We start from the raw sequence: 115,343 nt of genomic DNA on the forward strand, positions 1-115,343 counted from the left end.
GGTTTGATGCACAGGTTATTATTTATATTCGCTTTGTCTGTTTGTCCGTTTTTTGCACAGGCACAAGATGTTTTAAGCAAATTAGAAAGGGAGTATAGCCATGCATCGGGTAAAACCTCAGAGCAGATGAACCTGGCTCCCAAATATGCTACAGCCTTATTTTTTCACCAGCTTAAATCCAGATCTTATCAGATTTTAGATTCCAATATTGCCCTGGCGATCAAGGAAACTGACGGGAAATATGCTACCATTTTATATGCCGTTCAGGCGATGAACTATCGGCTTGATCATAAAGAAACCGAAGCTTTAAAAAGCCTTGATATGGCAAAAGCCTACAGCCTAAAAACGAATAATAACGAGGCTAAAGGGTATTTCCATTATGCAAAAGGCTGGATTCTGACCCGTAATAATAAAACGACAGAGGCCGTGGCAGCCTATCTAAAGGCCATCGAATATTATGAAAACTCACCCACCACTTCTACATTATACGGAAGATTTGGAAATGTAGCCAAAGAGCTGTCTACCATTTATTCCAATCTTAATGAATATCAGCTGGAAGAAAAATACAGTAAACAGTTTTTGTTGCTGGCCTCTAAACAGAATGATCCCAATCTTATCTTCGATTCATACATGCGAATGGGATATGTATATGAACAAAAGTATGCCCAGAATACATCAGAGATAGATTTCAGAACTAAGGCAGAGCAATATTATTTGCGGGCAATTAATACATTCAACAGAAATAAAGAGGCGATGGTCAATAAAACCAGCCTTTCATATGCAGCGATCAATTTGGCCAATCTATATACCGGTTTTGACAGAAGCAAGGCGATGCAATATGCCCGGTTAGCCAATACCGTTAGCCTTGAGACCGGTGATGCCATCCACATTGCTTCTTCGTTCGGAATCTTAGCCGAGCTGGCTATACAGGATAAAGACTATGATCTGGCCAAATCATATTTTCTAAAAGCCACTATGGAAATTGGAAAAAGCCCGGTCAGAGATCATAATATAGAATTGTCTCTTCTGGAATCTTTATCTCAGATCAGCGAAGAACAAGGAAACTATAAAGAAGCACTGACCTATTATAAAAGCTATGTTGATAAATACAAAAGTATTTATGACCAGGAAAAACTTGATATTACCAAAAGACTCGAATCCCAGTTTGATAAAGAAAGACAGGAGCAAAAGTACATTAAGCTGCAACTGGAAAGTGATAAAAAAGCACAGCAGATTAAGCTGATCAACATACTGCGGGCTCAGCGTGAACAGGTTTATAACAACTTAAAGCTTGTAGAAGAAAATCAGCGGGAACGACTGAAATTTTCAGAACTTGAATCCGAAAAGAAAGAGCAACAGCTTCGCTTGGCAAAGTTGGAAACCGAACAAAAAAACAGCGATATCAACAGCTATAAAAAACTTCTGGCATTCAAGGAAAAGATCAATACCTACTATATTGTGTTTATTGTCATCTTTATTGTTCTGATTTTCTTATTGCTTTATGCCTATAAACAACGGGTCAAATCGATTAAACAAAGAGACGAGCTGCATGCGCTGGCCCTTGAAAAAGAAAAGCAAAATTCAAAAATCTCTACCCTTACCGCATTGCTTGAAGGTCAGGAACAGGAGCGTGGCCGCCTTGCCCGCGATCTTCATGACGGATTGGGAGGCTTGCTTTCCGGAACCAAACTTCAGTTATCATATTTAGATCCCCATCAGTCTGAAACAATAGAAGAAGGAATATCCAAGTCTATCAACCAGATCGATGGCGCCGTTGAAGAACTGAGAAGGGTAGCCCATAATCTAATGCCTGATTTACTCACGAAATATGGTCTGGAAGTAGCGATTAAAGAGTTTGCTACCCGAATTTCCAGTAGCGGATTGGATATTCATACAGAATTTATCAACTATACCAACTCCATATCACAGGAAAAGCAGCTGATATTGTACAGGATCATCCAGGAATTGGTCAATAACGCTATAAAACATGCCCATACTTCCGAAATCATTATCCAGATAAGTGAAGAAGAAGATATGCTTAACGTTACGATAGAAGATAATGGTAAAGGCTTTGATCCTGCAAGCTTAGACATGAGAAAAACAGCAGGTTTTCATAATATAGAATTAAGGGTCCAGTTTTTAAAAGGTACGATGCATATCACCTCTGAATTGAATATAGGGACCAGTATAGAACTTCAAATTCCCATTCATAATACATGATAAAAGTAGCTATAACAGACGATCACCCGCTTCTACTGGAAGGGTTGAAAAATATTTTAGGAAATAATGATGCCATAGATGTCGTAGATTGCTTCAAAGACGTTTCAGAAATGAATGCCGGCCTGGCAAAACAGGCGATCGATATTTTATTGCTCGATATTAATCTTCAGGACACCAACAGCATTGAACTGATAAAGCCTTTAAAGAAAAAGTACGGGAATCTTCAGGTCATTATGCTCAGTGTTCATAATGAACTGCCTGTCATTAACAGTACTCTGGCAGAAGGAGCTTTGGGATACATTCAGAAAAATGCATCCGTATCTGAAATTCTGGAAGGTATTACGACCGTGTATGCCGGTAATCGTTTTTTATGTTCGAAAACGCAGTCAGTTTTAGATAAAAAATCACCAGACGGATTGCATCAGGTTCCGAAATTAACCCGGAGAGAAAAGGAAATTTTAGCAGAGGCAGCCAAAGGTCTTACCACCAACCAAATGGCAGAAAAACTTTTTATAAGTCCCCACACCGTTGAAAGCCACCGAAAAAATCTTATTGAAAAATTTCAGACTTCCAACCTGAGTTCAGCCATCAAATTAGCCATAGAATACGGTCTGATCATGGAATAGAGTACTCATCATTACGGGTCCATTTTTAGATCTCTGTAGATTTTACAGATTTAAAAATCCATGTGTCTATCGGTAAATCCTGGACCTGACCGGAACCCATTTTATGTATGATACCAACAAAAAGGCCTGCTTACATCGTAAAAGCAGACCTTTTCTATATATAATCAAATAATTAGGTGTGTCATGATTAATCTTTGAATCGCAATGCCGCCTGGAACAGGTTTTTCTTTCCGGTTAAATCATACTCATCATTATAAGCAGGCTCATACATCAAAATATACACTCTGCTGTCAATATCTTTTAAATGGACAGGCTGATCTACCATTACATCATAAAACCTTGTAATAGTACGCGTAGCAGTCCACTGTTTTGAGTTACCTTTAGGATTTTTATCAAATCTGTGATCTTTAGCATCCGTATAATACCAATATGACGGTGCCTGATCCATCAGAAACATTTCCTTGTCTTTGTTATACAGTTCCTCTGCCATACCCGTACTCTGGAACCAAGGTACCTCGGCATTATAAACACCCAGCGCAGCGCCATAAATATCTTTATTCGTAGTGGTACCTACTAAAAAACCTTCAAGGTTATTCGCTGTGACTTCAAACAGGAAAGGCGACTTTTTCAGATCATATACATCGTTGGTTGGCTCAATTACCTTTCCGTCTTGTTTAATAACTACTTTTAACGATTGGGCAAAAATCATTGTACCCAGTAAAGAAAACAGGAGTGTTAAACTTATTTTTTTCATTGTTAATCTTTATAATAACTGGGGCAAAGATATCAGACTTTATCCCTCTAAACACTCGCTGATTTCAGGGGTTTTTATATTATTTTAAACTCAGATTCCAATAACCCGGCGTATTTAAAACAGATGGTCATTCAATTTAATTTTTATGAAAGCAGACTTTTGCTTCTTTCCTTTTGCAACAGCTGAGTTTATGGGATAAACTTCGGCAAAAAAAAGTATCATGATCTATCCAGAATGCTTTCTTATCATCAGCTATTTTGAAGCTGGTAAAATTCACATACAAAAGATTTTCCTGTTTTTTAGTTTGCGGTGAGTATTGGGCGATCATAAAATCACTTCCCACATCATTATTGGAAGAGATGCAGGTAACCCAGCTTTTAGTGGGAAGAATCTGGGGATAGCCGTTTGTACTTAGTTCAAATGTGATTGCATTTTTTACGTTGAAAAAGAATAGTAAGAATCTAAAACTTCGTCAGAATTTTCTTTGAAAACCTCCAGGTCTAAGAAAGACGATCGTCCTACATACTCATTGGCAAGAGGTCCGGTTTCTGTAGATACATTTTCGTCTTGTGTAATGATTTCTTTTCTGTTATTGGCAAGGTATGTCCAATTGTCGCCCTGCAGTTTTATATTCGGGTTTTTCACCAATGTTTCATCGATCCGGTTTTTTGAGCTGGCTGTAAATTCTTGTTCTGAAATCTCAGAAATACTACCGAATTTCTTAAAAGATTTATTTTTAAAATCATCCGATTCCTTGAAAGTACTGCTTCTGATGGCATAAAGATCCACATCTTTTAAAGTAAGTTCAAATGCTGCCTTGAATTCTGATTTCAGCACAAATGCTTCAATGCTGTTTGAAATAGTATTATTAATGCTGTAATGAATAGAGTAGAAGTCATCAAACTCTTCAAATCCGTAGTAATTATCGAGTTTATTGTACGCCACTTTCAGGTGTGCGGCTTCTTGATCCGGAGCTACAAAAAACCGTACAGAATCCAGTTTGGTCAATAATTGAAAAGGTACATCCTGTACATTATCCACACCTTTTATTCTTTTAAAATCGGCTAGTGTTATCTTTTTTTGCGTAATTTCAGTTTTCGCCTTGTGGGTATCTGATGTTGTCTTCTGCTGGTTACATCCTGCAAGAACCACCACAGATGATATAAAGAATTGGTTTACGATTTTCACTTTGTATATTTAAGGGCAAATGTATCAGTATTCAGGTCTGCAGCCAACAAAATATATGAATTTGGTCGATAAATAGCTGAAAACAGGGATGTAAAGTATGGTATATTTTGGAGAATTTTACAAATAATAAATTAACTACCGTAAATTATTTTAGATTCAATGAAAAACGTAATAACCACCTTTTCAGCTGCAATGGTTTTGTTAGCTTCCTGTTCAACATCAACAGAAAAAAAGCAAAATAATGAAGATTCCACAGTGGTCAAAACAGAAACTTCATCAACTCCCGTGCTCAAAAAAAATAAAATTTCAGATGACGTGATACCGGCCGATTTTTCAGAACTGGTTCCTATTGATGTACTGGATACAAAAAGCAAGAATGTATATGAAAAATATGGTGTTGAGTTTTCCGGAAACTGCTATTCATGTGATTTAGCCAACTTATCAGTAACTAACAAAAGAATAATATGGGCTAATGTCTGTGATGAAAAGGACACTTTTGAAATCAATGATTTTTCTTTTATCAATGAAGGAAACAAAACTATTCTGAAAACGGCGGAAAGAACTTATATTCTTACACAAACAGATAAAGCTCCTGTTTACGAACTGGTTGTAGAAGGTAAAAAACTGGAGTTGAAAAATAAAAGACTATCCCGTTTTTTTACCACCAAAAAAGCTTTACCTCTTTTTAAAGAACATGATTGTGGAGATTTTGAAGGGTAAATATATCTTTTCAATAAACCTAACATATATAAAAAAACCTCAAATCACTTTGAGGTTTTTTTATATTAAATAACGATTGAATTATTTTGCTGGTTTTTTAGGACTCATCATCATAATCATCCTTTTTCCTTCAAGTTTAGGAAGCTGGTCTACCTTACCAACATGCTCAAGCTCCTGAGCAAGTTTTAAAAGCAAGATTTCTCCCTGATCCTTAAAGATAATCGAACGTCCTTTAAAAAATACGTAGGTCTTTAGCTTTGAACCTTCTTCAAGGAATTTTTCGGCATGCTTCTTCTTAAATTCATAATCATGGTCATCAGTCTGAGGTCCGAAACGAATCTCTTTTACGACCACTTTTACCTGCTTAGCCTTAAGTTCCTTTTGCTTTTTCTTTTGCTCATATAAGAATTTTTTATATTCCAATACTCTTGCAATGAAAGGTTCTGCCTTATCCGAAATTACTACCAGATCCAATTCCTGTTCTGCAGCAATTTGTCTTGCTTTGTCAATTGGATAAATTCCCGGCTCTACGTTATCGCCCACCAAACGAAGCTCTCTCACACGAATTTTATCGTTGATCAAGTGAGCGTCCTCTTGTACAGGACGTCTTTGTGGGCCCCTGTTGTTAAATCTTTGTGCTATTGTATTATAATTTTATTGGTTAATTACTAAATTTAATTGATTCAAATATTTAAAAATTGAAAGATTCCCAAAATATTTTAACCTTCGAATCCTTCAATCTTTTATTTTAAATTTATATGGCTGCTTCTTTTTTAAAGTAAGCAACGAAATCTTCCAGTTTCATTACTCCAAGATCTCCTTCACCACGTCTTCTTACAGAAATCGTGCCTTCTTTTTCTTCATTTTCTCCTACCACAAGCATGAAAGGAATCTTCTTCAATTCAGCATCACGGATCTTTTTACCCGTCTTCTCATTTCTGTCATCAATCTGACCGCTAATATCGTGATTTTCCAAAAATTGTGAAACTTTTTTTGAATAATCTACATATTTTTCACTGATTGGTAGAATAATAAACTGATCAGGGCTTAGCCACAACGGGAAGTCACCTGCTGTATTTTCAAGCAAGATAGCGATAAAACGTTCCATAGAACCAAAAGGAGCTCTGTGGATCATTACCGGTCTGTGCTTCTCATTATCATTTCCGATATAGTGCAGATCAAATCTTTCCGGAAGGTTATAATCTACCTGGATTGTTCCTAATTGCCATTTTCTTCCTAAAGCATCTTTCACCATAAAGTCAAGCTTAGGACCATAGAACGCTGCTTCACCGTATTCAATTACAGTTTTTAAGCCTTTCTTTTGAGCCGCATTGATGATGGCACTTTCCGCTTTTTCCCAGTTTTCATCAGAACCGATATACTTTTGTTTGTTTTCAGGATCCCTTAGTGATACCTGAGTCACAAAATCCTCAAATCCAAGAGACTTGAATACATAAAGGGTAAGGTCAATTACCTTTTCAAATTCTTCAGAAAGCTGGTCCGGAGTACAGAACAGGTGAGCATCATCCTGAGTAAACCCACGAACTCTTGTCAGGCCGTGAAGCTCTCCACTTTGCTCATATCTGTATACTGTCCCGAATTCTGCATATCTTTTTGGTAAATCCCTGTAACTCCATTGTGAAGTCTTATAGATCTCACAGTGGTGCGGACAGTTCATTGGCTTCAATAAGAATTCTTCTCCTTCATTTGGAGTTTTGATCGGTTGGAAGCTGTCTTCTCCATACTTATCCCAGTGACCGGAAGTTACATATAATTCTTTTGCTCCGATGTGTGGAGACATTACAAACTCGTAACCTCCTTTTTTCTGAGCATCAGAAAGGAAATTTTCCAGTTTTCTTCTTAAAGCAGTTCCTTTTGGTAACCATAAGGGTAGACCGGCACCTACTTTTTCGGAAAATGCAAAAATTCCCAGTTCTTTACCTAGTTTTCTGTGATCTCTTCTTTTGGCTTCTTCCAATCTTTCAAGATATTCAGTAAGGTCTTTCTGTTTAGGGAAAGAAATACCATATACTCTTGTCAGCTGAGGATTTTTTTCATTTCCTCTCCAGTAAGCTCCTGCAGCATTCAGAATTTTAACGGCTTTTACAATTCCTGTATTCGGAATGTGTCCTCCACGACATAGGTCTGTGAAATTATCATGTGTTACAAAAGTGATTTCACCATCGTTCAGATTAGTGATCAGCTCTACTTTGTAAGGGTTGTCTGCATAGGTTTTTAAAGCATCCTCCTTAGAAACCGGGTACAGAGAGAAGGTTGATCCTTTTTTAGCGTTTTCAAGGATCTTCTTTTCAATCTTTTCAAAATCTTTTTCAGATAAACTTTCATCCCCGAAATCTACGTCATAATAGAATCCGCTTTCAATAGCCGGACCGATAGTCAACTTAGCATTAGGATAAAATTCAAGGATCGCCTGCGCCAAAAGGTGGGCAGAAGAATGCCAGAAAGCTTTCTTTCCAAGATCATCATTCCAGGTCAAAAGCTGTACCGTAGAATCCGTGGTTATAGGGGTGGTCGTCTCTACCTGTGTACCGTTAACAATTGCGGAAATGGTATTTCTAGCCAATCCCTCGCTTATCGATTTTGCCACATCTAGAGGAGTAACTGCTCCTTCGAATTCTTTGACACTATTGTCTGGAAGTGTAATTTTTATCATTGTTTACTAAGAAATTTTAAGATGCAAAAATACGCATTTTTTACATAATATACTATATCAACATCTATTTTAGAATGATAATTAATATAATCCTGTCAAAGAATTTTATGTTTAAAGTTTTGTGTGTGATGATACAAGACGGGATGAAGAAAATGGCAAAATAACAGGTATGTTTACTATCTTGCTTTTATTTTGTTTTTAAATTGCGATATATCAATAATTTACAAACAGAATAAAGGTTGCTCTTTTACCCATAATATTTCACGGAACGATGCCACCAATTGCAGAGTGCAGTTTTTGACATCATTGCATTACAAAAACATCTTAAAGTCGATAGATATTTTAAATAATTTCCACTTATTATTAATATGACAAAAGAACATTAATAATAGTATTTTAATCTTTTCGGAAAGTCTTAAAAAAGACACAGGCTATGATTCATATTGTCAGCAATATAAGATCCGGAGGCACTGTATTTCCTGATAAAGAATCTCTGAAACGCTATAGAAAGACCTGGCAAACTCTAGATTTAAGTGAAAAATATAAATACCAATTATGATAAATATTGATTTACATTGTGATCTCCTATATCATTTATTAAGAACGAATACAAGTATTGATGACAGGGAAATAGGATGTTCTTTGCCTTACCTGAAAGAAGGAAATGTAAAACTTCAGGTAATGGCCATTTATTCGGGAACTGGGAAGGATAGTACGCAGTATGGATTGCAACAAAGCCAGTTGTTTCCGGGATTGTTGGAGAATAAAAATTTTTTCCTTTTTAACAATGAGAATTATAAAGAACAAAAAAATGAAAATCGGGTAGGAGTAATTGCTTCTATAGAAAATGCATCATCTTTTTGTGATGAAAATGAAAATCTGGATTCCGGTTTTGAAAAGCTAGAGACAATCATTGAAAACACACAAAAGATTTTATACATAGGAATTACCCATCATACTGAAAACCGATTCGGAGGCGGCAATAATTCATCGGCAGAACTAAAAGATGATGGAAAAGTCCTGATGGATTATATTGCGGATAAAAACATTGCGATTGATTTGGCACATACCAGCGACCAGCTGGCTCATGATATCTTTAACTATGCTGATCAAAAAGGATATTCAATTCCTATTCTGGCCAGCCACTCCAATTACAGGGCAGTCTACAGGAATAACAGGAATCTTCCCGATGAATTAGCGAAAGAAGTGATCAGAAGAAAAGGACTAATCGGGCTTAACTTCATCAAGGATTATGTTGATCTTGAACATCCTGAAAGGCTCTACGATCATATACAGTATGCGCTTGATCTCGGAGGTGAAGACAGTATAGCTTACGGTGCAGATTATTTTTACTGGAAAGATCATCCGGACACTTCCCGTCATCCGTTCTTTTTTCCTGAACATGCTGATGCTTCGGTATATCCGACCATCAATAAAGAAATAGAAGAAAGATTTTCCCATAAATTAGCAGAAAAAATAAGCCATCAAAATGCATTGGATTTTATAGAAAAAATCTGCCAATAAATTGATTGAGTACATAATAAAATCGCCTGGATAGCATTGTTTATATTCCTGAGGAACGACAATATAAGTTAATATCACCTATATTTATGAACTAACATTATGTTGTCATTCCGCAGGAATACTACTCTTACAATCGATTTCAGAGGCCTGTTAATTTTTTCTTTTATACTTTACTTTTTGCTTAATGATTTCAATTACATCTACGTTTTGAACTTTTGATTGTATCCATCCGTGGATGTCAATATAAAACAATGACCTTCGGTAATATTCATTATGAGAAAACTCTTCAAGCTTTTGATCAAAAACTTCAAACGCCTTCTGCTGTTGGTTTAAAACCTGATTGTTAAGATTTTTAAAGAATTGAATACTCTCAAAATGGAAGTCTTCCGGTTTTTTCATCTTTTTGGCAAATTTCAGGGTCGAGGCCACAAATTCATCATAATCTTCATCATTTCCAGATTCATGTTTAGCCATTAAAATCAGAATTCTTGTGTGAAACAGCAGGTCTTCCTGTACATTTCCTTTTGATTCAATAACCCTCATACAATACTGAATCGTTTTCTTGTACATTTTACTTCCGAAAAACATGGCAGCCATCTTAAGATATAAAATCATAAAATGGTGTTCGTCGATTCTTTCGCGAAGCTTTTCCATTTTAAGTTCTATTTCGGGAATAAGCTTGGTGCCTGTGAAAAATTCACCCTTGACGAAGTGAATATTCATCAATGTATTCGAATGAGTAAGGAAGATCAACGATTGCAGATTTTCATTTTGGGCAAAACTTTCAGCATGTACTGTTTTACTGAAATTTTCAAAATGTTCTTCAAGAATATCAATATTTCCGTATAGAAACAGGATCTTCAAGAGATAAGTATTTCCTTTAATATACCATACAGGGTGACTGAAAATCATTTCAGGCTTTTTATGGAACATATCCACCCATTGATAAGCATACTTTAAGGTATATTTATAATCCTGGAGAAGCTGGTTTTTCCATACGTGGGCTTTAAAATACCATAATTTCTCTGTAAAATTCAGATTTTCAAACCTAATTTTTTTGATCTCCTGATTGAAAATATTCATAACTTCTTCGCGATCAGTATCATTTTTTACATAACCGTGAGTTAGCATTTCACTGTATAATTTCAGGGAAAGATTGGATAGTTTTGTGGTATACCGGTTCTGCCTACTGAGTTCCTGGGACTCTCTGATCAGCTCATCAGCACGGCCTTCAAAACTTCTTGTAATGAATTGGGATTCAATTACTTTTTCCAGGTCGATTACTTCGGAAGCAATACTTTTCTCATCCAGTTCAAGTGCTGTCTGTTTCGTTTTATCTAAAATTTTTAAAGCCTGTCTGTAAAGCCCTTTTTGATATAAAATATTAGCAAAATCAAGCTGTTCCCGAAGCTGAATTCTATAGTTTTGATGGCTCGGGTTCATGCGGAGGCTCACAAGAATCTGCTTATAGAGGTGCGCTTTCAGATTTGAGAGTTGCTGCTTTGTAGAAATCTTTTTTCAATGATGATACTTTCGTCGTATTCTTTCATTTTATCCATTTCGGAAAACAGCAAAAGAAACTTGGCATCTACGTTAATCCCGAGACGGTTTACATACAACTTAAACTGACGTTTTTCAGAGGTGGTCAATGACTTTACCAATACAAACAAAAAATCTTTCTGCAATTCTGCCATTGTAAATTTTTGGAATTTAAATATTTAATTATCAGGTAAATATGTTCGTTTTTCAAACAGTTGAATATTGTAATTTTCTAAAAAGAGGAAAATCGAAAAATATTACAAGCTGTAGTTTTGGATCAAAATTAAGTAAAAAACTTCATTTATGAATTCCGAAAAAATTGAAATTTTTGATACCACGCTGAGAGATGGGGAACAGGTTCCGGGATGTAAACTGAATAAGGAACAAAAACTGATTATTGCTGAAAGGCTCGATGAGCTAGGGATTGATATCATTGAAGCAGGATTTCCAATTTCCAGTCCGGGAGATTTTGAATCTGTTTCTGAAATTTCAAAACTCGTGAAAAATGCCAGAGTTTGCGGATTGACAAGAGCCAACAAAAAAGATATTGATGTAGCAGCGGAATCTTTACAATTTGCAAAAAGACCAAGAATACATACGGGAATCGGAACTTCAGATTCCCACATCAGATATAAATTCAATTCTACAAGAGAAGATATCATAGAACGCGCAGCAGAAGCAGTAAAATATGCCAAAAGATATGTAGAAGATGTAGAATTTTATGCTGAAGATGCCGGAAGAACAGATAATGAATATCTGGCTCAGGTATGCGAAGCTGTTATAAAAGCCGGAGCTACAGTACTAAATATTCCCGATACTACGGGATATTGCCTGCCTGAAGAATACGGACAAAAGATAAAATACCTTAAAGAAAATGTAAAAGGTATCGAAAAAGCGGTGTTGTCCTGTCACTGTCATAATGATCTTGGACTGGCCACTGCCAATTCTATTGCCGGAGCAATCAATGGAGCTCGGCAGATAGAATGTACCATCAACGGACTTGGGGAGAGAGCAGGAAATACAGCGTTGGAAGAAGTCGTCATGATTCTGAAGCAGCATAAAGACCTGAACCTCCATACCAATGTTAATTCCAGGATGCTGAACGAAATGAGCCAGATGGTTTCTGACCTGATGGGAATGTCTGTGCAGCCCAACAAAGCGATTGTAGGAGCCAATGCTTTTGCACACAGTTCAGGAATTCACCAGGACGGGGTCATTAAAAACAGGGAAACTTATGAAATCATCGATCCTGCAGAAGTTGGAGTAAATACTTCCTCCATTATTCTGACGGCAAGAAGCGGACGTTCTGCTCTGGCTTACAGATTCAAGCATATCGGCTATGAGGTTACCAAAAATGAGCTTGATTATTTATATGAAGAGTTTTTAAAAGTTGCCGATATGAAAAAAGAGATCGGTAATGATGATCTCAACCTGATGATGAATGCCTTCAGCAGAAAAATAGGATAGGGTTTGATTTAAATCAAGATAAAAGTAAAATGAACAAAGACAAAAAGACACTTTTTGATAAAGTCTGGGATGCTCACGTAGTGGAAAGTGTTCCCGATGGACCGCAAATTATATATATTGATAAACACCTGATTCATGAGGTAACCAGCCCTCAGGCATTTGCAGAACTGGAATCAAGGAACCTGGAAATATTCAGACCGGAGCAGATTGTAGCCACCGCAGATCACAATGTACCTACATTGAACCAGGATCAGCCGATCAGAGATGAATTGTCAAGAAATCAGGTTCAGCAACTCACAGAGAACTGTACAAAAAATCATATAGAGTTATTTGGTTTAGGGCATCAATACCAGGGTATTGTCCATATTATTGCTCCTGAATTGGGAATTACTCAACCCGGAATGAGCATTGTGTGTGGAGATAGTCATACCTCTACACACGGCGCTTTCGGAAGCATTGCTTTCGGGATCGGAACAAGTCAGGTGGCACAGGTTTTTGCCAGCCAATGTCTGTTGCTTAATAAGCCAAAGTCAATGAGAATTACCGTTAACGGGACGCTCAATGAAAATGTACAGCCTAAAGATGTCATTCTTTATATTATTTCAAAAATAGGAACAGACGGAGGAACAGGCTATTTCTGTGAATATGCAGGAAATGTATTCGAAGAAATGTCCATGGAAGGAAGAATGACTGTTTGCAATATGAGTATTGAAATGGGAGCTAGAGGAGGAATGATAGCACCTGATGCTACCACTTTTGAATATGTGAAGGGAAGAAAATATGCACCGTCAGGAGAAGAATGGGCGGAGAAAGTGGCATACTGGGAAACATTAAAAACAGATGAAGGTGCTCCTTTTGATAAAGAACTCAGCTTTGATGCAAAAGATATTTTTCCGATGATCACCTATGGGACAAATCCGGGGATGGGAATTTCCATTCGTGAAACGATTCCGGTACCGCAAAATGAATCAGAAGAAAAAGCCTTGCAATACATGGGCTTGAAAGCCGGGCAAACTCCTTCTAATATTACAGTTAATTATGTATTCATAGGAAGTTGTACCAATGCAAGAATTGAAGATTTCCGTTCTGCAGCTCAGTATATTAAAGGGAAATCAAAATCGGCAGCAGTAACAGCACTGATCGTGCCGGGATCGCAGCAGGTGGCCAAACAGATTTATGAAGAAGGTCTGGATAAAATATTCAGTGACGCGGGATTTCAGATTCGTCAGCCGGGATGTTCAGCATGTCTGGCGATGAATGATGATAAGATTCCTGAAGGAGAATATTGTGTTTCTACTTCCAACAGGAATTTTGAGGGCCGGCAGGGGCAGGGTGCCAGAACAATACTTGCAAGCCCGCTTACAGCAGCGAAAGCAGCAATTGAAGGTAGAATATCAGCTTTTGAAAGCTTAAACTAAACAGAAAAATTACATGCAAAAACTAATTATAATAAAATCGACTGCAGTTCCTTTGCCTGCGGAAAATATAGATACAGATCAGATTATTCCGGCAAGGTTTCTTAAAAGTATAGACCGGAAAGGGTTTGGAGAAAACCTGTTCAGGGATTGGAGATTCAATATTCACACCGGTGAACCGAATGCAGATTTTGTTCTTAATAATCCAAAATACAGCGGAGAAATTCTGGTGGCAGGAAATAATTTCGGATGTGGAAGCAGTAGGGAGCATGCCGCCTGGGCACTAACCGATTATGGATTTAAAGTTATCATTTCCAGTTATTTTGCTGATATTTTTAAAGGGAATGCTCTGAATAACGGGCTTCTTCCGGTAAAGGTTTCCGAAGGTTTTTTAAAGGAAATTCTGGAAGGAATCACTGAAAACCCAAACAATCAAATAGCTATTGATGTAGAATTGCAGTCTATCAGTTTTAAAGATACCACTGAAACCTTTGAGCTCGATTCATATAAAAAAATATGCCTTTTAAACGGGTATGATGATATTGATTTTTTAATCAGCAAAAAACAGGCGATTACTGAATTTGAACTAAAAACACAGAAAAAAAATGAGCGACAAGTATTTTAAAATTGCAGTACTTCCGGGAGACGGAATTGGCCCGGAAATTATTAACGAAAGCATCAAAATATTAGATGTCATCGCAGAAGTTTTTGAGTATAAGTTTCAATTTGATTATGGATTGATTGGAGCGGATGCTATTTTTAAAACCGGTGATCCGCTTCCTGAAGAGACTTTGAAAATCTGCAGAGAATCTGATGCCGTTCTTTTCGGAGCGATAGGAGATCCTTCTTTTGACAATAATCCCGAAGCGAAGGTAAGACCGGAACAAGGTTTATTAAAGCTCCGCAAAGAATTAGGATTATTTGCCAATCTTCGCCCTTTGAAAACCTATGCTTCACTGATTGAGAAAAGCCCGTTGAAAAGAGAAATCATTGAAGGTGCCGATATCCAGATATTCAGGGAATTGGTGAGCGGAATTTATTTCGGAGAAAAATTTACAGATCCTGAAGGGAATTATGCTTATGACATCTGCAAATACAGCCGTGAAGATATTCTTCCTATTGCCCACATGGCATTCCAGGAGGCTCAGAAGAGAAATAAAAAGCTGACGCTTATTGACAAAGCTAATGTATTGGATACTTCAAGATTATGGAGAAAGATCTGTCAGGAAATTGCACAGGAATATCCTGATGTACAATTAGACTATATGTTTGTCGACAACGCAGCAATGCAGTTGATCCTTAACCCAAAACAATTTGACGTGATCCTGACAGAAAATATGTTTGGTGATATTATTTCTGATGAAGCAAGTGTTATCGGCGGTTCAATCGGATTGCTTCCGTCTGCTTCTGTAGGAGAGAAGAATGCTTTATTTGAACCTATCCACGGTTCATATCCACAAGCGAAAGGAAAAGGGATCGCGAATCCGGTTGCTTCCATTCTGAGTGTAGCGATGATGCTGGATCATCTTAACCTGAAGCCTGCCGCAGATAAGCTGAGACAATCGGTAGAACATGCTATTGAAAATAAGTATGTCACTATTGATCTTAATACCAAGCAATATTATTCTACTAGCGAGGTAGGAAGCTTTATTGCGGATCATATCAGATATTCTGAAAAATCTTATTATAATTTTGAAAATGTAAAAATCGGGAAATCAACCATCGTATAGATCAATTATAGTTCACTTAGATAGATAGTTAGAAGAAAGGTTCTGCCTCGTACGAGACAGAACCTTTCGCTTTTTATTCAACATTGTTATTGCAAGCAATCTCAACGTAACAAATCCTTCTGTGATATTTAATCTTTTGTATTATCCGTTTTTCCTGATTTGTTTTTAGATGCCTTTTGAACATCTTCTTTATCAATATCAGGTGGGTTGGTTTTCTTTGATGACGCAGGAATATTCTGGAAATCCTGATTCTGTTTTTTTGTTTCTGCGCTACTCGCAGATTCTTTCTTTGTGATACTTTTTGAGTTCATAACCTGAATTTTTAGAGTCCAAGAATACCGATCTTTCCGGTTTTATCTTCTATCGTATAATTCAAAGCCTTTGCCAAAACAAAAATATTATCAAGATTTTCCATTAATTGTTTACGTCCTTCAGTTCTCAATTGATTTTGGTCAATTGATTTAACCGCAGTTTCTTTAGCCTTTTCCGTTACTCCTTTGATATCTTTTTCAGAAATTCTGTTGAAGAAAGAATCATCTAAAGACTGAATTTCGACACTTGGAGTGATTCTGATATCGGCATCGGGAAGTTCTGTAATAACCAATTTTTTATTGATGGAATCCACTTCGATCTTCATTTTGTTAAGATCATAAGAAACCTGTGCATTGGTTTTGGTATAGGTGATAATGCTATTGCTTGAAACTTCCTTCCCAAATACTTCGTAGCCCATTTTGGTTTTCTGCATGCTTGAGATATTCTGTTCCATCACTACCATCTTATTCATTTTGGCAATCTGGTTGGTCAGAATATAATAATCTGACTTCTCCGTTTTTCCGCCAAGATTTAAACAGGATTTCAGGCCAAAGAACAAAAGCAAAACTGCTCCCGCACCGGCTACAAATGATATGATAACTTTATAATTTCTCAAAATCTATTTAAAAATTTCTTTGATTACGGAAGTGTCGTTCTTTTTCAAAATTTCTGCAAGATCTCTTTCGATATATCCTGAAGTGGGCATCTCTACAATTCTTCCTACTTCATGGCCATATTTTTTAAGAATGATGGTAGGTACTTTCTGTATATTATAAAGTCCTTCGTCACCCGTTGGAGATTCCTTCTTACGATTAACAGCAATGATGGTTAATTTGCTATCCGGATAGCCTACTTCTTCCAATATTTTCATCAACCTTGGGAAGTCTCTATGACTGTCTTCGCACCATGTTCCCATGAAAACGATAATATCATATAAACCGATCTTTTCCTTTTTCAGCTCGCTGATGGCTTTTTGGTCAAGAGCATATTCGTCATGTTCTTTCACATACCAGTCCGCATAGGGAGCTTTCAGAAACTGTGATTTAGATTGATGTCCCAGAAGCATTTTACCGTCTTTCTGAGAATCAACTTCGCGGTTGATAACTACCTTTTGGGCACTCACTTGCTGAGCAGCAAAAAAAGACTTGAAACGGCAACAAAACGGGTAACAAATTTTTTCATATTTATTTTTCGATGATTGATTTTAAATCAGCAGGAGAGTAGTATTTATTTTTTAATACTTTATGATCCGCCTGTCTGTATACATTGAATTTTTCTCCTGACTTTTCATAAAAAGATTCCACTTCCTTTGCTTTATAGAATTCAACAGTTTCCTTTGCCTGTTCTTCATTATCACATGCTTTCGACATATTGGAACGCTGAACTTCGTTGAATAGTTCTACAAATTTGTTGCCAAGCCCGAATTCAAGCACAGCACCGCTCAAAACATATTGAAGATCACACAGAGCATCCGCTATTTCTACAATATTATTATCTGCAATCGCCTGCTTAAGCTCATTCAATTCTTCCTGTAAAAGCTCTACTCTAAGGTTGCATCTTTCGGGAGAAGGAATTTGCGGGGTATCTAAAATAGGGGCTTTGAAAGTAGTATGGAATTCTGCTACTTGGTTCAGACTATCAATTTTATCCATGAATTTTTTTATTTCCTACAAAGATAGAAAACGATTTGTAAATTTTGAAATGTCACGCTATGAAATGTAGGAATATGGGCAATCACAGGGTAAATTACTTTTTATAAGAAAATCCACAACCTGAGATTGTGGATTTTATACTTAGAACTTATTTTATTGTCAGTATTCAAAAATAAATCATTACAATTCTTTGTATTTCCATATTCCTGAAATATTCAGAATGGTTAAGCCCGGTTGCTTTTCACCATATCCAAAGACACAGATGTATTTTGAATGGCAGGTTTTACAGGCCGTTCCAAAATATAAACTGGGTAGATCATCTACCGTCACCTCTCCAAAGTGAATCATACGTGGGGAAGTTTCAGAAACCATTTTATTATTTAAAAGTTCACTTTTTGAGAGTACATGATCTCTGTCATAAATCTGAAAAATGGGAAATCCTGAAGTATAGGGAATGATTTCAATGCTGTTTTCATGATTACAGTCACAACAAATAAATTGGGTGACAACGGATGGAGAGGTTTCTTCATTTGTGAAAACGTTTTTTGCTACAAGTGCTTTTTTACCTAGGCTTATTTTTTTTGATATTGAATACATTTGATTTTATTTAAGACTGAATGACAGTACCTACTAAATTGTTATATTTCCCGCTGGGACTTTTTTTAATGGTGACTTTTATATATCCTTCTTCGGCTAATTTGTTCCATGTTTTCGGGTATCCCGTTGTGATATCAATAGGGATTTTCCACATAGTTTGCTTTCCGTTACCGGTTTGGCCAAACCATGGAATAATATCAGCTGTTTGCGACTTAAAAGATAAGGAATTATTCAATACATCGATCTCATAGTAAAAATCATAGCTGTTTTCCGGTTGATTAAGGGCTCTTTGCGTGAATGTGTACACATATCCGTTGATGATAGGGCTGGTAAAACTTCCTCCCAATGTAGGAACTCCGGATCCGTTATATGCTCCGACCGCTCCGCTGTATCTGTCAAATTTTTGGCCTGCTGATAAAGGAACATCGTCGACAATATTGTATCCTCCATTTGCCGGCGGCCATCCTCCGTTTAGTTGGTTAGCCTTAAAAAGAGCTTCAAGTTCGCCCCATTTTCCTTGTTTGTACAAATCAAATGCCTGATTTCTGATAGATTGACTGACTGTTCCTTTCGAGTCATACGTTAATGCAAATTCATCTGCATTTTTGTAGTATACGATTTTAACGGGGTTTGTATCGATAACCTCATCATTATCCGAGCTGCAGGCTACAGAAAAGAATGTCACCGTTACAAGAAAAAAGTACTTCAATAAATGTTTCATATGTAAAATTTTAATAGTTTAAAAATCTTAGAGAACATTATTCAGACACACATTGACAACCGTTATTAATTGAAAAACATTCACTTTTCCCTGTCTTTTCGTAATCCGTTTTTGAGGTGTTGATTATGCTCTGCTGATAAAAACGATTTATTAAGCAGCTTTTACGCGAGAATTCTGGTAGAATGATTATGAAATCACATAATAAATAAGACAGTACTATTACAAGCCGCCATAATGCTTTTAAATGCTCCCGGGGATGAACAGTACAATACCAGAAAAATATTGAAGTGTAAATTTAAATTAAAAAATTAAGATATAGAATTATTTTAATCAAATAAATAGTAATAATTAATTTAATTTTGATTATTAATTTAATATATGTTATAATTGAATAATATGAATGCTTAGTATTTATTTTATTTAATTTCAATAAATAAGTAACCGCAATATAAAAAAGCTACCTCCAAAAGAAGCAGCCTGTGTACATGATATAATTTGATATGATTAATTCTTAATGAATTTTTTCCTAAACTGATCAAGATGAATGAGGTAAATGCCGTTTGCCAGGTCACTGACGCGTACAGTTCCGTTTTGGAGTGTTCCTTCTTTTACGAGTCTGCCTGACATATCATAAATTTTATATGCTGAATCAGTGATGTTGGTAACGGTCAGGATATCCTGCACCGGATTAGGATAAAGATTAATTTCCGACGATCCTGAACCTGAATCACCCGTTATAGGTTTTCCATCGGATGGTGTAACTGAGATATCAGCAGTATTAACGTTAAAGAAAATATGGTGACTCCCTTTTATCATAATCCTTCCTGAAGTGGTAGAAGCATCCGGAATTGTAACGGCACGCATCCCGTTGTTGGGGATCCCGGACACAAGTGTTGTCCAGGAATTGCCACTGTCGGTAGACCAAAGAATATCAACATTGGTAGCATTGATACCATTGGACGTCGTTCCTGCTACATTCCAGGTGACGGTTTGGGAACTTCCGCCCGTATAAGTTACAGGTGTATTTTGTGAAGTAACAATAAATGGTCCTGCTCCCCCTGAGACCGTAATCCTGGTGTCGTCTGAATTATTTCCTGCGCCTCCTGTTTTGTTATCACGTACTGTAAATCTGAAGTTTAAATTTCGTGCTACGGATGGCAAAGCTTCTACATTGATTTCATCGCCAGCTGTAATCGTTTGTCCCGCCAAAACACTGGACATTCTCGGAAAATATCGTATAGGAGAAGTACTCGGGGTCCATGATCTGAATAAAGGACCATTGATTTTAGTTTCTACCGCAGCCGAACTAAAACCGGTCTCAGTAGAACTTCCCTTATCCATTTGCTCCCAGATGTAAGTCAGAGGATCACCGTCTGCATCTGTTCCCGATCCGGTTAGCATGAAAGGAGTGCTTTTAGGTATCGTATAATCTGAACCTGCATCTGCGATTGGAATTGAATTTCCTGTAGCAGTATTTACAGAACATGTATTCGCTTTAATGGTGTTGGTGATCTGCTCAATGCTTAGCGCATGAAAGAACGGATCAGATTTTTTCTGAACATCAAAGTTGGTAATACCTGCATAGCCCATAATGGTGGATCCTGATCCCGGTTCTACGGGTTTTAAACCGGATTGGGTAGTGTAGGACCACGTGTGGTTTCCGCCAAACTGATGCCCCATTTCGTGGGCAACAAAATCAATATCAAACGAATCTCCCGACGGAATTCCATTAGAAGGTGAGGTATATCCGCTTCCTTTGTAAGCATTGGGATATGTAATTCCCTGGTAGACATAGGTAGACATATCATCACTGCATATACAACCGATACATCCTGCATTTCCGCCACCGCCGTCTCTTCCGAACAGATGCCCAATGTCAAAATTGGCATTGCCAATAGTTGAACTTAACGTATTCATAAGCTGAAAATTCCAGTTTTCCATCTGGGCAGAAGGTGAATAAGGATCTGTCGCAGCATTGGTATAAATGATGGCATCATTATTGGGGATAAGGACCATTCTTGCGGCAAATTCATTTTGAAAAATACCATTGACACGGGTAAGGGTATTATTCATCGCTGCAAGAGCCTGAGCTTTTGTCCCTCCGAAATATCCGGCATATTCTCCTGTACATGAAAGAGCCAGTCTGAATGTCCTTAATGTAGCATCATTTGCATTTTTGGCTGTTGCAGAAATTGCTGATCCTTTTTGTGCAGATTCAAGGACTGTACATTCAAAAGTATTTAAGTTGTCTTTTCTATCGGATTTTTTATATACGATGTAAGAAGATAAATCTTGTGTATACGGTTCAATAAAAACGGCTGATTTATCACTGTAAATTTCCATTGATGAAAGACCTAAGGAAGAGATACTGAAAAAAACACTGGAGGTCTTATCTATACTTTCGCCGGTGTACGATTTGATATCCGGGTATTTTGCTGCCAGTTCAGGATCAAAATTTGAATTTTCGATAACTTGAAAGTCTTCCATTTCTCCTTTAGAATTAGGAAAGGAAATAAGAATGTCTGACTTTTTACTACCTGCAGTTCTTTGGCTGGCCTTTGATAATATATTTTTTAATGCATGGATATCCAGTTTGTATATTCTTGGATTGTCAATATCAGCTACGTTTTTAAAGACAGGTGAAGGGGTCTTCAGGGATCCTCTGGTCCATAAACGGTCTGTTTGAGCGAATGACATACCTGACAAAGCAAGCATTCCCATCATCAATAATTGTTTTTTCATGTAAGAGTGAATTTTTCATTTGTGTCCCGCAAAGCTAATAAAAAAATAACAGGAAGAGAATATTTTAAGAAGAAAATTAAATATAGATCACGCTGAAACTACAGTTTTTTTAAATTGTCAACTTACAAAAAAAAGCTGCCCTCGTACGGGCAGCCTTCACATCGTTTAAATTTAAAGTTCCTAATTCTTTACAAATCTTTTAGCACTTTCTCCGACCTGAATCATATAAGCACCTTTAACAAGACCACTTACATTCACAGAACTTCTCTGAAGTTTTCCTGAGTCAATAAGTTTTCCTCCCATGTCGAAGATTTTATAATCCTCTGAGGTTGTATTGGAAATGTATAAGATATCTTTTACAGGATTAGGATATAGCTTAATATCAGTGATCAGATCTTTTGTATTAGTCAGGTCACCTTTTCCTGAAGAAACGATATTAAGAGTGTAATCTTCTACCTGCCCGTAAGTATATGCTTCGCAAGATGACGTAGGAATAGAACTGTACTTCATCATCACTCTCATTCTCGTAGAGCCGATAGTTGCTGTTGACGGAATGGTAACAGATCCTGTAACAGGAGAAGTTGTTGATCCTGCTTTTGACCAAACCAGTTCACCACTGTCAGCAAAGCTTCCGTTACCATTGTAGTCAATGTAAACAGCATATGCTTCACTATATTTTGTAGAAGTCCAGACTGGTGTGATGGAAAGGGCATATGCCGTACCTCTGGTAACATTCGTGGAAACCGAAGTAAAGTCTTCATAACCAGCTGTTCCTGTTGAAGTATTATTGATCGTTCCGAATTTCACATTTCCGATTCTTTCGTCAGCCGTGTTGGATGCTGAAGAAGAGCAGTAAGTCACCGTTCCTCCTGAAAGGGTTGTTACAGTCACTGTATTGCTGGCAACAGAAGCATTTCCAGCTGCATCTTTGGCTTTAACAGTGAAAGAATAAGTCGTAGCCGGACTTAATGAAGTCACGGTGTAGGCAGTAGAAGCTGTAGAGCCTATCAAAGATGACCCCTGATACACATCGTATCCTGTAACCCCTACATTGTCTGTAGCCCCTGACCAGGAAAGATTCGTTGTGGTAGCTGTAGTTCCCGAAGCGGCAAGGGTAGGTGGAGTAGGCGCAACCGTGTCAGGGGTTCCTGATCCTGCGTTGACACTGATATTGGCATTATTAACATCGAAGAAAATGTGATTGGAGCCTTTCACCATAATTCTACCTGTTGTCGTTGTAGCATTGGGAATGGTTACTGCTTGTGAACCATCGTTTGGAGTTCCTGCCAGTAGGGTAGTCCATGTATTTCCGCTGTCTGTAGACCATAGAATATCTACATTTGCGGTATTGACTCCGTTAGCGGTAGTTCCGGCAACATCCCAGGTTACATTCTGGGAACTGCCTCCTGTGTAGGTAGTTGCTGAGTTTTGTGAAGTTACTGCAAATGGACCTGCAGTGCTATTTACTGTGATTACCGCATCATCAGAATTATTTCCTGAGCCTCCTGCCTTATTATCACGAACGGTAAATCTGAAATTCAACGTTCTGGCTACCGAAGAAAGAGCCTCAACTGTGATTTCTGAACCTGCCGTAGTAGTAGCGCCTGTTAATACAGAAGCCATTCTCGGGAAATATCTTACCGGTACCGTTGTCGGAGTCCATGATCTGAAGTTAGGTCCTGAGGCTTTTGTAGCACTTGCTGCCGAGCTTGCTCCTGTCTGAGAAGAGGAAGCATTGTCCATCTGTTCCCAGATATAAGTTAAAGAATCTCCGTCAGCGTCAGTACCTGTTCCGGTTAATACGAATGGAGTCCCCTTAGGGATTGTATAGTCTAAACCTGCATTTGCGGTAGGAATTGAATTTCCTGTATTGGTGTTAACGGAGCAGGTTTTAGCCTTGATATTATTGGTGATCTGCTGGATGCTTATGGCATGAAAGAATGCATCTGAGTGCGGCTGAACATCCTGACTTGTAATTCCCGCATATCCCATGATAGTGGATCCGGATCCCGGTTCCATATTAGCTCCCGTACCTTCATTACTCATAGAAAAAGTGTGGTTTCCTCCAAATTGATGGCCCATTTCATGGGCTACATAATCAATATCAAAGTTATCTCCTGATGGAATAGCATCGGCAGGAGAGGTGTAACCGCTTCCTTTAGATCCGTTGGTACAGATACATCCGATACAGCCTGCATTTCCTCCGCCTCCTGATGCACCAAACAGGTGTCCGATATCATAATTGGCTTCTCCGATTACAGACGTTAGGGTGCTTTGAAGCTGTGAATTCCAGTTGCTCATTCCTGATGATGGAGAATAAGGGTCAGTGGAAGCATTAGTATATACAACAGCATCATTGTTAGCGATAAGAACCATTCTCGCTGCAAAATCTTTTTCAAAAACACCATTTACACGGGTCATGGTATTGTTCATAGCGGCTAAAGCCTGAGCTTTTGTTCCTCCAAAGTACGTTGTATATTCTCCGGTACAAGAAAGAGCCAGTCTGAAAGTTCTTAATTTTGCGTCATCTGCGTTAGGCCTTGCTGCAAGACTTGAATTGCTTACTCCTTTTTGAGCTGCATCAATTACAGTACATTCAAATTTGTTAAGATCTTCTTTCTTATCTGATTTTTTATAAACCACATAGGTTGAAAGGTCTTTTGAATAAGGTTCGATAAATACTGCTGATTTGTCGCCGTAGATCTCCATAGAAGATAAACCTAATGATGAAATACTGAAATATACCGTAGAGTTCGGATCATCCAGGCCTTGGCCTACATAAGATTTGATGTCCGGATATTTTGCTGCCAGCTCGGGAGCAAAGTTGGAATTCTCTCTCACCTTAAAGTTTTCCATTCTGCCATCAGAATTTGGAAAAGAAATGATGAGTTCTGATTTTTCGCCCACTGCCAATCTTTTTGGAGCTTTAGCAAGAGCGCTTTTTAATCCGTTGATGTTCAGGCTGTAAACCTTAGGGTTTGTAATGCCGGATTTGTTTTCAAAGATCTCTGCTGAGCTTTTTCTGGAGTTTTCAGACCAAAGACGGTCAGTCTGTGCGAAAGAAACGCCCGTAATGAGGAGCATCCCAATCAGGGTTAATTGTTTTTTCATATTAAATGTAAATTTTGGTTGTGGAATACCAAAACTAATGAAAAATACGTTACGAAAAACATAATTTTTTAAGAATAATTTAGAATGCCGCTTTAAAATATTATGCAATACATTGAATGTAATTGAAAAAGCTTATTAACACAAGAAAACTGAAAAACCTAAATTGGATTTTAATTTCAATAAAAATAAAATTGATGGATATTGTTAGTAATTTATTAAAATGAGACAATAATATTTATGAAATAATTAAAATATCACTGCTAAAATTAGCATTATAATATTGTGTTGCATTGCAGAAGTGCTTGATTTGATGCTAAAAAAAGCTGCTTCAAAATGAAACAGCTTAGTTTTTTTATCATCCAAAATTAGATTCTATCATCCGCAGTAGGGCCATAAAGTCCCGGAACTGTATTCCCGGTTGATCGCAAATATACTACCAGCTCTCCTCTGTGATGATACAAATGATTGTAAAGAAAACCTCTTATAACCTGTACTTTAGGAGAGGGAGGAAAAAGAATATTTCCGTTCATCACCATTTTCCATTCGTTAAAGTATGTATTTTCATCAGAATCTTCAAGCACTTTTTGTGCCTTGGCGACATTTTCTTCAAATTTTGCAAGAATATTTTCAGCTTTGGAAATATCCCCTTTGTCATACACATATAAACCCATATCAAAGGTATCCTGATTGAAAGTGGGCTCATACCAATTGTATACTTCTGCAATATGAGAGGCCAGCTGACCGGTAGTCCAGTTCTTTTCAGATGGTTTCCAGTCTAAAGCGCTGTCAGGGATTGCTTTTAAAATTTTCCTGGTGTTTTCCGCTTCATGCAGAAACTCACCTAAAAGTGCCTGTTTAATCATTTGTATAGAGAGATTAAGATTATTTAGTAATATCTCTTCCGATCACCAGTCTCTGGATTTCAGAAGTTCCTTCTCCGATAGTACAAAGCTTAGAATCTCTGTAGAATTTTTCAGCAGGGAAATCTTTTGTATATCCATATCCTCCGAAGATCTGAACCGCATTGTTGGCAATTCTTACACAAGCCTCAGAAGCATATAATTTTGCCATGGCACCTTCTTTTGTCATTTTCTGCTTAGCATTTTTTAAGGTAGCAGCTCTTTGAATCAGAAGTTCCGCAGCATCAATTTCTGTGGCCATATCCGCCAGCATAAAGTTGATTGCCTGGAATTCAGAGATTGCTTTTCCAAACTGATGTCTTTCTTTAGCATATTTTAAAGCAGCTTTGTAAGCACCTCTTGCTGTACCTAAACTTAAGGCAGCGATAGAAATTCTCCCTCCGTCCAAAATTTTCATTGCTTGTTTGAAACCTTCACCTACTTCACCTAAACGATGAGAATCCGGTACACGGACATTATCAAAAATAAGTTCAGCTGTTTCTGAGGCACGCATTCCGAGTTTATTTTCTTTCTTTCCGGAAGTAAAGCCCGGCATTCCTTTTTCTAAAACAAAAGCTGTAGAATTGTTTTTTGCTCCTTTTTCTCCTGTTCTTGTCATGACTACAGCAATATCTCCTGAAATAGCATGCGTAATAAAATTTTTAGCACCGTTGATGATCCAGTCATCGCCGTCTTTTACGGCTGTGGTAGACATACCTCCTGAATCCGAACCTGTATTATGTTCCGTTAATCCCCAGGCTCCGATTACTTTCCCGGAAGCCAGCTGAGGAAGCCATTTGTTTCTTTGCTCTTCATTACCGAATTCATAAATATGATTTGTACAAAGCGAGTTGTGTGCTGCTACAGAAAGTCCAATTGACGGATCTACCTGAGAAATTTCATCAAGAATTGTAACATATTCATGATATCCCAAACCGGAACCTCCATATTGCTCAGGAACTACGACGCCCATAAATCCCATTTCTCCCAACTGGTGAAATAGGTCTTTTGGAAATGTCTGGCTCTCATCCCATTCCATAATATTCGGACGGATATTCTTTTCTGCAAATTCTCTAGCTGTCTCCGCTATCATTTTGATGTTGTCAATAGTCTCTGTATTCATATAGATAATAGTTAGTTCTCAAAGATAATTAAATTGGCGGAATGCTAAAAAATTATTTTATTCATAATATTTTATACCTTAATATGATAATTGCTAGTTTTTTATATTCTAAAAAATAATAGTTTCTTAATAAAACATTCTCTTCTAAAGTGTTTTTATTTTAATATTTTAGAGGTCCAATTTTTAAGGCATGAAAAAATTCTACTTCCTGTTATTTTTATTTCTTCTTATATGGCAGCTCAGGCTCCTGCCGGATATTATAATGGCACTGCCGGATTAACCGGTTATGCCCTAAAATCCAAGCTGCATGATATTATTTCTGAAAAATCTATAAGCTGGCATTACAGTACTCATCTTCCCAATCTTTATAACCAAACAGATCTCGATGTTTACTATGACCATACTCCGGCAGACAATACCAGTTTTCTTTTGGATATTTATTCTGAAATACCGAACGGCCCGGATGCGTATGAGTATACCAGCAGTCAATTAGGGGGTGGCAGCGCAGAGGGTACAGGATACAACAGAGAGCATATGATGCCTCAAAGTACATTCTACAGTAACTATCCCATGTATTCGGATCTGTTCTATGTAATTCCTACTGATGCTAAAATCAATCAGATGAGGAGCAATTATCCTTATGGAATTGCCAGTACAGTTCCGGCTAACATTCTGGCTACCTTTACCAATACTTCTAAAATAGGGAAGAGCGCTATTCCCAACTTGGCCTATACAGGATATGTATATGAACCTATTGACGAATTTAAAGGCGATGTGGCAAGGTCCATACTTTATTTTGCGTTAAGGTATGAAGGAAAGTTGGGAACTTTTAAATATACAGCTAATGCTAATCCTACCTTAGACACCAACCCATTTGACGGAACTGAAGAAAGAGCTATGGATCCGGCTTATCTTGCCATGTTAATTCAATGGCACCAGCAGGATCCTGTTTCATTAAGAGAAATCAACAGAAACAACGCGGTTTATGCCCTTCAGAAAAACAGAAATCCTTTTATAGACAATCCAGGATGGGTAGATGTAATCTGGAACCAAACACCGGATGTTATTGCTCCTCAAGCGCCTTCCAATCTTACTTCTACTCAGACAAGCGCTTATTTCACAAACTTAAGCTGGGCTCCAAGTCCTGATGCTGATGTTATTGGATATCAGGTGTACCAGAACGGTACTTTAGTAGCTTCTACAAAAAGAAATTCTATCAGTATTGATCATCTGACCCCCTCAACAACCTATAATTACACTGTAAAAGCATATGACAATGGATATCTTCAATCTTCTGAGAGTAATCCAGTATCAGTAACCACACTGGCTACTGATATTTACGCTAAGGATCTATATATTTCGAAATACCTGGAAGGATCAACCAATGAGAACAAAGCTCTTGAAATCACCAATAAAACAGGACACCCTGTAGATTTGAATAATTACAGATTGTCTATTCAATTACAAGGACAAAATAACAGCCTTTATTTTCCAGCTCCATTTGAAATGGAGGGTACCATTCAAAATAATGAAACATTTGTGGTGATAAACCCTTCTGCTGCTTTCTCATGTTTTGCTAACGGACAGGCAAAATTTGTAACAGCGGCTCCTCAAATGACATTTTATGGATATAATTATCTTGAATTAAGGTATAAGTCTACTACAGTAGATGCATTAGGTGTCGTAGGACAAAATAATTCCACGAATCTTAAAGATGTTTCTTTATACAGAAAGTCTACTATCAGCCAGCCTACCAATACATTTAATATTAATGAATGGGATGCTTATCCCATAGATTACTGCCAGAATCTAGGAACACTTTCCACTACGGAATTTATTGCATCAAAAGATAAAAAGTTAGGAATATATCCCAATCCGGTATATGATCGTCTTTTTGTAAACGGAGATACTGAAAAGATAAAAATAGCCCAAATTATTGATTTTTCGGGAAAAGTGATCTTTACAGAGAAAGATCCGTTCAGACACAAGAAAGAAATTTCTGTACAGGGAATTCCAACAGGAACTTATATCTTAAGGCTGGACGAGCATACTCAACAATTTATAAAAAAATAGTAAAAAATACATAAAACTCATATCTTAATGATACCCAACCTAACAGGTTTTTGAAACCTGTTAGGTTTTATATTTTTTTAGAGATCCTAGTCTTAACCTTGCCGGGACTTGAGATCCTGGCAAGGTTGAAATTAGCCCTGATAGCAGCGGTTCCCCCACCGCTGGCAGCAGGAAAAGAAAGGAGAGAGGAGTATGAGCGGATAGCAGGAAGCAGCTCCTCAGACAAAAAATCATTAAAAAAGTTGAATTAATATTCAATTTATCATGAAAATTTTTCACTCTATTTTACTTTTTCATAATTTTTACATTTGACATAACGTCTTAGAAACCTTATGATTACTACAATATTGATATAAGCAGATTCACTAATAATTAATATCTATAAGTGTTTCTGCTTATATTTTTTATTTATAAGTAATTATGCTTATATTTGCAGTATGATAGCGGTCATTACCGGTGATATTATAAATTCACAGCATGCGGATACTGAGGTTTGGATTACCAGACTTAAAAATCTTCTCGAAAAATGGGGGAGCGTTCCTCACACATGGGAAATTTACAGGGGTGATGAATTTCAGTTCAAATGCAATATTGATGACGTTTTCTGGCGGTTTCTAGCCATAAAATCTCTTATTAAAAGTCAGGAAAATTTAGATGTAAGAATGGCCATAGGTATTGGTGAAGAGAGTTTTTCTTCCGAAAAAATTACCGAGTCCAACGGGACTGCCTATGTAAATTCCGGAAGGTTACTGAACGACCTGAAAAATGATGGTCATACCGTTGCGATTAAAACATCGAATGAGGCTGTAGACAGAGATCTTAATATCCTTCTGAAATGGTCATCGAAAGATTTTGATAACTGGACGATGGCCACCTCAGAGATTATCCATGAAATGATTATGAATCAGGATATCACCCAAGAAGACCTTGCCAAGAAATTTACTATTTCACAGTCCTCGATAAGCCAGAGACTGAAGCGAGCCAACTATGAGCTCATCGTAGAAACCAACCAGTATTTTAGAAAGAAAATCTCAGAATTATAGCATGATCTTTATTAAACTCATATTGGCACATCTACTCGGAGATTTTACTCTTCAGCCAGACTCTTGGGTTGCAGATAAGGAAAACTATAAACTAAAAAGTAAATTTTTATACCTTCACGTTCTCATTCACACGGTTTTAAGCCTTATTTTTCTTTGGGACTTACAGCTTTGGTGGGTAGCAATTCTGGTGGGTATTTCTCATTTTATTATTGATACGGCAAAGCTTACTTTTCAAAATGTCAAAACAAAGAAAAGATGGTTCTTTATCGATCAGGTACTGCATGTTCTGGTGATCGCCGGTATTTCTTTTTATTTCGGAGAATTTGATATCAGCTTTCTGCAGAACCAGGAATTTTTGAAAATCATAATGGCAGCTTTGTTTCTGACAACGCCAGCTTCTATTTTCATTAAACTCCTTTTATCATCCTGGACGCCCTCTCCGGATGGTCCCAACACTATTCAAACCGAATCTTTAACAAGTGCCGGAAAATATATCGGAATTTTAGAACGTTTACTGGTTTTCACCTTTATTATGGTGAATCACTGGGAAGGCGTAGGTTTCATGGTGGCTGCAAAATCTGTTTTCAGGTTCAGCGACCTTGCACAGGCAAAACAGAGAAAGCTTACAGAATATGTATTGATAGGTACATTGCTGAGTTTTGGACTGGCTGTCTTAACAGGAATAATAATTAAATAAATCAATAAATCTAACTACAATTTAGAAAGTAAAATTATGAGTCAAAAGAAAGAAATGTTGTACGAAGGGAAAGCGAAACAAGTATTTGCTACCGATAATCCTGATGAAGTAGTAGTACGTTTCAAAGACGATGCTACAGCATTTAATGCTCAAAAGAAAGGCCAGGTTGACCTGAAAGGGGAAATGAACAACGCCATCACTACTCTTATTTTTGAATATTTAAATGAAAAAGGAATCAAAACTCATTTCATTAAGCAATTGGACGAAAGAGAGCAATTGGTAAGAAAAGTATCAATCATTCCTTTGGAAATGGTCGTGAGAAACTACTCTGCAGGAAGCATGGCACAAAGATTAGGGGTTGAAGAGGGAATCAAATCTCCGGTAACGATCTTTGATATCTGCTATAAAAAAGACGAGCTGGGAGATCCGCTTATCAACGACCACCACGCGGTGTTCCTGGGAGCAGCTACTTACGAGGAGCTTGATGAAATGTATGAATTGACATCAGACATCAACGAGATCCTTATTGACCTTTTTGATAAAATTAATATCATCCTGGTAGATTTCAAAATCGAATTAGGTAAAACTTCAGATGGCGAAATCATCCTGGCAGACGAAATTTCTCCTGATACCTGCAGACTTTGGGATAAAGATACCATGAAGAAGCTTGACAAAGACAGATTCAGAAGAGACCTTGGAGAGGTAACTGAGGCTTATGTAGAAATATACAACCGTCTTAAAAATCTTTTACAGAAGTAAGATTCAGATACCGGATTTCAGATATCGGACGTTAGTACTGAAAATACTTTGTTAGTTAAAAACAAAATTAAAATGTGAAGTCAGCTTTTAGTCTGAGGTCTGAAATCTGACATCTAAGATCTATAATTAGAAAAAATAGAAATGAAAAGTTTAGACATTCATAAAAGTGAATATTTAAAACAGTTTGAAAACCAGGTTTACGGAAGAAATCTGTTCAGAACTCAGGAAGAGGAAAGACTGGATGCTCCGAATGAAGAATGTGGTATTTTCGGATTATATTCAGATAATGATCTGGATACGTTTTCTCTTTCACAATTCGGGCTTTTTGCTTTGCAGCACAGAGGTCAGGAGGCTTGTGGTATTTCCGTCCTGAAAGAGGGGAGAATTACCAATATGAAGGATGAAGGCCTGGTTTTAGATGTTTATAAAGACATTCAGGAACCTGAAACTTTTATGGGAAATTCTGCAATCGGTCACACCCGTTATACGACTGCAGGAGATAAAAAGAAATATAATTTCCAGCCATTTTTCGCAAAAAACGAATATGACCAGATTATACTTTCTATAGCGCACAACGGTAACCTTACCAATGCGAAAGAATTAAAAGCAGAATTAGAGGCTGAAGGCGTTGTTTTCAGGGCAACTTCCGATTCTGAAGTGATCTTAAGACTGATCCAGAAAAACCTTGATCTTGGACTTCGCGGTGCAATTAAGGCAACTATGGAAAAAATTGAAGGTGCTTATTCTGTAGTAGGAATGACCAGAAACAAATTCTTCGCCTTCAGAGATTTCAACGGGATCCGTCCGCTGGTTTTAGGAGCTATTGATGAGAAATCATATGTGGTGGCTTCTGAATCTGTAGCACTGGATGCTGTAGGAGCTCAATATGTACGTGATATCCTTCCTGGAGAGATCATTTATACGAATGAAAACGAACCCGGAAAGCTGAATTCTTACATGATGGATGAAGCAAAAGGGAAACAAAGAATCTGTTCTTTTGAATACATCTACTTTGCAAGACCCGACTCTACTTTAGAAAACATTAATGTATATGAGATCAGAGAAAAGTCCGGTGAAAAGATCTGGGAACAGGCTCCGGTAGATGCCGACCTTGTAATAGGTGTTCCTGACTCGGGAGTTCCTGCTGCTATCGGTTTTTCTAAAGCTTCAGGAATTCCATTCCGTCCTGTATTGATCAAAAACAGATATATTGGAAGAAGTTTCATTGTCCCTACCCAGGAAATGAGAGAAAGGGTAGTCAACCTGAAGCTGAACCCGATTATTTCTGAAATGAAAGATAAAAGAGTAGTTATCATTGATGACTCTATCGTTCGTGGAACAACCTCAAAGAGATTGGTTAAAATCTTGAAAGATGCAGGAGTAAAAGAAATCCACTTCAGAAGTGTTTCCCCACCTATTATTGCCCCTTGCTATTTAGGGATCGATACTCCTTCAAAAGATGATCTGATCTCTGCCAATATGACTACAGAAGAGCTTAAAAATTATTTAGGCGTTGATTCGTTGGAATTTTTAAGCATAGACAATCTAAAGGAAATTTTAGGATCTGCCAACCACTGCTTCGGATGTTTTACAGAAGAATATCCAGTAGGAAAAGGAGAGGAGATAGAATTATTCAATTAAAATATTTTTAAATCAAAATAGAGAGCCAGGCATTTGTCTGGCTTTTTTTGTTGCCAGGTTGTTAATTAGGATATCGAAGATCGAGTGAAGAAATATTGCCCTATCAACAACAAGAACTAACTTAACTTTTCCTAATTCCTTAAAAATATTAACGGTTTAAAATTTTATGGTCTTTTTAAAGAACCTGCTTATCAGGTTATGAAATATAGCACAATCTTAATATTCATGTATTATACAGGACACAAGTAAATTTTAATTTTACCGGATTAAAATCTTAGGTTTATGAAGAACGCATTCTTAGCAAGTATTTGTTTTGTCGGTATTCAGTTATATTCAGGTCAGTCTTTCGATAATCAGGCTCATCGTGGCGGCAAATCACTGTATCCGGAGAATACAATTCCGGCCATGAAAAACGCTTTAAAAATGAATGTCACCACCCTGGAAATGGATCTGGCGATCACAAAGGATAAAAAGGTAATTCTTTCTCATGATGCTTTTCTTTCACCTGAATTGGTTACCAAGCCCGATGGAACATATATTCCGGAAGATTCAGGATTTTATTATAAGATTTATGACATGCCCTATGCTAAAATTAAAACATTTGACGTTGGTTTAAAGAAACTGGACCGATATCCGGACCAAAAGAAAATGAAGGTGCAAAAACCCCTTTTTTCCGAGGTAATTGACGCTTGTGAGGCTTATGCCCGTGAATTGAAAAGACCATTGCCATTTTATAATATTGAAACCAAAACACGTCCGTTTTCAGATAATATTTTTCACCCCGAACCCAGAGAATTTGTAGATCTGATGATGAAAATTATCACTGACAAACACATCCAGGACCGCGTAATTATCCAGTCATTCGATCCCAGAACATTAGAAATCATTCACAAAGAATATCCCGGAGTAATGACCGCTTTACTGGTTGAAAAGGTAGATGATAAAAAGCTTGCGCAACAACAGATGCATTTTAAAAACATACCGCTTGAAAAGTTCAAGCTATATCCTGATCATCTTAACGGTGTAGCAGGAGATTTGAAATTTTTAAGCTTTACTCCTACCATTTACAGCCCGGAACATCATCTTGTTACTCCGGAAATGGTCAGAGAATGCCATGCATCAGGAATGAAAGTTATCCCATGGACAGTGAATACCAAAGAAAGGCTAAAGGAATTGAAAGATATGGGGACTGACGGAGTGATCAGTGATGATCCCAGAATATTTTAAATTAAAAATGGCCGGAAGAAATTCTTCCGGCCATTTTATATCATGCAGAAATCTGCATTTAAAGTTAAAAAATTGGTTTCTTTACTTAGAACTTGTAGTTCAGACCCAACTGGAATACTCTGTTGTTGTTTTCAGCGGCAGGTCTGCTCTTATCAATTTTAGTCAAGCTATTTACATATCTTGCACTAATACCGATGTTATTAGTAATATCATATCCAAGACCTAATCCTAAACCGAAGTTGAATCTGTTGATTTGATCTTTGTCAAGATCTTCAGAGTGAGATTCTGTTCTTGTTGTAGTAACACCTCCTGTTGTAGTAGAAACTGTAGATTCACCTTTGTTTTTCCCATTGATGAAATAGCTGAATTCAGGTCCTGCCTCAATATAGAATTTCTCTGTTGGTCTCATTTGTAGCATTAAAGGAACTGAAATATAGTTCATAGTTACTTTATCTTCTCCTTTTGTTTTAGTAGTAACTGAACCTACTGTGTTTTCTGTAGAATAGTTTACAGCTCTGGCACCCATTTGGTTATATAATACCTCTGGCTGTAAGCTGAATTGTTTAGAGATTGGAATATTTACGAATGCACCAGCGTGGAATCCTAGCTTTTGGCTGTTCATTCCAAAACTTTGTGCACTGAAGTAGGCTGAGTTTCCTCCTGCTTTAATACCAAATCTAACTGGTTGAACGTCGCTTTTTAGTGGAGATGTAGCTACCGTTTTTGTTGTAGTAGTTGTCGTTGTTGTTTCCTGTGCGAAAGCTAATGTACCAGCAGTTAATGCTAATCCTAAAAATAACTTCTTCATAATTTTATTCTTTTAATTTTTTTACTATTTGCTTGTTGTATGATTTATCAATCAGACTTGAATTATTTTGCAAATAGCTTGCCAAAGTCGAAAAAGTCTCATCTGCAGGGCTATGAGAGCTGTTTTTCAAAGATGTTTCTTTTGTACTTTTAAGCTTTTTTTATGAAAAAATATGTAATGCAAATTTATGTTTCGTAAACATTTTTAAATTATAACGTGTTTTAGGTGTATAATTTTAATATGATTCTTTTTTAAAAAAAATCATATCTGTAATCAATATAAATAAGCATTTGCAGATTTTCAATACAGTGGGAAATATATTTTGTATTGTATTTGAAAATCATTGAAACAAGAAGAAATTCTGCCAAAATGTTTATGTGATTGAAATCCAGTGTAATGAATCATTTCAAATAATAGTTTTCTAATAGGAGCTGCCTTTTTCCCATACCAATCGTGCGGTATTTTTACACAATTGTTTTAAAAACTATAGAGGCTGGGGTGGAATATGTATGTAAATATATCCGCCTGCCATACTTTACGAAAGCGAAAAAGTCAGGCCTAAACAAGCAGACCTGACTTTTTCTATTGAAATCAAAATGTATTTTACTCGGGTTGCAGCACGAAATCTTTACCTACCATTTGTCATTGATGAACTAAAAATTTTTAATCAAAAATAAATATCTGGAATATTCCTGTTCAGAAATAAATTATTGTATTTATGTCAATTGTATTCATCATAAATAAAATACAGGAATTGAAAGATGGTAATGCGGAATGGGATACAATCTTAAAGTGATAGACAAATTTCTTGCCAAAGATGTTGATTAAGAAAAAAAAATATACACAAAAAAGCCGGATTATAGAATCCGGCTCTCTGTAATTATAAAATTTGTTATTGAAAACAAGCTTATTAGAATTTATAAGCCAGTCCAACCTGGAATACTCCGTTTTTAGAAGAATCACCACCGATTCTGTTCTTAACAACGTCAGTTAATCCTGCAACATATCTTACGTTAACTCCGATGTTAGGAGTAAAGTAATATCCTGCTCCAAGACCTAATCCGAAATCAAAAGTTTTGAAACCGTCTTTAACATCTACAGAACCATTGTTGTCTTTTCCTTTAGCACTTACAAGGAAGCTGAATTGTGGTCCTGCTTCTACATATAGGTTAGGAAGTGCATTGTACTGCAACATTACCGGTACAGCGATATAATCCATGTTCAATTTAACATCGCTGTTAGCTTTCGCTTTAGCACCCATACCGCTGTATAATACTTCCGGTTGTACAGAGAAGTCTTGTGCTACAGGAATGTTTGCGAAAACACCACCATAAAATCCAGCTTTTGAATTGGTATCACTGTTAGAAAGGCTTGAAACATTAAGACCAGCTTTTAATCCAAATCTAACCGGAGAAGATGCTGTATTTGATGAAGTTTTTTGTGCGAAAGTAAAAGTACCTGCTACGAGTGCCAGGCCTAAAAAAATCTTTTTCATAAGTTTTTATTTAATAGTTTTTAAGTTTTATTTAACAGTTTGTTTATTAGCAAACACCGTGCCAGAAATAATGTTGTTTTATAATTTTATATAAATAAGCAGATTATGGCGAAAAAAGTAAATGACAAACATTAACAGATATGATTAAATTCTAATTATCATAGCTTTGTATTTATATTTTATTTTAATTGTTTTTAAAATTCTTGCATAAAAAAAGATCAGATTATAAGTAATCTGACCTTTTATTGAATATAAAAATTTGTTAGTGAGCGTTGTGGCTTATTTAAATTTATAAGCCAATCCTACCTGGAATACATTGTTTTTAACAGCATCACCTGAATTGTTTTTATAAATATCAGTAAGACCTGCTGTATATCTTGCGGTAATTCCTAAGTTCTGTGTGAAATAGTATCCTGCACCAAGACCGATACCGAAGTTGAATGTTTTGAAGTCATCTTTATTAAGACTTGCTACCTGCGAACTGGTATTGCTGTTGGTAGAGCTTTTGAATTTATCATTAGCACTTACTAAGAATCCAAATTCAGGTCCTGCTTCAAGATAAAATTCAGGAGTTGCGTTGTACTGGAACATTACCGGTACTGCAATATATCCCAGATTTCTTGAATATTCATCTTTATATTTATTTCCTACGATTGAATACTCTCTTGTTACTTTTGAACCTAAGTCATTATAAATAACCTCAGGTTGTACACTAAATGAACTAGCTAGCGGGATGTTGGCAAATACACCGGCGTTAAAACCGATTTTAGATTTAGAATCACTCAAATCAGCTCCGTTTGAAAGGGAAGATACGTTCATTCCTCCTTTAATACCAAATGTTGCTGCCCCTACTGAAGAAGGTGTTTGCTGAGCGAATGCTAATGTTCCTGCAGTTACTGCCAATCCTAAAATTAACTTTTTCATAACTTTAATTTTTTAAATTTTACTCTTTCTTAATTTTAAATTTTACTCTGTTTCAACATTTTTAGTTGAACGCAGAATATCTTTCAAATTACTTGCCAAAAATATTTTTTATGACTTAAATCAATAAAAAATCTACTCTCTGTTTAAATTATTTCATATTTAATCTGTTGAATTTCAAACGAATATATAATTAAATAAACATTTGTTTAGAGAAGCTCTAAATTGACAATTTTGTTAAAAACAAAAGTAAGAAATAGTGCGCAGCCCATAATAATGTTCAAAAACCTTAATGCAGATGACGAAACAAAGTATCTTTAAACAATATTTGCTTTATTTTCTTTACTAATTTTGTCATCCTCATAAAATGATAACCTGATACTCTTACAATAATGATTGATTGAATTTGTAAGAATTACTTAATGTCTACAACATGAAAAAATGCACACAGCTGTTGGTATTCCTTTTTTTTGAAATTGCTTTGCAAGCCCAGGTGGGAATCAATACCACGACACCTGATCCGTCCTCAGTACTTGATGTTTCTGGTTTTGACAAAGGGATTTTAATTCCCAGGATTGCGTTGACAGGAAGTCTGGATACTACGACAATACCGTCAAGAACGAATTCTTTACTGATTTATAACACAAAAGATATCAATGATGTTCATCCAGGATACTATTATTGGAGTGCAGCCGCAGGACGATGGACAAAAGTGCTGGATGATTTAACGCCGATTGTCATGACAGGATGGAGCCTCACCGGAAATTCAGGGATGGTAAACGGAGTGAATTTCATAGGAACTTCAGATAATGTGGATGTTATTTTTAAGAGGAATAATATTGTATCCGGAGTCTTAAATACTACGAATACAATTTTTGGAGTCAACAGTCTGACAGCGAATACATCAGGACTTAATAATACTGCGGTAGGCGTTAATAATTTAATCTCTAATACCATAGGAAGCATGAATACAGCGATAGGGGCAGAAGTCTTGAGCAGCAATAAGACCGGGATACAGAATACCGGTTACGGATACCGGGCTTTATATTCGAATCTCGACGGAAATAATAATGTTGCCAACGGCTATTTTTCACTCTTTTCTGCTAAAAGTACCATAGGTAATATAGGAATTGGGGCAAGCTCACTCCGCGAGCTTATCTCTGGAGACTATAATATAGGAATAGGTGGGGACGCTTTTAGAATGATTCCCGGTGGTAGGGGAAATACGGCGATTGGCGGATCTGCAGGATATAATTTGAATACGACAAATAACTACAATACTTTTATAGGCTTCCGGGCCGGAGCAGGGCTTGTTTCCGGAAAATCAAACACCATTATAGGAGCTAATGTGACCGGACTTCCGGCTTCGCTTTCAAATAATATTATAATCGCTGATGGTGATGGCAACCGAAGGATTAATATTGACCAGAACGGAAATATCGGTATTGGAACCGATACTCCAAAATTCCCGCTCGATATCCGGTTGAAGACCTCTGTATGGCCTTTAGCGGCATCAAGTCTTACGTATTACGGAATAAATCCTGAGACAGGTTCATCCGACGGAACTTTAACTACTTATCCGAATTATACCAATGATATAGGTGCTTTCAATAGCAATACTTCTATTTATGCAGATGGAAATATCATTTCGGTAGGGAAATTGAGTGTGGCACAAACTTCACTGTTTTCAGATAAAAGGATCAAAAATATCATAGGGAAATCAGATAATGTAAAAGATTTGGTGACCCTACAGAAGCTCAGTATTACAGACTATATCATGAAAGATGAAACATTGTATGGTACACAAAAATTTAAAAAGGTAATTGCTCAGGAGGTGGAAACAGTCTACCCGCAAGCAGTCAGTAAAAGTGGTGTAAAGACTTTTATCCCCAATATCTATCAATTGGCAATACAAAACGGTAATATCCTTACGGTTGAAAAGTCATTTGCCATTTCCAAAGAAGATAAATTGCTTAAAATCTATGATGAAACAGGGGAAATTATTCTGGAAATTCAAAATACTACTTCCAATAGTCTCACTGTGAATTTAGGGGATAAAAAGCTTAAAGGCAGACTCTTTGTCTACGGAACTGAAGTATCAGATCTCAGAACAGTAGATTATGATGCTTTATCTATGTTGAATATCTCTGCAACCCAGGAGCTGGCAAAAAAAATTGAGGCATTGGAACGTGAAAATGAAGCATTGAAACAAGTCAACAGAGAAATACAGTACAAACAATCTCTTTTTGAAGAACGGTTAAAGCAGTTGGAGTTGTCTTTTCAAAAGAAAAATAACTTATAAAGGAAGTCATAAAAAGCCTGATTTAAATGATCAGGCTTTTGTAGTTTTATGAAATAGAAATATCTGACTTAGAAATCATTGAGTTTTCTATAAAAATGTAATGATTCCAGAATATTTTTCTGGCTGCATTGATGGTCATATATACATGATCCGATTCCTGAAAGCAGCGAAAAATTGATTTTACTGTCGGTATTCTTTTTATCATTTAAAAGTAATGCAGTGATGTCCTCATCTTTGAAGTCACTGATATCAAGGTAAGGATAGTATCTCTGGATATTTTCAATAATAATCTTTGAATCTTCCTCCGTGATAAGACCTTCCAGGTATGCCAGGTGAGCTTCGGAAATCATTCCCATGGCAACGGCTTCACCATGCAAAATAGGATTGCCTTGCTGCAGGCATAAACTCTCAACTGCATGCCCGATCGTATGTCCGAAGTTGAGTGTTTTTCTGATATTGCTTTCATGGAAATCCTTCTCTACAACATCCTGTTTGATGTTCATAGAAGTCTGGATATGAGGGATTACCGTTTCTACATCCAGTTTATGGATCTGTGTCAGTTGGTTCCAGTGTTCTTTATCGGCTATGAGTCCGTGCTTCAGCATTTCTGCAAATCCACTTCTTAATTCTTTAAAAGGTAATGTTTCCAAAAATTGGGGATAAATAAATATCTGTTGGGGAAAGGCAAAGGTTCCCACCATATTTTTATAGTGCATCAGGTCAATTCCTGTTTTCCCGCCAATAGAAGCATCACACATGGATAAAAGGGTAGTAGGGATATTGATGAACTGTATTCCTCTTTTATAAGTAGAAGCAACAAAGCCACCCATATCTGTAATCACACCGCCTCCAAGGTTGATAACCAGTGCTTTTCTGTCTGCCTGCATCTCGGTAAGAATTTCCCAAAGTTGATTGGCTGTCTGAATATTTTTCATTTCCTCGCCTGCTTCAATTTCCAAAATTTCAAACCCCAGATCAGTTTCCATATTCCCTAAGAGAACAGGAAGACAGTATTCATGGGTATTCTCATCAACCAGAATAAAAATTTTACTGAATGATTTTTCATGAAGAAAGTCGTTTAACTGAGAAAAATTATCGTTTAATATTGTTATCATCTCCAAATATATGTAAGGTTAAAATGTAAACTATACTGCAAAGTTATGATTCTTAATTTTTAACTCGTAACTAAATTACTATCTTTGCAGAAATTTTTAGAATGAGCAGAGATAATAATAATTCAGACAGACCAAAGAGACCAAGAATTTCAACCAAGAAAAGTTCTGATGATTCTCGTGCTTCCAGATCTGGAAATTCTTCAGGATCAAAACCTTTTAAGAAATCTTTTTCTAAAGACGGAGGAAGAACAGCCCCGGAACATAAAGGATCCAACTCAAAATTTGAAAAGAAACCATTCAAGAAAAATACCGGAAGTTTTGAAGGTTCCGTTGAGGAGTCCGGTTCAAAATCTGAAAGAAAACCCTATATCACGAATAAAAGTGAGAGCTATGAGAAAAAATCTTTCGGAAAACCTAAGAGAGGTGGAAAAAGCTTTGATACAAGAGACAAGTACGAAAGAGGGAGTCTGAAATATGGCAGAAGACCTTCTAGTGGAGATGACAGAAATGAGGATAAAACAAGATCTTTTGTACAGAAAAGAAGGCTAAATAAAATAGAAAAGGACGTTTATAAAGACAGCATCCGTCTTAATAAGTATATTGCCAACTCGGGAATCTGCAGCAGGAGAGAAGCTGATGAGCTGATTACTCAGGGACTTGTGGAGGTAAACGGCGTAGTCGTAACGGAAATGGGTTATCAGGTTCAGAAAACAGACAGAGTCGTTTTTGACGGACAAGGTATTACTCCTGAAAAACCTGTTTATGTACTTTTGAATAAGCCAAAAGGTTATATCTCAACAACAAAAGACGATAAGGCAAGAAAAACCGTAATGGATCTTGTGGCGAATGCTTCTCCTTACAGACTATTCCCTGTGGGAAGACTGGACCGTTCAACGACAGGGGTTATTTTGTTAACCAATGACGGACATATGACCAAGAAATTAACGCATCCATCTTTTAATGCTAAAAAAATCTATCATGTGACGTTAGACAAAAAACTTACTGCTGAAGATTTACGTCTTATTGCAGAAGGAATCCGTCTGGATGAAGGACTGGCGGTTGTTGATCAGATCTCATATATTGAAGGTAAGCCGAAAAATGAGATCGGAATTGAGATTCATATCGGATGGAACCGTGTGATCAGAAGAATATTCCAAAGATTAGGTTATGAAGTAGAAGCTCTGGACAGAGTAATGTTCTCAGGATTAACGAAGAAAAACATCAAGAGAGGACACTGGAGAATTCTTACAGACCTGGAAGTAAATAATCTTAAGATGCTTTAATAAAGGCCAATATTTTAAGTTTAAAAATAGAAAGCGCAGGAATAAATTTCTGCGCTTTTGTTTTATATAGCAAACTGATTTACTGTCCGGTTAAGAATTCAGGTACTTTTCTTTGGGGATTGGTTTGCTCAAAAGTATAGGCCATATTGATAAGCTTTCCTTCTTCCCATTTTCCGGCCGAAAACAGAATACCTACCGGCAACCCATCGATATATCCCATCGGCAGTGTAATACTTGGGTAGCCTGCAATGGCGGCGGCATCTGCGCTGCCAAATGAATACTGATCTCCTGTTTTCAGGTTTGTTTTCCAGGCTTCAGTGGTTGCGGGAGAAATAATGGCATCGAGTTTATATTTTTTCATGACAAGGTCAATCCCTTTTTCACGGCTTCCTGTCTGCGCTATTTTTAGATTCTTAGTATATTCTTTATCATTTATTCCGTTGCTTTTAGCGGCAAGTTCAAGGTATTCCTGTCCGAAATATTGCAATTCTTCCTTATTGTTTTTATTGAAAGCAATTAAGTCATCAATATTTTTGACAGCGGCATCCTTTCCTAAAGACGAAAAGTATGTATTCAAACCATCTTTAAATTCATTAACCATAATCTGAAAAGACTTTTGATGAGTTTCATCTGAGATAAAGTCATTGTCTATGGTAACAATTGTTGCCCCCTGAGCTTCCAGAACTTTTAAAGTCTGCAGAAATAATTCGTCAACTTTTTTACTGGCTCCTTTTGTAATTTCTTTTATATATCCGAATCTTTTTCCTTTTAATCCGTTTAAAGTGAGGAATCTCGTGTAATCGGTATGGGAAAAAGCTGTATTTCCAATAGTTTTGGTGTCATTTTTATCTTCACCCACCATCGCTCCCAGGCTTATCGCAATGTCTCTGACAGTTCTCGCCATCGGTCCTGCAGTATCCTGTGAAAATGAAATAGGAATAATGCCCTGTCTGGAAATCAGGCCGACAGTAGGCTTCAACCCTACAATTCCATTGATGCTGGAAGGACAGATGATAGAGCCATTAGTTTCGGTACCGATTGCTATGATACCAAGATTGGCTGATATGGCAGCTCCTGAACCGGCGCTTGATCCACAGGTATTTCTATTGAGGATATAAGGGTTTTTGGTCAGTCCGCCTAATCCGCTCCATCCGCTTGTAGATTTTTCGCCCCTGAAATTGGCCCATTCGCTTAGATTCGTTTTTCCTATAATTACGGCTCCGGCCTCCCTGAGTTTCTTGACGATATAGCTGTCTTGTAGAGGAAAAGAATTCTTTAATGCCAGAGAGCCTGCTGTATTAGGCATTTTATCATGAGTATCTATATTATCTTTAAGCAGAACAGGGATTCCAAATAATGGTTTATTTCTAAATTTTGCTTCCAGATGGTCTAAAGAATCAGCGATCTTTACAGCGTCAGGATTAACGGTAATGACAGAATTCAGCTGTACTCCCGTTTGGTCGATATCATGGATTCTTTTCAGATAGCTTTCAACAACCTCCTTTACGGTAGCTGTGTTATTTTTATATAAGTTTTGGATTTTCTCAATATCATATTCCGGATATTTGAACTGGGCATCCGCTATATTTTGAGCCTTTGAAATTACTCCTGTAAAGAGGATTACCGATAAAATGATTTTTTTCATTACGGATGTTTCTTTCAAATATAGATAATTATCCTGAATGCATATTCATTTATAGTAAAAGCCCGGAGATTGATCTCCGGGCTTTTACATATGCTTGTTGATGTTTTAAAATAAATAATCAGCTGATATTGATTATCCGAGTACAGTTACTCCTTTTTCGATCATTTCGTAGATGGCGTCTCTGCCATTATCCGGTTTTACGTTCACTGCACGGGTACCATTAAAGTGCAGACATGTAATATATCCGTTAGCTACAGCATCTAAAGCTGTAAACTTCACACAATAGTCCATGGCAAGGCCTACAATTTCCACCAATTGAATTTCATGGTATTTTAAGAAATCATCCAGTCCTGTTTTCATGAAGTGATTATTATCCTGGAAGCCGCTATAACTGTCTATTTCAATATTTTTTCCTTTCTGAATAACGTGAGTTACCTTATCTCTGTTCAGATCCTTATGAAACTCCGCTCCGAAAGTTCCCTGAACACAATGATCCGGCCACATAAATTGTGGAACTCCGTTTAAAATAATACTTTCTCCAACGTTTCTTCCGTTGCTGCTGGCAAAGCTTTTATGGCCCGCAGGATGCCAGTCTTGAGTCAAAACAATCTGATCATACTCATTTTCTTCCATCAGGAGATTGATATAAGGGATGACTTCATTTGCCCCGGGAACTGCCAATGCACCGCCTTGACAAAAATCATTCTGTACATCGACTATTATTAACGCTTTTTTCATATTTAGAATTCTCGAATTTTTGATAAATTTACAAAACTAATCCACAAAAATTTGTCCAAAATAAAATTATCGGACAAATCGGCAATATATTTTTTTCAGATGTCTTATCATCAAGTGCTGGAAAGTAATGTAAAGCGTAAACTACTTGTTTTTTTCTGAAATATTGGCCGGAGTCTTCCTAATGCAGCGTGAAGCCAAATTTCAATAGCTTATCTTTGCACTAAATAATTATTTTTATGTCATTTGAATCGTTAGGATTATCACACAATATTATTCGTTCTGTTAAAAAATTAGGTTATCTGAAGCCGTTTCCCATTCAGGAACAGGCTGTACCGGTTATTTTGCAGGGAAAGGATCTGATGGGTATCGCCCGGACAGGTTCAGGGAAAACAGCATGTTTTGTGATGCCGATTTTAGAAAAATTACAGAATTCAGAAGTTAAAAAAGGTCGTAACATTCAAGTTTTAATACTGGTGCCTACCCGCGAGCTGGCTATTCAGATCGATGAAGTCTTCAGGGCTTTTACAGAAAATCTGAAACGTGAGGTCCGTACAATGGCGGTTTATGGTGGAGTATCTATTAATCCACAGATGAAAGGGATGTTTGGTGTGGAGGTTCTCATTGCGACTCCGGGACGTTTATTGGATCTGATTGATCATAATGCCGTGAAAATTTCGGAAATCCAGCATCTGGTGGTAGATGAGGCAGATAAAATGTTTCAGCTCGGATTTGGCGAGGAAATGAATAAACTCTTTGCTCTCATGCCTGCAGTGAAGCAAACAACCTTATTTTCGGCAACTTTAAATGATAAAGTTGAGGAAATGAAAGAACGATTATCCATCAATCCTGTCATCATTGAAATAAAAAAAGAAGAAGTTGAAATTGATAATATCGAGCAGTTGGCATACCATGTCGCTCCTGAGAACAAAGGTCCTTTTTTACGTTATTTAATCAAAGAAAAGAAAGTAGAAAAAGCACTGATTTTTGTTTCATCTACAAGAGCTGCAGACAATCTGGTTGAAAAACTTAAAAAAAATAAAATCAAAGCAGTAGCGATTCACAGCCAGAAGTCACAAGGTGCCCGTAGAAATAATTTAGAAGAATTTAAAGGTAATGGAGCTCAGTTTTTGGTCGCCACAGATTTGATTGGCCGTGGAATTCACATTGAATCTTTACCATGTGTCATCAATTATGAGTTGCCGCGCTCGCCTTTAGATTACATTCACCGTATTGGTAGAACAGGACGCGCCAACGAAAAAGGAACTGCCATTACTATTTTGACAGATGATGAATTACAGCATTTCAGAGTAATTCAGAAGAAAATGGGTAAAAAAGTAACGTTGCAGAGAACGGAAGGCATTGATTTGCATGGTTATTAATATATATAATCAAATAATAAAGGCTTCAGGGGTATATAACTGAAGCCTTTATTATTTGGTAAAAATATCTTGTTATAATTAATGCTTTCTTCACTTTAGATTCTTGAATTTTTGATACATTTACATGCTCTGTTATGTAGAAATTATTCAACCTGGCAGAGGCATAGTTAATCGACAATTTAAAAAAATAAAACCTATACAATGAGTGATTTAGAGAATAAAAAATTTCCGATAGGACAATTTGAAACCCCTGAAAACATTAATGATACTACACTCGATACTTACATTAAAATCATTAAAGATTTTCCCGGAAGGCTCAAAAACCTCATTGAACATTTTACGGATGATCAGCTGGATACCCCTTACAGAGAAGGAGGATGGACGGTAAGGCAGCTTGTTAATCACCTTTCAGACAGTCATATCAACAGTTTTATCCGCTTCAAACTGGCACTTACCGAAGATAATCCCACCATTAAACCCTATGATGAGGCACAGTGGGCCGAGCTTCAGGATAGTTTTCATATGCCTGTAAAACCAGCCATGCGAATGTTGAAAGGAACGCATCAAAGGTGGACAACACTTCTGAAGACCCTCACCAATAAACAGTTTGAAAGGACTTTTCATCATCCGGAACACAACAAAAATTATAATTTAAGGGAAAGTCTTGCCCTGTATGCCTGGCATTGTAATCATCATTTTGCACATATTGAAAATCTGAAGAAAGAAAAAGGTTGGTAAGAAAAAGACTTAGTAATCCCACCTATTACAGGGAAATTGTAGACAGAATTTCCGGACTTTCCGGGAACTCATCCGCAAAATGGGGAAAAATGAATGTATGCCAGATGCTCAGACATTGCGATCTGGTCCTCCAGGTTGCCTTAGCAAAAATAGAACTTCCCGAGATTAATATCCTGTTCAGGGTGATAGGAGCCGTGACTAAAGTAGAAATGTATGTTTTTAATAACGGAATTCCCAGAAACATGCCTACTTTTCAAAAACTAATCGTTAATTTTGAGTGTGATTTTGATGAATCAAAAACCAATCTGCTGAAAACACTGGAAGAATTCCGGGTGGCCTGTGAAAACAAAAAGCTGCCGGAAAACCACAGGTTATTCGGAAACATGACTGAAAAAGACTGGGAATTTTTAGAGTATAAACATCTTGATCATCATTTAAAACAATTTAATGTATGAGTTTTTTTGATAAAATATTCGGAGGAAAAAATGAAACCCCTGATCAAAAATCTTTCTGGAAAAAGATCGAGTCTGAAGAAGATCTGGCAAAAGCCATTGAAAGCTCTTTTAACCATAAAATAGCCATATTCAAACATTCAACTAGCTGTTTTATCAGCAGGACCGTATTGAAAAACTTTGAAAAGGAGGTTGAAAACTCAGGTCAGCCGGTGGAGATCTATTTTCTGGACTTACTGGCTCACAGACCTGTTTCCAATAAAATTGCCACAGATCTTGAGATAAGACATGAAAGCCCACAGCTGATTGTTATTGAGAACGGAAAGCCTGTCAACAGTGCTTCACATCAGGATATTTCATTAAGCCAGATCATATAATGAAGAATATTAATAATTATTTAGCCAAAGTCCTGAATGTTCCTCTTCAGAATGTGAATACCTGCAGCCTGCATTATGAAGTAAAAAAGATCCCTAAAAATCAGTTTCTGCTTCAATATGGAGAGATTTGCCGGCATATTTTTTTCGTAGAAAAAGGTCTTCTGAAGATGTATTCTATAGATAAAAACGGAAAAGAGCATATCATTCAGTTTGCCCCGGAAAGCTGGCTTATTTCGGACAGAAGCAGTCTTTATTTTAATGAAAAATCAAATTATTATATAGAAGCTGTGGAAGACTCTGAAGTATTATTCCTTCATCCCGATTTCTTCAATAAACTGGTGGAACAGTTTCCGAACAGTATTGAAAGAAGTGACTTCCTGTTACAGAAACATATCAGAAGCCTTCAAAACAGAATCAATTCTCTATTGGGCGAGACTGCAGAAGAAAGATATATGAAATTTATTAAAATGTATCCGGATTTATTGTTGAGAGTTCCCCAATGGATGATTGCCTCTTACCTGGGAATTACCCCTGAAAGTTTAAGCAGGGTAAGAAAAGAACTGGCAAGGAAAAACTTTGTTCCCGATAAAAAATAGAAAAAGGCCGGAAGAAGGAGCCTTTGATCACTGTTGACTCAATAGTGTTAAATCTCTTTTATAGTAAAGTAGTAGACCTTCCATCTTCCAGCCTTCTTTTCCCTTACTTCACATAAATCTTTTTAGCAAGGCTTCCGACTTGTCTGAGCTTCGTTTTTGTGTCTTCCGACCATGGGAGCCCGATGCAGAGCCTCATGCAGTTTTCAAACTGATCCTGGAAGGTAAACATTCTTCCGGGGGCAATACTTATATTCTGTTTAATAGCCAGATCATAAAGCTGGGTTGTTCGGATAGATTCATCAAATTCTACCCACAGCGATAATCCTCCCTGCGGGCGGCTTGTTTTTGTTCCTTCAGGAAAAGATTCTGCAATGGTTTGCACATAATTCTGATAATTACTTTGCAGGGTTTTGCGAAGTTGATGGAGATGTTTTTCATATCTGCCAGATTTCAGAAAGTTGGCGACAGCTTCATTTACAATGGAAATCGAAGATGTGGAATGCAAAAGTTTAAGCTTTAAAATTTTATCGATGTATTTTCCCGGAGCAATCCATCCGACACGGTAACCGGGAGCCAGAGTTTTTGAAATAGAACTGCAGTACAGTACACTTCCGTTTTTATCAAATGACTTACAACATTTTGGGCGGGAATTTCCAAAATAAAGATCTCCATAGACATCATCTTCAATCAGCGGAATATTATTTTCAGAGAGAATTCTTACGACTTCCTTCTTATTTTCATCTGGCATGCAGCTTCCCAAGGGAGAGTTAAAATTGGGAATCAGCAGGCACAGATCAATTTTAGGAATTACTTTCTTTAAAGCCTCAATTTCAATTCCTGTGGTAGGATGGGTAGGGATTTCCAATACTTTTAATCCTAATCCGTTGGCCAACTGCAAAATTCCGGGATAACAAGGGCTTTCAATGGCAATAGTATCTCCGGGCTTACCTAAGGCCATCAGGCAGAACGAAAGGGCATTCATTCCGCCATTGGTTGTCACGAGATCCTTTTCATGGAGGTTTCCGCCCCATTGCAGAGATCGCACAGCAATCATCCGTCTTAATTTCAGGTTTCCCTGTAATTCTTCATATTCGGTTCCGCCTTCTTTTAATTCGCGGATCGCATGTACAATTTCTTTTTTGAGCTTCGCCTGAGGCAACAGATCTCCGGACGGAATTCCGATGGAGAAAAAGGTAACATCTTTCCGCCCCATATTTTCATAGACTTTACTGATCAGCTCGTTCGGTTCGTCATTATTGGCCATCAAAGACGGGCGGCTTACCTCAGGCAAGGGAAGTTTTACCGATAGTAGCTGGCTTACAAAGTAACCGGATTGCGGTTTTGATTCTACCAATGACTGGGATTCAAGTTCCAGAAAGACCCGTTTGGCAGTGTTCATACTTACCTGATGTTCCTGGCAAAGCATCCTCACTGACGGAAGCTTGTCTCCGGCTTTTAAAACCCCTGTTTTGATCTGGCTGGCAATACCTTCCGCAATCTCCGTATATAAAAATTCTTTACTCATTTTTTTAAACTGTGCTCATGCAAATATACAAAACTGATACTGTGTTTATTTATTTTTCCTTTCTAATTTTGCTCCATACAATTAAAACTTTAAAAAATGATGACAGATACAATTTCAAAAGATCAGGCAGTAAGTGGATGGATCAATGGTTTCATAGGGGTATTGTTGTTTAGTGGTTCGATGCCCGCAACAAAATTGGCAGTCATGGAAATGGATCCCATATTTGTTACCATTGCCCGGGCCGTCATTGCAGGGATATTGGCGCTTTCAGTCTTATTACTATATAAAGAAAAAGGCCGGCCAAAAATCAGATATTTTCATTGGTATTGGTCTCTATAGGATGTGTTATAGGGTTTCCGCTGCTTTCTTCACTGGCATTGCAGTATCTGACTTCCGCTCATTCGATTGTTTTCCTGGGAATGCTTCCTCTGGCTACAGCTATTTTTGGTGTTTTCCGTGGAGGAGAGAGGCCACATCCGATCTTTTGGTTTTTTTCTGTTATCGGAAGTCTTCTGGTGATAGGATATGCTGTATCACAAGGGATTTCAGCTTCGCCGGTAGGAGATATTTTGATGCTGCTGGCAGTGATTTTATGCGGGCTTGGCTATGCAGAAGGGGCTAAGCTTTCGAAAACTTTAGGCGGATGGCAGGTGATTTCATGGGCTTTGGTGCTGTCATTACCTGTTATGCTCCCGTTATTCTTCATTTACTTTCCGGCAAATCTGGAAACTGTTAGCTTTAAAGGCTGGTTTGGTCTGGGATATATTTCTTTGTTCAGCATGTCTATCGGGTTTATATTCTGGTATAAAGGATTGGCGCAGGGAGGAATTACTTCTGTGGGACAGCTTCAGTTATTACAGCCATTCTTTGGATTAGCTTTGGCTGCCTATCTTCTACACGAACAAGTGAGCATGGGAATGCTAGGCGTTACAGTGGGTGTGATTTTATGTGTAGTAGGAACAAAAAGATTTGCGAAATAATAAAAAATAATCAATTATGATTGAAATCATAAGCTAGCATAATGATATTAGCCTACATTTGATAGACCACTAAAAAATATTATTATGAAATTGATTATGCTTCTACTGCTTACAGGACTTTTGGTTCTCAGCTGTAAAAAAGAAATAAAAACGGAACGTTCGGTCAGGACAGACAGTGTAATTATTGATACGGTTAGAACAGATACTGTAGTCACCGGAAATCATGTATCTCCACCTGGCAAAACAGATACAATAGTAAGAAGAGGCGATAACGGCTCTAAAAAGTTTAGCGATACCGCTACAATGCCTAAGAGCAAAAAATCCAAGTAATAAAATTTACCCGTCATATTTGCAAAAAACCCGTTTTCGCTTTATGGAAATGGGTTTTTAATTTTTAGATATTACGGAAAATCTAATAATTTCTTTTTAAAATAATGTTAATGATAAGATTAATTTAATATTAAATTATAAACAATAAAATTATATACAATGATAATTAATAATAAAATTAACTTTATTTAACGTTTAGATAAATATACAAGGCTCGATATTTGCATGATAAACAAAGCGTCCCAATGATATTTTTACTAAGATTAAGAAGAAGAAACCAACACCAAAAACAATTATTATGGTTATCAATGAGAGCATTTTACGATCAGCGGGAGCAGAAACGAGAGATTACAGACCCACAGAAAACTTATTCTGTGAGGGAGATATACCCAGTTATTACTATCAGATCATCAAAGGGGAAGTAAAACTGAACAATTATAATGAAGAAGGCAAAGAGTTTATCCAGAATTTTTTATCTGAAGGGCAAAGTTGCGGAGAATCGGTACTTTTTATAGATAAGCCTTATCCGATGAATGCTGAAGCTATTACAGATTGTAGTGTTCTGAGACTTCATAAATCTGTTTTTTTACAATTATTAAAAAATTCCCCGAATTATACATGGAGGTAAACAGTTTTTTATCTGAACGCCTCTATTACAAATTTGTAATGATGATGAATAATTCTTCCCAACATCCTTTCACCCGATTGAAAGGTCTTATGGATTATCTTAAAAGTTTCCAGGAAGATATGAGCCCGTATTCTTTTGTCGTTCCGTTTACGAGGCAGCAAATGGCCAGTCTAACGGGAATATGCGTAGAAACCGCGATAAGAACAATCAAACATATGGAAAGGGACAATATTGTCAGAATTAAAAATCGTAAAATACTTTATTAAAGATCGTTACGAACAAATTTATTTTCCTCTAATCTCCTTTGGAATTGATGAAATCTTCCGCACGTATCAGGTGCGGAAGATAAATATAACACCTGAAATACAATATTTAGAAGAAGATCAAGTAAACTTACGATAAAAAGCGAAATTCTTGATGAATATCAGTTAACATGATTCAGGTCATAAAAAAATGACTTATTATCACTTACATTTGATATATAATTTTCAGTACAACTTCTTACAGCTTAGTAAAAAAGGAGCGTAGACAGGCATTACCTTTTTATTATCAATTCGAGTTATGCGAATCAAATGGGTTGCCGTCTCTTACGAGTCACGGGGCTGCATATCATTTAATATTAACATATGGAATTATAGTATGAATTACCATTTTTAAAAATAGTATTTCAGTAAAAAATATATGTCGGACCACAGAAACTGATAGAATATTATGAGTTTGGGATAAGCTTCAACATTAAAAAATATACTCCGGACCGGTAAGTCTGAGAGCAAATCTTCCGAACAATAGGCATTCGGAGGCAGACGTAATTCATAATTCTTTTTCCTTGATTGTCCCTTCCATCAGCAAAATGAAGGGACGATCTTTAAAAACAATAAACACCACTTCAACCATGACACACAATATCACTGAAACCAAAAATTCCTCTTCAACAAAGAAGACAACAACAAAAATAGACAATGCCACTGTAAAACGTGAAGAGATGAAAAATTCTCCGCTCCACAAGTTCTTTGTAAATGCTCTGAAAGATATTTACTATGCTGAAAATGCAATTCTTGAAGCCTTGGAAAAAATGCAGGATGCAGCCACTACAGAAGAATTAAAAGATGCCTTTGAAGACCATCATCTCCAAACTCAGAAGCATGTAAAACGTCTCGAAAAGGTTTTCCAACTTATCGATGAAAAACCTGAAAAGAAAGAATGTAAGGCTATCAAGGGAATCATCGAAGAGGGAGAAGAAGTCATCAAATCCACAGAAGAAGGAACCGCCACAAGAGATGCTGCACTCATTATTGCTGCCCAAAAGGTAGAACATTATGAAATCGCCACGTATGGAGGCCTTGCCCAGCTGGCCATTACCATGGGGCATGATAAAGCCGCCGATCTTCTTGAACGGACTCTTGAAGAAGAGGAAGACACTGATTACCATCTTACGGAAATCGCAGAGACATCCATCAATTTTGATGCGGAACAGGAAGACTAAACGTTTGGCCTTGCGGCTTGTTTTATTTGGCTTATTCTAACCATGAAATCAAAAAGTATGGATTGTCAGAAAATAATAAGAACCTTGAAACACAAAGACTTTATCAAAGTAACCAACGAGGGAAAGTGGTTTGAAGACGGAGCAGCGATCTATGCCAAAGAAATAAAAGACAATATCTTTTTATTATTTGTCATTCTGAAAGATATAGACATCGAAAATATTCAGGCCCTTATCGCTCATTTTGACAGCTTCGGCAGTATCGGCTTAAAAAAACCGGAACAGATCATGTTTTACCTCTCGATCAGGGATAAAGAAGACCTTCATTATTTTGAGCAATATTTAAAGACGTCCACAAACTAATAACCTTATCAATATGATTTTTGAAAATGAAACTTTACAGCATTCCGGGTTGTACGACAAAAATAATGCGCTGGAAAATGAATCTTTATTTCCGGTTATTATTAATTCTTATGGGGTTACTGCTTTTCTGATCAAGTCATTGGAAAAGATAAAAAATAACGCAACATGTGAAATCCTGAAAGGAGCAATAAATACTTACATAGAAGAATATCTCCTTCATATCCGTGAGTTTCATACTCAAAACACCAGTGAAATCAATGACGCAGATGCAGAAATACGATATGAATCTCCCTCTTTTACTTTATATGCTAAAACAGCCTATTACAAAGTATTGAAGGAAGAAGAATACATCAATAAGCTTCTGGGTGTTCTGGAAAAAGGCAGCACGGAGTAATTTGCTGACCAAACCTTTCTGAACTGCTTTTATAATAGACCAACACAAAAAAAGAATATGAATATGGACATTAATGAAAAAAACAACAAAAAGACAGACCAACTTCAATCTCATACCACTTCCAACGAAGGCGAAAAACTGACAACCAATCAGGGATTAAAGATCAATAATAACCAGGATTCCCTTAAAGCCGGAGAAAGAGGTCCGTCATTGCTGGAAGATTTTATCCTAAGAGAGAAAATTACTCATTTTGATCATGAAAGAATTCCTGAAAGGGTAGTACATGCCAGAGGATCCGGAGCCCATGGTGTATTTAAGCTGACCAAAAGTATGGCGGCCTACACCAAAGCAAAATTTTTAACAGAATTAGGAAAAGAAACTCCGGTTTTTGTACGATTTTCTACAGTAGCAGGAAGCAAAGGAAGTACAGATCTGGCCAGAGATGTCCGTGGATTTGCCATTAAATTTTACACGGAGGAAGGAAACTATGACCTTGTAGCCAATAATATGCCTGTATTTTTCATTCAGGATGCAATTAAATTCCCGGATCTCATCCATGCAGTAAAACCTGAACCGGACAACGAAATTCCACAGGCGGCTTCTGCCCATGATACATTCTGGGATTTTATCTCTCTGATGCCTGAAAGTATGCATATGATCATGTGGCTGATGAGCGACAGGGCGATACCGAGAAGCCTCAGAATGATGGAAGGATTTGGAGTTCATTCCTTTAAATTTATTAATGAAGAAGGAAAAGTTCATTTTGTGAAATTTCATTTCAAACCCAAATTAGGTGTCCATTCAGTAGCATGGAACGAAGCTCAGATTATTTCAGGAGTAGATTCCGATTTTCATAAAAGAGATCTGTGGGAAGCTATAGAAAACGGAGACTATCCGGAATGGGATTTTGGTGTACAGCTGATTCCCGAAGAAGATGAGCATAAATTTGATTTTGACCTTCTTGATCCTACTAAACTGGTGCCGGAAGAAGAAGTTCCCGTAGAAATCTTCGGAACATTAACGTTAAACAGAAATCCGGATAATTTCTTTGCAGAAACAGAACAGATCGCATTCCATCCCGGACATATTATTCCCGGAATAGACTTTACCAATGACCCGCTTTTGCAGGGAAGATTATTCTCATACACCGACACCCAATTATCGAGACTCGGCTCGCCGAACTTCCATGAAATCCCCATCAACAGATCGATCAATACTGTTCACAATAACCAAAGGGACGGGCATATGAGGCAACAGATCGTCAAGGGAAAAAGCAGCTACGAGCCCAATTCTACCGGAGGAGGATGTCCTTTTCAGGCTATGATGTCGGAAGGAGGTTTTGTATCCCAGCAGGAAAGAGTTTCAGGAGTTAAAATCAGGGAAAGAAGCAGGAGTTTTGTGGATCATTATTCGCAGGCAAAGCTATTCTACAACAGCCAATCAAAACCGGAAAAAGAACACCTTCAGAATGCACTTATTTTTGAACTGTCTAAGGTCACATTACCGGAAGTTAGAGAGCGCCTCGTCGGACAGCTTGCCTACATTGATATGACACTTGCTTCAAGAGTAGCAGAAAAATTAGGAGTAGAAGTAAAAAAACTGGAATGGCCGAATCAGAGCTTACCTGCAGACAGTAATATCATAGAACTTCAAAGCGAAGAGAGAGAACCCAATACAAAGACATCCGGGGCCTTAAGTATGCAGAATACCGTAAAGAATACCATCAAAAGCAGAAAGATAGGATTTATTATGACTAACGGTATCAACGGCGGATCCGTAAATGACATGAAAGTAGCACTTGAAAAGAAGGTGCCGGAGTTGAATTCATTGCACCGAGTCTTGCTAAAATAAAAGCCGATGACGGCTCAGAAGTTACTCCCAAACATTCTTTGACCAGTACTGCCAGTGTTTGTTTTGACGCCCTTTTTATTTGCCCGGGAGAAGGATCAGTAAAAGAACTGATGATTCCGGAAAATAAACATCTTGTACTCCATTTTATTAACGAAGCTTATAAACATTGTAAAGCGATTTACTTCGGGGCAGATACAGAACCGTTATATCATAACAGCAACGTTGCTTCAAAAAAACATGAAGATCCGGCAATCGTTACCTGGGAAGATAAAACCCCGATGGAAAAATTCATCAAAGCAATAGAAAAGCACAGAGTCTGGGATCTGGAAATGGAGCGAAATGCGCAATCATAACATATCCTTCACACCAATCACTTAAATATAAAATAGTTATGAAAGCAGCCGTTTTTCATTCACCCGGTAATATTACCTGTGATACCGTTGAGGATCCCAGGATTCAGGATGAACGTGATATCATTTTAAAGGTTACTTCCACCGCAATCTGCGGCAGTGATCTGCACATGTACTCAGGAGGGATCCCTCAGGCCAGGCCAATGGTAATGGGTCATGAATTTATGGGAATAGTGGAAGAAACCGGGAAAAATATCACCCATCTAAAAGCAGGCGACAGGGTAGTTGTTCCCTTTCCCATTGCCTGTGGAAGCTGCTTTTTTTGCCAGCATGACCTTCCTACCGCCTGCGAACACAGCAATCCCGATCATTATGGTCCTGAGGGAGGAATCATTACAGAAAAAGGCGGTGCTTTATTTGGATATACAGATTTATATGGTGGCTATGATGGAGGGCAAGCTCAATATGTAAGAGTTCCTTATGCTCACTTTGGCCCCAGAAAAGTCCCGGAAAACCTATCTGATGAACAGGTTTTATTCCTTACCGATATCTTTCCGACAGGTTATACCGGCGTTATGTGGGGAGAACTGAAAGGAGGAGAAACGGTAGTTGTCTTTGGTGCAGGTCCTGTAGGCTCTATGGCAGTGAAAAGTGCTATTCTTTATAATGCTAAAAAAGTAATAGTCGTTGATACTCTACAGTACAGATTAGATCAGCTCAGAAAGCTGACCGGTTGCGAAACAATTTTATGGAAAGACGCAGAAAGTACCATTGAGCAAATAAGGGATATGACAGACGGCAGGGGTGCTGATCTATGTATTGAAGCAGTCGGCTTCGAGCCGGAAAGAAGTTTTATAGACAGAGCAAAAGCTGTTATCAACTTCGAAAAAGGATCTGTAAAAGTACTGGAAGCCTGCATGAGCGCCGTAAGAAGAGGAGGAATTGTCTCTGTACTCGGTGTTTATCCCGCTAATTATGATAATTTCAGACTCGGCCAGATTTTCGATAAGGGAATTACCATTAAAGCAGGACAATGCAACGTTCATCCTATTATTGACCGTCTGATGGGATATGTTCAAAACGGACAGGTGATCCTTGACGATATTATTACCCATCGCTTACCTCTGGATGCCGTAGACAAAGGCTACGAAATCTTTAATAAAAAAGAGGACGGATGCGTAAAGGTTGTACTCGACCCATGGAAGCTCTCAAGCTTTTAACATCAATCTAAACCAACTCTTCAAAAGATTATATTATGGAATTTCAAAAGAATCTTCTCGATTATATAAGTCAATCACTGCTGACTACAGATGAAACTATTTCAATTGCTGAAAGCGTTACATCAGGATGCTTGCAACTTGCATTTTCACAGATGAAGAATGCTTCTCTGTTCTACAAAGGCGGAATGACAGCATACACATTGCCTCAGAAAGTAAATTTACTGAAGGTGAATAAACAGGAAGCAGAAGAATGTGATTGCGTTTCAGGACATATTGCAGAAACGATGGCCCTGAATGTTGCCAAATTATATGAATCCGACTGGTCTATTGCTACGACGGGATATTGTACTCCCATCCGAAACTCTGACTATAAGATTTTCGCCTATTTCTCATTCTCATATAAAGGGGAAATTATCCTTACTAAAAAACTCGAACTACACCCTAAAACGCAGTCTCTGAATGCACAGATGTATTATACGGAATTTATTTTAGGCTGCTTTAAAAGTGAACTCAACAGGTTGCTAATCTTACAATAAAAAACTAATGGAACGCAGGAATCAATACGCCCTGGTCACCGGAGCTACAAGCGGAATAGGCTATGAACTGGCAAAACAATTGGCTCAGAACGGCTATGATCTTGTTATGGTAGCCAGGGATCATGAAGAACTCAGAAAAAAGGCTAATGATTTTAAAGAATACGGCATCAATGTCATCTGTATTTCCAAAAATTTATTCCTGCAGGAGGAAGCCTATTCCCTCTATTCTGAACTCACATTAAACGGAATAAGTCCTGAGATTCTTGTCAATGACGCAGGACAAGGCGTCTATGGGAAATTTCAGGAGACAGATATTCATAGGGAAACAGATATTATCAATCTAAATATTATCTCTGTTATTATATTGACCAAACTGTTTATTAAGGACCGACTGTCTAAAGGATCGGGTAAAATTTTAAATCTGGCTTCCGTGGCCAGTAAACTTCCCGGTCCATGGCATTCGGTATACCATGGTACCAAAGCTTTTATATTATCATGGTCTGAGGCTATCCGTGAAGAACTGAAAGATTCGGGAATAAGTGTAACCGCACTTTTGCCCGGGCCCACCGATACTGATTTTTTTAATAAAGCAGATATGAACAGAAGCAAATTGCTTGAAGATAGAGAAATACTCGCTTCCCCTGAAGAAGTTGCCAGGGATGGATACAATGCCTTGATGAACGAAGATGACAAAGTGATATCCGGATTGAAAAATAAACTATCCATAGCTATGGCCAACCTGGCCACAGATAGTATGGTGGCCCACAGAATGGCTGAGATGCAAAAACCCGTTACAGAAAACAAATGATAAATTATGGGAAAATTAGAAGATAAATCAGCCCTGATTACCGGTGCAGACAGTGGAATAGGAAAGGCCGTAGCACTCCTTTTCGCATTGGAAGGAGCAGATATCGCTATTATTTACCATTCGAGTGAAACTGATGCCGAACAGACCAAAAAAGAAATTGAAAATCTGGGCAGGAAATGTGTCATTTTTCAGGGAGACATTAATGATTATGAATTTTGTGAAGAAACAACCCGAAAAGTAATTGCAGCATTCGGAAAGATCGATATTCTGGTGAACAACGCCGGCATTCAGTTTCCCGCTAAAAAGATTGAAGAACTCGAAGAAAAAAATATCCGGAAAACATTCGATTCCAATATTGTCGGAATGATATTATTGACAAAAGTTGTTTTTTCTTACCTGAAAGAGGGAAGCTCTGTGATTAATACGACCTCTGTTTCTGCTTATCAGGGGCATCCCGAGTTGCTGGATTATTCAGCAACAAAGGGTGCCATTGTATCTTTTACACGTTCACTGGCATTACAGGCAAAACCGAAAGGTGTCAGGATCAACGCCGTAGCTCCGGGACCTGTAGCAACACCGCTTACCGAAGAAACTTTTGACGAAGAAGAAGAAAATCCGGATAAACCACCCTTTGAAAGGAATGCAACACCCGAAGAGATTGCTTTTAGCTTTCTTTTTTAGCCAGTTCCGATGCGGCGCAGATGACTGGTCAGGTCCTTCATCCCAACGGCGGAATCATTATAAACGGATAACATAAAAGTCCGATTATAAAACAGCAGCCGGGCCTGATTCTTTACAGAGCCCATAAGTTTAACTTTAAAATATGATGGATATGTATAGAGACGGCGCAAGAAAGAGTATATGGCAGGACGAAATCAGGAAATTTTCTATGGAAACTGATCTTAGCCACTTATTTGACGTTGTGATTGTAGGAGGCGGAATCACAGGGGTATCAACAGCCCTGAAGTTACAGGAATCAGGGAAAAAATGTATTATTCTGGAAGCTGCTAATATTGGCTTCGGAACCACGGGTGGAACTACCGCCCATTTAAATGATTTTTTTGATACCACTTTTACTCAAGCAATCGAAGATTTTGGGCCGGACAATGCCAAATTGTATGCAGAATCCGGTAAAGATGCCATTGCAATCATCGAAACTAATATCGACAAATATAAAATAAGCTGCGATTTTACACGGAAATCAGCTTATCTTTTTGCTTTGGATGACAAACAGGAAGAACAATTAAAAAATATTGCAGAAGGAGCTGCCAAAGTTGGCCATGAGATGACCTTCGTTAATGAAATTCCATTTCCCATCCCTTTTAAAGAAGCAGTCTTAATCCCTGAGCAGGGGCATTTTCATCCGATAAAATATATCAGAGGACTTTGTGAAGCTTTCATACAATTAGGAGGGAAAATTCTTGAGAACTGTCGTTGTGAAGATTGTAATGAACAGGATGACTATGTGGTGGTAAAAACTTCACGTGGCGAAATAAAAACAAAACATATCGTGTACGCCACCCATATTCCTCCGGGAATTAATGTTCTTCATTTTACCAATGCACCCTACCGGAGCTATGCCATGGCTTTTACATTAAAAGACGACAGATATCCGTGGGAGCTAGGCTACGATCTTTGCGATCCCTATCATTACTATAGAATTCAGGAATGTGACGGTGAAAATCTTTTAATCGCAGGTGGCGAAGATCATAAAACCGGCCATGCTGATGATACGGGAGAACATTTTTCGAAGCTTGAAAATTATGTGAGACAGTATTTTAAGGTGGAAACGGTGCATTATAGCTGGTCAAGCCAATATTACGAGCCTGTGGATGGCTTTCCTTATATCGGAAAACTCCCTGGCAGTAAAGGAAGAATTTGGGTAGCTACCGGATTCAGAGGCAACGGAATGATATTCGGGACACTCTCTTCACAGATCCTTCATGATCTGATCACTACGGGAAAAAATAAATATGGTGACTTGTTTAATCCTTCGAGAATAAAACCGGTTGCTGGATTTTCAGATTTTGTAAAAGAAGCTTCTGCTGTGGTGTTTGATTTTATAAAAGATAAAATTTTCGTTGAAAAAATTGCATCTTTCTCAGAAATAAAAGAAGGTGAAGCAAAAGTTATCCGTTATGAATCTGAATCATATGCTCTCTATAAAGAAAATGACGGAACACTGCATCTTTTAAAAAGCACCTGCCCGCATGCTGCCTGCGAAGTTCGGTGGAACAGTGCCGAACTGAGCTGGGATTGTCCATGCCATGGCTCCAGATTTAATGTTAATGGTAAAATGTTGACGGGGCCTTCCACCAATGACCTGAAGAAAGTATTTCCTTATCAGAAACATTAGACAATACGTTAAATATATACTTCTATGTCCCGCACAGGTTTTTTCTATCGTAACAGTCTGAGCATTGTTTTGATCGTCTTAATGATTTGCTCTCTTATCGGGCAATTCCTGACAGGCTGGAAAACAGAAAATAAGGAATTGGCTGAAAGTGGGCAGGAGGCTCTACGCATATACGAATATCTTCATAGCGGTCACTTCATACAGGCTACATTTGAAAACTGGGAAAGCGAATTTTTACAGATGATGCTCTACGTTCTTTTAACCATTTCTTTGAGGCAAAAAGGCTCCAGCGAGTCAAAACCTATGACGGGTAAAGACGATGTTGATCGGGAGCCTGAAGCACACCCCAACGCTCCATGGCCGGTCAGAAAAGGAGGGGTATGGCTAAAAATTTACAAACATTCCTTATCGATAGCTTTAGGTTTATTCTTTCTGATCAGCCTTATTCTCCATTTTTATGGAAGTATGAAAGATTTTAATCAGGAGCAGTTATTAAAAAATAAGCCGTCATTAAGCGCTTGGCAATATATCAGTGAATCAAGGTTCTGGTTCGAATCATTTCAAAACTGGCAAAGTGAATTTCTGGCCGTTGCCTGTCTGGTTTTATTTTCCATTTGGCTACGCGAAAAAGGATCTCCCCAGTCTAAACCTGTCGATATGCCTCACGATGAAACTCCCTGAAATTTCCCTGATCTGGGTTTCGTTTTCATCACGGAAAAACAGGATGAGGTAAAATCTGAAATACTCTGATAACAAGCCTTTTACGATACTTTATTTAAAGTAAATTGCCGGGTATCTATGAGCTCAATGCTTTTTAAGATTCTTGTCAGTTGATAGTACTTCTGGACTGTAATTCCTGTGCCTCATTTTCGATCATAGATTTATTCCATTTTGAGACAGACGACAACATTTCCCTGAGAACAGTCGCAACGGCAAAAACCTGTACATTCTGATAAAATTCTTCTTCAAATACAGATCTGAACAGAAATACCATCAGGTTCACCGTTTGTGCTTCAGACGTTATTTTATGAGCTTTCCCGGAAGAGATCCAGATGATATGATATTGTGGAACCAGATAAATCTTGTGATCAATATGAAAATATTGATAGCCTTCTTCCACAAAAAGTAAGCTGAGCACGACCGTATACATGTTCATTATGGTCATGTTTCCGGTCTTTTTCGCACGATAAATAAGCTTCTTTGTCGATGGTGCTTTTTGTCTTTTTAATTAGTCCACATTTCATTCTGTCGTTTCAAATATATTTTTTGGCAAATTTAATAGAAACGTCACTATTAATTTTGTAAAATCAAAGAAATAGAGTATTTCATTGATTCCGTTTTACCCTTAAAGTAATTCAAAAGTTATGGGTTAAAAACCGGCAAAAGCAAAATATAAATTTATATCTTATTCATAATGAAAAAACTATGTTCTTTTTTTATCTTAATTTTATTATTAAACACCATCAACATCATGGCACAAAATAAAGCGAATATATTGGTTCTTATTCATTCAGATAATGGAGGAACCTACGAGCTGGCCAAAGAAATCGCAAAAGGTATTGAAAGTGAAAACAATGCAACTGCAAGCCTTAAACTTGTGAAAGCATCTCAAAATCCTAATCTCAAAAACTTACCTGTGGCAACCGTAGAAGAGCTGACCTCTTACGATGGAATTGCTTTCGGTTCTCCTGTTTATTTTGGAAATATCAGTACGGGAATGAGTGAATTTTTATCCAAAACAGTTCCGTTGTGGACCAACCATGCACTGGAAGGAGTTCCCGCTACTGTTTTTATGTCTGCCGGCAGCGGAGCAGGGAAAGAACTGGCCCTTCAAGCCTTCTGGAACAGCCTGGCAGTACATGGAATGGTATTAGTTTCTAACGGAATCAGAGGGACAGAAGAACTCAATAAAGCAATTCCGCAAGGGAATTCTGTATTAGGAATGACAAGTATGGCTTCCTTAAAAGATGTGGAACGTCCTACAAAAGGAGAAAGGCACTTAGCAGAGCTTCAGGGTAAAAACTTTGCAAAAATTGCTTTTGCCTTAAAGGATACCCATCCTAAAAAAGAGTTCCGGTTGCTGAACACCATCAGAATTTTAATGACATTTTAAAACAAAAAAATATTACACTTCCCCAGGTTCCCAAGCCGGCAGGAAATTATCAACCGTTTGTACGTTCCGGAAATCTGGTATTCATCAATCAGGTTGCATTAAAGGACGGAAAAATTGTAAATCCGGGAAAATTAGGGGTAGATGTAAATGAACAACAGGTAAAGGATGCTACAGAAGTAACAATACTGAATGTGATATCTGTATTGAATGAAGCTGTAGGAGGGGATTTGAGCCGTGTAAAGCAATGTGTTCAACTGACAGGAATTTTTAATACAAAAGACGATTACACCAAGCATGCAGATCTCATGAATGTTGCATCAGATCTGACCGTTGACATTTTCGGAGATAAAGGAAAGCATGCAAGAGGAACGCTGGGAGCATCGTCCATCCCTGTTAATTCTTCCGTGGAGATCCAGGCTATTTTTGAAGTCGAATAAATATCTGTATTATTTTGCCACGAATGCACGAATTATGCTATGCTTCTAAAGTCATTCGTGCATTCGTGGCAATTAATATATTCCCGGACGTGTACAGGATTTTACTGGTTTTTAGGAACTTTATGAGGACTTACTGGACATATTGGTGAAAATTTCAGCAATAACAGGTATACTTTGTTCCAATTGCTCCTCAGAAATGGCCCCATAACTTAATCTAAAACCATTGACAGATGTTCTGCTGTATTGCTTCGGATGGATGATTTTTATTTTTTTTTCTGACAGACAACTTACAACGGCATTCCAGTCCAACTGTACCTTAGGAGTGATCCAAAAGGCGAGTCCGCCCTCAGGTAAAGTAAAATCAGCAAGCTCTTTCAGGTGTTTGTTCAAAAGATCAAATACAAAATCCCTTTTATTCTTGTAATGAGCCGTTGCTTTTCTAATATGTTTTTTTACCGCTCCTTCCCTGATCAATTGAAGAACGGCCTGTTCCATAATGACATCCCCATGAACATCAATAATCTTTCTCAGATTTCCTATTTTTTGTAACAGCCCTTCATTTTTTGTGGCCAGGTAACCAATCCGGAGGGCAGGAGCTACCACCTTGCTTAGTGTTCCGATGTATACATAATTATTAAGTTCTTCATAACTTGAAACAGGCAGAACCGGACGATATCCGAAATGAAACTCATTGTCATAATCATCTTCAATGATCGTAATATTGTGCTGGTTAGACAATTCTATAAGTTTTAATCTCCTAGCAAGACTTAATGTAACAGTAGTAGGATACTGTCTGTGAGGAGTGATATATATCGCTTTGATATTCTTATGCTGAATCAGTAATTCTTCAATGGCTTTAATATCTATACCTTCCTCATCTACAGATACCGGCAAAAGTCGGGCACCTGCATACTCAAATGCCTGCCATGCAGGCTGATATCCGGGATCTTCGACAATGATCTGATCGCCTTCCTTCAATAGGGTCTGAGCCGTCAGAAACATACCCATCTGGCTTCCACGCGTAATGGTAAGTTCGCTTTCATCAATATTCATTCCACGTTGATGATTGAGCATCTGGGAAATGGTTTTCCTGAATTCTATATCACCATGTTCATTGGCATAGCCCATCATCTGCCATTTTGCTTTGATACTGAATATCTGTCGATAAGCTCTGGCCAACTCCGTTACAGGTGCAATTTTACTGTCCGGATGCCCGTCATCAAATTTGATGAAAACTTCTCCTGGTGCTATTGAACGTCCACCAATCTTATCGATACGATTGGTCATATGTTCATGTAAAGCCGGAAGCTTATTGGATACAAAAATACCTTTTCGTTCTTTTGAAATCACCCATTCCTCGTTGATCAGAACCTGGTATGCTTCTACAACCGTATTTCTGTTGATTTTCAACGTGATCGCAAGGTTCCTGCTGCCGGGAAGGGCATCTCCGGCTTTCAATCTGCCGGAGCGGATGTCAGTAATAATGCTATCTGCGATCTGTAAATAGACTGCTTTATCAAGCTTTTTGTCAATTTCAAATTCTAATTTCCAAGGTCGGAGCATCTGGACTACTTATTTATATAAAAACTGAGTTATTTAAACAGTCCAAATATAGAATAATTTTGTCTTGCAATTAAGCACAAAACCATTAAAATTTTAAAATCATGGACAAGAAACAATTTAGTTCTAAAGATTTTCACCAGACCTTTGCGAGACCAACGTATGTAAAACCTACTCACTTAATTCATAAAAATGTGGAAAATGCGGGGGAACACAACCAATTTTCAACAGAAAGAAAGCATCCTGTTTTCTTTGTAGATCTTCCAAGCAAAAATGTAAGCATGACCATTGGCGGTCTTTTACCGGGCCAGCAAACCAACAGACACCGTCATACTTATGAAACGGTGTTATTTGTGATTGAAGGAAAAGGATGGACGGAAGTAGAAGACGAAAAAGTGTATTGGGAAGCTGGAGATGCTGTTTACATTCCTTCATGGGCATGGCACAAGCACCAGAATCTCAGTGATACTGACCCCGCCAAATATATTGCCTGTGAAAATGCTCCTCAGCTTCAAAACTTAGGAGTAGCTTTGAGAGAAGAAGAGGGAAGAGATCTTTAATTTTAGTTTAATTATCTATGAAAAACGTTCCTTTTAAAGGCATTATTGCCTATCCCATCACACCATTTGATGATCACGAAAAAGTGGATGTCCCTCTTTTTAAACACCTTGTAGAGAGATTGATTGAGTCAGGAAACCACGGAATCGCTCCTTTGGGAAGCACAGGTGTAATGCCTTATCTGTCTGATGATGAGAAAGAAGCTATTACTGAAGCCACTATACAGCAGGTAAAAGGCAGAATTCCCACTTTGGTAGGAGTATCTAATCTGACAACGGAAAAGACCATCCATCATGCACAGTTTGCAGAAAATGCCGGTGCTGATGCGGTTATGATTATTCCGATGAGTTATTGGAAACTGACTGACGATGAGATTGTTTCCCATTATGATGCTGTTGCCGGTAAAATTTCTATTCCGATTATGGCATATAATAATCCGTCAACAAGTGGAGTAGATATGTCTCCGGCTCTTTTGAAAAGATTATTGGAAATTCCAAATGTCACAATGATCAAAGAAAGCTCCGGTGATGTCCAGAGAATGCATTATCTGAGGAGAGAACTGGGGGAAGATGTAGCATTCTATAATGGCTCCAATCCTTTGGCACTGGCCGCTTTCTCTGCCGGAGCGAGAGGCTGGTGTACAGCAGCCCCCAATCTGATTCCTGAGCTTACTCTTAAATTATATGAAGCGGTGGAAGCAGGTGACCTGGAAAAAGCTAAGGAAACTTTTTATCAGCAATTTGACCTTTTAAAATTTATTGTGAATAAAGGGCTGCCAAGAGCAGTGAAAGCTGGTCTTAGTATTCTCGGAGAACAAGGCGGGAATTTAAGAAGCCCGTTGAGACCTCTTCAACAATCAGAGACAGAAGAATTAAAAAGAATTATTCAAAACATTACTAATTAAAAGAACATTATGAAAAAGTCAGTTTTTTATCATGCAGGATGCCCGGTTTGCATCAGTGCGGAGCATGATATCGTTAACCTTATAGGTACAGAGAATGTAGAAATCATTCATTTGGGGAATGATAAAGCAAAAATTGCACAGGCAGAACAATCCGGAGTACGCTCAATACCAGCCTTGGTAACGCCTAGCGGAAATGTTCTTCATATCAATTTCGGAGCCAGCATGGAAGAGGTGAAAAAATAGCAGTTTGATTTTATAAAGGCGGGGCTTCATAATGCTCCGCCTTTTTTGTGATCAATAATTTTAGCTGCAATAAAATCTAATTGCCACTCATAAACCATACAATGATCGTTGATAAGTGGCAATTAAAGGTTGCATCCCTTATGAAGTTTTCAACTATAATATTGCTGATAATCAGGAATTATGAATTAAATCGTTGCATTTCCTTCTACACCATCTGAATTATCGGTTTTCTTTCCGGTAATTGCTGAAGCCACAAAGCTAAACAGGCTCACAAGTTTACCGGCCTTCGTGTCCCAATAATATGTCTCCTTAGGTTCTACACGGATGATGGTAACATTCGGATCATCTTTTCCGTCAAACCAGGCATTGGCCAAAGGAGACCATTTATCTTCAATAGTCGCTTTGTCTTTGTAAACAGAGGCTTCTCCGTATACGGAAAGATACTCGGCATCACTATTATTCATAAAAAACAACTGAACCCTGCGGTCTTCTTTGATTTCAAAATTTTTATTGCTGGTTCCGCTGCTGATAAACCACAAGTTTCCGCTGTCATCAGTTTCCTGTAAAGACATTGGTCTGGAATTGACAGGTACACGGTCTAATTCTGTACAGAACATACACGTTCTTGCTTTTTCCGACAGTTCTTTAATTTTTTTGATCGCTTCAAGGTGGGTAAGATTCTGTGTTGACATAATAATATATTTAAGTGATTGGTTGTTTTGTATAAAAAGATTCTTACGAAAGAATCAAGATTACTGCGGTAAATATTCAAATATCTGACCAAAAGAATCGAAAATGTGGTACGTGCTATGAAATATTATAAAAATTATTTACTGATATGATGGGTAAAGAATCCGCTTATGGTTTATAGCTCAATAATATTTACAGCTCATGAAATTTGTGTACATTTGAATATGCAGATTTCGCCCCCTCCACATCTGGCACCGTTTATCAGGCATTATATCTATCTGGAAAATTCCCGGGAGGCTGGTGAAAATATGAGATTGTTTACTGACGGGAGTACCGGGCTGATCCTGTCTGGTGATATGAATCTGTATTCCAAAATTTCAGGAGATCAAATGCCCCTTTCATTTTTTTATGGGGTGCCGGATACGTACAAAGATTTTTATTCAAAAGGAAAATTTTCACTGATAGCGGTGGTATTTCAACCTTACTTTTTAAACATCCTTCTAAAGACTTCAGCCAAAGAGGTTCGAAACCAGATTATTTCTGTGGAAGATGTTGTAAGAGATAAGTTACAGCCGTTTCAGGAAAAACTTTTTACCCAGACAAACCCGTTATCTGTAATCAATGGTCTTAATCTCTTTTTCAGCGAATTTTTAGCACAGGAAACAAAATCCGATTACAGCTTTATTTCTACAGTGCAGCAGTATATTCTTAAAAACAAAGGTTCCGTATCATCCAAAGAACTGGAGCTGTTTACAGGATATTCTGAGCGACATCTGGAAAGAAAATTTGAGGATTTCATGGGCGTTTCTCCGAAGAAATATAGTACTATCATCCGGCTTCATTATTTTTTAAGCCTTATCAACAGAGGAATAGCCGGTGATAATATGACAGCCCTTTCTTACAATGCAGGATATTCTGATCAATCTCATCTCATCAGGGATTTTAAAACCAGTGTAGGACTCACTCCGCGACAGTATATCAAAACAAAAAATAAAATGGCTGTCAATTTCATTGAATTGTAAACCAAAATGTCGGTTTTATACAATTTTTCAGTACTTCAAATGCTTTAGTTTTGCTGAAAAAAATAATGAATATTAAAATTTCCACTGCCCAATTTGAAAACAAAAGCGGAGATAAGGACTATAATCTTTCCATTATAGAAAAACTCGCTGCCGAAGCAGCTTCCAAAGGTTCTGATGTTATTGCTTTTCATGAATGTTCACTTACCGGATATACTTTTGCCAGAAAACTTTCCAAAGAACAGCTTCTTGATATTGCGGAACTAATTCCTGAAGGAGAAAGTATTCACAAACTCCAACAGATTGCCGGCGAACATGATATTACCATATTGGCAGGCCTTTTTGAAAAAGATGAGAACAATAATCTCTTTAAAGCCTATGTATGTGTTGATAAAACAGGACTAAAAGCCAAGTACAGAAAATTACATCCGTTCATTAATCCTCATCTTACTCCCGGAAATGAATATTGCGTTTTTGATATTCAGGGATGGAAATGTGGTATTCTGATCTGCTATGACAATAATATCGTCGAAAACGTAAGAGCAACCAGACTTCTTGGTGCCGACATCATTTTTATGCCTCATGTAACGATGTGTACCCCTTCTACAAGACCCGGAGCAGGATTTGTGGATCCAAAACTTTGGGAAAACAGAGAAAATGATCCTACCTCATTACGCCTGGAGTTTAATGGCATGAAAGGCCGTGATTGGCTGATGAAATGGCTTCCGGCAAGAGCTTATGATAACGGATCTTACATTGTTTTTTCTAATCCTATCGGTATGGATGATGATCACCTTAAAAACGGTTGCTCTATGATTATTGATCCTTTTGGTGATATCATAGCAGAATGTCATTCGTTTGATGACAGTTTTGAAACGGCTTCTATCACATCTGAAAAATTGACGCAGGCAGGAGGATACAGGTATATCAAAGCCCGCAGACCGGAATTGTACAAAAATATTATTGGTCAGGACCATGTGCCTGATCAGAAAGTGGTCTGGCTGAATGACCAGCAAGGTAAATGATTTTATCCTTCTACAAGGTAAAGAAGCGACGAATTGTATTTTTTCCCTGTCATTTTCTGCTTTTGCCATGACTGCACGAATTATTCTATTTGTGCAGTCATGATACTATTCCCATTAATTATCTGAGAGGATTTGAGGATTTTAAACCTCATAAATTTCTGAATCTGTAAAAACAAAAAACTTACTTTTGCCGGGCAGGTTCTTAGTGTCTAATCCTGTAAATTCACTGAAAGCAGGCAACAGCAATTGGTTATGACTAAGCGCAAAACAGGGAAGCCTGATACTTTTTACTGCAGAATTCAGCACTATTCCGGGATGAATATGACCGGTAATTTGAAATGTCTGTAGAGACGAATCAAAGTCGTGAATAAATGTAAAGTTTTTAATCGTAAGCGAAGCTTCTTTACCATTTAAACACAGTTTTTTCTCCAGGGATTTTGAAATTCTGTCGTGATTTCCTTCGATAAGACAGAAGTGAATATCAGGATACTGGTTCCGCCATGCGCAGAATTCATCAACATCAGAATTATCCCCTGCGTGAAGCAGATCTCCGACCACTATAAATTTTTCAGGCTGAAAAAATTCAATCAGGGCAGATAATCTTTCCAGATCACTTTTCATAATATGATTGGCTAAGGCAATTCCATTTTTACGGAAATGAGCGGTTTTTCCGATATGCAGGTCAGAAAGAATCAAAGCTTTCTCTTTTTCCCAAAAAACAGCACGTTGATTGGTTAAAGTAAAAATTTCGTTCTGAACGGACAGGTTTCTGGTGACTATAAACACTTGTTAAAAAGTTGATAATTGATTATTTATACTGTTTTTCTAAGTATACTTGAGATTTCTAACAGGAGGATTCCGCTTAGTTGTCTATTCTGCTGATGTGAAAATTCTCATCAAAGATATAGGTTAGCGGAATTCCGGTAGCGATTTCACGTTCCAGGATTTCTTCAGGAGAAAGATTCTCAAGGTACATAATCAGAGCGCGGAGACTGTTACCATGAGCAACAATCAGTACATTTTCACCTTTTTTCAAAAGAGGAAGAATATGCATTTCATAATACGGGATAACCCTGCTATACGTAATCTTCAGACTTTCACCTCCCGGCGGAACTACATCAAAGGACCTTCTCCACGTACGAACCTGGTCGTCACCATATTTAAGGGCGGTTTCAGCTTTATTCAACCCTTCCAGATTTCCGTATGAACGCTCGTTGAGTGCTTTATCCATGATGACCGGGATATTGGGTTTCCCCATTTCGTCCAGAATGATGCTGAGAGTATGCTGGGCTCTGATCAGGGCCGAAGTAAAAGCTACATCTATTTTTTCCCCTTTCAATGCAATACCTGCTTTCTTTGCCTCTTCGATACCCGCTTCAGTTATATCGATATCCTGCCAACCTGTGAACCTGTTTTCAAGATTCCAGAGTGACTGTCCGTGACGGACTAAGAATAATTTTGTCATTGTGTATATTTTATTTTATTCTTTCCCAAGAAGATATTCTAATTTACGATAATTATTGGGAGGAGTCAAGTGATTTTTGTCATCAATCGGTACAAATACTGCTCATTGTGTCCTTTCACAAAAAGTGTTTTATAGTTTAAGCATTCTCCTGATCCTTGCGTCTAATCCTTCACTGGAAAGCGTTTGTCTCAGGCTGTCTACTTTTATAGGAAAGCTGAGTGGGGTAAAGGAACGGGAACGTTTCAGAATAATCTGAGATTTTTCGATTCTTTTAAAAGCTTCCACAAGCCTTTGTTCCTGAAGCTGCATATTAAACACTTCAGTATATGCCTGTTTGATAAGAAAATGATTGGAATCGTAATCTTCAAGGACTTTAAAAATAAGTCCTGCAGAACTTTGCAGAGACTTATTAGACCGTTGCTGGCCCGCATAGTTCTGAATGACCATTCCTGAAATCACAGCAATATCACGGAATTTCCTTCTTGCCATTTCTGCAGAATTGATACTGGCAATCACATCTGTCATCAACTGATCCCTTGTCAGCACCTGATGGAGATTTTCTTCGTTAAGAGGTATTTCTTTATCGCTGAAAAGCTCAAATCCATAATCATTCATTGCCATGGAAAAGGATATGGGAGCCAGTTTTGAAATCCGGTAGGCGATCAGAGCAGCCATGACTTCATGTACCAGGCGACCTTCAAAAGGATACATAAAAAGATGATATCCTTCACGGTTTTTAATCAATTCGACAAGGAATTCGTTCTCCTTGGGAATGTGTGAGTTTTTTTCCTGATTGGTTAATAACGGATGTAAAAATTTCAGCTCTTTTTCCGAAGTCTTCGGGCTTAACGCATGCGAAAGTTTTTCCCTTAAAAAATGTCCAAGATTAGAACTTAAGGGTAATCTACCTCCAAGATAACTTGGCACCAGTGCTTTTCCTTTGGCAGACCTTACATAGACGGTCATATCTTTGATCATGGCTACTTCAAGAGTTCGTCCTGCCAGAATAAATTTTTCTTCTTTTTTTAATTTTGAAATAAAGTATTCTTCAATCATTCCGATATACCCGCCGGAAATAAATTTTACTTTCAGCATGGCATCACTTACGATCACTCCCATATTCATACGGTGCAGCATTGCTATTTTCCTGGAAGTCACTTTGTAGAGCCCGTCGTCCATGATGACAATTTTATGGAATTCTTCATAACTTTTTAAAACACTTCCACCAATAGTCAGAAATTCCAGGATACTTTTCCATTCTTCATCCATTATTTCCTGGAATGCATATACTTTTTTGATTCTTTCGTAGGTTTCATCAGGATAAAAACCATCTCCTACAGCAAGTGTCATCAGAAACTGCACCAGCACATCAAAACACAGAACCTGAGGCTCCCGGGGCTCTACCACTTTTTGTTTTACCGCTTCTTTCAATGCAGACACTTCAATCAGCTCTAAAGAATGGGTTGGGACACAATAAATTTTAGAGGTTTCAAAAGGGGAGTGCCCGCTACGTCCTGCCCGCTGTAAAAACCGCGCTACTCCTTTTGCAGAACCAATTTGAATGACAGTATCCACAGGCTTAAAATCTATTCCCAAGTCTAAAGAAGAAGTGGAAACAACGGCTTTTAGTTTTCCGGAACTCAGGTTTTCTTCAATCCAGATTCGTAAATGAGCGTCAATAGAACTGTGATGGATGGCAATCTGGCCTGCAAAATCAGGATAGGCTTCCAGTAATAACTGATACCACATTTCACTCTGGCTTCGCGTATTTGTAAAAACGATGGTCGATTTTGAATCTAGAATAATGGGAACTACTTTATCAGCCAGCTTATTCCCGAGATGACCTGCCCAGGGCAATATTTCTATTTCATTAGGAAATACAGGGATGATATCGATTTTTTTATGTTCTTTTGCCGTGATTTTTACCTTTTTAATGTCATAGGGAATGAGAATATGCATGGCATCATCCAGATTCCCAATGGTTGCCGTAATTCCCCATATTTTCATTTTTGGAACATACTTTCTCAGTTGTGATATGGCCAGCTCTACCATGACACCACGTTTTGATCCCAGGAGCTCATGCCACTCATCTACAACAATGGATTTCATATCACGGAAAAAAGTTCCATGATTTTTCTGTGCTAAAAGTAAATGGAGACTTTCAGGAGTGACCACCAGAATTTCGGGCATTTTTTTCACCTGCTGCTGCCTTACTTTAGGATCAGTATCTCCGTTTCGTACCCCGACAACCCAATCCAGTCCGATTTCGTCCATCGCTTCCTGCATGGCTTTGGCAATATCTTTTGATAAGGATCTCAGAGGCGTGATCCAGATCATCTGCAGTCCTTTTTTATAGTTTTCGGGATGATTGAGAAAATCTGAAATCAGTGCCAAAAAAACAGAAAATGTCTTTCCGAATCCCGTAGGTGCCACTACCATTCCGCTATAGCCGTTTTGAAATTTGCGCCATGTATCGGTCTGGAATTTAAAAGGAGACATTCCTTTATCTGTCATCCATTGCTGAATGATTTTAAAACCATCTGTATGTTCAAATGCTGCCAAATTATTGTATCAGTTTTTTAATTTCTTCAAGGTCATCAATTTCGTTCACTGTTTTATCTTTCCGCCATCTTACAATTCTCGGAAAACGAAGGGCGACACCACTTTTATGTCGGTTGCTGAAGCCTATTCCTTCAAAAGCAATCTCAAAAACGAGTTCTGCTTTTACCGTTCGTACAGGACCAAACTTTTCAATGGCGTTTTTGGTAACAAAACGGCTGACTTCCATAATTTCTTTATCTGTAAGCCCCGAATAGGCTTTTGCTATTGTTACAAGGCTGTCTCCATTCTTTACGGCAAAGGTATAATCAGTATAATAGGCACTTCGCCTGCCACTCCCTTTTTGAGCATAGATCAAAACGGCATCTATGGTAAAAGGATTTATTTTCCATTTCCACCAGTCACCTTTCTTACGACCGGCATGATAGGGAGATCTTTTTTGTTTCAGCATTAATCCTTCGCTATTGACTGATCTTGAGTTCTCACGGATGGCATCCAGCTCATCCCATTTTTCAAAATCTACTATTGTTGAAATTCTTATGTTTTCAGGGTTTTCATTTAATAATAATTCTTCCAGCATAGCTCTTCTTCCTGAAATGGGTTTGTCTCTCAAATCATTATTCTCAAGTTCCAAAAGATCATAGGCAAACACCTGGACAGGAATTTCAGAAAGCATTTTTTTGTTAAGGTTTTTCTGTTTAATCTTTTTTGTAATTCATTAAAATTTAAAACCTTATCATCTTTTACGGCAAGTATTTCACCGTCTAAAACAAAACTTCCTTTCATATTTTTTACAGTTTCCACAATTTCAGGAAATTGTTCGGTAATGAGTTCTTCTCCCCGTGACCATATAAAGATTTCATCATTTCTCCGGATAATCTGCCCGCGGATTCCGTCCCATTTGTATTCTGCCATCCACTCGCCGGGCTCTCCAAGCTCATCTAGAGCTTTTTCCAAAGGATAGGCGAGGCAGAACGGATAGGGTTTTGAATCGTCAGGATTGATATTTTCAGCGGTTATCAGCTCCCGGAAAGACGTTTCATCCGGAAGCCATTTTCCCATCAGGCTGTGCATAAGAGCACTGGATTCCTGTCCCGAAAATTTTGTCAGGGCGTTAATCAATGTTTTATCGGAAACCCCGATCCGAAAACTGCCTCCGATCAATTTATTGAAAATTAAACGTTCTGTATAATCGAGACCGTTCCATGATTGAAGTACAAATTCTTTCTTCCCAGCCTCTGTCTTATTTTTTTAAATCCACAATGTCATTCATCCATTGTGATAATGTACGGTCTATTTTTTCCCCGGGTGGAGGAAGGATTAGTGAAAGGGTCTCGCCAAGATCTCCTACGGAAGAATAGCTTTCCTGAAACAGCCATAATGGAAGTTTTGTGATTTCCAAAGCCCATTCCTTCATATAATTAGTGTTGACATTCCTTTTGGGGCGTTTACCGGTAAACAAAGCGATAAACCATACTTTATCATCGTCAGGAGCACGCTCAAGATAGTCAATGATCGCATCAATTTTTGCATTGGTTTTGTTGGTGGTTTCCAGCGCGTTGATTAATTCTGCAAAATGTCTCATGGTTCCGGGGTTTCTAAGGTTTCCTTTTCAGCTTCTTCCTCATCTTCGCCAAAGAGAGTTTCCACCACATCCGACCGAATTCCTATTTCATTCAGATACTTGGAAAAAACCTCTGTCTGCCCATGGGTCACATGTACAAGCTCTGCTTCTGTGGCTTTTACCGTTTGCAATAATCCTTTCCAGTCGGCATGGTCACTCATGGCAAATCCGGCGTCAGCGCTTCGCCATCTTCGTGCACCGCGCACCTGCATCCAACCTGAACAGATTGCTGTTGCCGGATCTGGAATTTTCTTGATAATATTGCTGTCCAGCAGAGCCGGCGGTACTATCACTATTTCATGTTGCGTTTCTTTGGGGCGTTCCCTGAAATCCGCGACGGTATATTCCGGAAGGGCAACTCCCACCGCCTCAAATGCTTCGTTTAATTTTCCGATAGAATAGTGGACATAGATTTGTCCCAAACCTTCCACCGCTTTCATAATTCGCTGTGCTTTTCCTAAAGAATAGCCGATAAAGACGGATGTTTTATTGTTTTCTTTATTTTTTAATACCCAGTTTTGAAGTTTCTTATTTAAATCCGGAACTTCAAGCCAGTTGTAAATAGGAAGTCCAAAGGTACTTTCAGTGACAAACTCATTGCATTTCACCAGTTCAAACGGAGTGCTTAAACCATCTTCCTGGACTTTGTAATCACCTGAGATAACAGCTACATAACCTTTATATTCCAATCTTATCTGGGCCGAGCCAATAATATGACCTGCAGGATGCAATGACAATTGTACACCATTCATATTGATTTTCTCTCCATATTCAAGACTCTGGCATTCAATATCCGGGCTTATGCGTTGATGCAAAATAGGTTTTGTAAAATGATGGCAAAGATATTTTTTCATTCCCCACCGGGCATGATCAGCGTGTCCGTGGGTAATGACGGCCATGTCTACAGGTCTCCAGGGGTCTATATAAAATTTCCCCTGAGGACAGTAAATTCCTTTTTTAGTAAATGTGATTAATTTCAATGGTGTGATTGGGTTTATAGGATATGCTTCAAAAACTTAACCAAATTACAATAAAGTATTGATTTTATTCTAACCTCTCATCAGTAACTGAGCTTACGTGGTATGTTTTTAAACATTTTGAAGATGACCGGCTATAAGGTTTAACCGTAATAAAGCCAAGCTCTAAAGTGTGTATACTGATTGAAATAAAGTGAGCCTCTGGACACTAAAACAATGAACTTTACAGCAATATATACAGACTGGAAATCTTTGAAATTTGTATTATGATTTTAAAAAAAAATACAATGAATAAAACAATTCTGATTACAGGAGCAGCAAGTGGATTCGGAAAGATTGCCGCTTTCGATCTTGCTAAGAAAGGGCATAAAGTAATTGCCACTGCACAGGTTTATCCTCAAATGAGTGATCTGATCCGTGAAGCCAAAGAACTGGGAATCGACCTGACCGTTGATAAACTTGATGTAACCAATTCCACAGATATTGCTTATATCTTGAAAAAGTATGACATTGATATTTTAATAAGCAATGCAGGAATTATGGAAGGAGGGCCTATAGCCGAACAACCAATAGAATTAATCCGTTCCATGTTTGATGTCAACGTATTTGGGGGACTGGAACTGGCTCAGGGTTTTGTTAAAAAATTTATTGAACAGAAAAAAGCCGGTAAGATTGTGTTTACCACATCGATGGGAGGTCTCTGGACGGTACCTTATGTTGCTGCTTATTGTGCTTCAAAACATGCGATGGAAGCTATTGCCGAGGGTTTAAAAACGGAACTCGCCCCTTTTAATATCAAAATCGCGACCTGCAATCCGGGAGTATTCGGTACAGGTTTCAATGATAGAGGGGTAGATTCCATATTCCGTTGGTATGATCCTGCTATCAATTTCACACCTGAATCAGCCTTTGATGGCGCTGCAGAATCTCTTGCCCATCAGCTTGATCCACAATCTATGGCAGAGGTCATTGTAAATGTAGCATTGGATGAAAACAGCAACTTCAGAAATGTGCATCCGAAGGAAACAGAGGATTTTGTAAAACAACTTCAGGCAGAAGCCTGGACTGCAAAAAGCTAATGATATGGATTTAAGCTATGATCTCGCACAAAAGGCACTGCAATCTGCAGTAGAAAAAGCAAAATCACTGGGAATTCCGGTAAGTATCGCCGTGGTAGATAAAGGAGGCCACATAGTTGCTTTCGCAAGGCTCGACAGCGTGTATGGAGTGATAGAATTTGCGATAAAAAAAGCCCGTACAGCCGCTATGTTTGGAGTTGACAGTGATATGATGGGAAGTATTGTTGCCGGAGCAGAAATGCACGGATACGGTATGATTAACTCGAATGACGGTCTTTTAACCATCGCAGGCGGTGTGGTGATTAAAGATTATGATGGAAAAATCATGGGTGCTATTGCGTCTTCCGGCGGAAGTCCCGGACAGGATAAAGAAATTGCTTCAGCAGGAGCGTCTGTTATCGCTTAAATTTCAGATATTTGTACGATGGAAAAGACTTCTGAAATCATATTTGACAAGCTGGTATATTCTTGTGCTTTTGAATCTTACAAAGGGCATGAGGAGTTCATTCCTGATCATTTTTTAGGATTTCAGCTGTCGGGAGAAACGCATGCTTTTCATGAGCAGGGTAAAACTGTAATTAAAGAAAATACTGTGGTTCTGGTCAGGAAAAATCAACTGATCAGGACCATAAAGTATCCTGCGAAAAATGAAAAATACCAGTTTCTTTCTATTACACTGGATGATGAAACCCTGAGGCAATATTCGGCGGAAAATAAAATTGTGACGGACGCGGCGTTTTCGGATAACCGACGGCTATTTTTTGAATCTGATGATTTTTTTAAAGCCTATTTTACGTCACTTATCCCGTATGTGTATAAAATGAAGGAAGTTCCTCCAAGGTTAGCCGTTTTAAAGGTAAAAGAAGCTATAGAACTTCTTCTTGAGACTGATCCTGATGTCAAAAATCTCCTGTTTGATTTTTCGGAACCTCATAAGATTGATTTGAAGGAATTTATGAACAAAAACTTCATGTTTAATGTATCAACAGAAGCTTTTGCAAGATTAACGGGTCGCAGCCTGTCAGGTTTTAAAAGGGATTTTAATAAGATATTCAATATGAGTCCTAAACAATGGTTGAAAGAAAGGAGGCTGAAGGAAGCCTATTATCTAATCAAAAACAAGAATCAAAAGCCTTCAGATATTTATCTTGATCTGGGATTTGAAAATTTGTCTCACTTCTATTATTCATTCAAGCAGAAGTACGGAATCACCACTACAGAGGTATAATGATTTACAATTTTGTCTCTGAAGTATGATCTGTTTTCCATTAGATATGAGAGACAGCCAGTTTAAATAAATTTTTCTTAAAAATTAAACTTTCTACACACTGGGGCTCTATTTTTCAAAATCATAGAAATTGATCCCGATATTTTCATTCTTTATTTTTATAACTTTTGTAGGCAGCGGATAAAAAATAAATTCACCTGCGCCATTGATTTTGGCTTCCAGAAGGTGACCGGCCAGGGCTGTATAATCTGCTCTTCCAAGGGTAATGTGCAGATGAAGGGTTTGCCGGCCCGCGATCTCAGAAACATTTCCGGATATGTTGGTAACCTCCATTTGCTCATTGAAAGTCTTATCGACATAGTCTTTTGTGGCAGGATTAAAAAAACGGAGAGTAGCTTCGCTCACGGCACCTATTCCGGTAACTTCCCCGGCATAAATATCCTGGTTCCGGATAAAATCCGTTAAAGTTTCAACAATATTTGACTGATTGTCAACACTTACGATGTAAATAGAATCAACCTTTCTTGCTGACCAGCTATTTCCTCTAAGATTCTGTATTTCCATAGTATTAATTTTACTGATTTTTCTTTGATAATCCGGTATGAGATTTTTTAATAAATTTTCAGCATTATACAAAGCAATAATTGTGCATTATATAAAAATAGATCATATAAAAGAGCCTGGGAACCCCGGAGCTTTTATAACTCTACATCTAAATATCAGGCAAAGGTTTAATTTCTTATTTTACATTGTTGATCAAGCAAAGATTGGATTTACCATTATTGAGGTAGTAAGATTAACTCAACTTTTACACTCATCCTAAAAAACGGCCTCTATTAAATTTTTACTATAAGACCCCTGTAGTACTATAAAATTTACAGAAATTTGCATAAAATAAAAAATCAATGAAGATTGTAGATATTGAGCAATGGAACAGAAGGGAGCATTTTGAATTTTTCTCTAAAATGGCAAGCCCCTATTTGGGTATTACCACAGAAGTAGATTGTACCAAAGCTTACGAGACGGCGAAAACACAAGGTTATTCCTTCTTTGCCTATTATTATCATAAATCGATGGTTGCCGTGAATACCGTTGATGAATTGAAACTCAGAATTATCGATGGCAAGGTCATTTTGTTTGATATCGTACATGCAGGAAGTACGATCGGCAGGCCGGATGGCACTTTTGGTTTTTCATTTACCCATTTTTCGGAGGATTTTGAAATTTTCAATGCAGAACTACAGAAAGAAATAAAAGAAGTGCACGAATCATCGGGACTTCGTTTGAGCAATGAAAGGCTAGGGAAGAACCACATAAGACATACTACTATTCCATGGAATTCTTTTACGTCCATCCTTCATCCTACAGATTTCAATAACGGCGAATCGGTTCCGAAGATCTCTTTTGGTAAATTCAGTGTCCGGGAAGGAAAAAAGTGGCTTCCTGTCTCTGTCGAAGCTCACCATGGATTGGCAGACGGTATCCATCTGGCAAAATACCTGGAAGAATTCCAGCGACAACTAGATCTGTAGTGACTTCACTGTTTTAGCATCATTTTTCAGGTTTTACAAAGCTGCTATCATGACCCCGAAAATTGAGGAACAGTGAAAAACTTATTTTCAATACACAGAATTGGCCGGATCGTACATCGAATCCGGCTTTTTACATTTATTACATTTCCCGGGCCGTATTTACGAACCAAAAAGTATTATTCTTTACATACCACAAATCTTCTTTAAAATGTAAAAGTATTGATCAGGATCATAAAAAGTAAACCTAAATACCCGCTACATTTACAGCAGATTTAAAATGCCAGCCAAATAATCGGAAAGTGTTTATGGCAAACGATTATGATATTTTACCTAAAGACAGAACGTGGTATGTATGTGGTACACCATTTTAACAAAATTTTAATCATTTTTTCTTTCTTTGCCTTGTATAAAATGAGATAAAATTCAAATGTGTGAATATTTTAACACAATAATTCATTATCCACAACATAAACAGGGTGTTTTACTGAATTATATTAAATAGAACTTATTGAATTTTGAATACATCAGAATAATTGCAATTCTTGTATAGTCTTTTAATATGCGAATTGAAATAAGAGAAAAGAATTTGTACTGTTGCACAAAAGCTGCGCATCAGAAATTAGTAGAGATGAAAACGTATTATGAAAAACAAAAAAACTGAATCCAATCCAGAGGATTTGAACCAAAAGATTCTTGTACAAGATGAAATTATGGCTTTAGCAAAAGCAAATTCTCCCCGTCTGCTGAATAAATTCAGATTGGTCTATCCTGATTTTTTTGACAAGTTATCCGCCATACAGCCTAACCTCAAAAACTCTGAATTGATCTTTTGTATTTATCTTAAGCTCAATATGACGACCAAAGAAATAGCAACCTATATTTTTGTAACTCCAAAAGCAATACAAAACAGGAAAAACCGGCTGAGAAAAAAGCTGAATATTCCTTCGGAATTTGATATCTATAAATGGTTTAATGCAATTTAAACCATTTTTTAGGCTTCAATTACAGCCTGATCCAAATCATGATAAAGAAGTATTTTCCAGCGGTCTTGGGCCGCTTCTTTTTCCCATTTGAGCCTTAATTCCATTGCTTTTCTGCCGTCAAAATCACTTTTATAAGCTACATGATATTTTAAATAGGAAGATTGCGGAAGATCATCGGCTCCGTAGAATACCGTTTCACCGTTTTCTCTGATCCAGAAAACCTGCATAAAAGGCGTATGTCCGCCAACCACTTCATATGAAATCTCGTTAGTAATTTGTCCCTGATCTTCATCCATCCAGATGATATTGGGTAAGGCAATAAGTTTTTCCAGAACATCAAAATCAAATGAAGGATTGCCTTTGTTTTCCAGAGCAAAATCAAGTTCACGTCTTTGGATGTACATTTTGGCATTGGGAAAGGTAGCTTCAAAACCTTCATCCGTCACCTGAACTGCACCGTCAATATGATCTTTATGGAGATGAGAAAATAACAGTTTTGTGATCTGGCCGGGATTGATGTTTTCTTTGTGGAGAATTCCGGAAACGACAGATGTACCGTCTTGATTTTTCCAGCCAATACCTGCATCCAGGAGAATATAATCATTTTCAGTAATGATAAGAAAGGGCTGTACAGACATTTTTATCCCTTTTACCGTATCAAAGCTTTCATCTGTTAAAAGGCTAAAATCTTTGGTTTTGCTTGCGGAGAAATTGCCTTCTTTAAGCGGAATAATTTTCATCCTGCAAATTTCCTCAATATTTCCCACATGCAAAAGGATTTTCATCGATATATACCATCCATAAAAACAATCAAAAGCTTACCAGCTATTCAGGCCGTTTTCCAGTGCTTTTGTATAATTTTCCTGATCGAAAGAGTAGAGGTCGGGAGATTTGTGGGCTCCGCCACGTCTTTGTTCTTCTAGTTTTTTAAGGATTCCCAGATTTTTAATTTTCCGGTAAAAGTTTCCGCGGTTAAGTTCTCTTCCTAAAATGGCTTCATAAAGTTTTTGCAGTTCCGGAAGGGTGAATTTTTCAGGAAGTAAATTGTAACCAATAGGTTTGTATGAAATTTTTTCCCGTAAGGTAAGGAGGGCTTTTTCTATAATTTCCCGATGATCCATCGCCAGATCAATTTCCGGAAGCTGCTTCAGATATACCCATTCACATATTTCACTGATTTCATCAGCCACCGGATTGATTTCTGAAGAATTTGACAAGGCATAATATCCCACCGAAATGAATCGCTGCTTCTGAAACAGGCTGTCATCAAAATCCTCAAAATAAAATTCACTCCGGTTTTTCTTCCCAAAAACTGCGAATTCCTCAAGAAAAACATTCGTAACACCGGCTCTCGATTTTAAAATTCTTATCACAGCCTCGTCCAGATCTTCATCTCTTCCCACATAGCCACCGGGTAAAAGCCATTGTTTTTTATAGTGCATTTTGGCAAGCAATACTTTTAACTCATTTTTATCAAATCCGAAAACCACCGGGTCGGCAGAAATATGTGGAATGAAAATATCTTTTGCCTCCACAGATCTTTTGAGAAGCTGTTTTTGTGAATCTAGATCATTCATACAGTAGGTGTTGTTCCACAAAAGTAAAAATAAATTCATATAAATTTCAGAAATACTTTATTTACGCCTATTATAACAACTTTTTTCTATGAATTGACTCTGTAAAATCTATGAGAATATATATCCTTTCTTTATTTTATTAACTACCTTTGAGCTCTTAAAAACTGATAGTAATCTATTTATCATCAATTTATAGTGATACAATAAAATTCCGATTTTCAACATGCAGGTAAATTCTACCCATATTTCACGGGCTGTAATCTGGCTGATGGCCATTATTTCAGGTCTCGTTGTCGCCAACAATTATTACAACCAGCCTTTACTGGCCCTTATTTCAGAAGATCTGAACGTTTCTGAAACTGCTGCCAGCAGGATCTCTGTACTTACACAAATCGGCTATGCCTTAGGATTATTATTAATTGTACCTCTAGGCGATAAATTTTACCGTAAAAAATTAATTCTCATTGATCTAATTCTTGTTTTTGGAGCTCTGTTATGGATGACATTTGCCACTGAGCTCTGGATGTTATACGCCGCAAGCCTATTAATTGGGGCTACTTCAGTGATTCCTCAGCTGTTTGTTCCGATTGCTGCAGAACTCTCTTCGGATAAAGAAAAATCCGGGAATATCGGTCTTGTGATGTCAGGATTATTGCTGGGCATTCTGCTGTCCCGTTTTGTAGGAGGAATTGTAGGTGAAGTATGGGGATGGAGGGCCATGTTCGGAATAGCCGCGGGGCTAATGGTTTTCGTTTGGCTCGCCGTTTATAAAATGCTTCCGGAACTGCACCCAAATTTTAAAGGAACGTATAAAGAATTGATGCAATCTGTCGCCCATCTGGCCAGAACACAACCTATTCTCCAACTGGCAGCTTTCCGTGGGGCAATGGCCTTTGGATCGATGTGTGCATTGTTTACCACATTGGTTTTCCATATGGAGAAACCTCCTTTTAATGCGGGTTCTTCTGTGGTGGGAAGTTTTGGATTAGCAGGAGCGGTTGGAGCCTTAGCTGCTGCTAAAGTAGGCAAATTGCAAAAATACTTTGATATCAACCGGATTATCCTTTACTCTTTACTCATCGTGATTGGAAGCTGGGGCTTTACTTATTTTGCAGGAGAGACCTATTGGGGACTGATTGTAGGCGTAATCCTGGTAGACCTTGGAGTACAGTCAAGTCATATTATGAATCAGACCAATTATTTTCTTATAAAATCTAATGCTGTGAACCGGTTGAATACCGTTTATATGGTAGCATACTTTATTGGTGGATCTCTTGGAACTTGGCTGGCTTCAATAGCCTGGCAAAAAGCCCAATGGACGGGAGTTTGCTTTATAGGAGCCCTATTTGGAGTTCTGGCCCTGATTGCTCATATATTGTTTGCTCAAAAGGTCAATAAATCCTGATTCAGTAGGGTTTCATGATATTTGCCCCAAATTCAGGAATGATCTTATTCCTGAATTTGGGGCAAAAATATACAATCCTTTTGGTTTAAAAAGATTTTTCTTCTAAAGCTTCCGAAATCTGGATTAAATCACTGTGTTTTCCTCCGCATTCGCTCAACAGCTTCCATATTGGAATAAGCTCTCTTACCATCTCTGTAAGTTCATTATCTACCCGAAGAGGAATCAATGCGTACACTGTTCTTTTTACCAAACCTTCTTTTTCAAGTTCCCTTAACTGTAAGGTGAACATCCTTTCTGTAATTCCTGATATTGATTTTCTCAACTCGCTGAACCGTAGTTTTTCAACCTTTAACTTATCCAGAATCAGCAGCTTCCACCTTCCGCCTATTTTGCATACTGCATAGATAAGGTCACATTCATGAATATACTGTCTGTTGATATTGTTTGTCGAACTCTTTTTTATTCTACCCACTACTTACAAATTTGTTAGTACCATACAAATCGATGTATACAACGCAAATCTAATAAAGACAACACAGGTTAACATATGGGATTTTGTAAAAGATTTAGAAAATTAATTTCTATAAATACACATTATTTATTATTGTACATAGCCATAATGTTCACTGAAACTAGAATCAAGGCTCCTATTATCTCAAATAAATTAGGCGTTTCATTAAAAAAGAATATACTTAGTAAGAAAACCCAAACAAATCTTAAAAATGATGATGAAACCATAGTAGTAGTATCACTAACCCTTAATGCTTGAGCCATAGTTATTTGACCTAAAGCGGCTAAAATTCCTGCTATAGCTAGCCACATAATATTTAAGCCTTGTGGCCATTCCAACGAAATAAATGAAAATGGTAAAGAAAACATTATTTGTGTAATACTCATCCATACACTAATAGTAAAGTTTGATTCACTTTTTGTCAAAAGTTTAATAATAATAAAGATGCCAGCATTATAAAACATTGATATAAAAACAAAAATAATCCCAAGATTGAAACTTTGCTTCAGATGTTGTTTTCCGAAAGTGATAAATATAGCCGCTATAAGTGATAAAATAAATACAACCTTTAAACGAGACGGAATATTTTCTTTAAGTAGTATTGGAACTAAAAAAGCAGTAATCAATGGGACTAGAAGACTAATAGAGCCAATCATAAGAAAGGCTCCATTTTTCAGTGCATAAATATAACTAGCCATTGCTCCAAATCCAAATATTGCTCGAAGTAATATCATTTTTTTATTGACAATTCTTAATCCTTTAAATCTTCCTTGTATTAATAAGGGTAGGAAAAATAGAAGACCAAAAATGTTTCGAAACAGAACTATATTAAATATATCTATACTTAATGTGAGATTTTTTAGAATAGCTTCTTGGAGTACATATAAAAGAGTTGAAATAGCCATCCATAATATACCAGCACGCGTACTCTCTCTCATAGGAAAGTATCATGGATAAAATTTATATCTTTATTAATATATAGTTCGTTCATATTTTTTTAAATACTTACAACTACTAAATTTTTATTCATTGGAAGTTTCCATTCTCATTTCAGCAATTCCACATTTGGCAGGTGGCATTAATTGACCTGAATGGCTCATGACTTCAGCATGCGTTTTAACAGGATCAACAAATAATAAGGATAAGCTATGTTTATTGAACTTAGAACTATATGCTGTTGAAATCCCTGAATATGTATCTGGAATACTTGTTGTAGTCGGAAAAATTGCTTTATCTTCATACAGTCTTCCACTCCATACATCATTAGAATTGTATACCGGCTTAGTTTTAGACAAGTCAATTAGTTGAGTTACGGCAGCTGTCATGGGGAAGCGTAAGCTATTCTCAGCAATAAGAAAATCTTTTTCAACCAACCAATTTACTATATTATCTTGTCTTTGTTTTAGTTGATAAATATTATAAGATGCAGACATTATAATAGGTATAACAATTCCTCCCAAGTTTCTATATTCTTGTATAAATTCTAATCTAGTCTTTAATTGTGCATTGTTATCCATAGCACTTATTGAAACTCTAATCTCTGCTCTATTGGAAACAAGTTGTAACATTACTTATTTTGAAGGTTTGATAAAAACTTTAGAGATGAAGATTGTTAGTATATTATTTTTCATTAAAATTTCAGCAAGTTTATTGGCTTTATCCCAATCCCATGATGGATCACTATTCCAGCCGTTACGTAAGTACCGTTGAGATTTTGGCAAAACATCTAAGTCTTTTTTAATTAAGTCGATATCTAAAATATTTTTCCTCCTAATTCCAAAATCAATACCTTGCCCCCAAAAACCTTTTGCGGCAAAACAAATTCCATAACATGCTTGTTTAGCAGATAGACACCCAGAGACAATATCTCCAGTAACACTATTGTTTGGCATCCCTCCGGCTATGCCAACTCGAATTGGTATACTTTCTGGAGCAACTAATACTTTCGAAGAAATGTATGACTCATTGCTTTCATAAATAAGTTTTGCAATTTTTGATGAAAGCTCTTTAGAAATAAATAACTGTTCCATATTAAAATTTTTATTTAAGAAATAACCTTTCCAGGAATTGAAGTATTATATTTATCATCTGGATATATTTTAAGGGATTTTAGAAACCTTATTCCTTCATATTTCTCTCTACGGTGCAACAACTGCGCGTTGTCATATAATATTATATCACCCGATTGCCAATCATGTGAATATATTTTATCAGAAGTCAATAAATCTTGTAAAATATCATATTTGTTTATTTCTTTTTTTGCATTATGAGTATCCCTGAAATCGATAGTATTTTCACTTACATAAACAAATTCCATTTTAGTATAAGGATTTTGTAGTATTGTAGGATGAGAGACTGTAAGTCTGGGTGCGTTATCATGAACAACAGCAGGTTCTCTTGTACTCCATAATCCTTGAAGTTTTTTTATTTTATTTTTTTTTACAAGAGACATAGATGTACTTACAAAGCTTGTTTGTCCTTCCTTCTCCGGGGGGATTAAACAAAATAAAATACCTATAGATGCTGGGTTTTCTCTGAATTCTTGATCAGAATGCCAAAAATCTGTTGTATTTAAGGAATTTCCCAGAGGGCTCCCATCAGGACGCTTTAAGTTAGTAATATATCCTACTTCTTTGATTGCTTTTCCATGATTAACAGAAAAAGCAGAAGCTTCAAGCCTACCATTTCCAACTTGTTTGCCCAATGAAATAAGATCTTTATCATCAAGGGCTTGGTTTCTAAATAAAATAAAACCTTCTTTTGATAACTCTTCTTTTATACTAATAAGATCTTCGGGCTTGATCTTTTTTAGATCTATAGCACTTGCTTGAACACCTATTTTTTCCATTTTAATGAATGATACATTAATATTATCAACTTTTGTCATAGCAAAAAAGTTATTATTTGAAAGGCCAAAGTATAACTAATTTTTATTAAAAGACAAAAATAATTCCTTTTATTTAGAATTATTTTTTTATGTTAAGTTATTGATTTTAAAATGTCTATATACCTACTTTTGTGTTTTAAAATCAAGTAAGAATCAAATATACACTGTAATAAAAAGTTAAAATTCATGTAAGCAGAGATAATCCTATTCTAACAAGATTACTAACCTATAATACCTAAATAACTATTCTTAATAGATTTTATCCTTAACCTGTTTTTTCACTTTTAGTGAGCAAACCTTTATCGGATGTTTGGTCTTCTAGCCGTGATCACCACAGAATTTGGAGTTATCGATATTCTTACTCAATTGCAGAATTCCTTAGAATTTGCCAACAGTCCTGCTACCTCAATTGGAAATATGGGAGTAATTCTTGGGAGGGTGGATTAACATTACAAAAGGTGTAGAGTTTACCCCATGGATAGCGTAAGTTTTTGAAAGGTCCGCTTATCCGATGATGTTGGCAAGAAATAGGGTTGAGGGAAAAGACATGATAATTTCTATGTGTAAATATTAAACTGTAACAAATTTTATTACATTAAAATAATTTTGTATCTTTGTCCTTTAAATTATATAAAATACATCCAATGAAAATAGAAATATGGTCGGACGTTATGTGTCCGTTTTGTTATATCGGAAAAAATAATTTTGAACAGGCATTAGAAAAATTACCATTCAAAGACCAGGTAGAAGTAGAGTGGAAGAGCTTTCAGCTGGACCCAACATTAGAAGCGGATAAAACTCAGGATACCTTTCAGTATTTCAGAGAAAAAAAAGGATTTCCGGAAACTCAGGCTTCCCAAATGCTGAACCAGGTGACGCAGATGGGGAAAGATGCAGGGATTGATTTCAATTTTGAAAAAGCTTTGATCACCAATACATTCAAGGCCCATAAATTACTTCATCTTGCCAAAAAGTATAATAAATCAAACGAAATGGAAGAAGCTTTATTCATCGCTCATTTCATTGATGGTAAAAATGTAGGTGATAGTAATGTTTTGGTTTCTCTTGCCGAAAAATTAGGGATCAACAAAGAAGAAGCAATAAAGGCAGTAAGTTCTGACGAACTGGATTACCAAGTGAATCAGGATATTCTTGAAGCAAGAAACAATGGTATTTCAGGAGTTCCTTTTTTCATTCTGAATGGAAAATATGCGGTTTCCGGAGCCCAGCCCGTTGCTGTATTTGAAGATGCCCTTCAGCAAACCTATAAAGAAAGTGTAAGTCCGCTTAAGGACCTTTCCGGTAGCAATGGCACTTCATGCGATGCTGACGGATGCAGTATTTAAAATTTATTGAGACCTCAAAACAATGTTTTGAGGTTTATTTTTGTGCGGAATTGATTGTTTCTGATAACTATCGTATCTTTGTAATGCAGTACCAACAGCTGCTTAAATCCTATATTTCAATGATAAAAATTAATCACGAAACACAATATCCTATAGCAGATACTCTTTTTGTTTTCGCTTTAGATTCTGAAGCAGGAACTGTATTTGACGATAAAAATAAATTAATTACTGGTATCGGAAAGGTAAATGCTGCCATCGAATTAACCAAAGAGATCCATACAAGAAAACCAAAACTGATTGTGAATTTAGGATCTGCAGGAAGTAAGGGCTTTCAAAAAGGAGAAGTAGTATGTTGTACCAAATTCATCCAGAGAGATATGGATGTAAGAGGACTGGGATTTAAACTTTATGAAACTCCGCTTTCCGGTGTACCGCCGGTACTGGAATATGGACTGATGATTGATGTTTTGAAAGAAGGGATCTGCGGTAGCGGTGATAGTTTTGAAATGAACCATTCCGAAACGGATTACAATATTGTAGACATGGAGGCCTATCCGTTGGCACTGATCGCTCAAAAAGAGAATATTCCGTTTTTATGTTTGAAATACATCTCTGATGATGCAGGAAGTGACGCAGCAGATGATTGGAGTGTGCAGGTACACCTGGCTTCAGAAGCCTTTAAAAAAATATTATTTTCATAAACTTTTATCCTATGACCTCTGTTACTATTAATAAAGCATCCCTGGAAGACCTGGAAATTATACAAACTTTGGGCATACAGACATTTTCCGAGACTTTTGCAGAAAACAATACCGAAGAGGCCATGAAAATGTATCTCGAAGAAAGCTTTAATACTGGAAAGTTACAATCTGAGCTTAATAATGCGGACTCTATTTTCTATATTGCCTGGGAAGAAGACAATCCAGTAGGATATCTGAAAGTCAATTCCGGAAAAGCACAGACCGAATTACAGGATGATACCAGTCTTGAAATTGAAAGGATCTATGTAAAGAAAAGTCATCATGGCAAAAAAGTAGGCCAGCTTTTATACAATCAGGCGCTGGAAACAGCTCAAAATCTCAAAAAATCCTATTTATGGCTGGGAGTCTGGGAAGAAAACCTGAGAGCCTTGAATTTCTATGAAAAGAACGGATTTGTAGTATTCGATAAGCATATTTTCAGACTGGGAGAAGAGGAGCAGATTGATTTGATGATGAAAAAAATACTGAAGTAAACCCTTCTAACACGAACACATGGGCTTGTTACAGCCCAAAATTCTATGTGTCTATGTGGTTTTATAATTCTACCACATGTACACATAGATTTATATAAGTTATCAATGTATAATTTTATTCGTGCATTAGTGGCAATAATATTTATATGCAGATAATATTTGGAAGATCTGTGTAATTTGCAAAATCAACGGGAACAAAATACTATAAAGCAGTCCTGCATTTGCATTAAAAATTCGTGCATTCGTAGCATAATATTTCACGCTGGAGACTAAACAGATCATATTGAGAAGATCTGCGTAATTTACAAAATCAGCCAGAACAAATAAAAACATCATGATAAAAGAAGCATTCAATCCTTGCGTCTTATGACATTCAAAAAACTTACGCCTTTAGGTATTTCCAACATATGAATCAATCGCTATTTTTAGAACAAACCAATCAATATTATCCTTTATCCGACGAGACGGCTGAAGCTCTGCTTGCTATTTGCACAGAAGAAAAGTACAGCAAAAATGATCTTCTGCTGGAAGCCGGTCATATGGCAAGGTATTACTATTTTTTACAATCCGGATTAATAGGTTATTATACTGTTGATGAACAAGGGGATTCTATCTACAAGACTTTCTTTGAAGAAAACAGCTTCGTGGCTTCCACTGCCGCTATTATCAAAAATGAGCCCAGTGATTTTAATATCATAGCTTTAGAAGATTGTGCTGTCATGCAATATCCTGTAAAGCCCTACCGTGAATTGCTTGAAAAACACCATGATCTGGCACTTTTTCACACCTATTATCTGGAGAAAAACTGGGTCGTGAAAAAGAGCCATTAGAAGTTTCCCTTAAATATGAAACAGCCAAGAAACGTTATCTGCAACTGCTGGAAAACAACAAGCTGTATAAAAGACTCAAGCAGCATCATATCGCTTCTTATCTGGGAATCACCCCCACACAGCTCAGTCGCATTAAAAAAGAAATAAATTTATAAAGCTTCAACATATGTTGAGGCTTTTGTTCTTTTTTGGCTGCACCTTTGTATTGTCATAAGATAAGACACATTATATTTTTTTGGAAAAGAAGAATAACTCTATCAAATCAATTTACAATATACCTGGTTATCTGAAAACTTCCATTAAAATTTGTGCTCTGATATTATGTTTTTCATTAATTAAATAGTATAACAGCATGAAGAAGCTTATCAACATTGTGGTCATCCTGACCGCTTTTACACAAATGTCAGCTCAGAAAATTATTCATCAGGAAATTTTCAGTCCTAAAATGAATAAAAAAATCAAAACAATTATCATTACCCCCAATGTGCAACCCAAAACCACTTATCCGTCGGTCTATATCCTCCATGGGTTCAGTGGTACTCCCGATAGGATTCTTAAAGAGGATATTCCGGATCTGGTTAAAAAAGCTCAGGAATATAAAACCATTTATATATTGCCGGACGGAAATTACAGTTCGTGGTATGTAGACAGTCCATTGGTTAAAGATTCACAATATCAGACTTTTATTGGTAAAGAGCTGGTAGAATTTGTGGATAAAAACTATCCTGTAAAGTCTGAAAAGAAATACAGGGGTATTTTAGGGTGGAGTATGGGTGGATACGGAGCTACTAATATCGGAGTTATATACAACAAAACATTCGGCATTGTCGGAAGTTCCTGTGGTGCGCTGGACTTCACGGTTTTCGGGGAAGGATATCAGAAATATATGGTTAATAAAGTTTTAGGTCCGTTGGAGTCAATCAATCCAACCTTTCTTACCGATAACAAAATAAAACTGATGGCAACGGCAGGCCAGCAATACATTTTCGACTGTGGTACCGATGATACCCAGATGATTCAAATGAACAGAAATTTCCACAAAAAACTGACAGAAGCTAAAGTTCAGCATTTATATACAGAATCTTTAGGAGGTCACGTTACGGAATACTGGAGCAGATCATTATCTGAGCAATTGTCTTTGTTTAACCGATTTTTTAAACAATAATTTCAGAAGGCTGACCCCATATCTTTTAGCTATGATGGGATTACTTATTTTTTTATTTAAATTTCATAAAAAATCCTTTTTAAGACGAGCTTAAAAAGGATTTACCATTTAGGACGATAAAAAAAGTCTAATTAATACTACAAATGTTGAAAGTTCTTGCCTAAATGTTCTTCGATCACAAAAAACGGATCTTCAGTTAAGGTGTGTGCCCGCATATCGATCAGGCTCACTTTACTCATCATGCGAAGCATAATTCTTCTCTCACATGCTTGTTCAATGCCATCAATATTTCTTACTCCCGCACGGAAAGCAGATCTTCCGTGGGCGCATAAATGATTATTTACCAAGATAACATCTCCCGCCTGCGGCGTAAACCCCGAATAAATCAGATGTCTTGCGTCGTCCCAGAATTCCGTCAGGCATTGCCGGGCTTCAGCCGACTGTTTAATGCTAGGATTAAAAAGCTGTTCTGCAGCATCAAATCTCATGAATGGCAGCTTGTAATTCCCATATAAAACAGAATCCAGCGTTTCTTCCTCACTCTCACCGGTTTCCAGATTGGCATCCTTGGGAATTTTATACATCTTTTCAAACAGAGGTCTGTAATTTTCTCCGATAGATTCGTGAGAACGGATAGAATAGAGGGTGGAAGGTACCTGCTCTTCATTTCTCACGTACATAAAGCTCAGAAAATCTGCCTGATGTTTAAGGAAAGCATCTTCCGTATGCACATACAAATCGGTTGCAGAACCAGAACCCGTCTGTGTTTCACGCATCTTTTCATCCGGTATAATCGCATGGATTAATCCGCCTCCTTTACGTTGTGAATAATATTGTACAGGTTTCGACGGTAAAGCTCCGTGAATCAATGCGCAGGCAAAACCATACAGGTTAAACTTGGCATAATCCGCAGACTGCCAGTTGGGTGGAGTACTGCCCAACCTTTCCTGATCAATATCCATCAATCCCTGGAAAATCAAGGCTCCATATTGATTTTCTGAAAAATCGTTCGCAAAATCGGCCGCAATATGTAAAATTCTCTCGGGTAGAAAATAGGAAGCCATTTGATGCACATGCTTTATAAAGTCACGGTTTTCATAGCTTCCGTATTTTTTCTCCAGATGCTCCGCGGCATCTTTTATCATTCTTCGCTCCTGAGATGTGATCTCAATGACTGTAGGAAGCAGTTTTACTGCTGTCATACTGTCGTTATCTAAAATTTCTAAAGAATTCATTAAAAAAAATTTGGTGTTTAATAATAATTTTTATCTTTGTTTTTAATTATTCTAAATAACAATAGCGAGTTCAAATTTAGGAATAATTACTGAACCACCAAACAAAAAAAGAAAAAAATGACAAATTTAAAAACCTGACTGTCAGGCATATAATATCATATGTCGAAAAACCGCACACAATCTATTGATTTAAAAAATCACCTTACAAAAAATATATGAACAACAATTTTGCGCCCCTTGAAGAGGTTTCACACACTACTTCACCTCACATTTCGGGGAATTTTGGAAGTATTTTCCACCAGGACAATTACGATCATTATCGTAATGCAGTCAACAGCACTTTAGAACTTGTACAACAATTTCTTTACAGAAATGACAAGCCTTTCAGCGGAATCGAAGCCAAAGAAATGAAAGGAATGGTACAAGAGATCGATCTTAACCAAAAACTATCTACCTATAAAGAACTACTGAACGAAGTAGACGATATTTATGTAAAGCATGCCACTGCTTTTCATCTTCCACAATATGTTGCCCATTTAAACTGCCCGGTGGTGATTCCTGCTCTAGCGGGAGAAATTCTGGTAAGCGCTATCAATTCATCACAAGATACTTATGATCAGAGTGCCGGAGGAACATTTATGGAAAGAAAACTGATCGACTGGACAGCCGGTCAGTTGGGCTATAATACCAATGAAAGCGATGGTGTTTTCACCGCTGGCGGGTCCCAAAGTAACCTGATGGGGCTCGTTATGATGCGTGATTGCTTTTCTCAGAAAAGGTACAATCACAATATAAAACTCGATGGGTTACCACAGGAAGCTAGCCGTTTCAGGATTTTCGTTTCCGATAAATCGCATTTCAGTAACCTGAAAAATGCTTCTATCATGGGTCTTGGTGAAAAATCAATCGTTAAGGTACCTACCGATGACAGATTCCGTATGGATATTTCTCTGCTTAAAAAATATATTAAAAGAGAAGAACAACTGGGGAATATTCCTATTGGGATTGTGGCTACTGCCGGAACGACAGACTTTGGAAATGTAGATCCACTGGAAGATATTGCAAATATATCTGAACAGTACAACATCTGGATGCATGTAGACGCAGCGTACGGATGTGCGCTACTTTTAAGCGAAAAATACCGTCATCTTCTGACAGGCATTGAAAGAGCAGATTCTGTAACGATAGATTATCATAAATCCTTTTTCCAGCCGATCAGCAGCAGTGCTTTTATTGTTAAAAACAAAAAAGAACTGTTAATCCTTAAACATCATGCAGACTATCTGAATCCTAAAGAAATGGATGAAGAGGAAATTCCTGCACAGATCAATAAATCCATTACGCAGAGTACCCGAAGATTTGACGCGTTAAAACTTTGGTTTACCCTGCGAATGATGGGAAAAGAGCAGCTAGCAGAATATACGGACACCGTGATCGACCTTACAAAGATGCTGCATCGATGATCGATGAAGATGCTGATTTTGAATTGCTTTCAGATTCTGATTTAAGCGTATTGGTTTTCAGATACGTAAGACCTGAGATTACAGATCTCAATGCTTTGAATCAATATATCAAGATGAAACTGTTTTACAGTGGAGAAGTATTGGTTGCCAGTACAAAAGTTGACGGAAATTTCTACCTGAAATTTACCTTCCTCAACCCGATTACCACCACAGAAGATATTCACGGAATTCTTACTAAAATCAAAAAACATGGAGAAAACTTTGGTACAGAAAACTAAGTGGAAAGAAAAAGCTGAAGCAATAACATTCCGCATTTTACTGAACGGAATGCTCAGAGAGCTTAGAAACGGAAAATTTTATCAGGGAATTCCTGTCTATGACCCGTTAACAGCTGAAGCGCTGAAAAATACGGGTTATTCGTTGCATATGAGGTTTGAGCTGAAAAAAAGCGGGATCTTTTTATTTGCGCCGGTAACATATCGTTCTGAAAGCCCTTTCCATGAATATGGATTCCCGGTTTGGGCGGTAGATCATCAAAACCAGAAAATTTTTGAAGTCAATGCTGAACAATTGATTTCATTAGTGTATAAAGAGTTTTCTGATACTTCGACAGAGGCAGGGCTTCAGCGTTTCAAGGACCGGATTTTAAGCAATCTGAAGAACCTGGAAGAAACATTAACCTGTTCGAAAGATCAAAACAGCCTATCCTATTCATTTATAGAATCTGAACAGCTTCTTCCAGTTGGTCATAACCTTCATCCTTTCACCAAATCTAGGATGGGATTTTCAGAAGAGCAACAACAGACCTATTGCCCGGAATTTGGAAAAGGATTCCAGCTTGACTATTTCCTGGTTAACAGGAATTTGGTCACTGAAAGATCTTTACCCGGTATCTCAGCACAGGAAATTATCGGAAAACTGATTCCTTCAGAGGAAAAACTCAGTAAAAACTACCTTAAAGAAGGTGAAAACACAAATGACTATTATATCCTTCCCGCTCATCCGTGGGAAGCTCAATATCTTTTAGATTCAAAAGAATACTCCGATTTGTTTGAATCCCGAAAAATAATACATATCGGATCCAGAGGTGAAGACTTTTATGCAACTTCTTCTATCAGAACGGTATACAATCCTGATTTCAGGTGGATGTTTAAGTTCTCTTTGCATGTACTGATGACAGGTTCCGTAAGAACCAACAGTCTGAAAGATCTGAAAAGAGGCTATGCGTCAGCAATTTGGTGGGAAGATGTGCGTCCTTCCTTTGAGGAAAACTATAAAGATTTCAAACTTCTGCTGGAACCAGCAACGATAAGTGTTGATTTTGAAGGTAAAAATATCGACAGTTTTAACACACTGATCAGAGAAAATCCATTCTCACCGAAGGATAGAGTATTATTACTGGCCAGGTTATGTCAGGATGAGCCTTCTTCTGCAACGGGTTTTGCCACTCATTTTTTTGAAAATGTTATTCAGAATATGGGGCTGGAAGGAGAGGAAGCGGTCATGTTATGGTTTGAAAAATACATCAAACTACTGCTGTCTCCTTTAAATAAATTATTCAACACCTTCGGAATGGCCCCGGAAGTTCATCAGCAAAACCTGATGATCGAACTGGATGAAAGCCTTCTTCCGAAAACAATTTGGGTAAGAGACGGACAAGGATATCTTTTACGGGAAAGCAGTAAAAACCAATACGAAAATCTGATTAAAAAGTATCCTGAAATAGAGGAACTTTTCATCCGCGATGAACGTCTCCTTGATATTATCTCGCATCACCTGCTGGTAAGCAATCTTTCAGCCCTGATCAGCTCAATCGGTAAAACCGGACTGGCAAACGAAAGATCATTGATCGATATTCTTTATCAGGAATTTGAGTATCTGCATATACATAAACCATCTGCATTAACTGATTATGCTTTGAATCAAAGGTATTGGTCCGTGAAATCAAATCTTCATTCTGCGGTAATGAATGTAGATGGCGGAGTGAATGCAGCAGCGGTTTCATATGCTAAAGTTCCAAATCTGCTGCATCTGTATTTCTTCTCGGATCAGCTTATCCAGCCTGAAGGAGCAGATGTTTTTTTCAAACGCTATTTCCCGAAGGAAGACGTCACCATGAGTATACGGCCCATTGATCTCGAAAATGACCTTGAAATGCTGCATGAATGGTTTAATCGTGAGCACGCCGTAAAAATATGGCAGATGAACTGGCCGATCGATGAGCTTGAAACCTACTATCGACTGATGCTTCCAAGCCAGGAAGCCCACAGCTATATTGTATTGAGCAATGATGAGCCTTCCTGTAATATTGAGATCTATTGGGCATCCAGAGATATGGTAGGAGACTATTATGATGTACTGCCTACAGATTATGGAACGCATCAGTTTATTGCTCCGGTGGATCCGAAAAAGAAATATGTATCACCTTCCACGCAATCTATGGTCGACTATGTTTTTGCTCAACCTGAGGTAGGTAAAATGGTAGGAGAGGGCTCGGTAGATTCACTCGCTTCCATGATGAATAAGGCCCACGTCGGTTTCAAAGTAGAAAAAGTGATTGAAATGCCCCATAAAAAAGCAAACCTCAACTTCTGCTACAGAGAATGGTACTGGGAAAAATTCCCTCAAAACAAAAATGTAAAAATCACCACCAACATCACAGAACATGAATAACGAAACTGTATATAACGTCATAGGAATAGGTATCGGCCCCTTTAATTTAGGTCTTGCAGCATTATCACATCCCATTTCCGAATTGAAAACCCTCTTTCTGGATCAAAGAGATGGCTTTGACTGGCATCCGGGATTGATGATCGACCATGTGACCCTGCAAACACCTTTTTTATGTGATTGTGTTTCCATGGCAGATCCAACCCATCCGTTAAGCCTTTTAAATTACCTTAAAGAAACCGACAGGCTGTATAAGTTCTTTATCCGTGAAAACTTCTTCATTCCACGAAAAGAATACAACCGCTATTGCCAATGGGTGATAAAACAATTGCCTGAATGCCGTTTTTCAACACAGGTAACGGATATTGAGTATGAAAACGGTATTTACCTTGTTTCTACAATTGATACAAAGACTAAAGAAAAACAGGTTTTCAAAACGGAAAGACTTGTCCTTGGAACGGGAACACAGCCGCATATTCCTTCTTTTATTCCTAAAAATGATGCCCGAATCATCCATACCAGTTCCTATTTATACCGAAAGGAAGAATTATTGTCTCAAGGTAAAAAGATTGCTATAATCGGTTCCGGACAAAGTGCTGCTGAGGTTTTTTATGATCTTCTTCAAAGCAGAGATGAAGACACGCAATTGGGATGGTACTCCCGTCCTGACAGGTTTTTCCCTATGGAATACTCAAAGCTGACACTGGAGCTGACTTCGCCTGATTATGTGGAATATTTCTACAGCAGAAGTGAAGAGGCCAGAAAAACAATTTTAAGCAAGCAGCAGGCCCAGTTTAAAGGGATTAATTATGACCTCATCAATGATATTTACGATTTTATCTACGATCTGAATATCGATAACGCAGATCCGAAGTTGACGATCATACCTAACAGCCAGCTTGACAGGGTTAATAATGAAAGCCCTGAATCTCTTCATCTTGAATTCACGCAGCTGGAACAGGAAGTACCTTACGAACAGGAAGCAGATTATCTGATTCTCGGCACGGGATATCGTTATCATGAACCTTTATTCCTTAAAAATATACAATCAAGAATAAAAAGAGATTCTAACGGCTTATTTGCAGTAAACAGGAATTATTCCATTGATGAAAACGGAGGAGAAATCTATGTGCTGCACGCAGAAGTACACACCCACAGCTACATTTCCACAGATCTTGGAATGGCAGCCTATCGTAATTCTTTTATCATCAACGATATCCTTGGAAGAGAGCATTATAAAGTGGAAAAGAAAATCGCTTTCCAGGATTTTGATGTAGAGAAATACGCTGAATTACCAATCGCAAAAATATAACAGAAATGAACACCCATTTAGAATATACAATCAGCCAGGAAAACTGGAATGAGGCCAACAGAAACCTTATGGCCAAAACTATTGCAGAATTAATGCATGAAGAATTACTAAAACCTGTTGCAACATTTCAGGACGATGAAGACTTTACGGTTTTTACACTTGAAACAGGAGTGGAGGTTATTCAATACACCTTCCGTGGCCAGGAAAGAATGATGGACTACTGGCATATTGACAAAGACAGTATCACCAGAATGGAAAATGGAGAAAAACAGCCTGTTGTAGATGTTGCAGCCTTTTTTCTTGAAATGCAGTCGGTTTTTGACCTTGATCCATACACCATCGCAAGATACACCGAAGAATTATTGCACACTTTATACTGTGATGCCATGATTCTGGCTAAAGGAACAATGACTTCACAGGATCTGGCAGCTTCGGACTATCAAACCATTGAACATCACATGACAGGGCATCCCTGGGTCATTGTGAACAAAAGTAGACTGGGCTTTTCGCCACGTGATTTGCAGGCATTTGCTCCCGAATCGGATCAGAACCTGAAGGTTTTATGGCTGGCTGCTCACCGCAGCAGATCTGCATTCCAATCCCTGGATTCTATTGACAGAGAAGATTTCTACCGCTCTGAAATAGGCCCCGAATTGTTTGATCAGTTCAAACAAAAACTGACCGCTCAGGGAAAATCTGTAGAAGATTATCATTTTATTCCTGTTCATCCATGGCAGTGGGAGCATAAGCTGAAGATTCATTTTGCTGGCGATATTGCCTCAGGACTGCTGATCCGGCTGGGAGAAGGAAATGATGTTTACAGCCCGCAGCAAAGTATCCGTACTTTGTTCAATTCAGACCATCCGGAAAAAAGATACTTAAAAACAGCGGTTTCCATTTTAAGTACCGGAAATATCAGGGGATTATCACCGAAACAGATGAAAATTGCTCCTGCAATTACAGCATGGGTAAAAAGCTTGATTAAAGGTGACACTTACCTTGATCATAAAGGAACTATTTTCCTGGGAGAAGAGGCTTCTATTGCCTATTTACATCCTCAGTACGGAGCTATTGCCAACGTACCTTATCAGTACAATGAATTCCTGGGAGCTCTTTGGCGTGAAAGTGCCGAAAACTATCTGGAATCAGATGAAGAAATGGTAACAATGGCCTCCCTGTTGTATGTGGATAAGAACGGGACACCGCTGGTTCAGGCATTCGCAGAAAAAGCAGGAATGACGATCAGAGAATGGATCACCCAATATCTGGATGCTTACCTGACACCGCTGCTTCATATTTATTATACCCATTCATTGTGTGTAACGCCTCATGGTGAGAACATTATGGTAGTTTTAAAGAACGGAGTGCCACAAAGAATCGTGATTAAAGATTTCGTGGATGATATCGTTCTTACCACAGAAGCCAGAGAAAAACTCCCTGCACACCTTGCGGATGGTCTTATCCAGTCTTCCAACAAGGAGAATGTTCCTTTGTTTATTCTGTTAGGCGTTTTTGATGCTTTCTTCAGATATTTATCCAATGTTCTTCATACCTATTCAGAATTTGAAGAAGAGACGTTCTGGACCCTTGTTCATGATTGCATCGAAAGTTATAAAAATGACAATCCTCATCTGCAGGAAAGATATGCTAAATATGACCTGTATGTTCCGGCATTCAAAAGGTTCTATATCAACAGTCTTCGTTTGAAAAATAACGGGTACAGCGAAAATAAAGCATTTGCGATTCCGAGAAAGGATGGAGCCTTACCGAACCCTTTACATCAGATTACCAACAAAAACTCTGTAGCAGCATTATGAGGAAATTCCTGCATATGCTAAAGGAAGGAACGGTTTTTACCTACGGAGCTCTCGCCGGAAAAAAGGTGGAGCTGACATCGGGAAGTATCAACCGTTCTATCTTTAGTTTAGCCATTCCAATGGTGATGGAATTGGTGATGGAGTCTGTTTTTGTAAGCGTCAATCTCCTGATTATCGCCAGATTGGGGGATAAAGTATTGGGGCTTGTGGGAATTACAGACAACTACATCAATTTTGCCTATGCTATTGCAGTAGGACTTGGAATTGCTGCAGCAACTCTTGTGGCCAGAAGAGCAGGTGAAAAGGATACCGAAGGAATGGGCAGAACGGCTCACTATATTATTCTTTTAGCTTTTTTCTTCGCCGTTTTGATCGGGGGAATTTCCTGCCTGTTTGCCTCGGAAATTGTTGCGTTCCTCGGGATCAGTACAGATGTCGTAACCGATGGATTATCATTTTCAGCGTCTGGTATTTCTAAGCATCGGATTGGTTATTCTAAGGCTTTCCATAAACGGACTCTTCAGAGGAGCCGGGGATGCCGATCTTGCGATGAAGTCATTATGGTTATGCCATATTTCGAATATTGTTTTTGCCGTAGTTCTTGTTTTCGGTGTGGGATTTATTCCTGCTTTCGGATTAATGGGACTGGCCTATGCAACGATTTTATCGAGGCTATTAGCTGTCATCTATCAGTTTTTCATTTTGCTTTCGGGTAAAACGAGTATTAATATCCTGATGAAATTCCATCTGGACATTCCTCTGCTCAGAAAAATACTGAAAATAGCCTTTGGCGGATTGGTACAGTACATCATTCCAACTTCCAGCTGGCTGATTATGGTGAAAATCATTTCTACTTTCGGAACGACAGCATTGGCAGGATATATCATTGCGCAGCGTATTGCTTCAGTAGCGACGATGCCTGCCTGGGGAATCGGAAATGCTGCCGGAGTTCTTACAGGACAAAATCTGGGAGCCGGAGATCCCGACCGAGCTGAAAAAACAGTCTGGCGGGCAGGAACCATCAATATGACCTATCTTATTGCTGTAGCCTTGTTTTGGCAAATTGCAGCCGAATATGTAGTGAAATTTTTCACCACAGAAACTGAAGTGGCCAGATATGCTGTTCAGTACATTCATGTCGTATCTATGGCTTATCTCTTACTGGGCTTTACGATGGTGATCAGCCGTGCCCTTAATGCCGCCGGAAATATCATGCAGGTTACCATGCTTTATATCATTATGTTTTATGTCATCCAGCTTCCTCTGGCATACCTGCTGGGGGTAAGATTTCAATGGGAACTGACGGGCATATTTACCGCCATTGTCTCATCAGAAATAGTACTGGCCGTCCTTTTCTTAATGATTTTTAAAAACGGTAAATGGAAAACTATAAAAATTTAAAATGAATACAACAGAAGAATTTTATGAAATTATCGCCTCAGCTATTGCGATAAAAAAGAACTGGTGAATGAAAATCTTACCTACCAGGAAATCCCCGAATGGGATTCGATGTCTCATTTGCTTATTGTAGAAGCATTGGAGCAGTTTTATCAGATCAAATTTGACTTTAACGATATCCTGGAAATGGGTACGGTAGGTAAAATTCGTGAAAAAATGAAAAAATACGAGGTCCTCGTAGAAAACTAAGAATATGAAAATTTTAGAAAATGTAATTGCCAACAGAAATCTGTTGTTTACAGACGCTACCACCGGAAAAACTATTCCGGTTGGTACTCTGTACAGATCTTTAGGCCTTAACCCCGTAGAAAAAGGCCTGATCTTTTTGTACAATGACAATCAGCTTTCTTCCATTGAAGTCCTGCTGAATTTTTACGGAACAGCACACACCATTGCTGTTTTAGGCCAAAAACTTCACACGGAGTTCAAAGCACGTTTGGAAGAAGAATACCGCCCGAAATATATCTTTGACCCATCACGAGAAGAAGTTCCGGGTTATACTGTCAAAGCTTTTTCGGATTCGGTGAGTATTCATGTGAAAAAGATTATCAATGTGAAGTGGTTATCAATCCTGAAATCAAAATATTGTTAAGTACTTCAGGAACCACAGGCATTCCCAAGCTGGTTAAATTATCCGACGAAAGTCTGTATCAGAATGCGTTAAGTATTCTTCAGTATATGCCTATTTTAGAATCGGATGTGGTTCCTCTGAATGTTCCGATCAATTTTGTGTACGGTTTTTCCATTTTTACGACCAACTGTATGCGTGCCGGAAGAATTGTCTGCACCGACAAAGACATCATGCAAAAAGCTTTCTGGGATGAAATGGAAGAATTCGGGTACAGTACTCTGGGAGGAGTTCCTTATCTCTACGAAAATCTGAACAGAATCGGTTTTTTTAGAAAAGACAGTCCAAGTTTAAGATATATGACTCACACCGGAGGAGTGATCAATGGCGAATTGAGAAAAACCATTTTTTCTTACTGTCATGAGTTTGAAAAACAGTTTTTTGCACAATACGGTCAGACCGAAGCAGGTGGAAGAATGGCTTATCTCACCACAGATGGTCTTCTTGAAGATGAAACATCCATCGGAACTCCGGTTCATGGAGGCGATTTCAGTATTGATCCGGATAACGATGAGCTTTTGTTCTCTCACAACAGTATTTACGGAGGTTATGCCCATACGCTTAAAGATCTGACCTCTTATGAGCAGCCGGCAGTGCTCCGTACAGGAGATACCGCTCAAAAGGGAAAAAACGGCATCTATTATATTACCGGACGTATCAAAAGAATCATGAAGCTATTCGGAATCCGTCTTAACCTGGATGAAGTGGAGTTTATCCTGAAAAATGAGATGGAAGGAAATACTTTTGTCTGCCTGAATTCCAACGACAAGAAAATCATTGTATTGTACGACAATCCGGAGATTGATCCACAAGTTATCACAGAAATTATTAAAAACAAACTGCGCATCAATCCTCAATATGTACGCGCTGACCTTATAGAATCATTCCCGTTATCACAAAACGGTAAAATAAACTATCCCCTGTTACAAAACTTACAGCATGAAAACATCTAAAACCCTTATATTACTTCTTGGTCTTGCTTTAACTTCAAATCAGCTTTCAGCACAACAGAGCGACAGAGTTCATGGCAAAATCATGCTGTCTGAACAGGCACCTGTAAAAAATGCCGTTTTAAGGCTTTTGGATACGTCTCATCAGGCAAAAACCAATAATTTAGGAGAATATTACTTTGAAAATGTACCACCTGGAGAATATATGCTTCAGGTGGTTTTAAATGATATCGAATTGATGCGTGAGAAAATCAGCATTAAAAAAGATGTCTATGAAATTCCGGCTATTTATGCTTCCATTCATAATAATGTGATTGAAGGAATTACCATTTATGCGGTCAGCAGAAACAAATTTCTGGACAAAGACAGCACTTCTGTGGCAAAAATGCCCTTAAAAAACTTAGAAAATCCTCAGGCATACACGAGCATTAATCAGCAAATCATGAAGGAGCAGCTTACCTATGATGTTTCAGAGGTTTTGAAAAATGTTCCCGGTATGGTAAAAATGCAGGGAAGTCCGGGAAGGGGTTCCGGTGACGGAAGCTTTTACTACAGCTTACGAGGTTTCCCGACAAAAGTATCCATGGTTGATGGAATTCCTGCGACGACCAACGGAGAAATCGATCCTTCAGATATTGAACGTCTTGAAGTAATTAAAGGTCCTTCAGGGACATTGTACGGAGGAGCGGTAACATCATTTGGAGGGCTGATCAATTTAGTTACAAAAAAACCGAAAGATTATTTCGGAGGCGAAATATCCTACCTTATGGGAAGCTACAATCTGAATCGGGTGACAGCAGATGTCTATGGCCCGATAACCGACAACCGGAAAACATTGTTCCGCCTGAATGCAGCTTATCAGTATCAGAATGGCTTCAGGGATTCTGAATTCAGAAAATCATTCTTTGTCGCTCCAACAGTAAGTTATCAGGTCAGTGACCGTTTGAAATTCAGTTTAGGTGCTCAGATCTATAATTATGAAGGAACCAATACTCCGATTATCTTTCTTTCCAGAACAAGACCTTATGTTGCACACAATCCTGATGAACTGGGCTTCGATTGGAAAAGATCGTATTCCAATAATGATATGACCCTGAAAGCTCCTTCCATCAACGTAAGAGCTGAAGCCAATTATAAAATTTCAGATAAATGGTCCTCACAAACCCTGCTTTCAAGAAACTTCAGAAAAACTGAAGGTATATATCAATATCAGTTCATCAGAGGTAAAGATAATGATAAGGATTTGGAACGTAATGTACAATTGCAGAATTCGGAAGCTGCTTCTACAAGTTTTCAGCAAAACTTTAATGGGGAATTTAATATTGGTAAAATCAAAAATAAAGTTTTAATTGGATTAGATTATTTAAATCAGTCTATCAACAACAATCATTCTCCAATTGTAGCATTTGACGACAAGTATATTGATGGACAAAGCTTAACGGGTAGTTATGGAAGTATCTCCAAAGATCTTGCCCTTCAGAAAATCCAGGCTTTTACCCAGGAAGCCATTAAATTAGGGAAAACACCTTTGGTTAGAAATACATCTTCTGCTAATCTGTATGGAGCATATATTTCCAATGTAACCTATATTACAGACCGACTAATTACTTTATTAAGTTTGCGTGTTGATCACTACGAAAGCAAAGGACAGCTTAACCTGAATACCAACGTTCGTGCAGGAGAGTTTAAGCAAACAGCCTGGTCTCCGAAGATAGGTTTGGTGTATCAGATTATTAAAGATCAGCTATCAGCCTATGGAAACTATATGAACGGCTTTAGCTATACACCGCCTGTGGTACAGAAACTGGCAGATTATAGTGATGATATGAAGCCACAAATGGCCAACCAGTGGGAAGTAGGCGTAAAAGGAAATTTTTGGAGAAACAAAGTGAATTTCACGGTAGGATACTATGATATCCTTGTTGACAACATTCAAAGAGGAATCGGAGTCGTTCGTGATGGACAAGAATATGCTATTGTTATTCAGGATGGACAACAAAGGAGTAAAGGAATCGAAATTGAAACCATTATGAATCCTGTTCAGGGATTAAACATTATGGCAGGATATACCTATAACCACAGCAGATTTGAAAAAGCAGATGCCGATGTGGAAGGCCGCCGCCCGGAATCTGCAGGTCCTGCCAATGTATTTAATTCGTGGATCAGTTATATTATTCCCATTAAAGGGCTTCAGGGATTAGGAGTAGGTTTCGGGGTAAACCGTGTCGGAAAACAGATTACCGGAAATAAAGTAACAACCGGACAATTTGCATTTCCTGCCTACACATTGATCAATGCTTCTGTTACTTTAGAAAAAGAAAGATATCGCTTAGGATTTAAAATGAATAATATAGGCAATGTGCAGTACTTTGCAGGCCAGGGAGTGATTGTGGCTCAGATGCCGCGTAATTTTGTTGCCGAAGTAAGTTTTAAATTTTAATACTACCAAGACAGAAGTGAAGAGTCTATATAAAGGCAAAAAGAAAGCTTGCTGATTTTTATCGACACATACACTTTCCACTACTCCTTATAAGCTATGAAACTTAAATTTAGAAAAATAGCCTATCAGTTACATCTATGGCTCGGACTCGCGTCCGGGCTTATAGTTGTCATAATGGCTGCAACAGGTTGTATCCTTTCATTTGAGGATGAACTGAAACATCTGATACATCCCCAAAGATATTACATAAATGCGATAGGTAAAGAGAAATTACCACTTGCCGAATTAACTGCTAAAGCTGAACAGGTACTTCCTGAAGGCTTAAAAATCAAAAGAGTACAGATTTCTTCGGATCCTTACGGAACCTATATGTTCAGAACGTTGAAAATGGATAATGAAGCGTTGACGTATTGGGGAACTTACGTGTATTATTACCGGGTATATCTTGATCCATACACCGGAAATGTTCAGGAAGTAGAAAACGCAAAAACGGATTTTTTTGAAATTGTCCTTGATCTCCACCGAAGATTGCTTCTGGGAGAAAAAATAGGGAAAGCCATTACCGGTTATTCAACCTTAGTATTGGCTGTCATTCTTTTTCCGGACTGGTGATATGGTATCCGCGGAAAATGAGTAAAAGTATGCTCAAAGGCATGTTTTTTATTAAGCTCTCTGCCAACTGGAAAAGAATCAATTATGATCTTCATAATGTGCTGGGATTTTATTCGATGATCCCTTTACTTTTGATTGCCTATTCTGCTTTGATATGGAATTTTAAGGGTATGGATACATGGATACAAGATTTTTTAAATAACAATGGCAAAGTAGAACAAAAAATAAAAAGCAATAAACCTAAGAATGAATCTACTGATCGGGATATGGTTCTTGCCAAGATATGGAAAACTGTGGAAAGTCAGATGGTCCATAAGAAATCTGCAATGATTAACTTTCCCAGAACAGATGAAGGAACATATTATGCAGAAATAACAAAAGGTGAAAAGCAATACCAGAACGAACAGTTCAATTTTGATCAATATTCCGGAGCAAAGCTGAAATATCAGTCGTATAAAGATAAAAACATTGGAAACGGAACTGCCCTTAGGGAAAGGAATTACGACTTGCATACCGGAAGTATTTTCGGAATGACCGGACGAATCCTATACTTTCTGGCAGGAATTATAGCCACTTCATTACCTATTACCGGTTTTATTATTTTTTTAAACAGGAAAAAGAAAAAGCCAAAACACAAGAAGAATAAGATTGTTTTTCCTCGCCACCACTAATTATCTTCAGTAAGAGGGATGCTGCATATTTTAATACCACTAATGCACGAATAAATTTTCTTATAAGCCTATGTGCCTATGTGGTTATATTTTTTACCACATAGATTTAATGCATAAATTCTTTGGTTTTTTAATTCGTGCATTCGTGGCAGAAAAATCACTCTATCAATCTTTTCACATTGTTGGAAAAAACATCAACACTTTTTTCCATTTCATCAGCATTAAGATCTCCAAATCCCAGTCTCATGGCCGTCAGATTTTTATTCTGATACAACAATGTTTTAGGAATAAACAGGTTATCCTGCGCGCATCCGCGGCTCAGTTGCATCAGGTTAATGGGAACATTCCATTCCAGCCAGATGGCCAACCCGCCGGAAGGTATTTGAAAAGTGATGAGGTTTTCAAGGTTTTCTTTAAGGAGAACAGCAAGATAATCCCTTCTTTCCTGATACACTTTTAGTGATTTTTTCAGGTACCGGTTAATTTCTCCCTCTTCAATCATTTCTCCCAATGCTCTTTCCATAAGAATATCACCTTGACGGTCTATAATTCCCAAATACTTCCTCATTTCAGCCATCAGATTTTCGGGAGCAACGATGAACCCGGTTCTGAATCCGGGAGCCAGAGACTTTCCAAACGAACCGATATAAATGACCATTCCATTGGTATCTGCACTGGCCAAAGGAAGGATAGGACTTTTGTCGTAATGAAATTCGTAGTCATAATCGTCCTCAAGAATAATAAAACCATATTCATTGGCCAGCTCCAGCAATTCCAATCTCCTTTGTGCACTTATGGCAACAGTGGTAGGATAGTGGTGATGTGGTGTGAGGTAGAGCATTCTTATTTTTTGCTTTTTGCAAGCTTCCCGAACATTTTCTACTATGATTCCCTCTTCGTCAATAGGAATTGAGACCATTTGAACTCCGGCTTTCATAAAAATCATATTGACGGAAAAATAGCTTAAAGCTGCTACCAATACTACATCTCCGGGAGAAAGAAGGATTTCGGATACAATATAAATACTCATTTCCGTGCTTCGGGTGATCAGAAGATTGTTTTTAGAAATGGGTAATCCGCGCGATAAATTGAGATATCGGGATAGATGTTCCTTGAAAAATTCACTTCCGTCATGGTTATAATGTCCGGAAATCTTCTGATTGGACTTCCGTTTAAGAATAGAACTATAAAACCGCGAATGCTGGGCAATCTGGGTCAGTCTGATATCAGGAACCCCGTCATTGAAAACATATTCACAATCCGAATGTTCAAAAGGATTATCCAGAATATTGGATGTTTTAAATAAGAACCCTGTTGTTTCAGGATAATTTTGAAGATTATTATGTTGAAAATCATTAACCTTTATGGGCTTTTCCTCATCTTTTCCAATCACAAACGTTCCTTTATTGGGAAAACTCTCTGTCCAGCCTTGTGCCGAAAGCTCGTCATAAACCGCTACCGCTGTATTCCTGTGGATTTCCAGCATTTCACTAAAGGTTCTTGTACCCGGAAGTTTGGTTCCAAAAGGTAAAAAACCTCTTTGTATAGCATTGATCAGTTGATTGGCAATTTGTAAATAGATGGAAGTGTCTGATTTTCTATCTATTTTAATAAAGCTTTCATAAGGAATTCTAACCGGACTATCCATAATATCAAAACTGGCACCATATAGCCATCCGGCAATATACTACTTTTGACATCAAAATAAAAATCTATGGAATTTCATCACTTGTTGAAAAGGATTGTACAGGAAGGCAATACCCACGCTAAATGGCTGAATACTCTTTCATTTATGGAAAATGCCGGAGCAAGGAAAATATCAAAATGTGAGCATCCGGTTTTGGTCAGTCAGATCCAGTTGAAACATGCTGCTGAAGAACACCGTCATGCTTATTATTTAAAAAAACAAATTGGAAAAATAGATCCCGAGCTTTGCAAAACCTATGAAAGCAAGGAACTTCTTGCTCCCGTAGCGACACGACAATACCTTCATTCGCTGGATATCAAAGCTTGTAAATACCTACAGCAGGCTTTTGGACTTACCAAGGAAGATTTAAAATATGCCGCTTATCTTTTTGTAACCTATGCAATTGAAGTGCGCGCTGATGAACTTTACCCTGTTTATCAAGAGATTCTTACGGAAGAATCGTCTAAGATCATGGTAAAATCTATTATTTTGGAAGAAGAAGGTCATCTTGAGGAAATGATTCATCAGTTAAATGAATTCTCCGCTGAATGGCAGCAGCACGCCCATCATATTCTGGCCATTGAAAAAGAACTGCATGAGCAATGGATTGCCGCAATCATTCAGGAAGTAGCATAATTATCCATGCTTATTCATCATAAATTTCAGGAACTGCTTCGTAAAAGGAAGGAAGCCGGAACTTTCAGAAGTCTGAAGCCCCAGGCAGACGGAATTGATTTTTATTCCAACGATTATCTGGGCCTGGCAAGGAATAAAGATTTCCGGAATATATTGTTGCAGGCAATTAATGATCATCCGGAACTGATTTCAGGAAGTACGGGGTCAAGGCTCATCAGTGGGAATACCGGTATTGCTGTTGTCACAGAAGAATATATCGCAAAAAAGCATGGGTTTGCTGATGCATTGCTTTTCCCTTCAGGCTATAATGCCAATCTTGCTTTGTTTTCGACTCTTCTAACCCGTCATGATACGATAATTGTAGACGAACAGATTCATCGTTCAGTACATGACGGTTGTAAAATGTCACATGCCAGAAAGTTGAAATTCAGGCACAATGATCTGGAAGACCTGGAAAAAGTATTAAAAAGACAGAAAGGACAATGTTATATTGCAATAGAAAGTCTCTATTCTATGGATGGCGATCTGGCACCCATTGAGGATATTGTGATTCTTGCGCAACAATATAATGCGGGTATCCTTGTAGATGAAGCACATGCTTTTGGTGTTTTGGGCTATGGATTGGTAGAACAATATCAATTACAGGATAAGGTTTTGGCGGTGTTGGTGACATATGGGAAAGCACTTGGTGTCCACGGAGCTGCTATCTTGTGTAATGAAATGGTGAAGTCTTACCTTATCAACTTTGCAACCCCATTTATCTACACAACTTCCGCACAGGATTTTCAGTGGGTAAGTATTAAATCGGGTTATGAATTCCTGAAAAATCACCAGGAGTTACCCAAAAAACTTCGGGACAATATTGATCTTTTTAAAAAGCAAGGGCTGAAAACCCCGTCATCATCAAAAAGTCCTGTTCAGGCTATTATAATTCCTGATAATCAGAAGCTGAAAACAATGCAAAATATTTTATTGAAGGAAAAATTTTTAACCTATGCCGTTTATAGCCCAACCGTAAAAGAAGGAACGGAAAGATTACGGATATGTCTTCACAGTTTTAATACGGAGGATGAGATCATACGATTAGCAGAAATCATGAAACAACATCTAAACTAAGAACATGAAGACTGAAGATAAAAACACTTATTGGTTTAACCTTAAAAATTAATACATAAAACATCCACATCACGAATGAAACTATTCATCACAGGAATCGGAACAGAAATAGGAAAAACCGTATGCTCGGCCGTTCTGGTTCAGTATTTTAAAGCAGATTACTGGAAGCCGGTACAATCCGGTGACCTTCATTACTCAGACAGTCATAAAATTGAAACATGGACGGAGAATACAATTTGCCATCCTGAAACATATCGCCTTCAACGGGCAGCTTCTCCGCATCAATCGGCAAGGGAAGAAAGCATACAGATTGATCTTGATCACTTTCAGGTGCCGGAGACTGAAAATGCGCTGATTGTAGAAGGTGCGGGAGGATTGATGGTTCCTGTTTCAGATAACAGGTTTATGATTGACCTGATTGAGACTTTACACCTGCCAGCAGCATTAGTTGTAAGGAATTATCTGGGATGTATCAATCACAGCTTACTATCAATTATGGCTCTACAACAGAGAAATATAAGATTAGAGTACCTGATACTAAATGGTGAATTTCCTGAGGATACAGAAAGAGTGATCTGCAGCTTTATTGAAAACGATACAAAAATCATCAGGATCCCCGAGATTCCCGATACAGATAAAGAACAGATAAAGATCGCTGCCAAGCATTTAACAATAACAAAATTATGATAATGGATACAATAAAAACAACGAGAAACGACTGGACTAAAGAAGAAATAGAAGAGATTTATCACTTACCTCTGATGGAACTTATTTATAAAGCTGCTACCGTGCACAGAGAGTGGCACGATCCGTCTGAAGTTCAGATTTCCACATTATTATCAATAAAAACAGGAGGCTGTCCTGAAGATTGCTCCTATTGCGGACAGGCAGCCCGTTATCACACGAATATCAAGGTGCAGGCTTTATTGCCGACCGAAACGGTCATTGCCCATGCTCAAAAAGCAAAAGATTCGGGATCATCAAGATTCTGTATGGCGGCAGCATGGCGTGAAGTTCGTAACAATCGTGATTTCGACCGGGTTATTGATATGGTAAAAGGAGTCAATGAGCTGGGGCTGGAAGTATGTTGTACATTGGGAATGCTTACCGAAGAACAGGCCGTCAGACTTCAGGAAGCCGGATTATATGCTTACAATCACAATCTTGATACTTCTGAACAGTATTATGAAGAAATCATTTCTACGAGAACGTTTGACAACAGAATTAATACAATTAACAATGTCCGAAAAGCAGGAATTACCGTGTGTTCCGGAGGTATTATCGGTCTTGGAGAAACCCACAGAGACAGGATTTCCATGTTACTGACTTTGGCAACAATGCCCAAACACCCGGAATCTGTTCCGATTAATGCATTGGCAAGAGTAGAAGGAACGCCATTGGAAGACAACGAAAAAGTAGATACATGGGAAATGGTAAGAATGATTGCAACAGCAAGGATCGTGATGCCTGCTTCCATGGTGAGATTAAGCGCCGGACGTATCGAAATGACAGAAACAGAACAGGCATGGTGCTTCATGGCAGGAGCCAACTCTATTTTCACGGGAGAAAGAGAAACTTTACTGGTGACCCCAAATCCTGGAGTTTCCGAAGATATGCAGATGCTGCAAACCCTCGGATTAAAACCTATGATGAAAAAAGAAACATGTTGTTAAAATAATTATAAATGATAATTAATGAGTTATGAGCTGGATCATAAGCATAGTAAAGTTTGTCATCTTGCTGATATCCGATATTCTGGATATGAACATAGATTTCTGAATAGTATGATATTTTACAAAGGCTGATCTTGCATGCAAAGAAACATTTACTTTAAATCCATTGATATTCCATCATTAATCCATGGTTAATCACTATATGAATACAATAATGTCAACCGGTCTTCAACAAAGGGATAAAGCAGTGAACTGGCATCCTTATACTCAGATGAAGACCGCAGATGATATCATTCCCGTTATTAAAGGAAAAGGTATCTATTTATACGATGCAGAGGGTAAAAAATATATGGATGTAGTCTCCTCGTGGTGGGTTACTCTACACGGTCATTCGCATCCTCATATCGCACAGCGTGTTTTTGAACAATTAAATACGCTGGAACAGGTTATTTTTGCAGGATTTACCCATGAACCTGCCATACAGCTTTCAGAAAATTTATTGGAACTGCTGCCTGACAATCAGGAAAAAGTTTTTTATTCCGATAATGGCTCTACTGCAGTGGAAGTTGCCTTGAAAATGTGTATTCAGTATGCCCATAACCAAGGAAAAAAGAAAACTAAAATTCTGGCCTTCAAAAATGCCTATCATGGTGATACTTTCGGGGCGATGTCCGTAAGCGGGAAAAGCTTCTGGACGAAACCATTTGAAAGCATGCTCTTTGAAGTCGTTTTCATTGATACCCCCAATGCTGAAAATCTGGAAAATTTACAAAATCAGATTAAAGAACTTGTCGATGAAACAGCCTGTTTTATTTATGAACCATTAGTTCTGGGAGCAGCAGGAATGCTGATGTATAAACCAGAAGGTCTGAGTCAGTTGATGAAATTTTGCAGAGAGCAGGGACTTCTGTTGATCCAGGATGAGGTCTTTACTGGTTTTGGAAGAACCGGGAAGCTTTTTGCAGCAGATCATCTTACAGAGCAGCCTGATATCATGTGTTTTTCAAAAGGATTGACAGGAGGCACTATGCCAATGGGCATTACAACCTGTTCCAACGAAATTTATGACGCTTTTCTGTCTGATGATAAGCATAAAACTTTATTTCACGGGCATTCTTTTACGGCTAATCCGTTAGCCTGCGCAGCAGCATTAGCAAGTATGGAACTGCTGCTCAATGAAGAAACACAGGTGAATATTAAACGAATTACTCAACAGCATTCAGAGTTTATAAAAGAACTGGGCCTTCATCCTTGCGTTGAAAACGCTCGTCAGACAGGAACTATTCTGGCATTTGATTTCAAAACAGGACAGGGAACCTCTTATTTTAATGAGATCGGTAAAAAACTGTATCAGGAGTTTTTACAGAGAGGAATCATCATGAGACCTCTTGGAAACGTAATCTATCTGGTTCCGCCATATTGTATTACGGCTGAAGAGCTGGAATTTGTATATCGGAATATTTCGGAAGTTTTGGATCAGTTTAAAGCCTGATGATTATAAAAGTATTGTTTTACCAATGCTTACACCTTATAGGTTTTAGAAACCTATAAGGTGTAAATATACACCTCAATTAATCTTCAACGTATTGATGTTTTGCTGCTTTCATTCCAAAGTACAACATCAGAACCACTGAGAGGCTCAAAAAATAAAATGAGCTTTCCCAGGAAAGATCCCAATCATGAAGTTTCCCAAAAACAGGAGGCCCAAATGCTGCAATAAGATAACCGACAGACTGTGCCATTCCCGATATTTTTACGGCATTGATGCTGCTTTTTGTTCTTATAGAAAAGAATAATATGGATAAGCTGAAAGACAAACCATTCGCTATCCCGATAATGACAGCATTGACGTAAATCCATTGCGATTTCATAAAGACAAACATCATCGTGCTTCCAAACATTAAAGCACAGATAAAAAGGATCATTATTCTCTGATCTTTCATTTTATTGGCAATAAGCGGACAAAAGAAAGTAACAGGAATCATTGTAATCTGAATAACAAACAGCACCCATCCCGAGCTTTCACCCTGCATATTATAATCCGCTAAAAATGAGGGTAACCACGCTACAAGACAATAGTAAAATAAAGATTGAAGCCCCATAAATGCACTGATATTCCAGGCTTGGGAAGATGTAAACATATTAAAATCCGAAGTGCTCAAAGCTGTTTTGGGCTGATCAGTATTTTTTTGTTTACTATAAATTCAATAAGTAGTACCAGAAATCCCAAGGCAGCGATCACCAGCCAGATTCCTAAAGAACCCCGCCACCCAAAACCGGTCCATTCGCCGATCTTAACACTGAATCCCGAAGCCAATGCAGCGGTAAGATTCATTGATACGGCAAAGACACCTGTCATTAAAGCAATTTGTTTCGGGAAATTATTTTTAACATAACCCGGTGTCACTACATTTCCAATGCATATTCCAAGCCCGATGAATACAGACCCCACAAATAATAACCATTGGGAACCCAATATCCGCAGAAATAAACCAAAACCTAAAATAAGTAAAGAATACATTAAAAGCTTACTTATTCCAAATGTATTTGAAAACCTGCTCACTAACACAGAACACACCGCAAACATAAAGAGTGGAATAGAGGTGAGCAGACTCACCTGAAAGTTATCCAGCTTCAACGCATCCCTCACATCACCCAGAACAGGAGAAACCGCCACGATAGGTGAACGAAGATTACTGGAAATAAGGATAACAACCAGAACATTAATAATTAATAAAACATAAGAAACATTTTTTCGAACTTCATTCTTCATCATAATAAAAACTTTTCTACAAAATTAAGACAGTAATTTTGTTTAATTTTGCCAAAGTTTTAACTTCAAACGACATGAATGCCAACGACAGCATAGCCATTGATGAATTGAAAAAACCTTATTTTGT

At 37.8% G+C, this 115,343-nt stretch carries 92 protein-coding genes and 17 pseudogenes (1 of these 109 only partly in view); 68 read left to right on the forward strand and 41 right to left on the reverse strand.

Annotated elements, in window-relative coordinates:
- The first annotated feature begins 6 nt into the window (after positions 1 to 6).
- Positions 7 to 2,220 (forward strand): sensor histidine kinase, encoded by a 2,214-nt coding sequence (locus H3Z85_18600; GenBank protein ID QPQ51297.1) that lies wholly within the window; start codon positions 7 to 9, stop codon positions 2,218 to 2,220.
- Positions 2,217 to 2,846, forward strand: coding sequence for a response regulator transcription factor (locus H3Z85_18605; GenBank protein ID QPQ51298.1), 630 nt, complete (start codon positions 2,217 to 2,219; stop codon positions 2,844 to 2,846). Before H3Z85_18600 ends, H3Z85_18605 begins: the two co-directional genes overlap by 4 nt.
- Before the next feature lie 187 nt (positions 2,847 to 3,033).
- Here the strand turns inward: H3Z85_18605 and H3Z85_18610 are convergent, their stop codons facing one another.
- The gene (locus H3Z85_18610) at positions 3,034 to 3,600 is read right to left on the reverse strand and encodes a hypothetical protein (GenBank protein QPQ51299.1); all 567 of its coding nucleotides are present in this window, start codon (positions 3,598 to 3,600) and stop codon (positions 3,034 to 3,036) included.
- A gap of 114 nt (positions 3,601 to 3,714) precedes the next feature.
- Positions 3,715 to 4,788, reverse strand: a pseudogene (locus H3Z85_18615) (resolvase).
- Positions 4,789 to 4,947: 159 nt separating this feature from the next.
- Here H3Z85_18615 and H3Z85_18620 point away from each other — a divergent pair.
- A complete protein-coding gene (locus H3Z85_18620) occupies positions 4,948 to 5,508 on the forward strand; it encodes a hypothetical protein (GenBank protein QPQ51300.1) in 561 nt (186 codons plus the stop codon).
- 81 nt (positions 5,509 to 5,589) lie between these two features.
- On the opposite strand, the gene H3Z85_18625 is transcribed toward H3Z85_18620, so the two are convergent.
- Both H3Z85_18625 and thrS read right to left on the reverse strand, forming a co-directional pair.
- Complete coding sequence (locus H3Z85_18625) at positions 5,590 to 6,090, reverse strand: translation initiation factor IF-3 (protein QPQ51301.1); 501 nt, start codon at positions 6,088 to 6,090, stop codon at positions 5,590 to 5,592.
- Positions 6,091 to 6,262: 172 nt separating this feature from the next.
- Entirely contained in the window at positions 6,263 to 8,182 is a 1,920-nt protein-coding gene (thrS, locus tag H3Z85_18630; protein ID QPQ51302.1) for a threonine--tRNA ligase, read from the reverse strand.
- Positions 8,183 to 8,737: 555 nt separating this feature from the next.
- Here thrS and H3Z85_18635 point away from each other — a divergent pair.
- On the forward strand, positions 8,738 to 9,706 hold the full coding sequence (locus tag H3Z85_18635) for a membrane dipeptidase (GenBank protein QPQ51303.1): 969 nt from the start codon (positions 8,738 to 8,740) through the stop codon (positions 9,704 to 9,706).
- Positions 9,707 to 9,856: 150 nt separating this feature from the next.
- On the opposite strand, the pseudogene H3Z85_18640 reads toward H3Z85_18635, so the two are convergent.
- Positions 9,857 to 11,400, reverse strand: a pseudogene (locus H3Z85_18640) (hypothetical protein).
- Positions 11,401 to 11,548: 148 nt separating this feature from the next.
- Between H3Z85_18640 and H3Z85_18645 the strand changes: the two are divergent.
- The 4 genes from H3Z85_18645 to leuB are packed head-to-tail and all read left to right on the forward strand — an operon-like array spanning position 11,549 to position 15,857.
- Complete coding sequence (locus tag H3Z85_18645; protein QPQ51304.1) at positions 11,549 to 12,712, forward strand: 2-isopropylmalate synthase; 1,164 nt, start codon at positions 11,549 to 11,551, stop codon at positions 12,710 to 12,712.
- 29 nt (positions 12,713 to 12,741) lie between these two features.
- Entirely contained in the window at positions 12,742 to 14,130 is a 1,389-nt protein-coding gene (gene leuC / locus H3Z85_18650; GenBank protein ID QPQ51305.1) for a 3-isopropylmalate dehydratase large subunit, read from the forward strand.
- A 13-nt stretch (positions 14,131 to 14,143) separates the two neighbouring features.
- A complete protein-coding gene (leuD, locus tag H3Z85_18655; GenBank protein ID QPQ51306.1) occupies positions 14,144 to 14,752 on the forward strand; it encodes a 3-isopropylmalate dehydratase small subunit in 609 nt (202 codons plus the stop codon).
- The gene (leuB, locus tag H3Z85_18660) at positions 14,733 to 15,857 is read left to right on the forward strand and encodes a 3-isopropylmalate dehydrogenase (GenBank protein ID QPQ51307.1); all 1,125 of its coding nucleotides are present in this window, start codon (positions 14,733 to 14,735) and stop codon (positions 15,855 to 15,857) included. The genes leuD and leuB overlap by 20 nt, the downstream gene beginning before the upstream one ends.
- A gap of 128 nt (positions 15,858 to 15,985) precedes the next feature.
- On the opposite strand, the gene H3Z85_18665 is transcribed toward leuB, so the two are convergent.
- The 10 genes and pseudogenes from H3Z85_18665 to H3Z85_18710 form a co-directional block, all read right to left on the reverse strand.
- Complete coding sequence (locus H3Z85_18665) at positions 15,986 to 16,168, reverse strand: hypothetical protein (GenBank protein ID QPQ51308.1); 183 nt, start codon at positions 16,166 to 16,168, stop codon at positions 15,986 to 15,988.
- Between the two features lie 11 nt (positions 16,169 to 16,179).
- A complete protein-coding gene (locus H3Z85_18670; GenBank protein ID QPQ51309.1) occupies positions 16,180 to 16,785 on the reverse strand; it encodes a DUF4230 domain-containing protein in 606 nt (201 codons plus the stop codon).
- Positions 16,786 to 16,788: 3 nt separating this feature from the next.
- A pseudogene (locus tag H3Z85_18675) lies at positions 16,789 to 17,351 on the reverse strand (thioredoxin family protein).
- Between the two features lie 2 nt (positions 17,352 to 17,353).
- A complete protein-coding gene (locus tag H3Z85_18680) occupies positions 17,354 to 17,821 on the reverse strand; it encodes a nucleoside triphosphate pyrophosphohydrolase family protein (protein QPQ51310.1) in 468 nt (155 codons plus the stop codon).
- Between the two features lie 180 nt (positions 17,822 to 18,001).
- Positions 18,002 to 18,418 carry a hypothetical protein gene (locus H3Z85_18685; protein QPQ51311.1) on the reverse strand — a complete coding sequence of 139 codons (417 nt, stop codon included), beginning with the start codon at positions 18,416 to 18,418 and terminating at the stop codon, positions 18,002 to 18,004.
- A gap of 10 nt (positions 18,419 to 18,428) precedes the next feature.
- Positions 18,429 to 19,139 (reverse strand): glycohydrolase toxin TNT-related protein, encoded by a 711-nt coding sequence (locus tag H3Z85_18690; protein ID QPQ51312.1) that lies wholly within the window; start codon positions 19,137 to 19,139, stop codon positions 18,429 to 18,431.
- Positions 19,140 to 19,643: 504 nt separating this feature from the next.
- The gene (locus tag H3Z85_18695) at positions 19,644 to 21,881 is read right to left on the reverse strand and encodes a T9SS type A sorting domain-containing protein (GenBank protein QPQ51313.1); all 2,238 of its coding nucleotides are present in this window, start codon (positions 21,879 to 21,881) and stop codon (positions 19,644 to 19,646) included.
- A gap of 180 nt (positions 21,882 to 22,061) precedes the next feature.
- On the reverse strand, positions 22,062 to 24,992 hold the full coding sequence (locus H3Z85_18700) for a T9SS type A sorting domain-containing protein (protein ID QPQ51314.1): 2,931 nt from the start codon (positions 24,990 to 24,992) through the stop codon (positions 22,062 to 22,064).
- A gap of 365 nt (positions 24,993 to 25,357) precedes the next feature.
- Positions 25,358 to 25,855, reverse strand: a complete 498-nt coding sequence (locus tag H3Z85_18705) for a DinB family protein (GenBank protein QPQ51315.1) — start codon at positions 25,853 to 25,855, stop codon at positions 25,358 to 25,360.
- A 19-nt stretch (positions 25,856 to 25,874) separates the two neighbouring features.
- Positions 25,875 to 27,014 (reverse strand): acyl-CoA dehydrogenase family protein, encoded by a 1,140-nt coding sequence (locus H3Z85_18710; GenBank protein ID QPQ51316.1) that lies wholly within the window; start codon positions 27,012 to 27,014, stop codon positions 25,875 to 25,877.
- 231 nt (positions 27,015 to 27,245) lie between these two features.
- Here H3Z85_18710 and H3Z85_18715 point away from each other — a divergent pair, with 231 nt between their 5' ends.
- The 7 genes from H3Z85_18715 to H3Z85_18745 all read left to right on the forward strand — a co-directional run bounded on the left by H3Z85_18715 (position 27,246) and on the right by H3Z85_18745 (position 34,454).
- The gene (locus H3Z85_18715) at positions 27,246 to 29,087 is read left to right on the forward strand and encodes an endonuclease (protein QPQ51317.1); all 1,842 of its coding nucleotides are present in this window, start codon (positions 27,246 to 27,248) and stop codon (positions 29,085 to 29,087) included.
- Between the two features lie 50 nt (positions 29,088 to 29,137).
- Positions 29,138 to 29,338 carry a hypothetical protein gene (locus H3Z85_18720; GenBank protein QPQ51318.1) on the forward strand — a complete coding sequence of 67 codons (201 nt, stop codon included), beginning with the start codon at positions 29,138 to 29,140 and terminating at the stop codon, positions 29,336 to 29,338.
- 186 nt (positions 29,339 to 29,524) lie between these two features.
- The gene (locus H3Z85_18725) at positions 29,525 to 30,130 is read left to right on the forward strand and encodes a MarR family transcriptional regulator (protein ID QPQ51319.1); all 606 of its coding nucleotides are present in this window, start codon (positions 29,525 to 29,527) and stop codon (positions 30,128 to 30,130) included.
- A gap of 1 nt (position 30,131) precedes the next feature.
- On the forward strand, positions 30,132 to 30,827 hold the full coding sequence (locus tag H3Z85_18730; GenBank protein QPQ51320.1) for a DUF3307 domain-containing protein: 696 nt from the start codon (positions 30,132 to 30,134) through the stop codon (positions 30,825 to 30,827).
- A 36-nt stretch (positions 30,828 to 30,863) separates the two neighbouring features.
- A complete protein-coding gene (locus tag H3Z85_18735; protein ID QPQ51321.1) occupies positions 30,864 to 31,586 on the forward strand; it encodes a phosphoribosylaminoimidazolesuccinocarboxamide synthase in 723 nt (240 codons plus the stop codon).
- A 141-nt stretch (positions 31,587 to 31,727) separates the two neighbouring features.
- A complete protein-coding gene (locus H3Z85_18740; GenBank protein QPQ51322.1) occupies positions 31,728 to 33,227 on the forward strand; it encodes an amidophosphoribosyltransferase in 1,500 nt (499 codons plus the stop codon).
- A 282-nt stretch (positions 33,228 to 33,509) separates the two neighbouring features.
- Positions 33,510 to 34,454 carry a glycerophosphodiester phosphodiesterase gene (locus H3Z85_18745; protein ID QPQ51323.1) on the forward strand — a complete coding sequence of 315 codons (945 nt, stop codon included), beginning with the start codon at positions 33,510 to 33,512 and terminating at the stop codon, positions 34,452 to 34,454.
- A gap of 85 nt (positions 34,455 to 34,539) precedes the next feature.
- Here H3Z85_18745 and H3Z85_18750 read toward each other — a convergent pair whose 3' ends face one another.
- From H3Z85_18750 to H3Z85_18760, 3 genes are all read right to left on the reverse strand, one after another.
- Entirely contained in the window at positions 34,540 to 35,262 is a 723-nt protein-coding gene (locus H3Z85_18750; protein ID QPQ51324.1) for a PorT family protein, read from the reverse strand.
- Between the two features lie 910 nt (positions 35,263 to 36,172).
- Positions 36,173 to 36,757, reverse strand: a complete 585-nt coding sequence (locus H3Z85_18755) for a PorT family protein (GenBank protein QPQ51325.1) — start codon at positions 36,755 to 36,757, stop codon at positions 36,173 to 36,175.
- 279 nt (positions 36,758 to 37,036) lie between these two features.
- The gene (locus H3Z85_18760) at positions 37,037 to 37,681 is read right to left on the reverse strand and encodes a PorT family protein (GenBank protein QPQ51326.1); all 645 of its coding nucleotides are present in this window, start codon (positions 37,679 to 37,681) and stop codon (positions 37,037 to 37,039) included.
- 430 nt (positions 37,682 to 38,111) lie between these two features.
- On the opposite strand from H3Z85_18760, the gene H3Z85_18765 reads away from it, so the two are divergent.
- Positions 38,112 to 39,980, forward strand: a complete 1,869-nt coding sequence (locus tag H3Z85_18765; protein QPQ51327.1) for a hypothetical protein — start codon at positions 38,112 to 38,114, stop codon at positions 39,978 to 39,980.
- A 68-nt stretch (positions 39,981 to 40,048) separates the two neighbouring features.
- Here H3Z85_18765 and aroB read toward each other — a convergent pair whose 3' ends face one another.
- Complete coding sequence (aroB, locus tag H3Z85_18770) at positions 40,049 to 41,095, reverse strand: 3-dehydroquinate synthase (protein QPQ51328.1); 1,047 nt, start codon at positions 41,093 to 41,095, stop codon at positions 40,049 to 40,051.
- Between the two features lie 368 nt (positions 41,096 to 41,463).
- Here aroB and H3Z85_18775 point away from each other — a divergent pair, with 368 nt between their 5' ends.
- Positions 41,464 to 42,378, forward strand: coding sequence for an rRNA pseudouridine synthase (locus H3Z85_18775; protein QPQ53947.1), 915 nt, complete (start codon positions 41,464 to 41,466; stop codon positions 42,376 to 42,378).
- 79 nt (positions 42,379 to 42,457) lie between these two features.
- Here H3Z85_18775 and H3Z85_18780 read toward each other — a convergent pair whose 3' ends face one another.
- Together H3Z85_18780 and pncA are read right to left on the reverse strand one after the other, a co-directional pair.
- Complete coding sequence (locus tag H3Z85_18780) at positions 42,458 to 44,023, reverse strand: amidase (GenBank protein QPQ51329.1); 1,566 nt, start codon at positions 44,021 to 44,023, stop codon at positions 42,458 to 42,460.
- Between the two features lie 132 nt (positions 44,024 to 44,155).
- Entirely contained in the window at positions 44,156 to 44,761 is a 606-nt protein-coding gene (pncA, locus tag H3Z85_18785) for a bifunctional nicotinamidase/pyrazinamidase (GenBank protein QPQ51330.1), read from the reverse strand.
- Between the two features lie 236 nt (positions 44,762 to 44,997).
- Between pncA and H3Z85_18790 the strand changes: the two genes are divergently transcribed.
- The 5 genes from H3Z85_18790 (at position 44,998) to H3Z85_18810 (ending at position 48,303) form a co-directional block, all read left to right on the forward strand.
- On the forward strand, positions 44,998 to 46,140 hold the full coding sequence (locus H3Z85_18790) for a DEAD/DEAH box helicase (GenBank protein QPQ51331.1): 1,143 nt from the start codon (positions 44,998 to 45,000) through the stop codon (positions 46,138 to 46,140).
- A gap of 201 nt (positions 46,141 to 46,341) precedes the next feature.
- Positions 46,342 to 46,878 carry a putative metal-dependent hydrolase gene (locus tag H3Z85_18795; protein QPQ51332.1) on the forward strand — a complete coding sequence of 179 codons (537 nt, stop codon included), beginning with the start codon at positions 46,342 to 46,344 and terminating at the stop codon, positions 46,876 to 46,878.
- Positions 46,879 to 46,925: 47 nt separating this feature from the next.
- On the forward strand, positions 46,926 to 47,333 hold the full coding sequence (locus H3Z85_18800) for a DUF1569 domain-containing protein (GenBank protein QPQ53948.1): 408 nt from the start codon (positions 46,926 to 46,928) through the stop codon (positions 47,331 to 47,333).
- Positions 47,330 to 47,707: a bacillithiol system redox-active protein YtxJ gene (gene ytxJ, locus H3Z85_18805; GenBank protein QPQ51333.1), complete on the forward strand. Its 378-nt coding sequence runs from the start codon at positions 47,330 to 47,332 to the stop codon at positions 47,705 to 47,707. Before H3Z85_18800 ends, ytxJ begins: the two co-directional genes overlap by 4 nt.
- Positions 47,707 to 48,303, forward strand: a complete 597-nt coding sequence (locus H3Z85_18810; GenBank protein QPQ51334.1) for a Crp/Fnr family transcriptional regulator — start codon at positions 47,707 to 47,709, stop codon at positions 48,301 to 48,303. The genes ytxJ and H3Z85_18810 overlap by 1 nt, the downstream gene beginning before the upstream one ends.
- Positions 48,304 to 48,406: 103 nt before the next feature.
- Here the strand turns inward: H3Z85_18810 and H3Z85_18815 are convergent, their stop codons facing one another.
- Positions 48,407 to 49,828, reverse strand: coding sequence for a PLP-dependent aminotransferase family protein (locus tag H3Z85_18815; GenBank protein ID QPQ51335.1), 1,422 nt, complete (start codon positions 49,826 to 49,828; stop codon positions 48,407 to 48,409).
- 96 nt (positions 49,829 to 49,924) lie between these two features.
- Here H3Z85_18815 and H3Z85_18820 point away from each other — a divergent pair.
- From H3Z85_18820 to H3Z85_18880, 13 genes and pseudogenes are all read left to right on the forward strand, one after another.
- A pseudogene (locus H3Z85_18820) lies at positions 49,925 to 50,808 on the forward strand (DMT family transporter).
- A gap of 84 nt (positions 50,809 to 50,892) precedes the next feature.
- Entirely contained in the window at positions 50,893 to 51,138 is a 246-nt protein-coding gene (locus H3Z85_18825; GenBank protein QPQ51336.1) for a hypothetical protein, read from the forward strand.
- A gap of 298 nt (positions 51,139 to 51,436) precedes the next feature.
- A pseudogene (locus H3Z85_18830) lies at positions 51,437 to 52,032 on the forward strand (Crp/Fnr family transcriptional regulator).
- 626 nt (positions 52,033 to 52,658) lie between these two features.
- A complete protein-coding gene (locus H3Z85_18835) occupies positions 52,659 to 53,249 on the forward strand; it encodes a ferritin-like domain-containing protein (GenBank protein QPQ51337.1) in 591 nt (196 codons plus the stop codon).
- A gap of 57 nt (positions 53,250 to 53,306) precedes the next feature.
- On the forward strand, positions 53,307 to 53,609 hold the full coding sequence (locus tag H3Z85_18840; protein ID QPQ51338.1) for a hypothetical protein: 303 nt from the start codon (positions 53,307 to 53,309) through the stop codon (positions 53,607 to 53,609).
- A 13-nt stretch (positions 53,610 to 53,622) separates the two neighbouring features.
- Entirely contained in the window at positions 53,623 to 54,003 is a 381-nt protein-coding gene (locus H3Z85_18845) for a hypothetical protein (protein ID QPQ51339.1), read from the forward strand.
- A gap of 57 nt (positions 54,004 to 54,060) precedes the next feature.
- A pseudogene (locus H3Z85_18850) lies at positions 54,061 to 56,207 on the forward strand (catalase).
- A gap of 38 nt (positions 56,208 to 56,245) precedes the next feature.
- A complete protein-coding gene (locus H3Z85_18855; protein ID QPQ51340.1) occupies positions 56,246 to 57,424 on the forward strand; it encodes a glutathione-dependent formaldehyde dehydrogenase in 1,179 nt (392 codons plus the stop codon).
- Positions 57,425 to 57,459: 35 nt separating this feature from the next.
- Positions 57,460 to 57,960, forward strand: a complete 501-nt coding sequence (locus tag H3Z85_18860) for a nicotinamide-nucleotide amidohydrolase family protein (GenBank protein QPQ51341.1) — start codon at positions 57,460 to 57,462, stop codon at positions 57,958 to 57,960.
- A gap of 7 nt (positions 57,961 to 57,967) precedes the next feature.
- Positions 57,968 to 58,768, forward strand: coding sequence for an SDR family oxidoreductase (locus H3Z85_18865; GenBank protein ID QPQ51342.1), 801 nt, complete (start codon positions 57,968 to 57,970; stop codon positions 58,766 to 58,768).
- A gap of 6 nt (positions 58,769 to 58,774) precedes the next feature.
- Positions 58,775 to 59,520: pseudogene (locus tag H3Z85_18870) on the forward strand (SDR family oxidoreductase).
- An 80-nt stretch (positions 59,521 to 59,600) separates the two neighbouring features.
- Complete coding sequence (locus tag H3Z85_18875; GenBank protein ID QPQ53949.1) at positions 59,601 to 61,124, forward strand: FAD-dependent oxidoreductase; 1,524 nt, start codon at positions 59,601 to 59,603, stop codon at positions 61,122 to 61,124.
- 24 nt (positions 61,125 to 61,148) lie between these two features.
- Positions 61,149 to 61,805, forward strand: a complete 657-nt coding sequence (locus H3Z85_18880) for a hypothetical protein (protein ID QPQ51343.1) — start codon at positions 61,149 to 61,151, stop codon at positions 61,803 to 61,805.
- On the opposite strand, the pseudogene H3Z85_18885 reads toward H3Z85_18880, so the two are convergent.
- Positions 61,787 to 62,368 (reverse strand): annotated as a pseudogene (locus H3Z85_18885) (AraC family ligand binding domain-containing protein). The gene H3Z85_18880 and the pseudogene H3Z85_18885 sit on opposite strands and share 19 nt — an antisense overlap.
- A 170-nt stretch (positions 62,369 to 62,538) precedes the next feature.
- Here H3Z85_18885 and H3Z85_18890 point away from each other — a divergent pair.
- A pseudogene (locus tag H3Z85_18890) lies at positions 62,539 to 63,674 on the forward strand (NAD(P)H-dependent oxidoreductase).
- 120 nt (positions 63,675 to 63,794) lie between these two features.
- Here H3Z85_18890 and H3Z85_18895 read toward each other — a convergent pair.
- Entirely contained in the window at positions 63,795 to 65,237 is a 1,443-nt protein-coding gene (locus H3Z85_18895) for a PLP-dependent aminotransferase family protein (protein ID QPQ51344.1), read from the reverse strand.
- Positions 65,238 to 65,338: 101 nt separating this feature from the next.
- Between H3Z85_18895 and H3Z85_18900 the strand changes: the two genes are divergently transcribed.
- The 3 genes from H3Z85_18900 to H3Z85_18910 are packed head-to-tail and all read left to right on the forward strand — an operon-like array spanning position 65,339 to position 66,939.
- On the forward strand, positions 65,339 to 65,794 hold the full coding sequence (locus tag H3Z85_18900; protein ID QPQ51345.1) for a cupin domain-containing protein: 456 nt from the start codon (positions 65,339 to 65,341) through the stop codon (positions 65,792 to 65,794).
- A 17-nt stretch (positions 65,795 to 65,811) separates the two neighbouring features.
- Entirely contained in the window at positions 65,812 to 66,696 is an 885-nt protein-coding gene (locus tag H3Z85_18905) for a dihydrodipicolinate synthase family protein (GenBank protein ID QPQ51346.1), read from the forward strand.
- A 9-nt stretch (positions 66,697 to 66,705) separates the two neighbouring features.
- Complete coding sequence (locus H3Z85_18910; protein QPQ51347.1) at positions 66,706 to 66,939, forward strand: thioredoxin family protein; 234 nt, start codon at positions 66,706 to 66,708, stop codon at positions 66,937 to 66,939.
- Positions 66,940 to 67,124: 185 nt separating this feature from the next.
- On the opposite strand, the gene H3Z85_18915 is transcribed toward H3Z85_18910, so the two are convergent.
- Complete coding sequence (locus tag H3Z85_18915) at positions 67,125 to 67,631, reverse strand: pyridoxamine 5'-phosphate oxidase family protein (GenBank protein QPQ51348.1); 507 nt, start codon at positions 67,629 to 67,631, stop codon at positions 67,125 to 67,127.
- A gap of 222 nt (positions 67,632 to 67,853) precedes the next feature.
- Here H3Z85_18915 and H3Z85_18920 point away from each other — a divergent pair, with 222 nt between their 5' ends.
- Both H3Z85_18920 and H3Z85_18925 read left to right on the forward strand, forming a co-directional pair.
- Positions 67,854 to 68,651: a helix-turn-helix transcriptional regulator gene (locus tag H3Z85_18920; protein QPQ51349.1), complete on the forward strand. Its 798-nt coding sequence runs from the start codon at positions 67,854 to 67,856 to the stop codon at positions 68,649 to 68,651.
- A gap of 62 nt (positions 68,652 to 68,713) precedes the next feature.
- A complete protein-coding gene (locus tag H3Z85_18925) occupies positions 68,714 to 69,673 on the forward strand; it encodes a nitrilase family protein (protein QPQ53950.1) in 960 nt (319 codons plus the stop codon).
- A gap of 141 nt (positions 69,674 to 69,814) precedes the next feature.
- Here the strand turns inward: H3Z85_18925 and pdeM are convergent, their stop codons facing one another.
- From pdeM to H3Z85_18950, 5 genes and pseudogenes are all read right to left on the reverse strand, one after another.
- Positions 69,815 to 70,459, reverse strand: coding sequence for a ligase-associated DNA damage response endonuclease PdeM (gene pdeM, locus H3Z85_18930; protein QPQ51350.1), 645 nt, complete (start codon positions 70,457 to 70,459; stop codon positions 69,815 to 69,817).
- Between the two features lie 76 nt (positions 70,460 to 70,535).
- Entirely contained in the window at positions 70,536 to 71,138 is a 603-nt protein-coding gene (locus H3Z85_18935) for a 2,3-bisphosphoglycerate-dependent phosphoglycerate mutase (protein ID QPQ51351.1), read from the reverse strand.
- A 129-nt stretch (positions 71,139 to 71,267) separates the two neighbouring features.
- Positions 71,268 to 73,652, reverse strand: coding sequence for a ligase-associated DNA damage response DEXH box helicase (locus H3Z85_18940; GenBank protein ID QPQ53951.1), 2,385 nt, complete (start codon positions 73,650 to 73,652; stop codon positions 71,268 to 71,270).
- Positions 73,653 to 73,701: 49 nt separating this feature from the next.
- Positions 73,702 to 75,282, reverse strand: a pseudogene (locus tag H3Z85_18945) (ATP-dependent DNA ligase).
- Positions 75,279 to 76,301 carry a ligase-associated DNA damage response exonuclease gene (locus H3Z85_18950; GenBank protein ID QPQ51352.1) on the reverse strand — a complete coding sequence of 341 codons (1,023 nt, stop codon included), beginning with the start codon at positions 76,299 to 76,301 and terminating at the stop codon, positions 75,279 to 75,281. The pseudogene H3Z85_18945 and the gene H3Z85_18950 overlap by 4 nt, the downstream one beginning before the upstream one ends.
- A 284-nt stretch (positions 76,302 to 76,585) precedes the next feature.
- On the opposite strand from H3Z85_18950, the gene H3Z85_18955 reads away from it, so the two are divergent.
- The 3 genes from H3Z85_18955 to H3Z85_18965 are packed head-to-tail and all read left to right on the forward strand — an operon-like array spanning position 76,586 to position 78,605.
- Positions 76,586 to 77,377, forward strand: a complete 792-nt coding sequence (locus H3Z85_18955) for an SDR family oxidoreductase (GenBank protein QPQ51353.1) — start codon at positions 76,586 to 76,588, stop codon at positions 77,375 to 77,377.
- A gap of 4 nt (positions 77,378 to 77,381) precedes the next feature.
- Complete coding sequence (locus tag H3Z85_18960) at positions 77,382 to 77,783, forward strand: heme-binding protein (protein ID QPQ51354.1); 402 nt, start codon at positions 77,382 to 77,384, stop codon at positions 77,781 to 77,783.
- An 18-nt stretch (positions 77,784 to 77,801) separates the two neighbouring features.
- Positions 77,802 to 78,605: a helix-turn-helix transcriptional regulator gene (locus tag H3Z85_18965; protein ID QPQ51355.1), complete on the forward strand. Its 804-nt coding sequence runs from the start codon at positions 77,802 to 77,804 to the stop codon at positions 78,603 to 78,605.
- A 108-nt stretch (positions 78,606 to 78,713) separates the two neighbouring features.
- On the opposite strand, the gene H3Z85_18970 is transcribed toward H3Z85_18965, so the two are convergent.
- Positions 78,714 to 79,169 carry a DNA-binding protein gene (locus H3Z85_18970; protein ID QPQ51356.1) on the reverse strand — a complete coding sequence of 152 codons (456 nt, stop codon included), beginning with the start codon at positions 79,167 to 79,169 and terminating at the stop codon, positions 78,714 to 78,716.
- A 341-nt stretch (positions 79,170 to 79,510) separates the two neighbouring features.
- On the opposite strand from H3Z85_18970, the gene H3Z85_18975 reads away from it, so the two are divergent.
- Both H3Z85_18975 and H3Z85_18980 read left to right on the forward strand, forming a co-directional pair.
- Positions 79,511 to 80,137, forward strand: coding sequence for a chloramphenicol acetyltransferase (locus H3Z85_18975; GenBank protein ID QPQ51357.1), 627 nt, complete (start codon positions 79,511 to 79,513; stop codon positions 80,135 to 80,137).
- A 641-nt stretch (positions 80,138 to 80,778) separates the two neighbouring features.
- Positions 80,779 to 81,120, forward strand: a complete 342-nt coding sequence (locus H3Z85_18980; protein ID QPQ51358.1) for a hypothetical protein — start codon at positions 80,779 to 80,781, stop codon at positions 81,118 to 81,120.
- A gap of 8 nt (positions 81,121 to 81,128) precedes the next feature.
- Here the strand turns inward: H3Z85_18980 and H3Z85_18985 are convergent, their stop codons facing one another.
- Positions 81,129 to 81,860, reverse strand: a complete 732-nt coding sequence (locus tag H3Z85_18985; GenBank protein ID QPQ51359.1) for an MBL fold metallo-hydrolase — start codon at positions 81,858 to 81,860, stop codon at positions 81,129 to 81,131.
- Between the two features lie 78 nt (positions 81,861 to 81,938).
- A complete protein-coding gene (locus H3Z85_18990) occupies positions 81,939 to 82,697 on the reverse strand; it encodes an NUDIX hydrolase (protein ID QPQ51360.1) in 759 nt (252 codons plus the stop codon).
- Between the two features lie 223 nt (positions 82,698 to 82,920).
- On the opposite strand from H3Z85_18990, the gene H3Z85_18995 reads away from it, so the two are divergent.
- Entirely contained in the window at positions 82,921 to 84,102 is a 1,182-nt protein-coding gene (locus H3Z85_18995) for an MFS transporter (GenBank protein ID QPQ51361.1), read from the forward strand.
- Positions 84,103 to 84,187: 85 nt separating this feature from the next.
- On the opposite strand, the gene H3Z85_19000 is transcribed toward H3Z85_18995, so the two are convergent.
- The 5 genes from H3Z85_19000 to H3Z85_19020 all read right to left on the reverse strand — a co-directional run bounded on the left by H3Z85_19000 (position 84,188) and on the right by H3Z85_19020 (position 87,500).
- Complete coding sequence (locus H3Z85_19000; protein ID QPQ51362.1) at positions 84,188 to 84,574, reverse strand: helix-turn-helix transcriptional regulator; 387 nt, start codon at positions 84,572 to 84,574, stop codon at positions 84,188 to 84,190.
- A 122-nt stretch (positions 84,575 to 84,696) separates the two neighbouring features.
- A complete protein-coding gene (locus tag H3Z85_19005) occupies positions 84,697 to 85,551 on the reverse strand; it encodes a DMT family transporter (protein QPQ51363.1) in 855 nt (284 codons plus the stop codon).
- Between the two features lie 84 nt (positions 85,552 to 85,635).
- Positions 85,636 to 86,181 (reverse strand): hypothetical protein, encoded by a 546-nt coding sequence (locus H3Z85_19010; GenBank protein QPQ51364.1) that lies wholly within the window; start codon positions 86,179 to 86,181, stop codon positions 85,636 to 85,638.
- A 3-nt stretch (positions 86,182 to 86,184) separates the two neighbouring features.
- Positions 86,185 to 86,643, reverse strand: coding sequence for a hypothetical protein (locus H3Z85_19015; GenBank protein ID QPQ51365.1), 459 nt, complete (start codon positions 86,641 to 86,643; stop codon positions 86,185 to 86,187).
- Positions 86,644 to 86,657: 14 nt separating this feature from the next.
- Entirely contained in the window at positions 86,658 to 87,500 is an 843-nt protein-coding gene (locus tag H3Z85_19020) for a TauD/TfdA family dioxygenase (GenBank protein QPQ51366.1), read from the reverse strand.
- Between the two features lie 306 nt (positions 87,501 to 87,806).
- On the opposite strand from H3Z85_19020, the gene H3Z85_19025 reads away from it, so the two are divergent.
- The 6 genes and pseudogenes from H3Z85_19025 (at position 87,807) to H3Z85_19050 (ending at position 92,075) form a co-directional block, all read left to right on the forward strand.
- Complete coding sequence (locus tag H3Z85_19025) at positions 87,807 to 87,947, forward strand: hypothetical protein (GenBank protein QPQ51367.1); 141 nt, start codon at positions 87,807 to 87,809, stop codon at positions 87,945 to 87,947.
- Positions 87,948 to 88,144: 197 nt separating this feature from the next.
- On the forward strand, positions 88,145 to 88,846 hold the full coding sequence (locus H3Z85_19030) for a DsbA family oxidoreductase (GenBank protein QPQ51368.1): 702 nt from the start codon (positions 88,145 to 88,147) through the stop codon (positions 88,844 to 88,846).
- Between the two features lie 119 nt (positions 88,847 to 88,965).
- Positions 88,966 to 89,547, forward strand: coding sequence for a nucleosidase (locus tag H3Z85_19035; GenBank protein QPQ51369.1), 582 nt, complete (start codon positions 88,966 to 88,968; stop codon positions 89,545 to 89,547).
- An 11-nt stretch (positions 89,548 to 89,558) separates the two neighbouring features.
- Positions 89,559 to 90,080: a GNAT family N-acetyltransferase gene (locus tag H3Z85_19040; GenBank protein ID QPQ51370.1), complete on the forward strand. Its 522-nt coding sequence runs from the start codon at positions 89,559 to 89,561 to the stop codon at positions 90,078 to 90,080.
- A 407-nt stretch (positions 90,081 to 90,487) separates the two neighbouring features.
- Positions 90,488 to 91,065, forward strand: a pseudogene (locus H3Z85_19045) (Crp/Fnr family transcriptional regulator).
- Positions 91,066 to 91,262: 197 nt separating this feature from the next.
- Positions 91,263 to 92,075, forward strand: coding sequence for an esterase family protein (locus tag H3Z85_19050; GenBank protein ID QPQ51371.1), 813 nt, complete (start codon positions 91,263 to 91,265; stop codon positions 92,073 to 92,075).
- A 137-nt stretch (positions 92,076 to 92,212) separates the two neighbouring features.
- Here H3Z85_19050 and H3Z85_19055 read toward each other — a convergent pair whose 3' ends face one another.
- Positions 92,213 to 93,310, reverse strand: a complete 1,098-nt coding sequence (locus H3Z85_19055) for a TauD/TfdA family dioxygenase (GenBank protein ID QPQ51372.1) — start codon at positions 93,308 to 93,310, stop codon at positions 92,213 to 92,215.
- 215 nt (positions 93,311 to 93,525) lie between these two features.
- On the opposite strand from H3Z85_19055, the pseudogene H3Z85_19060 reads away from it, so the two are divergent.
- From H3Z85_19060 to H3Z85_19100, 9 genes and pseudogenes are all read left to right on the forward strand, one after another.
- Positions 93,526 to 95,051, forward strand: a pseudogene (locus H3Z85_19060) (aspartate aminotransferase family protein).
- Positions 95,023 to 97,446 (forward strand): GNAT family N-acetyltransferase, encoded by a 2,424-nt coding sequence (locus tag H3Z85_19065; GenBank protein ID QPQ51373.1) that lies wholly within the window; start codon positions 95,023 to 95,025, stop codon positions 97,444 to 97,446. The pseudogene H3Z85_19060 and the gene H3Z85_19065 overlap by 29 nt, the downstream one beginning before the upstream one ends.
- Positions 97,439 to 98,755 carry a SidA/IucD/PvdA family monooxygenase gene (locus H3Z85_19070; protein ID QPQ51374.1) on the forward strand — a complete coding sequence of 439 codons (1,317 nt, stop codon included), beginning with the start codon at positions 97,439 to 97,441 and terminating at the stop codon, positions 98,753 to 98,755. Before H3Z85_19065 ends, H3Z85_19070 begins: the two co-directional genes overlap by 8 nt.
- 5 nt (positions 98,756 to 98,760) lie before the next feature.
- Positions 98,761 to 100,572 (forward strand): IucA/IucC family siderophore biosynthesis protein, encoded by a 1,812-nt coding sequence (locus tag H3Z85_19075; protein QPQ51375.1) that lies wholly within the window; start codon positions 98,761 to 98,763, stop codon positions 100,570 to 100,572.
- Positions 100,569 to 101,973: pseudogene (locus H3Z85_19080) on the forward strand (MATE family efflux transporter). Before H3Z85_19075 ends, H3Z85_19080 begins: the two are co-directional and overlap by 4 nt.
- A 1-nt stretch (position 101,974) precedes the next feature.
- A pseudogene (locus H3Z85_19085) lies at positions 101,975 to 102,219 on the forward strand (acyl carrier protein).
- A gap of 4 nt (positions 102,220 to 102,223) precedes the next feature.
- Positions 102,224 to 103,611: pseudogene (locus H3Z85_19090) on the forward strand (AMP-binding protein).
- On the forward strand, positions 103,598 to 106,048 hold the full coding sequence (locus H3Z85_19095) for a TonB-dependent siderophore receptor (GenBank protein QPQ51376.1): 2,451 nt from the start codon (positions 103,598 to 103,600) through the stop codon (positions 106,046 to 106,048). The pseudogene H3Z85_19090 and the gene H3Z85_19095 overlap by 14 nt, the downstream one beginning before the upstream one ends.
- 96 nt (positions 106,049 to 106,144) lie before the next feature.
- Positions 106,145 to 107,331: pseudogene (locus H3Z85_19100) on the forward strand (PepSY domain-containing protein).
- A 157-nt stretch (positions 107,332 to 107,488) separates the two neighbouring features.
- On the opposite strand, the gene H3Z85_19105 reads toward H3Z85_19100, so the two are convergent.
- A complete protein-coding gene (locus tag H3Z85_19105) occupies positions 107,489 to 108,979 on the reverse strand; it encodes a PLP-dependent aminotransferase family protein (protein ID QPQ51377.1) in 1,491 nt (496 codons plus the stop codon).
- 66 nt (positions 108,980 to 109,045) lie between these two features.
- Between H3Z85_19105 and H3Z85_19110 the strand changes: the two genes are divergently transcribed.
- The 5 genes from H3Z85_19110 to bioA all read left to right on the forward strand — a co-directional run bounded on the left by H3Z85_19110 (position 109,046) and on the right by bioA (position 113,935).
- Positions 109,046 to 109,654, forward strand: coding sequence for a hypothetical protein (locus tag H3Z85_19110; protein QPQ51378.1), 609 nt, complete (start codon positions 109,046 to 109,048; stop codon positions 109,652 to 109,654).
- Positions 109,655 to 109,660: 6 nt separating this feature from the next.
- Complete coding sequence (locus H3Z85_19115) at positions 109,661 to 110,770, forward strand: aminotransferase class I/II-fold pyridoxal phosphate-dependent enzyme (GenBank protein ID QPQ51379.1); 1,110 nt, start codon at positions 109,661 to 109,663, stop codon at positions 110,768 to 110,770.
- 75 nt (positions 110,771 to 110,845) lie between these two features.
- Positions 110,846 to 111,457 carry a dethiobiotin synthase gene (gene bioD, locus H3Z85_19120; protein ID QPQ51380.1) on the forward strand — a complete coding sequence of 204 codons (612 nt, stop codon included), beginning with the start codon at positions 110,846 to 110,848 and terminating at the stop codon, positions 111,455 to 111,457.
- 2 nt (positions 111,458 to 111,459) lie between these two features.
- Positions 111,460 to 112,443 (forward strand): biotin synthase BioB, encoded by a 984-nt coding sequence (bioB, locus tag H3Z85_19125; GenBank protein ID QPQ51381.1) that lies wholly within the window; start codon positions 111,460 to 111,462, stop codon positions 112,441 to 112,443.
- Between the two features lie 214 nt (positions 112,444 to 112,657).
- On the forward strand, positions 112,658 to 113,935 hold the full coding sequence (gene bioA / locus H3Z85_19130; GenBank protein ID QPQ53952.1) for an adenosylmethionine--8-amino-7-oxononanoate transaminase: 1,278 nt from the start codon (positions 112,658 to 112,660) through the stop codon (positions 113,933 to 113,935).
- Positions 113,936 to 114,014: 79 nt separating this feature from the next.
- On the opposite strand, the pseudogene H3Z85_19135 reads toward bioA, so the two are convergent.
- A pseudogene (locus tag H3Z85_19135) lies at positions 114,015 to 115,216 on the reverse strand (MFS transporter).
- 74 nt (positions 115,217 to 115,290) lie between these two features.
- Here H3Z85_19135 and H3Z85_19140 point away from each other — a divergent pair.
- Positions 115,291 to 115,343, forward strand: the 5' portion of a protein-coding gene (locus H3Z85_19140) for a helix-turn-helix transcriptional regulator (protein ID QPQ51382.1). The gene runs 730 nt beyond the window's last position; 53 of the gene's 783 nt are visible here — the first part of the coding sequence; it begins with the start codon at positions 115,291 to 115,293; its stop codon lies off the right edge, out of view.

Source organism: Chryseobacterium indologenes (genome assembly GCA_016025055.1).
Lineage (GTDB): Bacteria > Bacteroidota > Bacteroidia > Flavobacteriales > Weeksellaceae > Chryseobacterium > Chryseobacterium indologenes.

Excerpts from the sequence above, each read along its gene's own strand:
- H3Z85_18735 (QPQ51321.1), top strand. The coding sequence starts at position 30,864 with ATGAGTCAAAAGAAAGAAATGTTGTACGAAGGGAAAGCGAAACAAGTA.
- H3Z85_18620 (QPQ51300.1), top strand. The coding sequence starts at position 4,948 with ATGAAAAACGTAATAACCACCTTTTCAGCTGCAATGGTTTTGTTAGCT.
- H3Z85_18935 (QPQ51351.1), bottom strand. The coding sequence starts at position 71,138 with ATGACAAAATTATTCTTAGTCCGTCACGGACAGTCACTCTGGAATCTT.
- H3Z85_18665 (QPQ51308.1), bottom strand. The coding sequence starts at position 16,168 with ATGAACTCAAAAAGTATCACAAAGAAAGAATCTGCGAGTAGCGCAGAA.
- H3Z85_18860 (QPQ51341.1), top strand. The coding sequence starts at position 57,460 with ATGGAATTTCAAAAGAATCTTCTCGATTATATAAGTCAATCACTGCTG.
- H3Z85_19030 (QPQ51368.1), top strand. The coding sequence starts at position 88,145 with ATGAAAATAGAAATATGGTCGGACGTTATGTGTCCGTTTTGTTATATC.
- H3Z85_18795 (QPQ51332.1), top strand. The coding sequence starts at position 46,342 with ATGAGTGATTTAGAGAATAAAAAATTTCCGATAGGACAATTTGAAACC.
- H3Z85_18910 (QPQ51347.1), top strand. The coding sequence starts at position 66,706 with ATGAAAAAGTCAGTTTTTTATCATGCAGGATGCCCGGTTTGCATCAGT.
- H3Z85_18825 (QPQ51336.1), top strand. The coding sequence starts at position 50,893 with ATGAAATTGATTATGCTTCTACTGCTTACAGGACTTTTGGTTCTCAGC.
- bioA (QPQ53952.1), top strand. The coding sequence starts at position 112,658 with ATGTCAACCGGTCTTCAACAAAGGGATAAAGCAGTGAACTGGCATCCT.
- H3Z85_18955 (QPQ51353.1), top strand. The coding sequence starts at position 76,586 with ATGAATAAAACAATTCTGATTACAGGAGCAGCAAGTGGATTCGGAAAG.
- H3Z85_19070 (QPQ51374.1), top strand. The coding sequence starts at position 97,439 with ATGAATAACGAAACTGTATATAACGTCATAGGAATAGGTATCGGCCCC.
- H3Z85_19110 (QPQ51378.1), top strand. The coding sequence starts at position 109,046 with ATGGAATTTCATCACTTGTTGAAAAGGATTGTACAGGAAGGCAATACC.
- bioB (QPQ51381.1), top strand. The coding sequence starts at position 111,460 with ATGGATACAATAAAAACAACGAGAAACGACTGGACTAAAGAAGAAATA.
- H3Z85_19010 (QPQ51364.1), bottom strand. The coding sequence starts at position 86,181 with ATGTTACAACTTGTTTCCAATAGAGCAGAGATTAGAGTTTCAATAAGT.
- H3Z85_18695 (QPQ51313.1), bottom strand. The coding sequence starts at position 21,881 with ATGAAAAAACAATTATTGATGATGGGAATGCTTGCTTTGTCAGGTATG.
- H3Z85_18605 (QPQ51298.1), top strand. The coding sequence starts at position 2,217 with ATGATAAAAGTAGCTATAACAGACGATCACCCGCTTCTACTGGAAGGG.
- H3Z85_19065 (QPQ51373.1), top strand. The coding sequence starts at position 95,023 with ATGGAGAAAACTTTGGTACAGAAAACTAAGTGGAAAGAAAAAGCTGAA.
- H3Z85_18680 (QPQ51310.1), bottom strand. The coding sequence starts at position 17,821 with ATGGATAAAATTGATAGTCTGAACCAAGTAGCAGAATTCCATACTACT.
- H3Z85_19075 (QPQ51375.1), top strand. The coding sequence starts at position 98,761 with ATGAACACCCATTTAGAATATACAATCAGCCAGGAAAACTGGAATGAG.
- H3Z85_18880 (QPQ51343.1), top strand. The coding sequence starts at position 61,149 with ATGTCCCGCACAGGTTTTTTCTATCGTAACAGTCTGAGCATTGTTTTG.
- H3Z85_18810 (QPQ51334.1), top strand. The coding sequence starts at position 47,707 with ATGAAGAATATTAATAATTATTTAGCCAAAGTCCTGAATGTTCCTCTT.
- H3Z85_18610 (QPQ51299.1), bottom strand. The coding sequence starts at position 3,600 with ATGAAAAAAATAAGTTTAACACTCCTGTTTTCTTTACTGGGTACAATG.
- H3Z85_18745 (QPQ51323.1), top strand. The coding sequence starts at position 33,510 with ATGAAGAACGCATTCTTAGCAAGTATTTGTTTTGTCGGTATTCAGTTA.
- leuB (QPQ51307.1), top strand. The coding sequence starts at position 14,733 with ATGAGCGACAAGTATTTTAAAATTGCAGTACTTCCGGGAGACGGAATT.
- bioD (QPQ51380.1), top strand. The coding sequence starts at position 110,846 with ATGAAACTATTCATCACAGGAATCGGAACAGAAATAGGAAAAACCGTA.
- H3Z85_18765 (QPQ51327.1), top strand. The coding sequence starts at position 38,112 with ATGAAAAAATGCACACAGCTGTTGGTATTCCTTTTTTTTGAAATTGCT.
- H3Z85_18780 (QPQ51329.1), bottom strand. The coding sequence starts at position 44,023 with ATGAAAAAAATCATTTTATCGGTAATCCTCTTTACAGGAGTAATTTCA.
- leuD (QPQ51306.1), top strand. The coding sequence starts at position 14,144 with ATGCAAAAACTAATTATAATAAAATCGACTGCAGTTCCTTTGCCTGCG.
- H3Z85_18985 (QPQ51359.1), bottom strand. The coding sequence starts at position 81,860 with ATGAAAATTATTCCGCTTAAAGAAGGCAATTTCTCCGCAAGCAAAACC.
- H3Z85_18900 (QPQ51345.1), top strand. The coding sequence starts at position 65,339 with ATGGACAAGAAACAATTTAGTTCTAAAGATTTTCACCAGACCTTTGCG.
- H3Z85_18915 (QPQ51348.1), bottom strand. The coding sequence starts at position 67,631 with ATGTCAACACAGAATCTTACCCACCTTGAAGCGATCAAAAAAATTAAA.
- H3Z85_18965 (QPQ51355.1), top strand. The coding sequence starts at position 77,802 with ATGGAAAAGACTTCTGAAATCATATTTGACAAGCTGGTATATTCTTGT.
- H3Z85_19115 (QPQ51379.1), top strand. The coding sequence starts at position 109,661 with ATGCTTATTCATCATAAATTTCAGGAACTGCTTCGTAAAAGGAAGGAA.
- H3Z85_18645 (QPQ51304.1), top strand. The coding sequence starts at position 11,549 with ATGAATTCCGAAAAAATTGAAATTTTTGATACCACGCTGAGAGATGGG.
- H3Z85_18920 (QPQ51349.1), top strand. The coding sequence starts at position 67,854 with ATGCAGATTTCGCCCCCTCCACATCTGGCACCGTTTATCAGGCATTAT.
- H3Z85_18600 (QPQ51297.1), top strand. The coding sequence starts at position 7 with ATGCACAGGTTATTATTTATATTCGCTTTGTCTGTTTGTCCGTTTTTT.
- H3Z85_18690 (QPQ51312.1), bottom strand. The coding sequence starts at position 19,139 with ATGAAACATTTATTGAAGTACTTTTTTCTTGTAACGGTGACATTCTTT.
- H3Z85_19050 (QPQ51371.1), top strand. The coding sequence starts at position 91,263 with ATGAAGAAGCTTATCAACATTGTGGTCATCCTGACCGCTTTTACACAA.
- H3Z85_18815 (QPQ51335.1), bottom strand. The coding sequence starts at position 49,828 with ATGAGTAAAGAATTTTTATATACGGAGATTGCGGAAGGTATTGCCAGC.
- H3Z85_19025 (QPQ51367.1), top strand. The coding sequence starts at position 87,807 with ATGTTTGGTCTTCTAGCCGTGATCACCACAGAATTTGGAGTTATCGAT.
- H3Z85_19020 (QPQ51366.1), bottom strand. The coding sequence starts at position 87,500 with ATGACAAAAGTTGATAATATTAATGTATCATTCATTAAAATGGAAAAA.
- H3Z85_19095 (QPQ51376.1), top strand. The coding sequence starts at position 103,598 with ATGAAAACATCTAAAACCCTTATATTACTTCTTGGTCTTGCTTTAACT.
- H3Z85_18730 (QPQ51320.1), top strand. The coding sequence starts at position 30,132 with ATGATCTTTATTAAACTCATATTGGCACATCTACTCGGAGATTTTACT.
- H3Z85_18845 (QPQ51339.1), top strand. The coding sequence starts at position 53,623 with ATGATTTTTGAAAATGAAACTTTACAGCATTCCGGGTTGTACGACAAA.
- H3Z85_18710 (QPQ51316.1), bottom strand. The coding sequence starts at position 27,014 with ATGAATACAGAGACTATTGACAACATCAAAATGATAGCGGAGACAGCT.
- leuC (QPQ51305.1), top strand. The coding sequence starts at position 12,742 with ATGAACAAAGACAAAAAGACACTTTTTGATAAAGTCTGGGATGCTCAC.
- H3Z85_18700 (QPQ51314.1), bottom strand. The coding sequence starts at position 24,992 with ATGAAAAAACAATTAACCCTGATTGGGATGCTCCTCATTACGGGCGTT.
- H3Z85_18990 (QPQ51360.1), bottom strand. The coding sequence starts at position 82,697 with ATGAATGATCTAGATTCACAAAAACAGCTTCTCAAAAGATCTGTGGAG.
- H3Z85_18875 (QPQ53949.1), top strand. The coding sequence starts at position 59,601 with ATGTATAGAGACGGCGCAAGAAAGAGTATATGGCAGGACGAAATCAGG.
- H3Z85_18685 (QPQ51311.1), bottom strand. The coding sequence starts at position 18,418 with ATGTATTCAATATCAAAAAAAATAAGCCTAGGTAAAAAAGCACTTGTA.
- ytxJ (QPQ51333.1), top strand. The coding sequence starts at position 47,330 with ATGAGTTTTTTTGATAAAATATTCGGAGGAAAAAATGAAACCCCTGAT.
- H3Z85_19035 (QPQ51369.1), top strand. The coding sequence starts at position 88,966 with ATGATAAAAATTAATCACGAAACACAATATCCTATAGCAGATACTCTT.
- H3Z85_18635 (QPQ51303.1), top strand. The coding sequence starts at position 8,738 with ATGATAAATATTGATTTACATTGTGATCTCCTATATCATTTATTAAGA.
- H3Z85_18895 (QPQ51344.1), bottom strand. The coding sequence starts at position 65,237 with ATGCTCCGACCTTGGAAATTAGAATTTGAAATTGACAAAAAGCTTGAT.
- H3Z85_18995 (QPQ51361.1), top strand. The coding sequence starts at position 82,921 with ATGCAGGTAAATTCTACCCATATTTCACGGGCTGTAATCTGGCTGATG.
- H3Z85_18725 (QPQ51319.1), top strand. The coding sequence starts at position 29,525 with ATGATAGCGGTCATTACCGGTGATATTATAAATTCACAGCATGCGGAT.
- H3Z85_19105 (QPQ51377.1), bottom strand. The coding sequence starts at position 108,979 with ATGGATAGTCCGGTTAGAATTCCTTATGAAAGCTTTATTAAAATAGAT.
- H3Z85_18790 (QPQ51331.1), top strand. The coding sequence starts at position 44,998 with ATGTCATTTGAATCGTTAGGATTATCACACAATATTATTCGTTCTGTT.
- H3Z85_18840 (QPQ51338.1), top strand. The coding sequence starts at position 53,307 with ATGGATTGTCAGAAAATAATAAGAACCTTGAAACACAAAGACTTTATC.
- thrS (QPQ51302.1), bottom strand. The coding sequence starts at position 8,182 with ATGATAAAAATTACACTTCCAGACAATAGTGTCAAAGAATTCGAAGGA.
- H3Z85_18760 (QPQ51326.1), bottom strand. The coding sequence starts at position 37,681 with ATGAAAAAGTTAATTTTAGGATTGGCAGTAACTGCAGGAACATTAGCA.
- H3Z85_18715 (QPQ51317.1), top strand. The coding sequence starts at position 27,246 with ATGGCAGCTCAGGCTCCTGCCGGATATTATAATGGCACTGCCGGATTA.
- H3Z85_18940 (QPQ53951.1), bottom strand. The coding sequence starts at position 73,652 with ATGACAGATAAAGGAATGTCTCCTTTTAAATTCCAGACCGATACATGG.
- H3Z85_18755 (QPQ51325.1), bottom strand. The coding sequence starts at position 36,757 with ATGAAAAAGATTTTTTTAGGCCTGGCACTCGTAGCAGGTACTTTTACT.
- H3Z85_18975 (QPQ51357.1), top strand. The coding sequence starts at position 79,511 with ATGAAGATTGTAGATATTGAGCAATGGAACAGAAGGGAGCATTTTGAA.
- H3Z85_18980 (QPQ51358.1), top strand. The coding sequence starts at position 80,779 with ATGAAAAACAAAAAAACTGAATCCAATCCAGAGGATTTGAACCAAAAG.
- H3Z85_18970 (QPQ51356.1), bottom strand. The coding sequence starts at position 79,169 with ATGGAAATACAGAATCTTAGAGGAAATAGCTGGTCAGCAAGAAAGGTT.
- H3Z85_19055 (QPQ51372.1), bottom strand. The coding sequence starts at position 93,310 with ATGAATTCTTTAGAAATTTTAGATAACGACAGTATGACAGCAGTAAAA.
- H3Z85_19040 (QPQ51370.1), top strand. The coding sequence starts at position 89,559 with ATGACCTCTGTTACTATTAATAAAGCATCCCTGGAAGACCTGGAAATT.
- H3Z85_18740 (QPQ51322.1), top strand. The coding sequence starts at position 31,728 with ATGAAAAGTTTAGACATTCATAAAAGTGAATATTTAAAACAGTTTGAA.
- H3Z85_18905 (QPQ51346.1), top strand. The coding sequence starts at position 65,812 with ATGAAAAACGTTCCTTTTAAAGGCATTATTGCCTATCCCATCACACCA.
- H3Z85_18865 (QPQ51342.1), top strand. The coding sequence starts at position 57,968 with ATGGAACGCAGGAATCAATACGCCCTGGTCACCGGAGCTACAAGCGGA.
- aroB (QPQ51328.1), bottom strand. The coding sequence starts at position 41,095 with ATGATAACAATATTAAACGATAATTTTTCTCAGTTAAACGACTTTCTT.
- H3Z85_18855 (QPQ51340.1), top strand. The coding sequence starts at position 56,246 with ATGAAAGCAGCCGTTTTTCATTCACCCGGTAATATTACCTGTGATACC.
- H3Z85_19015 (QPQ51365.1), bottom strand. The coding sequence starts at position 86,643 with ATGGAACAGTTATTTATTTCTAAAGAGCTTTCATCAAAAATTGCAAAA.
- pncA (QPQ51330.1), bottom strand. The coding sequence starts at position 44,761 with ATGAAAAAAGCGTTAATAATAGTCGATGTACAGAATGATTTTTGTCAA.
- H3Z85_18705 (QPQ51315.1), bottom strand. The coding sequence starts at position 25,855 with ATGATTAAACAGGCACTTTTAGGTGAGTTTCTGCATGAAGCGGAAAAC.
- H3Z85_18960 (QPQ51354.1), top strand. The coding sequence starts at position 77,382 with ATGGATTTAAGCTATGATCTCGCACAAAAGGCACTGCAATCTGCAGTA.
- H3Z85_18750 (QPQ51324.1), bottom strand. The coding sequence starts at position 35,262 with ATGAAGAAGTTATTTTTAGGATTAGCATTAACTGCTGGTACATTAGCT.
- H3Z85_19005 (QPQ51363.1), bottom strand. The coding sequence starts at position 85,551 with ATGAGAGAGAGTACGCGTGCTGGTATATTATGGATGGCTATTTCAACT.
- H3Z85_18835 (QPQ51337.1), top strand. The coding sequence starts at position 52,659 with ATGACACACAATATCACTGAAACCAAAAATTCCTCTTCAACAAAGAAG.